Here is a 112719-nt window from a genome sequence, read left to right on the forward strand (position 1 = left end):
CGTCAACGGCGACCTGGTCCCCTCCGGCACGGTCGCCGAGTACGAGGCGTTCACCGCCGCACTGGCCGCCGGGCCGCCGCGGGCCCGGACGCTGGCCGCGATCGGCAACCACGAGTACTACACCGGGGAGCCGGACGCCGTGCTCACCGAGCGGTTCCTGCGCTACACCGGGATGCCGGCGCCCTACCACCGCAGCGACGTCCGCGGGGTGCCGGTGCTGTTCCTCGGCAGCCTGGCGGCGCCGGGCGACGACGCGAACGCCGTCCTCGGCGACGAGCAGCTCGACTGGTTCGACCGCGAGCTCGACCGTGCCTCGGCCCGGCCGGGTCCGGTGCTGGTGTTCTCCCACCACCCGCTGCTCGACACCGTGTCGGGGACCCGGGGCGCCACCGGCGCGGACAACTACTGCTGCCAGTACCCGCGACCCGAGCACGACCGGCTGCTGCAGATCATGGGCGACCACCCCGACGTCGTGTTCCTGACCGGGCACACCCACTACGACCTGGGGCTCCACGACTGGGCGGTCCGCCGCACCGTCCCGGGCGGCCACCCCGAGGGGTTCACCGCCGTCAACACCGGTTCGCTGCAGACGCAGTGGTCGACCGCGCCGGACGGCAGCGAGGTGGCCGCCCCGACCCGGGCGATGAACCAGGGGCTGCGGCTGGTCGTCGACGGCGGGCGGACCGTGGTCGAGGCGCACGACTTCGCCGCGGACACCGTGGTGAACCGGATCGAGATCACCACGGGCCGCTGACCACCGCCGACGGCCCGGGCCACGACCTGCTCGGCGAGAGGGCGTGGCCCGGGCCGGGGCACGACGGGATCAGTCCCCCTCGATGTCGCCCTCGGACTCCAGGTAGGCCTGGCGCAGCGCGTCCAGCGTCGCCTGCTCCGGGCTCTCCCAGAGCCCGCGGTCGACGGCCTCCAGCAGTCGTTCGGCCATGCCGTGCAGCGCCCACGGGTTGGACTCGGACAGGAACTTGCGGTTGTCCGGGTCCAGCACGTACTCGGCGGTCAGCGTCTCGTACTGCCAGTCCGCGATGACGCCGGTGGTGGCGTCCCAGCCGAACAGGTAGTCGACGGTCGCGGCCATCTCGAACGCGCCCTTGTAGCCGTGCCGGCGCATCGCGGCGATCCAGCGCGGGTTCACCACGCGGGCACGGAAGACCCGGGCGGTCTCCTCGTGCAGGCTGCGGGTGCGCACCGCCTCCGGGCGGGTCGAGTCCCCGACGTAGGCGGCCGGCGCGGTGCCGGTCAGCGCGCGCACCGTGGCGACCATGCCGCCGTGGTACTGGTAGTAGTCGTCGGAGTCGGCGATGTCGTGCTCGCGGGTGTCGATGTTCTTGGCCGCCACCGCGATCCGCCGGTAGGCGTTCTCCATGTCGTCCCGGGCCGGGACGCCGTCGAGGCCGCGGCCGTAGGCGTAGCCGCCCCAGGTGGAGTAGACCTCGGCGAGGTCGGCGTCGCCGCGCCAGTCGCAGGAGTCGACGAGCTGGAGCAGCCCGGCGCCGTAGGTGCCCGGCTTGGAGCCGAAGATCCGGGTGCGGGCGCGGCGGTCGTCGCCGGTGCGCTCGCGGTCGGCCTCGACGTGGGCGCGGACGTAGTTCTGCTCCGGGGTCTCGTCCAGCTCGGCGACCAGCTTCACCGCGTCGTCGAGCAGGGCCAGCACGTGCGGGAACGCGTCGCGGAAGAACCCGGAGATGCGGACCGTGACGTCGACGCGCGGGCGGCCGAGCTCGTCGAGGTCGATCACCTCCAGGCTGCGCACGCGGCGGCTCGCGTCGTCCCACACCGGGCGGACGCCGAGCAGGGCGAACACCTCGGCGACGTCGTCGCCGGAGGTCCGCATCGCACTGGTCCCCCACACCGACAGGCCGACGCTGCGCGGGTACTCGCCGTGGTCGGCCCGGTAGCGCTCGACCAGCGACTCGGCCATCGCCTGCCCGGTCTCCCAGGCCAGCTTCGACGGGACGGCCTTCGGGTCGACCGAGTAGAAGTTCCGCCCGGTCGGGAGCACGTTGACCAGCCCGCGCAGCGGGGAGCCGGACGGGCCGGCCGGGATGAAGCCGCCGTCGAGGGCGTGCAGCACCCGGTCGAGCTCGTGCGCGGTGGCGTCGAGCCGCGGCACGACCTCGTCGGCGGCGAACCGCAGCACCGCACGCACCCCGTCGGCGTCCAGGGCGGGGAGCACCTCGGAGCCGGCCGGGCCGGGGGTCAGGTGCTCGTCGACGACGGCGTCGACGGCGGCCGGGTCCCAGCCGCGGGACTCCATCGCCGCGACCAGCGCGCGGGCCACCTGCTCGACGGCGTCGGTGCGGGCGTTGGTCTCCGAGCCGTCCTCGACCAGCCCGAGGGCCTGGCGCAGACCGGGGACCGACTGCTCGCCGCCCCACATCTGCCGGGCGCGGAGCACCGCCAGCACCAGATCGACGCGCTGCTCCCCGGCCGGGGCCTGGGCGAGCACGTGCAGGCCGTCGCGGATCTGGACGTCCTTGATCTCGCACAGCCAGCCGTCGACGTGCATGAGCATGTCGTCGAAGACGTCCTCGTCGGGACGCTGCTCCAGCCCGAGGTCCTGGTGCATCTGCGCCGCGGTCATCAGCGTCCAGATCTGCTGGCGGATCGCGGGCAGCTTCGCCGGGTCCAGCGCGGAGATGTTGGCGTGCTCGTCGAGTAGCTGCTCCAGGCGGGCGATGTCGCCGTAGGACTCGGCGCGCGCCATCGGCGGGATGAGGTGGTCGACCAGGGTGGCGTGCGCACGGCGCTTGGCCTGCGTGCCCTCGCCGGGGTCGTTCACCAGGAAGGGGTAGACCAGCGGCAGGTCGCCGAGGACGGCGTCGGTGCCGCAGGAGGCCGACATCCCCAGTGTCTTGCCGGGCAGCCACTCCAGGTTGCCGTGCTTGCCGATGTGCACGATCGCGTGCGCACCGAACCCGCCCTCGGACTCCGGCGCGGCCAGCCAGCGGTAGGCGCCCAGGTAGTGGTGCGACGGCGGCAGGTCCGGGTCGTGGTAGATCGCGACCGGGTTCTCCCCGAAACCGCGCGGCGGCTGCACGATCAGCACGACGTTCCCGCGGCGCAGCGCCGCGACGACGATGTCGCCGTCCGGGTTCTGCGAGCGGTCGACGTAGTGCTCGCCCGGCGCCTCGCCCCAGTGCTCGACGACCCCGTCGCGGAAGTCCTCGGGCAGCGTGTCGAACCAGCTGCGATAGGTCGCGGCGGAGATGCGGACCGGGTTGCCGGCCAGCTTGTCCTCGGTGAGCCAGTCCGGGTCCTGCCCGCCGGCCTCGATCAGGGCGTGCATGAGCGCGTCGCCGTCGCCGGCCTCGACGCCCGGGAACGCCGCCTCGCCCCCGGTCGCCACCGCGTAGCCCGCCGCGGCCATCGTGCGCAGCAACGCCACCGTCGACGCCGGGGTGTCCAGCCCGACCGCGTTGCCGATCCGCGCGTGCTTGGTCGGGTACGCCGACAGCATCAGCACGATCTTCTTGTCCGCGTTCGGGACCCGGCGCAGCGTCGCGTGCTTCACGGCGATCCCGGCGACCCGGGCGGCCCGCTCGTCGTCGGGGACGTAGACCGAGAGGCCGTCGGCGTCGGTCTCCTTGAACGAGAACGGGACGGTGATCAGCCGGCCGTCGAACTCCGGCACCGCGACCTGGGTGGCGACGTCGAGCGGGGACATCCCGTCGTCGTTGGCCTCCCAGGTGGCCCGGGAGCTGGTCAGGCACAGGCCCTGCAGGATCGGGACGTCGAGCGCAGCCAGCTCGGTGACGTCCCACTCCTCGTCCTCGCCACCGGCCTGGGCGCCGGCGGGCTTGGTACCGCCCGCGGCGAGCACGGTGACGACCATGGCGTCGGCCTCGCGCAGCCGCTCGAGCAGCGCGGCCGGGGCCTGGCGCAGCGACGCGCACCAGATCGGCAGCGCGCGGGCGCCCTTCGCGGCGATCTGCTCGCAGAGGGCCTCGATGTAGCGGGTGTTCCCGGCGAGGAACTGGGCGCGGTAGAACAGCACCGCGACCGTCGGCCCGTCGACGTCGGTGGCCGGGACGGACAGCTCACCCCACTCGGGCAGCTCCACCGGCGGCGCGAAGCCCTCACCGGTGAGCAGCACGGTGTCGGACAGGAACGCGTGCAGCTGCGCCAGGTTCTCGGTGCCGCCCTGTGCCAGGTAGGTGTGCGCCTGGGCCGCGACGCCCGCGGGCACCGAGGACAGCTCCATCATCTCCGCGGCCGGGGCCATCTCCCCGCCCAGGCAGACCAGCGGCGTCGCGCGGGCCCGCAGCAGGTCCAGGCCCTCCTCGAAGTAGCGGTACCCGCCGAGGACGCGGACGACGACGACGTCGGCGGCGTCGGCCATCTCGGCCAGCTCGTCGTGGGTGACCCGGTTCGGGTTGGCGAGGCGGTAGTCCGCGCCCGAGGACCGGGCCGAGAGCAGGTCGGTGTCCGAGGTGGACAGCAGGAGGATCACCGGAGGGCTCCGGGCACAGCATGGGCGCGCGTCATCGACGGACCTTCCTCGGGATCCTCGTCCCGGGTGGGGTGGCGCGGCGAACGGGCGCAGTGTCTGGCTCCCCCCGGCCGTGGCCGGGGGTCACAGTGGCGGGACCGCGCCGGACTCGCACCGGCTTCCTGGATCCCGCTCGCCGTCTTCGGTTGTCGTGAGTCACCTTCGGTGGCGGCCCGGGGTCCCGTCAAGGTGCGCCGGACCGGGGTGGTGATCCGCACGTGCGGCGGCGTGGCGGGCGGGTCGGTCCGGGGGCGGAGCGGAACGGGGGCACCCCGCCGTCAGAACCGATCGGCGCCCGCCCCGCCCGCGGGCGGGGTGTCGTCACCGGCCCGGCCGAGGTCGCGGGCCTGCAGCGCCAGCCACAGCTCGTGGCGGTCCTGGGCCGAGGACAACCGGCGACCGCTGAGCCGCTCGGCCGCGGCGATCCGGTTCCGCACGGTGTGCCGGTGCACGCCCAGTGCGGCGGCGGTGGCCTCCCAGTGGCCGTTGCGCTCGACGAACGCGGCCACCGCGCGCAGCAGCTGCGCGCCGCGCGGGTCGGCGTCGAACGGGCCGAGGACGGCGTCGGCGAACCCGCCGAGGCGGTCGTGGTCGAGCAGCGCGAGCAGCATCCGGCTCGACGCCACGTCCTCGGCGTGCGCGGTCCGTCCGGTCAGCCGGGCCACCGGCAGTGCCGAGCGGGCCTGGCGCAGCGACACCGCCAGCGCGCCGGGGCGCACCGCGATCCCGATCCCGGCCGGGCGGCCCGCGGCCAGGGTGGTGAGCACGGTGTCCAGGTCGACCGGCGCGGGCACGGCCAGCTCGACCCGGCCCGCGGGGTCGGCGGGCTCGGTCCCCGGGCCGTCGCGCACCACCCGGACCAGGGCGTCGGGCAGCACGGCGGCGAGGTCGGCGGCCAGCTCGTCCGGGCGCGGCGCGGCGACGACCGCGGCCCGCAGCGGCTGTTCGGACAGACCGGCGGCGGCCAGCCTGCGGTCGGCGACGGCGTCGTCGACCACCCCGCGTTCCAGGAACGCGAGCAACCGGGCCCGGCCACGGCGCACCGCGGCGTCGAGACCGGCACGGCGTTCCAGGTCCAGCGACAGCAGCGACACCAGGTCCCCGGTGACCTGGTTGGAGTGCGGTCCCGCGACGGGCCCGTCCACCAGCAGCAGCGCCCGGATCCGGTGCGAGCCCAGCGGGTGCACCTCGCGGCGGCGCCCGCCGCCGGTCTCGACCGCCGCACCCAGCAGCCCCTGGGCACGCACGGCGGCGACGGTGCCCGCCAGGCCGGCGGCGAGGGCGTCGGCGCCGTCCGGCGGGGCGGCGGCCAGCACCCGTCCGAGCAGGTCGACGACCACCGCGGTGCGCCCGGTGGCCTGCGCGTGCACCGCGAGCACCGCCGCCGGTCCACCCGGGACGACGGCGGCCGCGGTGAGCGCCCGCTGGGTGCGCAGCGCCCACTGCAGCCGGGCCCGCTCGGCGGCGTCGCGGTGGGCGAACACGGCCCGGGTCACCGCGACGAACGGCACCCCGTCCGGGACCCCCAGCAGCGGCAGCCCGGCCCGGCGGGCGGCGGTGACCAGCTCGGCCGGGACCCGGCGGTGCGGCAGGTCCGCACCCAGCCCGAGCCCGAGCGCGACGACGCCGTGCGCGCGCAGGTGCCGGGCGTAGGCGGTGAGCCCCTCGAGGTCCGACGGCAGCAGGAACCCCACGGTGAGCACCAGCTCCCCGCCCTCCAGCCACGAGCCGGGCTCGGTCAGCTCCGACACCGCGGCCGCCGCGACCACGACGTCGAGGTCGGCGTCGTCGACGGCGGCGCGCCCGAGCCGCAGCGCGGGGTCGGCGAGCAGGGTCGCGAGCGTGACACCGGACGACGGGATGGACACCACGTCGAGGATCATCGCGCGGACTTCGACGTTTCGTCACTTCCCCCCCGCGCGCCCGGTGCCCGACCGTGGGCGCACCCGAGACCGCCGCCCCGAGGAGGCCCACCGTGACCGTCGGCCCGGTCGACGCCAGCGTCGTCCCCCGTTTCGCCGGACCCACCACGTTCGCCCGGCTCCCCCGACTCGACGAGGTGGAGCATGCCGACGTCGCGGTGCTGGGGCTCCCGTTCGACGCCGGGGTGTCCTACCGGCCCGGCGCCCGGTTCGGCCCGGCGCACGTGCGGGCGGCGTCGAAGCTGCTGCGGCCCTACCACCCGCCGCTGGGCGTCTCCCCGTTCGCCGCCCAGCAGGTGGCCGACGCCGGTGACCTCGGCATCAACCCGTTCTCGATCGACGAGGCGATCGCCACCGTCGAACAGGCCGCGGACCGGCTGCGCGCCGGTGGCACCACGCTGCTCGCGCTCGGCGGGGACCACACCGTGGCGCTGCCGCTGCTGCGGTCGGTGGCCCGCACCCACGGGCCGGTCGGCGTCGTGCACTTCGACGCCCACCTCGACACCTGGGACACCTACTTCGGCGCCGACATCACCCACGGCACCCCGTTCCGCAACGCCGCGCAGGAGGGGTTGCTCGACCCGCGGCGCTGCGTGCACGTCGGCATCCGCGGCCCGCTCTACAGCGAGCAGGACCTCGCCGACGACGAGGTCCTCGGCTTCCAGGTGATCGGCACCGACGACTTCCAGACCGACGGGGTGCCCGCCGTCGTCGAGCGGATGCGGCGCCGGCTGGGCACCGGGCCGGTGTACGTGTCGGTCGACATCGACGTGCTCGACCCCGCGCACGCCCCCGGCACCGGCACCCCGGAGGCCGGCGGGCTGACCAGCCGTGAGCTGCTGCACTGCCTGCGCGGGCTGGTGGGGGTCGACGTCGTCGGCGCCGACGTCGTCGAGGTCTCCCCCGCCTACGACCACGCGGAGATCACCGGGATCGCCGCCGCCCACGTCGCCTACGAGCTGGTGTCCGTGCTCGCCGCCAACCGGAAGGGCTGATCCGCCATGGACGTCGCCGTCGTCGTGCTCTACCTCGCCGCCATGATCGCCTTCGGGTTCTGGGGGCGCCGCCGCACCACCGACCGCACCGACTTCCTCGTGGCCGGGCGCCGGCTCGGGCCGTGGCTCTACTCCGGGACGATGGCCGCGGTCGTCCTCGGCGGCGCCTCCACGATCGGCGGAGTCGGGCTCGGCTACCAGTACGGGCTGTCCGGGATGTGGCTGGTCGTCGCGATCGGCTGCGGGATCCTGGTGCTGTCGCTGGCGTTCTCCGGGCGGATCCAGCGGCTCGGGGTGTTCACCGTCGGGCAGATGCTGGAGCTGCGCTACGGCACCGGGCTCGGCGCCCCGTCCGGGATCGTCATGTGGGCCTACACGCTGATGCTGGCCGTCACCTCGACGATCGCCTACGCGACCATCTTCGGGGTGCTGCTGGACCTGCCGCGGGTGCCGTCGATCCTGATCGGCGGTGCGGTGGTCGTCGTGGACTCCACGCTGGGCGGCATGTGGTCGGTGACGCTCACCGACTTCGTCCAGTTCCTGATCAAGACCGTCGGGATCTTCCTGGTGCTGCTGCCGGTCGCGCTGTGGCGGGCGGGCGGCTGGGACGGGCTGGTCGCCGCGGTCCCGGCCGACGCGCTGTCGCTCACCTCGATCGGCGGCGGCACGATCCTCACCTACTTCGTGACCTACGGCTTCGGGCTGCTGATCGGCCAGGACATCTGGCAGCGGGTGTTCACCGCCCGCTCCCCCGGGGTGTCGCGCTGGGCCGGGTTCGGCGCCGGGCTGTACTGCCTGGCCTACGGCGTGGTCGGCGCGCTGATCGGCACCGCCGCGCAGGTCGTCGTGCCCGGCCTGGACTCGCGCGACGACGCGTTCGCCGCGATCGTCGAGGCCGCGATGCCGCCGGTGCTGGCGGGGCTGGTGCTCGCCGCCGCGCTCTCGGCGGTCATGTCGACCTCCAGCGGCGCGCTGCTGGCGACGGCGACGGTGTTCGACCAGGACCTGCTCGGCGCGCTGCGCCGCCGGCGGGGCGCGGCCGCGGGGGCCACGGGGACCGAGGACCCGGCGCACGACGAGCTGTCCGGGAACCGCTGGGCGGTGGCCGCGTTCGGCGTCGTCATGGTCGGGATCGCCTGCCTGCTGCGCGACGTCGTCGCCGCCCTCACCCTGGCCTACGGGATCCTGGTCGGCGGGCTGCTCGTGCCGGTGCTGGGCGGGCTGCTGTGGCGGCGCGCCACCCGGGCCGGGGCGCTCGCCGCGATGGGCACCGGGACGGTGGTCACCCTCGCGACGATGCTCGCGCTGGGCGACCTCTACGCCAACGAGCCGGTGTTCGCCGGGCTCGGGACGGGCCTGGTCGCCTTCGTCGTGGTGTCGCTCGCGACCCGCCCGGTCGAGGCCGACGTGCGGGCCGGGTGGGACGCGCGGGTGGGCGCCGCCGCGGGCCGGGACTGAGCGGCGGCCGGCGGGCCCACCCGCACGGTCAGCCGAGACGGGCGCCGTCCGCGGCGAACAGGTGGGTGCGCGCCGGGTCCGGCGCGAGGTGCACCCCGGTGCCCCGCGCCGGAGGGCGGCGGCCGTCCACCCGGGCGACCATCGGGTGCTCGACGCCGTCGACGCGGGCGCGGCCGTAGACGTAGGCGTCCGCGCCGAGCTCCTCCACGAGGTCGATCTCCAGCGGGATCCCGTCCTCGGCCACGCGCAGGTCCTCCGGGCGGACGCCCACGGTGACCGTGTCCCCCGCCCCGCGCGGCACCGCGACGTCGACGCCGCCCAGCCGGACCCCGTCGGGGGTCACCGGCAGGCTCAGCAGGTTCATCGCCGGCGAGCCGATGAACCCGGCGACGAACGCGTTGGCCGGCCGGGCGTACAGCTCGCCGGGGGCGGCGCACTGCTGCAGCAGACCGTCCTTGAGCACGGCCACCCGGTCGCCCATCGTCATCGCCTCGACCTGGTCGTGGGTGACGTAGACGGTGGTGACCCCCAGCCGTCGCTGCAGCGACGCGATCTGGGTGCGGGTCTGCACGCGCAGCTTCGCGTCGAGGTTGGACAGCGGCTCGTCCATCAGGAACACCTGCGGCTGGCGGACGATCGCGCGGCCCATCGCGACGCGCTGACGCTGCCCGCCCGAGAGCGCCTTGGGCTTGCGGTCCAGGTAGGCCTCCAGGTCGAGGATGCGGGCGGCCTCGGCGACCCGGTGGGCGATCTCGGCCCTGGCGGTGCCCGCCATCCGCAGCGCGAAGCCCATGTTCTCGGCGACCGACATGTGCGGGTAGAGGGCGTAGTTCTGGAACACCATGGCGATGTCGCGTTCCTTGGGCGCGACGCCGGTGACATCGCGCTCGCCGATCCGGATGTGGCCGCCGTCGACGTCCTCCAGCCCGGCGAGCATCCGCAGCGAGGTGGTCTTGCCGCAGCCCGAGGGCCCGACCAGGACGAGGAACTCGCCGTCGGCGATCTCGAGGTCGAGGGCGTCGACGGCGGCCCGGGGCGAGCCCGGGTAGCGCCGTGTCACCGCGTCGTAGGTCACGCCGGCCATGGTGGTGGTCCTTCCGGTGGGGGGTCGGGCTCGCGGTACAGGTCGGGTCTGCGGTCGCGCAGGACGTGGTTGTGCGGGGTGAGGTGCTTGTCGCGGGCGGCGGCCGGGTCGACGGCGGCGAGCAGCACGCCGGGCTCCCCCGGCGGCGGGCCGCCGGGCCCGGCGAGCAGGTTCCCGTCGGCGTCGGCGATCACCGGCGCCTCGAACCAGGCGACCCCGCGCTCGGTGCCGCAGCGGTCCGCGGCGACCACGTGCACCCGGTACGCCCCGGCGACGGCGCGGACCTTGGCGACCTCCAGCGGGTCCTGCCCGTCGGGGGTCGGGCGCCACGGCCAGTTCACCGGCGCGGCGACGATCTCGGCGCCGTCCTGCGCGGCCCGGCGCACCCACTCGGGGAACTCCAGGTCGTAGCAGACCATCGGGGCGATCCGGCCGGCCGCGGTCGCGACCACCGGGGGTGCGGCGTCACCGGGGGTGAACAGCGTGTGCTCGCGGTCCCACAGGTGGACCTTGCGGTAGACCGCGCGCCGCAGCCCGTCCTCGACGACGACGGCGCTGTTGTAGACCCGGCCGTCGGCGCCGAGCTCGGCGAACCCGGCCACGACGACGCAGCGCAGCTCCGCCGACAGGGCCGCGAACCGGGCGACGGTGGGCCCGTCGGCCGGTTCGGCGGCGGCCCGCGCCTCGGCGGCGTCGGCGAAGGCGTACCCGCAGACGGCGAGCTCGGGCAGGACGACCAGCCGGGCGCCGCCGGCGACCGCCGCGCGCACCGCGCGCTCGGCGATCGCCGGGTCCGGGGCGTCGATCCGCGCCGGGATCCGGCACGCCGCCACCGTCACCCGGCCGTCGGTGGGCGCCACCGGTGCGGGGGCCACGGGCCCCGCCGCCGATGCGGGCGGGCCCGCCGCCGGCCCCGCCTCCGTGGGGTCCGTCGCCGACATCCCGGCCGCCTCAGTCGTCCTCGGCCGCGAACGCCAGCACCGCGGCCGGTGCGAGGTAGCCGTCGGCGTCGAGTACCCGGCCCCGGTCACGGGCACCGGCCACGACCTCGCGCGCCCACTCGTGCCGGACCCGGCCGTCGCCGCCGGTGACCACCAGCAGCTCCGCGGTGCCGGGGGTGGCGGTCCGGCCGCCCTCGGCGTCGAGCGCCGTCACCGAGCGCCAGGCGCCGGGCGGCACCGACAGGGTGTCCCGCGGGCCGAGCTCGACGGTGCGCGCGTCGTCGCCGGTGTTGAGGGTGACCGCCCAGTGCCCGGCCTTCACCGTCAGCACCTGGGTCGCGTCGTGCCGGTGGGTGAGCACGCCGTCGCCGGGCAGGGCCCGCAGCCACGCCAGCGCGAACCCGTGCGGGTCGAGCAGCCGCGGTACGGCGGCCCGGCTCTCCACACTGCCCCAGCCGATGACCGGGGCGAGCTCGGCGCCGCCGCCGGGCAGCCGCGAGCACAGGTAGGGCTCGGCGACCCACGGCCGGTCGGCGGCGTGCACCACGCGGCCACGGAACTGCTCGCGGGTGTAGACGTCGAGCCGGTCGATCTCGGCCTGCTCCATCGGCCGGATCAGCGCGACGTCGTCGGGCAGCGCGTCCCCGGCGACGGTGTCGACGAGCCGGTTGTCCGCGGTGAGGTGCAGGCCGTGACCGGCTGCCTCGGCCAGGACCGTGGGGCCCCAGATGATGCCGCCGGTGTCGTCGCGGCCCAGGACGGTGAGCAGGATGCCGTCGTCGTCGCCGACGTTGGTGAAGCCGCGGAAGATCCACGGCGGGACCGAGACGACGTCGCCGTCGACGCTGCGGTAGGTGCCCTGGGTGCCGTCCGGGCCCCAGCGTAGCTCGTAGTCGCCGTCGAAGTTGATGAAGACCTCGGCGGTGAAGTGCAGGTGCAGGCTGTTCGTGGTGCCGTGCGGCATGCCCGCCGCACCGAGGTTGAAGCCGTGCGGCTCGCGCAGGTTGACGTGCTGGGACGCGTTCTGCGTGACCCCGGGGCCGATGAAGGAGTAGTTGTCCTTGCGGTCCGAGCCCGGGGTGCGGCAGTCGATGAACGCGGCCTTGCACGGGACCCAGTCCGCGTGCCGGACGGTGCGGCGGGCGAGCTCGCCCGCGCTGACCACCGTGTCGTGCATGTCGGTGCTCCGGTCAGTAGATGTTGGTGTCGGTGAACGCCTCGGTCCGGCCGGCGTCGATCTGCGCACGCAGCGCGATCTCGTCGAAGACCCGGACCTCCTTGACGATGCGGCCGCCCTGGACCAGGAACTGCGAGACGCCGAGCAGCTCCACCTCGCCGCCGGTGAGCGGACCGAACACCGGCGTCCCGCGGTAGGTCCCGCGCATCACCCAGGTCACCGCGATCCGCAGGCCCGCGTAGCGCTCGGCGTGGTTGGTCTGGACGTCGCGGACCTCGAACCGGGCGTCCGGGAACGGCGCGACGAGCGCGAGCAGGTCGCGCTGGTAGCCGTCCGGGCGCACGACGGTCTGGTCCCCGACGGTGTGCAGGAACAGGTCACGGTGCATGTAGTCGGTGACCTTCTGGTAGCGCCGGGAGTTCCAGACCTCCTCGAGGAACTCCAGCACCATCTCGCACTCGGGCCGGAAGTCGTCCGGCCGCGGGCCGCTGTCGCCGACCGCGAGCACGTCCTTCGGCGGCTGCTCGGTCATCGAGCCCTGGTAGCCGCGGAACCGCAGCTCCCGGGCGGCCTCGGCGGGGTCGATGCCCCGCTGCAGGCAGTCGGCGAGCTCGTCGCGCACCACCCACTCCTCCACCATCCGCCCGCGGCGGTAGAGACAGTTGGCGATGGTGCGCTTGCGGATCCGCTTCACGACGCCGTCGACGAGGATCTCGTCGGCGGAGAAGACCAGGTGCGAGCTGAGGAACGCATCGTCGCCGCGGGCCTCCCACACCACGTCCTCCGCCTGCCCGACGTGCTGCGGGGTGCCCGCGATGCGCATCAGGCTGCCCTCGATCACCCCGTCGCGGCCGACCACGGTGCCGAGCCCGCCGTGGACGATCGAGTCCGGCTCGTAGTTGTCGACGATGTAGGACACGTCCCGCTGGACCCAGATCCGGTCGGTCACCTCCCGGATGAAGTCGTCCGGGTCGTTGTAGGGCTCATACGCGACCGGGTCGAGCGCCATGGTCGTCCTTCCTCGTCGGGATCCGTGCCACGACTGTATGCGTATGCACATCTGCCGGGCAAGTGCCGCGCGGGGATTTCCGGCGACCGGACCGGCTACACCCGGGGAGCGGCCACGGTCGCGCGGGCGACGTAGTGCGTCGGGTACACGACGTGCCGCGGCTCGGCCGTGGGGTCGGTCAGCCGCGCGACGACCAGGCGGGCGGACTCCCGGGCGACCTCGTCGAGGTCGTAGGCGACGGTGCTGAGACGGACCATGGCCCAGCGCGAGGTCGGCAGATCGTCGAAGCCGACCACCGAGGTGTGACCGGGCACCGGGACGCCGGCCTCGGCGGCGGCGTCGAGCACCCCGAGCGCGACGACGTCGTTGCCGCACAGCAGCAGGGTCGGTCCGCCGGCCCGCTCGTACAGGGTGCGGAACCCCTCCCGGCCGGTGGCGAAGTCGAACGGGCCGTGCAGCACGTCGCGCTGGGCGAGCGTCAGGCCGTGCTCGTCGAGCACCGTGCGCACGACCTGCTCGCGCACCTCACCGGTGCTGGTGTTGCGCGGCCCGAAGATCGCCCCGATCCGGGTGTGACCCAGCCGGACGGCCTCGTCGAGCACCTCGCGCACACCCTGCTCGGGGTCGACGGTCACCGCGTCGGCGGCCACGCTGGGTGCGGTCCGGTTCAGGTAGACGAACGGCACGCCGCGGTCGCGCAGCCGGGCGGGCTGGATGGAGTCCACCGTCGTCGTGGACAGCACCACCCCGGCCAGGCCGTGCGCGGCGACCCGCTCGGGCAGCGGGGCGGTCCCGGCCGACTCGGTGATCAGCACGAGCTCGTGGCCGAACCCCTCCAGCTCGTGGTGCAGCGGGCCGATCATGTTCGCGTAGAACCGGTTCTCCAGGTCGGCGACGACCAGCCCGATCCGGTTCGAGCGACCCACCGACAGCGCCCGCCCGATCGCGTTGGTCGAGTAGCCCAGGGCCAGGGCCGCCTCGCGGACCTTGCGCTTGGTCGCCTCCGACACCCGGGGGTGGTCGGTGAGCGCGCGCGACACCGTCGGCTGCGAGACCCCGGCGAGCCTCGCCACGTCGCGACTGGTGACCATGTCCGCCCTTCCCCCGACCGGCCGTCGAGCCTAGTGCTCCGCCGGACACACCCTTGACAGCGGCGCGTCGCCGCCGTTCACTGCTGAGCCGTAGCGCATACGTATGCTACCAAGAGAGGGCGGTATGGCGCAGGAACTGAAGAGTGCGACGGGGACGGCCCCGCGCCGCAGCGACGCGGGCGTCGCCGAGCGGGTCCGGGCGATCGTGGACGACGTGCGTACGCGCGGCGACGCGGCGGTGCGGGAGTACGCGGACCGGTTCGACGGCCGCGCCCCGGAGCGCCTGACCCCCGAGCGGGTCGACGAGCTGGTCGCGTCGCTGCCGCGGCAGGTGGTCGACGACATCCGGTTCGTGCAGGACCAGGTCCGCAACTTCGCGCGGGTCCGGCGGGAGTCCCTGCACGACGTCGAGGTCGAGACCCTGCCGGGTGTGGTCCTCGGGCACCGGCACGTTCCGGTCGGCTCGGCGGGTGCGTAGGTGCCGGGCGGGCGGTACCCGCTGACGGCGTCGGCGCACATGACGATCGTGACCGCGAAGGCCGCGGGCGTGCCGCACGTGGTCGCCTGCACGCCCCCGATCCGCGGCGAGGTCCCGGCGGCGACGGTCGCGGCGATGCACCTGGCCGGCGCGGACGAGATCCACGTCCTGGGCGGGGTCCAGGCGGTCGCGGCGATGGCGCTGGGCACCGACTCGGTCTCCCCGGTCGACATGCTGGCCGGACCGGGCAACGCCTACGTCGCCGAGGCCAAGCGGCAGCTGTTCGGCGAGGTCGGCATCGACCTGTTCGCCGGGCCCACCGAGATCCTGGTCGTCGCCGACGACACCGCCGACCCGCTCACCGTCGCCGTCGACCTGCTGTCGCAGGCCGAGCACGGCCCGGACTCCCCCGCCGTGCTCGTCACCACCTCCGCCGCACTGGGACGGGCGGTGCTCGACCTGGTCGACCGGCTGCTGCCGGGGCTGCCCACGAACGACCTGGCCGGGCCCGCGTGGCGCGACCACGGCCGGATCGTGGTCTGCGACGACGCCGACGAGATGTGGCGCGTCGCCGACGACCTCGCCGCCGAGCACGTCCAGGTGTTCACCGCCCGTCCGCGCGAGGCCCTGGACCGGATGCGCAACTACGGGGCGCTGTTCCTGGGGGAGAACACCTGCGTCTCCTACGGCGACAAGGTGATCGGCACCAACCACGTGCTGCCCACCTTGGGCGCGGCCCGCTACACCGGCGGGCTGTGGGTCGGGAAGTACCTCAAGACCTGCACCTACCAGGAGGGGCGCGACCCCGCGGCGAGCGCGGAGCTGGGCCGGGTGTGCGGGCGGGCGGCGCGGGTGGAGCTGTTCGAGGGGCACGCCCGCTCCGGGGACCTGCGGGCCTGGCGGCACGGCGGCGACCGGTTCGGCTGGCTGGACGCGGTCGCCCCGGCCGGGAGCACGGTGGCGGGGTCGTGAACGCGGCGGTCACGGGGCGCACCGCGCTGGTGACCGGCGGCGGCAGCGGGCTGGGTGCGGCGATCGCGTCGCACCTGGCCCGCGCCGGCGCCCGGGTCGTGCTCGCCGGACGGCGCGCCGACGCCCTCGCCGCGACCGCGGCCCGGATCGGGCCCGCCGCCCGGGCCGAGACGTGCGACGTCGCCGACCCGGACTCCGTCGCGGACCTGGCGGACCGGCTCACCGACGAGGAGGTCTCGATCGTCGTCAACAACGCCGGGATCGCCGGTCCGGTCGCCCCGCTGGTCGAGGTGAGCCCGCAGGAGTGGGACGAGGTGTTCGCGGTCAACGTGCGCGGCACCTACCTGGTGTGCCGGGCGTTCCTGCCGCCGATGCTGGAGCGCGGCGACGGCGACGTGGTCAACGTGGCCTCGGTGTCGGGGAAGCGGCCGCTCGCCCGGCGCACGCCGTACTGCGCGTCGAAGACCGCGGTGCTGGGGCTGACCTCGACGCTCGCGTTCGAGGCCGGCCCGGCCGGGGTCCGGGTCAACGCCCTGTCGCCCGGCCCGGTCGAGGGTGACCGGATGGACCGGAACTTCGCCCTCGAGGCGCGGCGGACCGGCACCGACGTCGCCGCGGCGCGCGCGGCGTTCGTCGGGCGGGCCGCGCTCGGCCGCATGATCACCGCCGACGAGGTGGGCGCGGCCGTCGTCGCGATGCTCGCCATGCCGGGGCTGTCGGGCGCCGACGTCGACCTGTCGGCCGGGATGATCGCGTGAGGGCGCGGGTCGCCGCCGGGGAGCGGCTCGCCGGGGCCCTGGTGCGGATGCCGTGCGAGGAGATCGTGGAGATGCTCGCCGTCGCCGGTCTGGACTTCGTCCTGATCGACTGCGAGCACGGCCCGGCCGACGTGTCGTCGCTGCGCACCCACATCGCGTTCGCCGACGCGCACGGGCTCCCGGTGCTGGTCCGGCCCGGGGAGGGCGAGCACCACCTGGCCCAGCGCGCGCTCGACCAGGGCGCCCGCGGGATCGTCGCCCCGCACGTGGAGGACGCGGAGGGGGCCGCGGCGCTGGTGCGGGCGCTGCGGTACCCACCGCACGGGACCCGCGGGTTCGCGACGTACCCGCGGGCGGGCCGGTTCGGCGAGGTCACCGCGGCGCAGCACCGGGCGGCGGCGCAGGACGTCCTGGTCGTGGCGATGCTCGAGTCACCCGGCGCCCTCGCCCGGGCCGGGGAGATCGTCGGGGTGGACGGGATCGACGGCTGGCTCGTCGGCGTCGCGGACCTGGGCGCGTCCCGCACCGACACCGACCCGCCCGTTGCGGAGCTGCTGGAGGCGGTGCGCGCCGACCCGGCGCTCCGCGGCGCCGCGCGGGCCGACCTCGCGGGTTCGGCGGACGCGGCCGCGGCGTCGTTCGACGGTGGGGCGCAGCTGGTGGTCTACAACCTGACCGCGGTGATGATGGCGTCGTTCCGGGAGCTGGCCGCGGCAACGGGCTGAGCGTCGCCGCCGGCAGGGCCGGCTCCGACCATGATCGCCGCGAGTGAGGGTTCCGGTGCCGTCCGTGGCACCGGAACCCTCACTCGTGCTGATCGTGCGACCGGCCCGATCGGCGCCGGGCCCGCGGACGGGTGCGGCGGTCCGGCGCACAACACCCCGGAGCCAGGGCTCGGCGCGTCCCCCTGTCCCGGGCGCGTCGGCTCCCTCACGTGCCGACGCCCGCGCGGTGATCCGCGGTACGCGCGCAGAGCCGGTCGTCGCGCGCGTCCCGACACGCGCGAACAGCCGATCACCGCGCGAGCGGCGGATCACCACGCGGGCGGCGGATCAGCACGCGCACGCGGGATCACCGCGCGGGCTCCGGATCACACACGCGAGCGATCAGCGGGCGGAGCGCCCGTGCACCTCGGACAGCCACTCCCCCAGCAATGCCGCCACCGTGTCCTGGGCCTCGACCGGGAGCAGGTGACCGACGCCCGGCAGCACGTGCAGCCGGGCGTCCGGCACCAGCTCGGCGATCTCGGTGTGCCGCTCGACCGGGCACAGCCGGTCCTGCCCACCGGCCAGCACCAGGGTCGGCACCGCGACGGCGGGCAGGGCCGGGCGCTCGTCGACGCGGGTGCCCTGCAGCCGCAGCTGGGCCGCGAGGCGCCGCTCCCCCGTCTCGTCGGCCATCCGCAGGGCGGTGGCATCGAGCGACCGGTCGTGCAGCAGCAGCTCCAGCGGCTGCAGGGCCCGGGCGGGGGCGCCGTCGTCGAGCCGGGTGAGCGCCGCGTCCCAGCCGGCGCGCTGTTCGGGGGTCGGCGGCCGGGCGTTGGTCGCCATCAGGCACAGCCCGGCGACCCGCTCCGGGGCCCGCCGGGTCAGTGCCATCGCGACGATCCCGCCCAGGCTGAGCCCGCCGAGGGCGAACCGGGCGGGCAGCCCGTCGAGCAACGCCTCGACCTGCTCGTCGAGGGTCGGCCGGTCGAGGACCGGGTGCAGCGCCCCGGCCCCCGCCGGGCCCCACAGCCGGGCCGAGCAGTTCATCCCCGGCAGCAGGACCAGCGGCGGGGACGACGGGACGCCGGGCACCGCTCAGCCCTTGACCGAGCCCGCGCCCAGACCGGCGACGAGGTAGCGCTGGGCGACGAAGGCGAACCCGATCACCGGCAGCGTCAGCAGGATCGCGGCGGCGCCCGCCTGCTGGAGCATCGGCAGGGTCTGCCCGAGCTGGGTGGCGATGAACACCGGGACGGTGCGGGCGACGACGTCGGTGAGCACGTTCGCCGTCAGGTACTCCTGGAACGCGAACAGGAACATGAAGATCCCCGCGGTCAGGATCCCGGGGCCCATCAGCGGCACCATGACCCGCCAGAGGATCTGGAAGCGGCTGCAGCCGTCGAGCATGGCGGCCTCGTCGAGCTCCTTGGGGATCTCGGCGAAGAAGTTGCGCAGCAGCCAGATCGAGAACGGCTGGTTGATCGCCACGAGCGCGGCGGCGACGGCGAAGGTCGTGTCGTAGATCCCCAGCGAGCGCGACAGCTCGTACATCGGCAGCACGACCGCGAAGCGGGGCAGCGCACGGAAGATCAGCGCCGTGATGAGCAGGGCCACCGACACCCAGCCCGGGTAGCGCGACAGCGCGTAGGCGGCGGGGATGCCGATGAGCAGCGCGATCACCGTGCTGATCAGCGCGACGACCAGGGTGTTGAGCAGGTACCGGTAGAACTCGGTGGTCTGCCACAGGTCGACGAACGCGGTGAACGTCGGGGTCCAGGTGAACACCGGCGGGTCGAGGAAGGCGACGTCGGTGGGCTTGGTGACCGACATGGCCGTCCACAGCACCGGGCTCAGCATCACCCAGCAGACCACCAGCAGCAGGCCGCCGACCAGCACGCTCCTCCCCCGCGGGCGGCGGCGGGCCCGGGCGGGGCCGGCACCGTCGGACGGGCCGGGGGCGGTGGTGGCCGGCGGGGTGGTCTGCACGCTGGTCACTGGCGGGCCTCCTTGGCCATGTCCCGGATGAACGGGGAGAGCAGCAGCACGATCAGGACGATGAGCAGCACGTTGATCGCGCTGCCGAGCCCCAGCTGCTGGCCGCCGTCCTGGAAGGCGATGTTGTAGATGTAGAGCATGATCGACTCGTTGCCGATCTGCGGTGCCTGCGGCGAGAGCGGGACGAGCTGGTCGAACGTCCGCAGCACGTCCATGATCGAGATGATCGAGACGAAGGTGAGGACGCCCCGGATGCTCGGCACGATCACGTGCCAGTGCACCCGCCAGCCGGTCGCTCCGTCGATCCGGGCGGCCTCGACGATCTCCCCCGGCACGCCCTGCAGCCCGGCGAGGATCACCAGCATGGCGAACGGCAGCATGAACCAGACCGTGTCGAGCCCGATCATGACCCGGTTCGCCCACGGCTCGGTGAACCAGAGGATCTCGGCCCCGGTGAGTTCGGTGATCAGGTAGTCGACGACGCCGCCGAAGTTGGAGTCGAACAGCCAGGAGAACATCGTGGCGCCGACGACGTTGGGCACGACGTAGGAGACCAGCAGCACGCCGAGGACCCAGGGGCGGGACCGGCCGAGCCCGTTGACCAGGACGGCGAGCAGGTAGCCCCCGACCAGCAGGACGGCGACGACCGCGACGGTCAGGCCGACGGTGAACAGCACGGCCCGCCCGAGCCGGGGGTCGGACAGGGCCTGGGCGTAGTTGTCCAGGCCGAGGAAGGTGCCGGGTTCGCCGTAGTTGACCCGCTGCAGGCTCCACTCCACCGTCTTGTAGAGCGGGAACAGCAGCAGGCCGAGCATCACCAGCAGGCTCGGGGAGACCAGCCCCAGGAACTCGCGCCTGCGCATGATCGCCTCACCTCGCTCTCGTGGGTGGTGGGAAGGGGGGTCAGCGCCGGTACTCGGCGACGATCGCGGTCGCGATCTCCTGCATCTGCCGCTGACCGTCGGGGATCGTCGTCCGGCCGGCCAGCACGTCGGCGACGACCGGGCGGGTCTCGTTGCTGATCCGGGAGGTCCACGGGGACGGCTCCGGCGGCGGGGCCTTCCCCAGCGCGGTCAGCTGCGCCGGCGCGAACGGGCTGCTCGCCGGCGTCACGCTGCCCTCGCGGGCCGGGAAGGCCGCCGGCACCGCGGCCCGCGACGCCTCCTCGCCCACCGAGGCGGCGACCAGCCGGAACAGCAGGTCCTTGTCCACCTCGGTGTTCTCCGGGATGGCCCAGCCGTCCACCGACAGGGCGTTGTAGAGGACGTCCCCGCCGGCGACCGACGGCGGCGGGGCGAACGCGAAGTCGGTCGCGAACCGGCTGTTGGCGGGGTCGGTGAGATCCAACATGCGGCCGCTGAACATGATCGCGATCGCGGCCGAGCCGTTGTACATCTGCTGCTGCACCGCGGGCTGGGCGAACGTCGTCACCTGCGGGTCCATGAACGGCAGCAGCGACCGCAGCTCGGTGAAGGCCTGCGCGGCCTGTGGGGTGTCGAAGTTCGGGCGGCCGGTGTCGCGGTCGACGTAGTCGGTGCCCAGCGAGCCCAGCGCCGCGTCGTAGGCGGTCGCGACGTCCGAGCTCGCCAGCAGCGGCAGGGCCAGCGGGTAGCGGATCCCGCCCTCGCGCTGGATGCGGTCGGCGGCCTGGCGCAGCTCGGCGAAGGTCCGCGGCGGGGCGATGCCGAGGCGGTCGAACACGTCGCGGCGGTAGGCCATGACGAAGGTCTGGGCCTGCATCGGGAGGCCGTAGAGCTTCCCGTCGTAGGACAGCGCCTCGCGCATCTCGGGGTTGAGCCGGTCCAGACCGAGCTCCGCGCCGTAGCGGGCCATCAGGTCGTCGAGCGGGTGCAGCTTGCCGGTCGAGGCCTGCTGCGGGACGACGAACCCGTAGGTCTCGAGGATGTCGTAGGTGCCGTAGCGCCCGGCCAGGGTGGCCGTCGTCTTCTGCGACTGGCCCGCGTAGTCGACCGGCTCATGGTGCAGGGTCACCCCGTCCTTGGAGCAGCTGCGCACCATCGAGTTGGTGAACGGGTCGATGGCCGAGGAGTTGTAGGCCAGGACGTTGACGTCCACCGACGACGGTGGCGGCGGGAAGTCACACGGGACGAGCGTGGCGGTGGCGGCGGGGGTCCGCGACCCGGCGCCGCACCCCGCGAGCAGCAGGACGACGGCGAGCCCCACCGCGACCACCGGCAGGCGGGCGCCGCGGCCGGCGACCGCGCCCCGTGTATACATACGCATGCGCGTTCAGCTCCTGAGCGCGTCGAGTCGGATGCGGGCGCTGTCCCGGTGTCCGACGAGCTGCTCGAAGTCGGACACGGTCACGGTCGGCTCGGCCTGGGCCCGGGTCGCCTCGCGCGTGGCCCGCTGGTAGGTCAGCTGTTTGAGGAAGCCGGCCACCGACAGCCCGCCGGTGTAGCGCGCGCCCCGGGTCGTCGGCAGCACGTGGTTGGTGCCGGACATGCCCTTGTCGGCGTAGGCCACCGTCGAGTGCGGGCCGAGGAACAGCGAGCCGTAGTTGTGCAGCCGCCCCAGCCACCAGTCGAGGTCCTCGGCGATCACCTCGAGGTGCTCGGGAGCGAGGGTGTCCATGACCCGGGCGACGGTCTCGCGGTCGGGCGCCAGGTAGACCGTGCCGTGGTCGCGCCAGGCCGCGCCAGCGATCTCCGCGGTGGCCAGGCCCGCGAGCTGCTTCTCGATCTCCCGCGGGACCTCCTCGGCCAGCCGCTCGGAGGTGGTGGCCAGCGACGCGGGCGAGGTCGGCCCGTGCTCGGCCTGGGCCAGCAGGTCCGCGGCGACGGTCGCGGCGTCGGCGGTGTCGTCGGCGATCACCGCGACCTCCGACGGCCCGGCCAGCACGTCGATGCCCACCTGCCCGTAGAGCTGGCGCTTGGCCTCGGCGACGTAGGCGTTGCCGGCGCCGACGATCATGTCCGAGGGCGTCCCGTCGAGCAGCCCGAACGCCATGGCGGCGAGTGCCTGCACACCGCCGACGGCGTACACCGCGTCGGCACCGCTGATGTGCGCCGCGTAGAGCACGGCCGGGTGCGGGCGCCCGTCGCGCGAGGGCGGGGTCGCCGCGACGATGTTCGGCACGCCCGCCACCCCGGCCACCCCGACCGTCATGAACGCGCCGGCCAGCAGCGGGAACCGGCCCGCCGGGAGGTAGGCGCCGACGTTCCCGACCGGGATCAGACGCTGACCGCACACCACCCCGGGCAGGACCTCGGCCTCGAAGTCCTGCAGCCGGTCCCGCTGCATCCGCGCGAACCGGCGGGTCCGGTCCGCGCCCGCCTCGAGCGCCTCGCGCAGGCCCGCGGGCAGCTCGTCCCCGGCACGAGCCAGCTCGGCGGGGCCGACGAGCAGGTCGGTGCCGGTGAACCCGTCGAGCTCCCGGGCGTAGCGCAGCACCGCGTCCATCCCGCCGGCGGAGATGGTGCGCAGCATCTCCGAGACGGTGGCGACCACGGCCGGGTCGCGCAGGTCCGCGCTGTCGACGACGGCAGGCGCCTTCGCCACGGTGACGGGCGACCCGATGCGCCGCAGGTCCGCTTCAGTGAGATGCATACGCATACACTAAGAGCAGCGGGGGACCTGACAAGAGGCTGACGGCGTTCGGGCCGCGCGTTTCACCTCCCGGTACCCGGCGACGACCTGCGAGGCGGGTCGTGAACGGCGGGCGGGGCCACCCCACTCGTCGTGGTGACCCGGCGGTGTGGGTGCTTGCCCCGACGCCTCCCGCCGTCGAGAGTCCCGGCCGTGCCCCGTGTCCTGTCCGTCCTGTTCGCCGCGGTGCTCGGTTGTGCCGCCCTGCCCGCGGCCGCCGTCCCCGCGGCCGCCGAAGGACCGGGGCGGACGTTCGTCGCCGTGTCGGTCGCGACGGTGTGGACCTCACCGGACAGTCCGCGCCCGCGGGACCGGGCCGCCGTCGCCACCCCGGCCGACCCGGCCGGGTGGCTGGGGTCGATGAGCAGCGCGGACCGCCGCGAGCTCACCACCGCCTCGCGCACCCAGACCCAGGTGCTGCTCGGCGCCCCGGTGACCGTGACCGCGCGTCGCGACGGCTGGGCGCAGGTCGTCGTGCCCGGCCAGCCGTCGGGCAAGGACCACCGTGGCTACCCCGGCTGGGTCCCCGAGGCCCAGCTCGTCGACGACCCCGCGTTCGGCGCGCTCGCCGCGGGGGCGCCCGCCGGCACCGTCGACGGCGTCGCGACGACCTGGCTGTACCGCGACGCGGCCCGCACCGAGCGGCTGCGCGAGGTCAGCGTCGGTACCCGGCTGCCGGTCGTCGGCGAGGCGGGCGATGCGGTCCGGGTCGCGCTGCCCGGCGGCGACCAGGCATGGACGGCGGCGGAGACCCTCCGGCCGGGGGCGCCGCCCTCTCCGACCGGGGAGGGGCTGGTCGCGACAGCGCGGCTGTTCCTGGACCGTCCGTACCTCTGGGGCGGGCGCTCCGGGTTCGGTCCGGACTGCTCGGGCCTGACCGGGCTGGCCTACGCGCTGCACGGGATCACCGTCGGGCGCGACGCCTCCGACCAGTCCCGCGGTGGACGGCCGGTCGGCGACCCCGCCGACCTGCGGCCCGGTGACCTGCTGTTCTGGAACTCCCCCGCGACGCACGTCGCGATGTACGCCGGCGGCGGCACGATGATCGAGGCGTTCGATGCGGCCACCCCGGTCCGGGTCACCCCGGTGCGGTTCGACGCGACGTACTCCGGGGCCCGCCGGTACCTGCCGTGATCTGAACACCTGACGAGGTGTGACCGCCGCCCCGGCAGGTCCCTTCGGCGGTCTCGGATGCCTACAGTGTCCGGCGTGCCGTCGCCGACCACCCGTACCCGCACCGACGCCTGTCCCGGCGTCGTCTCGCCGCACGCGGCCGCGGACGGGGCGCTGGCGCGGATCCGGCTGCCGGGCGGGACGGTCACCGCGGCGGCGCTGCGGGCGGTCGCGGCCCTTGCCCGCGAGGCCGGGGACGGCGCCGTCCACCTGACCTCGCGCGGGAACCTGCAGCTGCGCGGCCTCGACCCGGCCGACCCGCGCCCGGTGGAGCGGCTGACCGTGGCCGGGCTGCTGCCGTCGACCACCCACGAGCGGGTCCGCAACGTGCTGACCTCCCCGCTCTCGGGGCTCGCCGGGGGTCTTGCCGACGTCCGGGGTCTGGCCACCGCGCTCGACCGCGGCCTGTGCGCGCGCCCCGCGCTGTCGGCGCTGCCCGGCCGGTTCCTGTTCGCCCTCGACGACGGCCGCGGCGACGTCGCCGCCGAGCGTGCCGACCTGTGCTGGCGGGCACGGGGCCCCGAGTCGGGCGAGCTCCTCGTGGCGGGCGTCCCGACCGGCCGGTGCTGCTCCCCCGCCGAGGCGCCCGCGCTGCTGCTCGACGCGGCCGCGGCGTTCCTCGACCTGCGGGCCGAGCACGCCGCCGACCCGTCCGCGCGGGCCTGGCGCGCCGCGGAGCTGCCCGGCGCCGCGACCGGGGTGGCGGCCCGGCTGCGCGGACACCGGTCGGTGTCCTCCCCCGGTCCGGGGCTCGACGACAGCACGCCCGGGGGTCCCGGCCCGGTGCTCGTCGGAGCGCTGGGTGGCGGTGCGCTGGGGGTCGCGCCGGTGCTCGGGGAGCTGACGGCCGGGCAGCTGGACCTTTTGGCCGAGTCGGCCCCGCAGCTGCTGGTCACCCCGTGGCGCACCCTGGTCCTGCCCACCCCCGCACCCGGTGCCGCAGCCCGGCTGGCGGCGGCGGGGCTCGTCGTCGACCCCGGCCACCCGGCAGTGCGGGTCAGTGCCTGCGCGGGCGCTCCGGGATGCGCGAAGTCCCTGGCCGACGTCCGCGCGCACGCGCTCGTGCTGATCGCGCGGGGCGGGCCGCGGGCGGGCGCGGGGCCCGACGCGGTGCACGTCGCCGGCTGTGGCCGGCGCTGCGGCGCCCCGCACACGGCGCACCGCGACGCGGTCGCCACCGGGCGCGACACCTACGTCATCGACGGACGCACGATCACGACCGAGGAGCTCCGCTGAGCGGGTACGACTACATCACCGACGGCAACGAGATCTACCGCCGCTCGTTCGCGACGATCCGCGAGGAGACCGATCTCTCCGGGCTCCCGCCCGGTGTCGACGACATCGCCGTCCGCATGATCCACGCCTGCGGCCAGGTCGACCTCGTCGACGACATCGCCGCCTCCGACGGCGTCGTCGCGGCCGCCCGCTCCGCGCTGCGGGCCGGTGCCCCGATCCTGTGCGACGCGATGATGGTCGCCTCCGGGGTGACCGCCGCCCGGCTCCCCGCGGACAACGAGGTGCTCTGCCTGCTGCGCGACGCCCGGGTCCCCGACCACGCGCGCCGGATCGGCAACACCCGGTCCGCGGCCGCGCTGGAGCTGCTCGCCGACCGCTTCGAGGGCGCGGTGGTCGCGATCGGGAACGCCCCGACCGCGTTGTTCCACGTGCTGGACCTCATCGACCGGGGCGACGCACCCCGCCCGGCCGCGATCATCGGCATCCCGGTCGGGTTCATCGGTGCCGCCGAGTCCAAGGTGGCTCTGTCCGAGCGGACCGACCTGGAGCACCTCGTCGTCCACGGCCGTCGTGGCGGGTCGGCGATCACCGCGGCGGCGCTGAACGCGCTGGCCCACGAACAGGAGATCATCGCGTGAACGCGCAGCACGGCGTGACGGGCACCCTCTACGGCGTCGGCCTCGGTCCGGGCGACCCCGAGCTGACCACGATCAAGGCCGCCCGGCTCGTCCGCGACGCCGACGTCATCGCCTACCACTCCGCGCGGCACGGCCGCTCCATCGCGCGCCGGATCGCCGAGCCGCACCTGTCGGGGACCGCGATCGAGGAGGCACTGGTCTACCCGGTCACCACCGAGGCCACCGACCACCCCGGCGGCTACCAGGGCGCGATCGACGCGTTCTACGCCGAGGCCGCCGCCCGGCTCGCCGCGCACCTGGACGCGGGCCGCGACGTCGTGCTGCTCGCCGAGGGCGACCCGCTGTTCTACGGCTCCTACATGCACATGCACAAGCGCCTGGCGGGGCGCTATCCCACCGAGGTCGTGCCGGGCGTCACCTCGATCAGCGGTGCGGCCGCGGCGATCGGGCAGCCGCTGGTGGAGCGCGACGAGGTGCTCACCGTGCTCCCGGGCACGCTGCCCCGTGAGGAGCTGGCCCGGCGGCTCGCGGGGACCGACTCGGCGGCGGTGATGAAGCTCGGGCGCACCTTCACCGCGGTCCGCGGGGCGATGGCCGACGCCGGCGTGCTCGACCGGGCCCGCTACGTCGAGCGGGCGACGATGGAGGGGCAGCGGACCGGGGCACTGTCCGACGTGGACCCCTCGGACGTGCCCTACTTCGCGATCACCCTGGTGCCCGGCGAGGTCGCCGCATCGGTGCCCGAGGAGGCCGTCGCGTCCGTCGCGGAGCGCGGGGGCGCGGCGGCCGAGGAGCGGTCGGTGCGCGGGCCGGGTGAGGTCGTCGTCGTCGGGACCGGGCCCGCCGGGCGGGACTGGCTGACCCCGCAGGTCGCCCGCGCGCTGTCCGAGGCGGACGACCTCGTCGGCTACGGCCCCTACCTGGACCGGGTGCCGCCGAACCCGCGTCAGACCCGGCACGCCTCGGACAACAGGGTCGAGTCCGAGCGGGCGGCGCACGCGCTGGACCTCGCCGCCTCGGGCCGGCGGGTCGCCGTCGTCTCCGCCGGGGACCCGGGGGTGTTCGCGATGGCGACCGCGGTGCTGGAGGTGGCCGCGGAGCCGAAGTACCACGACGTCCCGGTCCGGGTGCTGCCCGGCATGTCCGCGGCGCAGGCCGTGGCGGCTGCCGTCGGCGCCCCGCTGGGGCACGACCACGCCCTGATCTCGCTGTCGGACCGGCTCAAGCCGTGGGACGTCGTCGCGGACCGGCTGCGTGCCGTGGCCGCGGCCGACCTGGCGATCGCGATCTACAACCCGCGCTCGAAGGCCCGGCCGTGGCAGGTCGGGGCGGCCCGCGACGTACTGCTGGAGCACCGCGCCCCGGACACGCCGGTGGTGCTGGGCCGCGACGTCGGCGGCGCCGGGCAGCGGGTCGTCGTCACCACGCTGGGCGAGCTGGACCCGGAGCAGGTGGACATGCGGACCCTGGTGGTCGTCGGCTCGTCGACGACCCGGGCGGTCGAGCGCGGCGGCACGACCGTCGTGTTCACCCCCCGGCACTACGGCCCCGGCGGCACGACGACCGACTGATCACATCGGCTCGTTGACGACATCCTGACGGATGCCGGTTCCGCGCTAGCGTCACGCCGTGCAACTGCGGGTGTGGCGATTCGGGCCCGACGACTGGGAGCAGGCCCGCGTGGCCCGCCTCGCGTCGGTGCGGGACGGGTTCGGTGAGGACAGCGACTTCTACCGCGAGCAGGCCGCCCTCGAACCGGCCGCCTGGCGGGTGGTCCTGACCGAGCACGTCCGCTTCGCCGCCTTCGACGGCGACCGCCCGGTCGGCACCGCGTGCTGGCGGGCCGGTGACGACGGCGACGGCCTGCTGTACGGCATGTGGGTGCACCCCGACCTGCGCGGCACCGGGGTGGCCGACGCGCTGGTCGACGCGGTCACCGCCGTCGCTCGCGAGAACGGGTCGCGCACGCTGTCGCTGAAGGTGGAGCCGGACAACGCCCGCGCGATCGCGTTCTACCTCCGGACCGGGTTCGTCGCCGACGGCGTGCCCGGTCCGGGGCTGACCGTCATGAGCCGCCCGGTCTGACCGCGTCCGCGAGCCCCAGCAGGGCCGTGAGCTCGGGCAGCCCGGAGAGTCGCAGGTCCCCGTCGAGTCCCCGCAGCGCCGCGGTCGCCGCGCCGGCGGCCCGGCCCGCGTCGAGCCCGGCCTGCGCGTCCTCGACGACGAGGCAGGTGGCCGGGTCCACCCCGAGCTCGGCCGCCGCGGCGCGGTAGCCCTCCGGGTCCGGCTTGCCGTGCCGCACGTCGTCGCGGGCAACGAGCACCGGTGCGACGATCCCGGCGGCGCCGAGGCGGGCCTCGGCGAGCCGCCGGTCCGCGCTGGTCACGACGGCCCACGGGATCCGCGCCGCGTCGAGGGCGGCGAGCAGCGCGTGCGCGCCGGGCAGCGCGACGACGTCGTCGAGGTCGTCGTACTGCAGCTCGAGCTGGCGGGCCGCGGCCGCGTCGAGCGCGGCACCGGTGAGGTCCGGGCGCAGCAGCCGGATCGTGCCGTCGCTCGGCACCCCGTGCGCGACGCGGACCAGGTCGGCCTCGGCGACGCCGTACTCGCGGGCCCAGGCGGCCCAGGACCGGGCGACCGCCTCGTCGGACTCCACCAGGGTGCCGTCCATGTCGAACAGGATCGCGGCGTACACCGCACCACCTCTTTCCCTCGGACGGCGAGCATATCGAGCCTGGAAGGATCCCCTCCATGCGAGCAGTACGGATCACCGCGTTCGGTGCGCCACCCGAGGTCGTCGACCTGCCGGACCCCACGCCGCCCGCGGGCGGGGTGGTCGTGCGGGTGGAGGCGACCGGGTTGTGTGCCAGCGACCGCTTCGCCTGGGCCGGGCACGACGGCGACGTGACGCTCCCCCACGTCCCCGGCCACGAGCTGGTCGGGCGCGTGGTCGCGACCGGCACCGGGGTCACCCGGTTCCGGGCCGGTGACCGGGTCACGGCGCCGTTCGTCTGCGGCTGCGGTGTGTGCCCGGACTGCCGGGCGGGCCGCGCACAGGTCTGCCCGCACCAGCAGCAGCCCGGCTTCACCCACGACGGCTCCTTCGCCGAGCTCGTCGCGCTGCACCATGCCGACCACAACCTGGTGCCGGTCCCCGACGACGCCGACGCCGCCGGGGCCGCGCTGCTCGGCTGCCGGGTCGCCACCGCGCACCGGGCGCTGGTCGGGCGCGGCGGGCTGGTCGCCGGGGAGCGGGTCCTCGTGCTCGGCGCGGGCGGGGTCGGCCTGGCCGCGGTGCTGATCGCGGCGGCGCTGGGCGCCGAGTCGGTCGTCGCGGACCCCTCGCCCGCGGCCCGGGCCCGGGCGGTCGAGCTGGGCGCGGTGGCGGCGGTGGACACCGCCCTCGGCCCGGACGCGGTCCGCGAGGCCGTCGGCGACGGCGGCGCCCGCCTCGCGGTGGAGGCCGCGGGCCGGGCGGACGCCCTGGACCTCGGCGTCCGGTCGCTGCGCCGGCAGGGGACGCTGGTGCAGGTCGGCCTGCTCGCCCGGGAGCCGGTGGTGCCGGTGCCGCTGATGATCGCGCACGAGCTCACCGTCACCGGCAGCCACGGCATGGCCGCCGCGGACTACCCGGAGCTGATGGCGCTCGTCGCCGAGGGCCGACTCGACCCGGGCCGGCTGGTGACCCGGCGGACCGGGCTGGAGGCGCTCGCCGGGGCGCTGGCCGCGGCCCCGGAACCGGGCGGGATCCTCGTCGGCCTGCCCTGAGTCCCGGCCTGTTCCGGGGCCCGGTCCGCCCCGGGTACGGCGTGCCCACGTTCCGGCCTCCCCCGGGTTCCGGCAGCCCCCGGGTTCCGGATGCCCCGACGGACGACGCGCGACCGATGGGCCGGCCGCTACCCCCGATCCGGGCCGGGCACCTCGTCCGGGGACCGCCGCGGCGCGGCGAGGCGCCGGGCGGCCTCCACGACGAAGGCACGGCGCGCGGCCCGCTCGGCCGGGTCACCGGGCTCGGCACCGGTCACCATCGAGGCGAGCTGGGGCACCGTGTGCCACCAGGCGGCCAGCGCGATCAGCGCGAACACCAGATGGGCCGGGTCGAGGCCGTCGTCGATCGTCCCGGCGCGCTGCGCGGCCGCGAACCGCTCGACCTTCTCCCGGTAGTGCCGGCTGCGCCCCGGGCGCCCGGCGACGTGTCCGGTGGCGTCCAGCCCCTCCCACTGCAGCAGCCGGGCGAGCACCGGGTGGTCGGCGTGGTGGTCGAACGTGGCCCCGGCGAACTCGCCGACGTCGTCGAGGCCGGTCCCGGTCGCGCGGACGCCGGCGGCGAGCAGCTCGAGCTGCTCGGCCAGCACGAGGTCCCAGAGTGCCTGCTTGTCGCCGAAGTAGCTGTAGAGGCGCTCCTTGTTGATCCCGGCCCGGGCGGCGATGCGGCTCATCTTCGTGCCCTCGCGGCCGCGCTCGGCGAACTCGGCGGTGGCCGCGTCCTTCAGCCGGCGTCGCGTCCCCTCGGTGTCCCAGGCCATGGCCGCACGGTAGCGAAGGGGCGTACGCTCATCTCCAACGCCATCGTTGGAGTTGGAGATCGAGATGGAGGCCGTCATGACCGAGCCGACCGGACCGGGTGCGGGCGACGTCGCCGTCGTCACCGGCGCGAACAGCGGGATCGGGTACGAGATCGCCCGCGGGCTGCTGGCCGCGGGACTCACCGTGTACGTCGGGGCGCGCGACGCCGCCCGCGGTGCCGACGCGGTCGCCGCACTCGGTGCGGGCGCCCGGCCGCTCGCGCTGGAGGTGACCGATGCGGCCTCGGTCGCGGCGGCGGCCGCCGCCGTCGAACGGGTGGACCTGCTGGTGAACAACGCCGGGGTGGGCGACTCGTTCGCGACGGCCCCGGAGTCGACCGCCGAGGACCTGCGCCGGGTCTACGAGGTGAACGTGTTCGGCGTCGTCACTGTGACCAACGCGTTCCTGCCCGCGCTGCGGCGCTCGGCTCATCCACGGATCCTCAACGTCTCCAGCGGGACCGGGTCGCTGACCTGGAGCACCGGCCCGAACCGGCAGTTCGACCACCGCTCGGGCGGGGGCGCGACGGCCTACCGATCGTCGAAGACGGCCCTGAACGCGCTCACCGTGTCCTACGCCCAGTCGCTCGCCGACGCCGGGATCGCGGTGAACGCGCTGGCCCCGGGGCTGCGGGCGACCAACCTCAACGCCCGCGCGGCCACGTCCGCCGGGGACCCGGCCGAGGCCGCCGCCGGCGCGGTGCGGCTCCTGCTGGCCCCCGACGGCGGCCCGACCGGCACCTTCGTCGACTGGACGGGCGAGCCGGTCCCCTGGTGATCAGTCCCCGAGCAGCCGGGCCAGAGCCGCCTCCACCGTGGACTCCACCGCGACCCCACCGGGCAGCGGCGGCCGGTCGACGAGCAGGACCGCCACCCCGCGTTCCCGGGCCGCGGCGAGCTTCGGCGCGGTCGCCGCGCCGCCGGAGTCCTTGGTGACCAGCACGTGCGGGACGACGGCGTCGAACAGGGCGCGCTCGTCGTCGAGGGCGAACGGGCCCCGGTCGAGCAGCAGCTCGTGCCGGGCGGGCAGCGGGCCGTCGGGCGGGTCGACCGCCCGGATCCAGAACGCCGCGTCGACATCGGCGAAGTGCGCCAGTCCCCCGCGGCCGGTCGTGAGCAGGACCCGCCCGGCGGGGCCGGGGAGCAGGTCGGGCAGGGCGGCCGCCGCGGCGGCGGCCGAGGGGACCCGGTGCCACCGGTCCCCCGGCCCGGGCGTCCAGCCCGGCCGGCGCAGCACGACCAGCGGCACCCCGGTGCCCGCGCAGGCGGCGGCCGCGTTCGCGGTCATCGTCGACGCGAACGGATGGGTGGCGTCGAGCACCGCCGCCACCCGCTCGGCACGCAGGTGCGCGGCCAGCCCGTCGGCACCGCCGAACCCGCCGATCCGGACCTCGCCGTCGGGCAGGGCCGGGCTGCGCACGGCCCCGGCCAGCGACGACACGACCCGGACGTCGTCACGGACGGCCAGCGCGGCGGCCGCGGCACGGCCCTCGGTCGTACCGCCGAGGACCAGCACCGTGCGGGGAGCACTCACACCCGTCAGGGTAGGGGGATGGCGATCACGACCGTGGTGTTCGACGTCAACGAGACCCTGTCGGACCTGACACCCATGGGGGCCCGGTTCGCCGCGCTGGGCGCACCGGAGTCGCTCGGGCCCCTGTGGTTCGCCGCGACCCTGCGCGAGGGCATGGCGCAGGCCGCGGGCGGGGAGCTGACGACCTTCGCCGAGCTGGCGACGGCGACCGCGACCGGGCTGCTGCGCCGGCACGGGGTCACCGACCCCGAGGCGGGCGCGCGGCACGTCGTCGAGGGGTTCCTGGAACTGCCGGTGCACGACGACGTGCACGGCGGGGTCGCGGCGCTGCGGGCCGCGGGGCTGCGGCTGGTGACGCTGTCGAACGGCGCCGCGTCGGTGGCCGAGCGACTGCTCGGCGAGCACGGCCTGCGGGAGCAGTTCGACGCCGTGCTGTCGGTCGAGGACGCCGGGATCTGGAAGCCGGCGCCGGAGTCCTACCGGTACGCGCTGCGGGCCTGCGGGGTCGACGCGGGCGAGGCGGTGATGGTCGCGGTGCACCCGTGGGACCTGCACGGCGCCGCCCGGGTCGGGATGGCGACGGCCTGGCTGGACCGCCACGGCGACACCTGGCCCGGGTACCTCACCCCGCCGACCTTCACCGTCGGCGTGCTGCCGGAGCTGGCCGGCCATCTGGCCTGAGCCCGCGGGCCGCCGGCCGTGGTGCCGGGCCGGCCCCGGCACGGCGTCAGACCGCCGCCAGTACCGGCTCGAACGCGATCTCGGCCGCGCCGACCAGCGCGCCGTCGCGGCCGAGCGGGGACACCGCGAGCCGGGTCCCGCCCGTGGCCCGGCTGACCAGGCTGCGCCGGCGCAGCTCGGAGCCGACCCGGTCGACCACCGACGGCGGCAGCGCCCCGAACAGGTCCCCCAGCACGACGAGCTCCGGGGCCAGCATGTTCACCACCGTGACGAGCCCGGCGGTCATCCATCCGGCGTAGTCCGCCAGCAGCCGGTCGGCCCGCCCCGGTACCGCGGCCAGGTCGCGCAGCTCGGCGACGAGCACCCCGCGCGGGGTGTCCTCGGGCAGCCCCAGCGCGCGGCACAGCGCGGGCTCGCCGACCTCGGTCTCCCAGCAGCCGTGCGAGCCGCAGAAGCACTCCCGCCCGTCCGGTCGGAGCATGAGGTGCCCGAGCTCGCCGACGTAGCCGCCGGTGCCGCGCAGCGGCGTCCCGCCGGACACGACACCGCCGCCCACCCCGACGTCGGCGGACAGGTAGACCATGTCGGCGACATCGCGGCCGATCCCGCGCAGGTGCTCGGCGAGCGCTCCGGCCTCGGCGTCGTTGGCGACCTGCACCGGCCGGGCCAGGACGGCGGCGAGCCGGGTGCCCAGATCGACGTCGCGCCAGCCGAGGTTGGGTGCTTCGTGCACGAAGCCGTCGGAGCGCCGGACGACGCCGGGCACCGACACCCCGACCGCCTGCTCGGCGACGCCCAGCTCGTCGCGGAGCAGGGCGGCGGACTCGGCGAGGTGGGTGATCACCTCGCCGGGCAGCCGGGTGGTGCGGTGCAGGTTCCAGCTGTGCCGCCCGAGGATCTGTCCGCCGATGCCGACCATCGCCAGCGCCACCTGCTCGACCCGGATGTCGACGGCGAGCACCACCGCCGCCTGCGGGTCTGGCAGCACCAGCAGCGACGGCCGTCCGGCCCCCGAGCGCCGGGCCGGGACGGCCTCGGTGACGACGCCGGCCTCGGCGAGCCCGTCCACCACCGCCTTGATCGTGCTGCGGTTGAGGCCGAGCTCGCCGGCCAGCGTCGCGCGGGTGCAGGGTCCCTCGACGTGCAGCCGACGCAACAGGACGGCCCGGTTGTGCCGGCGCGCGTCGTCGGGTCGGGTCCCCGATCCGGGCTGGGTCATGTCACCGGCCGGTGGCCGCCGCCCGGCGCCGGGACGCCACGTCGACACCGGCCGCGAGCAGCAGCACCAGGCCGGTCACCACGAACACGACGGCGGCGGGCTGCTTGAGCAGGCCGAGACCGTTCTGCACCGTGGCCAGCACCGTGCCGCCGATGACGGCGTTGCTGATCCGGCCGCGTCCGCCGAACAGCGAGGTGCCGCCGATGACCGCGGCGCCGACCGCGAACAGCAGGGTGTTGCCGCCACCGGCCGCCGGGTTCACCGACCCGATCTTCGACGAGTAGACGATCGCGCCGATCGCGGCGAAGGCGGTGGAGATGACGAACACCGACGCCCGGATGCGGGCGACGTCGATGCCGGCCCGGCGCGCGGCCACCCGGTTGCCGCCGACGGCGTAGACGTGGCGGCCGAACCGGGTCCGGTCGAGCACCCAGGTGCCGAGCACCAGCAGGACGAGCACGATCGGGACGACGTAGGGCACCCCGGCGATCGCGATGACGCCCGGCGAACGGTCCTGGACCAGCGCGAACGTCACCAGGCCGCCGAGCACCACCACCGCTCCGATCTTCAACGCGACCAGCCCCGTCGGCGGCGCGACCAGCCCGCTGCGCAGCCGGGTCCGCAGCCGGACCGTCTGGACCAGCGCGTAGCCACCGGCGACGACCACGAACAGCACCCACGACGCCGTGACCGAGAGATTGCCGTTCGCCACCGCGTTGATCAAGGGGTCGCGCAGCGCGATGGTGCCGCCGTCCCCGATGAGCTGCAGGATCACCCCCTGCCACGTGATGAACAACGCCAGCGTCACGACGAACGACGGCATCCCGATCCGGGCCACGAGGAACCCGGTGAGGCAGCCGATCACCACCCCGACGCCGACGGCGAGCCCCATCACGGTGAACGCGTTCGCCGGGACCCCGATCACGAGCACGACCGCGGTGAGCAGGCTGATCACCGACCCGGCCCACACCCGGACCAGCGCCGCGAGCACGGCACCGGCCAGCATGACCGCCGCCAGCAGGACGAACACGGTGGTGCCGGTGGCGCCGAGCACGTTGCCGTCGCTCATCAGGTGCAGCGCCATCAGCGCCGCGGCCAGCCCGGACGCCGTGCCGGCGGCCAGGTCGATCTCCCCGGTGAGCAGCACGAACATCAGGCCCATCGCGATGATGGTCGGACCGGCGCCCTGCTGGAGCAGGTTGGCGAGGTTGAGCAGACTCGGGAACGTGCCGCCCGAGTCGAGCACGCTGAACAGCACGAACAGCGCGGCCAGGCCGAGCAGCGCGGGCAGCGAGCCCAGGTCGCCGCCGCGCAGCCCGCGCAGGTAGGCCGTGATCGCCTCGCGGGTGGTGCGGGCGGTGGTGTCGATGCCGAAGTCGGCGGCCCGGTTGGCGGGGTTCGCCCGGCGGGCCGCGCTCTGCTCCTGCTCGGGCGCGGGCGTCCGTTCGGTCACGGTGTCTCCTCCCGGGCCGGCCGGGCCGGACGGGTCGGGGTGGGGGGCCATCAGGACACCGCCTGCTCGGGCCGCGGCAGCCCGAGCGCGCCGGAGCGGCCCGCGGTGATGAGCTGGACGACGTCGGAGTGGGTGACCTCGCGGGTCGGGACCTGCGCGACCATCCGGCCGAGGTAGAGGCAGGCGATCCGGTCGGACACCTCGAAGACGTCGGCCATGTTGTGGCTGATGAGCACGACGCCGAGGCCCTGCTCGGCCAGCCGTCGCACGAGGTCGAGCACCTGACGGGTCTGGGCGACGCCGAGCGCCGCGGTCGGCTCGTCGAGCAGCACGACACGCGAGTCCCAGAGCACCGCCTTGGCGATCGCGACGGTCTGGCGCTGCCCGCCGGACAGCGACGCGACCGGGGTCCGGACCGAGGTGACGGTGCGGACCGAGAGCGACGCGAGGGTGTCGCGGGCGGCCTGCTCCATCGAGCCCTCGTCGAGCATCCAGGAGCGCCCGCGCTCGCGGCCGAGGAACATGTTCTGGACGATGTCGAGGTTGTCGGCGAGCGCGAGGTCCTGGTAGACGACCTCGATGCCGAGCTTGGCGGCGTCCGACGGGCCGGCGACGGTCACCGGAGCCCCCTCGAACAGCACCTCGCCGGAGTCGATCGGGTGGATCCCCGCGACGCACTTGACCAGGGTGGACTTTCCCGCGCCGTTGTCGCCGACGAGCGCGGTGACCTCGCCGGCGCGCACGGTCAGGTCGACGTCGTGCAGGACCTGCACGGCGCCGAAGCTCTTGGACACACCGCGCAGGGAGAGGATGGGGTCGGCCACTTCGGGCACCTTCCACGTGGGCGCCGGCCGGGCCGCGGCGGGATCACCGCCGCGGCCCGGACCGGCTGCGGGTCCTACTTGATGCCGAGCTGGCCGCAGGCGGCCTGGGTCTCGGCGTTGCAGATCTCCGAGGCCTTGACGTAGCCGGCGTCGGTGACCTTCTTGACCGAGTCCTTGGTGATCAGCTGCGGCTCGAGCAGCAGCGACTTGACGTCACGGTTGCCCTTCGGGTCCTCGACCGTCTGGGTGGCGACGCCGTCGGCGGCCGCGGTGTCGCCCTTGGCCAGGGCACCGGCGAGCTTCGCGGCGGCCTGCGCCTCCTGCTCGATCGGCTTGAACACCGTCATGTACTGGTCCCCGCGCAGGATCGCGGCGAGCCCGTCGGCGGTGGCGTCCTGGCCGGTGACCACGACCTTGCCGTTCAGGCCGTACTTGGCCAGCACCGTGACGATGGCGCCGGCGAGGCCGTCGTTGGCGGCGACGACGCCGTCGACCTTGCCGCCGTTGCCGGTGAGGATCTGCTCGAAGGTGGTGCCGCCGACCTGGTTGTCCCACTTGTCGATCTTCTGGCTCTGCACGAGCTTCAGGGCCCCGGACTCGTACTTGGGCTTCAGCACGGTCTGCTGGCCGTTGTAGAACAGGGTCGCGTTGTTGTCGGTCGGCGCGCCCTCGATCTCGATGACCTGGGCGCCCGGCTTGTTGCCGATGCCCTGGACCAGGCCCTCGCCCTGCAGGGCGCCGACCTTCTCGTTGTCGAAGGAGACGTAGTAGTCGCTGACGCCGCCGAGGTTGAGCCGGTCGTAGTCGATGACCGGGATGCCCTGGGCCTTCGCCTTCTGGGCGACGGCGGTGCCGCCGTCGCTGCTGATCGAGGCGATGATCATGACCTTGACACCGCTGGAGATCATGCCGTCGGCCAGGGTGGAGAACTTCTGCTCGTCGCCCTGGGCGTTCTGGATGTCGGGGTCCATGCCCTCGGCGCGCAGCGCCGCGTCCAGCATGGGCTTGTCGAAGCCCTCCCAGCGGGCCGAGGAGTCGGTCTCGGGGAGGATCACCCCGACCTTCACCCCGCCGCCGGACCCGCCGGAGCCACCGCCGGCGGTGTCGTCGCCGCCGCCCGCGCTGTTCTGTCCGCAGCCCGCGACGGCCAGCAGCAGGCCGAGGCCCGCCGCCGCGACCGCCCGACGCAGCCGGGGACCGCGCCCCGTGTTCCGTGCCCCCATCGGGGTCTCCCTCCACGACGTTGTGGACCGCTCGCATGATCACGAACGGGTGAATGTTGCGAGCGCCAACGTATTGGGCGGAACCGGCTCCGCAACAGCCTTCTGAATCGAGACAGTTCCCGTTTCGTCATCACGATCCGGTCACGAACGCCTACTTTGTTGCCCTCGGGCACGATCCGGAGCGCCGGAACGCCGGCCCTGCCTCAGCCGCGCAGGGTGTCCAGCAGGTCCGCCTCGACCGCGGCCAGCGCCGGGTCGGTACGGCTGCGCGGACGCCCGGCGTCGACGACGAGCTCCCGCACCACCGTCGCCGGGCGCGGCGAGAACACCAGCACCCGGTCCGAGAGCAGGGCCGCCTCCCGCACGTCGTGGGTGATCAGGACCGTCGTCCAGCCGTAGCGGGCGCGCACCGACTCCAGCCAGTCCTGCATCGCGGTCCGGGTGAGTGCATCCAGCGCGCCGAACGGCTCGTCGAGCAGCAGCACCTGCCGGCCCGCGACGACGGTGCGCAGCAGCGCCGCGCGCTGACGCATGCCGCCCGAGAGCTCGCCCGGGCGGGCGTCCTCGAAGCCGGCCAGCCCGAACGGCTCGAACAGCGCGCGGGCGCGCTCGCGGGCCTCGCGGCGCGGCACGCGGGCGACCTCCAGCCCGAGGGCGGTGTTGTCGAGGACCGTGCGCCACGGGAACAGCAGGTCCTGCTGGGGCATCAGACCGAACGGGGCACCGCGCACCGGGCCGCCGTCGACCTCGATGTCGCCGGTCACCGTCGCCCCGTCGAGGATGCCCGCCAGGGCCCCGAACAGCGTCGACTTGCCGCATCCCGACGGCCCGACGAGCGACACGAACTCCCCCGGCGCGACGTCCAGGCTCACCCCGGACAGCACCGGCAGGTCGCCGTAGGACACCGACAGGTCGCGCACCACGACCTTCACCGCGCACCTCCCCCGTCGTGGTCGGCCACGTACCAGGGCGTGACCAGGCGCTGGAGCAGGAAGGTCAGTGCGAACAACGTCACCGACAGCACGGCGGTGACACCGACCGCGGCGAGCACCAGGTCGGTGCGGAACTGGTTCTTCTGGAGCTGCATGAAGATCCCCAGGCCGGCCCGGGCGCCGACGTACTCGGCGAAGATCGCCCCGGTCACCGCGTAGGTGATCGCGATCCGCAGCGCCGTGAAGAACGACGGCAGCGCCCCCGGCAACCGCACGTAGCGGAACCGCTGCCAGCGCGAGGCACCCATCGACCGCAGCAGGGCGGTCGCGGCGCGGTCGGTCGCGGCGAAGCCCTCGATCAGCCCGACCGCCACCGGGAAGAACGTCACCAGCGCGATGACCAGCACCTTCGGCAGCAGGCCGAAACCGAACCAGATGATGAGCAGCGGGGCGATCGCGACCACCGGCAGCGTCTGCGAGGCCACCAGGAGGGGGGTCAGCGCCCGCCGCAGCCAGGGCGAGAAGTCCACCGCGCCCGCCGCGGCCCAGGCCAGCGCCATCGAGACGGTGAACCCGATCAGCGTCACCTGGACCGTCGGGAGGGTGTTCGCCCAGAGCTCGGCCCGGAACGCCCAGCCCTGCTCGACCACCCGCAGCGGCGAGGGCAGCACCTGGGGCCGGGTGCCGGCGACGGTGACCGCGACCTGCCAGGTGAGCAGCAACGCGGTCACCAGCGCGACGGCCGGCCACAGCCGACGGGTCACGGTGCCAGGTAGTCGTTGGTGAACCAGGTCGAGAAGTCCGGCTTCTGCCGCACCGGGGCCCCGTCCGGCCCCGCGACGGTGCCGGTGTCGTAGAGGAACCCGGAGAAGCCGGCCCACTGCTGCGGGGTCTGGAACCCCACGCGGCCCCGCGCGTCGCGCAGGAAGCGCTCACTGAGCATCTGCGCGCCCCGGTCGACCAGCTCGTCGGAGGTGAACGCGCCGGGGTTGGCCTCCTTCAGCATCCGCGCCGCCGTCGCCGGGTCCTGTGCGGCCAGCGCGTAGCCCTTCTGGACGGCCTGCACGAACCTGCGGGCGGTGTCCGGGTTGTCCCGCAGCCAGGTCGAGTTGCCCAGCAGCAGCACGTTGTAGGAGTCCGGGAAGCCGTAGTCGGTGTAGCGGAAGGTACGGATCGGCTCGCCCCGCAGCTGTGCCTCGATCCCCTCGACGTTGACGAACGGCTCGGTGAAGTCGGCCTGCCCCGAGTAGAGCGCCTCGTAGGCGGCGGTGGACAGCACCTCGGTGCGGAAGTCTCCGCGCCCGCCGTCGGCCCGGATCACGGCCTGCATCTTCTGGTTCTCGCCGGGCCCGCCGAACCCGGCGTAGACCTTCCCGTCCAGGTCGCGCGGCCGCGTGAGGTCGGACCGGTCGGCGCGCACGGCGATCTCGGTGGCCCAGTGCTGCAGGATCGCCATGACCGAGGTGATGTCGGCACCCGCGGCCCTGGAGAAGGTGAACGAGTCCTGGAAGCCGATGCCGAAGTCCGCGGCGCCGGAGCCGACCAGGGTGTCCGGCGAGGTCTGGTTGTAGGGCAGGAACTCGACGTCGAGGCCGGCGTCGCGGAAGTAGCCCGCCTGCTGGGCGGCGAACAGCCCGATGTGGTTGGTGTTCGGCGTCCAGTCCAGCGCGACGCGGATCGGCCCGCCCCCGGCCGCGGCCCCGGAGCCGTCGCCCGCGGCGCAGCCGGACAGGGCGAGCGCGAGCGCCAGCACGACGGCCAGTGGACGGAGAGCACGTGACAGCACGGAGCGGCCTCCCTACGCCGGTGTGACCCGGATCAGGTTCGAACGGTCGGCGGCCGGTCCTGCCGCCCTCTCAGCCTCGGTGCGCGGGCTCCCGCGGTACGTCCGGAGACCTTACGCGGCCCGCCCGGTCCCGCCGGGGCGACGTCGGTCGCACCGCGCCGTTCGGACACCCCCCGTCACCGGAGCCGCGACTTCGGTCACCTGCGGTGATCGGTCGGACGCGCCGGGCGAGCCGCCGTCCGCGGCGGTGACCACGATCGTTATCCTCACCCACCACACCCGCGACGCTGTGTCACGGACCTCGCTCGCGGGAGCTGACGCGGAAGGGACGAGATGGCGGCCTCGCTCTGGACCTCCGGCACGACCGGGCGGCCGATGCCCGACCCGGCACCCGCCCTGGTGCGGGTCGCGTTGCAGGCCGGTTCCGTCTCCGTCGCGCACGCGGACGTCGCCGCGATGCTGTCCGGGATCTGCGTCGCACTGGTGCCCGCCGCCCGGGTCGGAGGTGCGGCGCTGCTGCTGCGCGAGCCCGCCGACCCCCGCGACGCCGAGGCCCGGCGGGTCTTCGGGTCCGACACCGCCGCCCTGCGCCTGGGCGAGCTGCAGCGCCGGGCCGACGCCGGGCCGGGCCCCGCCGCCGAGCGCGGCGACCGCACCCTGACCACGCCGGACCTGACCCGGACCGGGCCGCCCGAGCTGGCCGCGGCCGCGGCCGACTGCGGTCTGGTCCGCTCGCTGTCAGTGCCGGTCCCGGTCGCCGGGCGTACCGCGGGCGCCCTGCAGCTGTTCGCCCGGGGCGGGCCCGACGACCCGCTGGGCGAGCGGCTGGTCGTCGCGCTGGCGCCGGTGGTCACCGCACTCGCGGCCCGGCTCACCGACGTCCGCGAGCTGGCCCGGCTGCAGCTGGGCACCGCGGCGTCCGCGGTGCCCGAGCAGTCCGACGCGGTCGACCGCACCGCGCTGATCCCGGCGGCCCGCCGCTCCCCCGCGGCACCGGTGGCGCCGCGGGTGCCCGCCCAGCGGCAGGCCCGGCACCGCCGGCGCGACCAGACCTGATCCCCGGGGTCAGGTCTCCGGCCGGTCCTCGCGGGCCGCGCCCCGTTCGAGGAGCTGCTGGTGCTCCTGCAGGTAGGCCGACGCGCGCTGGCGGCTGACCCCGAACAGCCTGCCGATCCCGGCGATCGACTCGCCCTCGCCGTGCAGCGCGACGGCCTCCTCACGGCGGAACCTGCCACCCACGGCGCCCAGGCCGTCGAGGGTGCGGGTGAGGGTCTCGACGATCAGCAGCCGTGCCTCGCGCGGGACGATCTCCCGCCAGCTCAGCCCCTGTGCCCGCAGTTCCTGCAGCTCGGCCACCCGTAGGCGGGCCGAGGACAGCGCGGCGACCGACGCGTCCAGCTGGGCCGCGAGGGCGGCCAACGCGGTGTCGGCGTCGTCCGCGGGCCGGTCGCGGAGGTCCGCTCCGTCGTCCGCACCACGCTCGGTCGTCGTCACGCCGTCGAGCGTACGGGGGCGGCGACGACGGGCGGTGGCCGCGGCGTACCGTGATCCACGCAAGGGGGGTTGCTCCCTCGAACAGGGCAATCCCGACAGTACGTGTGGAGGACGCGAATGGGCCGGTACGACGTCGTCATCGTCGGCGGAGGATCCGCGGGGGCGGTGCTGGCCTCGCGGCTCACGGAGGATCCCACACGCCGGGTGCTGATGCTCGAGGCGGGCCGCCCCGACCACCGCTGGGACCCGATCATCCGGATGCCCGCCGCGCTGTCCAAGGCGTGGGGCAACCCGCGCTACGACTGGTGCTACGTCACCGAGCCCGAGTCGGGTCTGGCCGGGCGCCGGATCGCCGTCCCGCGCGGGAAGGTCCTGGGCGGCAGCAGCAGCATCAACGGGATGGTCTACCAGCGGGCCCACCCGGGCGACTACGACCGCTGGTCCCGCCTGCCCGGCTGCGAGCAGTGGAGCTCGGCCCACCTGCTGCCCTACTTCCGCCGCCTGGAGCGTCGGACCTCCGAGCACGGCACCCCGCTGCCCGACGGCGGCCACGGCCCGCAGATCCTCGAGCGGGCCCCGGCGGCCGGCCCGCTGAACGCGGCGTTCCTGGCCGCGGCCCAGCAGGCCGGGCACGCGCTGGTCGACTCGACGAACGGTCCGGTCCAGGAGGGCTTCTCCCGCACCGAACGCACGATCTCGCGCGGGCGCCGCTTCTCGGCCACCGACGCGTGGCTGCACCCGGTCGCCGGCTCCCGGCCCAACCTGACCGTGCGCACTGGCGCCCTGGTCCGCGCGCTGCGCACCGACGCCCGCGGCACCCGGGTCATCGGGGTCCGCTACCGCGCCTCCGACGGCACCATCCGCGACGTCGACGCCGGCGAGACGATCCTGGCCGCCGGTTCCATCGCGACACCGCAGCTGCTCCAGGTGTCCGGTTTCGGTGACCCGGAGCACCTCGCGGGCATCGGCGTCGAGACCCGGGTGGCGCTGCCGGGGGTCGGCGCGAACCTGCAGGACCACCTCGCGGTGCACCTGCAGCACGCCTGCTCCCAGCCGATCTCGCTGGCGCCGCAGCGGGCACCGCACCGGCTGCCCGCCGCGGCGGCCCGCTGGCTGGTCTCGGGCACCGGGGTCGGGGCGAGCAACCACTTCGAGATCGGCGGGTTCGCCTCCACCTCGATGGCCGGGGACATCCCGGACGTGATGATGCTGTTCGCTCCGGTCGCGATGCGCTTCGCGCCGGACGTCCCGCCGGTCGGGCACGGCTACGAGATGCACGTCTCGGTGATGGCGGGCGACGTCCGGGGGACGGTGCGCGCGGTGTCCCGCGACACCGCGGTCCCGCCGCGCCTGGTGCAGAACTACCTGGTCACCGACGGCGACCGGCGTCGCTGGGTGGAGGCCGTCGGCCTGGCCAGGGAGATCCTGAACCAGCCGGCGTTCGCCGACCTCGACGCCGGGGAGACCTTCCCCGGGGAGGCCGTCCGCTCCGACGCCGAGATCCTCGACTGGGTGTCCCGGCGCGCCCAGAACGGGCTGCACCCGACCAGCACCGCGCGGATGGGCACCGACGCCGACGCCGTCGTGGACCCGTCGACGCTGCAGGTGCACGGCACCGAGGGCCTGCGGGTCGTCGACGCGTCGATCTTCCCGGACGTGCCCAACGCCAACACCTACGGCCCCGTGGTGGCGGTGGCAGAGCGGGCCGCCGACATCGTCACCGGCGCGACCCCGCTGCCCGCCGACCCGGCGCCGTCGCGGCGGGCCGGGACGCACGAGGGCACGGGCTCCGGACAGGAGCCGTTCGCGCCGGCATCCTGAGGCGCCCGACCTCCTGACACCCCCGACATGCCGAACGGGGCGGGGATCCGATCGGATCCCCGCCCCGTTCGCGGGTCTGTGTGTGGGGCCGCGGCGGCCCCGGGCGTCACTCCCCGGTCTGCACCTGCACCCCGGACTCACGCAGCTTCTCGGCGTGGGCACGACCGTGGTGGTTGCAGAACAGGAGTTCCCCACCGGAGGGCAGGATCGCGCGCACCTTGGCAGCCGCACCGCAGCGGTCGCAACGGTCGGCAAGGGTCAGTTCGGGCCGGGTCAGCGTTTCGGGCTGCATAGCGGTCTCCCTCCGTCGCGGCGGCGGGCTTCGGGCGCTCGCCGCCGTATCACTGTGACGACCGCACGAGCGGCTCGCCCACACCTGTACAGACGCTCGAGGCCCCTGTACGTGTTCCCGGGATGCGTCGCGACGTCCGTCACGTGTGGCGCGGGCCGCACGGTCCGGTGGCGCCGCGATGTACCCGCGGTGACCGATTGCGTATGAAGTTGACTGCGTGTGAATCATGCGGGGAACTCGGCCGACGTGCAAGCGCGCCACGGTAAATACGGTGTGTCGCGGACTACGGTGGGCGAGTGAGTCCCCGCCCGTCGCCCGATCGTGTTCCCGCTCCGCTGCTGTTCCTGGCCGGTGGGATCTCGATGTACGTGGGGGCCGCACTGGCCGTCGGGCTGTTCGACCGGCTGGCGCCGTCGGCGGTCGCCGAGCTGCGGCTGATCGGTGCCGCGCTGCTGCTCCTGGCCTGGCGCCGCCCCGACCGCGACGCCTGGCGCGGCGTCCGCCTCGTCCGCGCGGGGGTGTTCGGGCTGGCCACGGCCCTGATGAACGTCGCCTACTACGAGGCGATCGCCCGGCTGCCGCTCGGCACTGCGGTGGCGGTCGAGTTCACCGGCCCGGTCCTGGTCGCGGCACTCGCCTCCCGCCGGTTCCGCGACATCGGCGCGGTCGGCCTGGCCGCCGTCGGCGTGCTCCTGATCGCCGACGTCCGCTGGTCCGGCAGCCCGGCCGGTGTGCTGTGGGCACTGGGCGCGGCGGCGATGTGGGCCGCCTACATCGTGCTGGGCAAGCGGGTCGCACGCGCCGGTTCCGGCATCGACGACCTGGCGACGGGGTTCACCGTGGCCGCCGTCGTCCTGGTCCCGCTGTTGTTCGTCGGGGGTCCGGGAGCCGCGACCGGGTTCGGCGTCGCGAACCTCGCACCGCTCGCCGATCCGGCGGTGCTCGCCCTGTCCATCGGGCTGGGTGTGCTCAGCTCGCTGATCCCCTACGTGCTGGACCAGGTCGTGCTGCGCCGGGTCGGGCAGGCCCGGTTCGCGGTGCTGCTGGCGCTGCTGCCCGCCACCGCGACCCTGGTCGGGCTCGTGGTGCTCGGTCAGCTGCCCGGGACGCTGGAGGCGGTCGGGATCGGCCTGGTGGTCCTCGCCGTGGCCCTGCGGTCCCGCGACGGCGACGAACCCGTCCCCCTGCCCGCCACGTCCGCCCGGGACCGGGCCGCCCCATCCTGACCGATCCGCCCTGACCGGCCCGGCGACACGACGCCCGCGGTGATCCGTTCCGCGCGCGGTGATCCGCGGTCCGCACGGTGATCCGCCGTCCGCGCGCTGATCCGGAGTCCGCACGCTGATCCGTCCGCGCACGGTCCTCCGGAGTCCACACGCTGACCCGCGGCGCTCGCTGATCCCCAGTCCGCGCTGATCCGGAGTCCGCGCGCTGATCCGCCATCCCCACGGTGATCCGCGGTGCGCGCGCAGATCCGCAGTCCGCGCGGTGATCCGCAGTCTGCGCGGTGATCCGCGGTCCGCGCGTGTCCGGACGCGCGCGTCGAGCGGATCAGCGCGCGCGGAACGGATCACCGTGTGCTCGGCCGCACCGGCGTCCCGGTGGTGCTGCGGTGGCGCTGCGGTGGCGCTGCAGCCCCGCGACGGCGACAGGCCGCCCCATCGCCCGGGCACGGGCCGCCGTGCCCTTCCGGCCCGGCCTGCGCGGTGGTCCCAGCACGACGGTGCTGCCTGCGGGCCCCGCCCGCGCAGGAACGGGGCTCGCGCGCGGTCGCGGCCCGCGAGGGCGGCCCTCAGCGCCAGGAACGCAGGGTCGCGATGCGTTCCTCGAGCTGCTCGATGGTCGCCATCGCCACCGGCGGGCCGCCGCAGTGCGCCCGCAGCTCGTTGTGGATCTTCCCGTGCGGCTTGCGGGTCTTGTGGTTGTGCAGCGCGACCAGGGTGTTGAGCTCCTTGCGCAGGGTCTGCAGCCGCTCCCGGACGCTCTGCCCGCGTTCGGCGGCCGGCGGCGGGGTCGGTTCGGTCGCCGGCGTCGCGCGGGCCTGGGCACCGGTGCGCGGTGACCCCTTCGCGATCCACTCCGCCTGCCGCTGGGACAGCAGGGTGCGCACCTGGTCGGGCTCCAGCAGACCGGGCAGCCCGAGGTAGTCCTCCTCGTCGGCGGAGTAGGTGGCGCCCTCGTAGATCAGCTGGTCCAGCTCGGCGTCGGCGCCGAGGGAGGTGAACGCCTGCTCCTGCTCACCGGGCTCGTCCTTGACCTTGTTGGCCTCGTTCAGCTCGGCGTCGTTCCAGACCTCCTCGGGCCGCTGCGGCTTGCCGAGGACGTGGTCGCGCTGCGCCTCCAGCTCGCTGGCCAGGCCGAGCAGCACCGGGACGCTGGGGACGAACACCGACGCGGTCTCGCCCTGCCGCCGCGACCGCACGAAGCGGCCGATGGCCTGGGCGAAGTAGAGCGGGGTCGAGGCGCTGGTGGCGTAGACGCCGACGGCGAGGCGCGGCACGTCGACGCCCTCGGACACCATCCGGACCGCGACCATCCACCGCTCGGTGGAGCGGGAGAACTCCGCGATCCGCTCCGAGCCGCCCGCCTCGTCGGACAGCACGACCGCGGGCCGCACCCCGGTGATGCCGGTCAGCAACGCGGCGTAGGCCCGTGCCGCGGTCTGGTCGGTGGCGATGACCAGGCCGCCCGCGTCGGGCATGCCCCCGTCGCGGTGGCTCTGCAGGCGGCGGTCGGCCGCGGCGAGCACCGCGGGCATCCAGTCCCCCGAGGGGTCGAGCGCGGTCCGCCAGGCCATCGCGGTCTGCTCGCGGGTCAGCGGCTCCCCCAGCCGGGCCGACATCTCCTCGCCGGCACTGGTGCGCCAGTTGGAGGTGCCGGAGTAGGCCAGGAAGACGACCGGCCGGACCACGTTGTCGGCGAGCGCCTCGGCGTAGCCGTACTGGTGGTCGGCGCGGCTGCGCGGGGCGCCCTCGGCGTCGGGGACGTACTCGACGAACGGGATCGGGTTGTCGTCGGAGCGGAACGGCGTACCGGTCAGGGCCAGGCGGCGGGTGGCGGGCTCGAACGCCTCGTAGACGCCCTCGCCCCAGCTCTTGGCGTCGCCGGCGTGGTGGATCTCGTCGAGGATCACCAGCATCCGGCGGTTCTCGGTCCGGTTGCGGTGCAGCATCGGGTGCGCGGCGACGCCGGCGTAGGTGATCGCGATGCCCTGGTAGTCCCGCGAGGTGCCGCCCGCGGAGTTGCGGAACTCGGGGTCGAGCGCGATCCCGGCGGCCGCGGCCGACTCGGCCCACTGGTACTTCAGGTGCTCGGTCGGGGTGACGACGGTGATCGCGTCGACCACCCGGTCGCGCAGCAGCTCCGACGCGACGCGCAGGGCGAAGGTCGTCTTGCCCGCGCCCGGGGTCGCGACCGCGAGGAAGTCCCGCGGCGAGGTCGCGAGGTAGCGGGCGAGTGCGCTGCGCTGCCACGCGCGCAGCGGGCGGGTGTCGGGCGACACGAGCTGGGTCTGCGACACACGTCTCCCCTGGTCCGTGGGTCGTTCCCGGGTGGGAACCGGCGATTCCCCGCCACGTCCGCGCGTCGACGCCGACACGGCTGCGGGGCGCGGATCAGGGTAGCCGGGCGTCGTGGCGGCGCCGCCCGGTGGGCGGGCAGGGAGCCTCCCCGGCGGTGACGGGCCAGGTCAGCCCCGGGGCAGCCGCGGGCGGCGGGCAGTGAGGACGAACGCGGGCGGGAGGTTGGCGAGCACCGCGCGGCCGTGCACGACCTCCTCGAAGGCCGCGGCGAGCCGGCGGCGGAGCCGGCGGGCGGGCGGCAGGGCCCGGGTCACCGAGTAGCCGAACTGGGTCAGGGCGCCGTGGGGGTTCAGACAGCCGGCGACGACGTCGGTCAGCCACGGCTCCTCGCGCGGGTAGGCCGCCCACGGCAGCCCGGACACGACGACGTCGGCACGGGCGAGCCCGCGGGCGGCCAGCAGCGCGGGCAGCTCGGCCGCGTCGGCGACGACGACGTCGAGGCCGGGGTGGCGGGCCCGCAGCAGCGTGGCCAGGCGCGGGTTCAGCTCGACGGCCAGATGGTGGCCGCGGCCGCCGAGCCGCTCGGCGATGACGTCGGTGAACGCCCCGGTGCCCGGCCCCAGCTCGACGACGACCGGGTCCCCGGTCGCGGGGACCGGCGCCGTCGCGGCGAGGGCCAGCGCCCGGGAGCTCGGCAGCGCCGATGCCGTGCGCAGCGGGTCGCGCAGGAATTCCCGTAGGAACGCACCCGCCCCGGCGGTGGAGGTCAGCGTTGCCGTCAGCGGGGCCGTCTGCGGTGACGTCTGCGGTGCCGGGGACGGGGTGGACGGTGCGACGGTGCTCATCGGGCTCCGGGTTCTCGTGCGACGCGACCGGGCCACCATGCCGGTCCGGTCCGAACGCCGCCCGACGACGGGGTGAACGCGCCGCGACCGGTCGCGGTGGGGATGATGGAGGCGATGAGCGAGCGCGACCGCACCCCAGCCGACGCCGGCCCCCTCGCCCTGCCCGCGGCGGGGCTGCGGCTGGCGGCCGCCGTGTCCGCACGGCCGCTGCTGCTCCTGCGCCGCGGCGGCGGCTGGGTCGCCGAGCTGGGCCGGGTCGGCCTGGGCCGCTCCGACCTGGCTCCGGACGTGCCGGCCGGCCCGGTCGCACCGGTGGCGCGGTGCGTGGCCCAGGTGCTGCTCGCGACGACCGGGGCGGTGGCCGGGCTGCTCGACGACGCCGTCGCGAGCCCCGACATGCCCCTGCCCGCCGCGGACGCCGAGCGGCTGCGCGCGACCCTCGCGGGCCTCACGTCACTGCTGCTGCCGGGCGCCGGCCCGCTCGTGATCACCGGATCGGCGGGAGCCGGTGCCAGGGACGGCGCCGCTGCCACGGCCAGGACCGGTCCCGGCCGGCAGGACGACCGCGGACGGGCCGCCGCCGTGACCGACGCCACCGCGGCCACCGCGGCCACCGACACCGTGGCCACCGACCGCGTGGCCACCACCGACAGCGTGGCCACCGACACCACGACCGCCGACGAGGCCTGCCCGGCCCCGGCCGAGGCCGCCGAGCGGGTCTTCACACCCCCCGGCGCCGACACCCCCTCGGTCCCGTTCGACACCGGCGCCCGCGACGCCCGGGGCGGCCCCGTCCCCGGCCGCGACGTCGCCGCCACCCCCGGCGCGGTCGTCCTGCGCACCCCGATGTTCGAGCTGCTGCAGTACCTGCCGCGGACCGAGAAGGTGCGCGACACCCCGGTGCTGGTCGTCCCGCCGCTGGTGCACCGCTACTGGCTGGCCGATCTCGCGCCGGGGTACTCGCTGGTCGAGCACCTGCTCGAGAAGGGCCTGCAGGTGTTCGCGCTGTCCTGGCGCCCGGCCGGCCCGGCCGACGCCGACCGGGACCTCGACGCGCACGCCGCCGCCGTCCTCGACGCCGTCGACGCCTGCGGGCGGATCACCCGCGCCCCGCGGGTGTCGCTGCTCGGGGTGCGCACCGGCGGGCTGCTGACCGCGGCGGTGCAGGCCCACCAGGCCGCGATCGGGCTCGACGACCGGGTCGCCGCGGTCGCCTACCTCGCCACCGTCCTCGACCAGTCCGACGCGCTGCCCGGCTTCGCGCCCGACCCGGCGACCGTCGCGGAGACCGCCGACCTGGCCGCCCGCGACGGCGTCCTCGACGGCGCGACGGCGGTGCGGGCCTGGGCGTGGCGGCGCGGCCCGGACCGGGTGCTGCCGTGGGCGGTGCCACACGGTGGCGGGACCGCCGACCTGGACGGCCGCGCCGCGCGGGCGATGCGGGCCTGGGTGGCCGACCTGCTGCCGCTGCCCGCCGGGCTGCACACCGACCTCGCCGCGCTCGCCGCGGCCACCGGCGACGGCGCGGACCCCGACCGGCCCGACGTGCGGGTCCTCGGCACCCCCGTCCGGTTCGCCGAGCTGCGGCGCGACAGCTACCTCGTGGCCGCCGACGACGACCCGGTACAGCCCTGGACGGGTGGGTACCGCACCGCACAGCGCCTCGGCGGCGGCTGCCGGCTCGTGCTGGCCCCCGGTGACCAGGCGGGGGCGCTGATCGCACCGCCGTCGATGGCGACCGGGTTCCGGGCCGCCCCCTGCTCCACCGGCGACGGCGTGGCGCAGCGCTGGCGGGCCGGGGCCGAGGCCGTCGAGGGCTCCTGGTGGGACGACCTGGCCCGCTGGCTGGTCGAGCGGTCCGGCACGGTGCGCGACGCACCCCCCGAGCTGGGCGGCCGCCGCCTGCGACCGCTGTTCCCCGCGCCGGGCACCTACCTGGGCGAACCCGCCCCCGTCTGAGGGCGGGCCCGGGATCGTCACACCTCGGCCTTTCCGGCACCCCACCGCCCGGCCACGGCGCCTAGGCTCGACGGTGATGACCACTTCCAGCTCCCGTCCCGTGGGCGGGGCAGGCCTCGAGGAGCACGACGTGCTCGTCGGCGGTCGGGCCCTGCGCGTCGTGCGTCGCCCCGCCTCCGGCCCGGGCCCCCGCCGTACCCCGCTGCTGCTGTGCAACGGCATCGGCGCCGCCACCGACGTGCTCGACCCGCTGGTCGCGGCGCTGCCCGCGGACCTCGACGTCATCCGGTTCGACCCGCCGGGCATCGGCGGGTCAGCGGTGCCGCGGATGCCGTACCACCTGACGTGGATGGCGCACCGGCTCGGCCAGGTGCTCACGAAGCTGGGCGTGCGCGAGGCCGACGTCCTGGGGTTCTCCTGGGGCGGGATGCTGGCCCAGCAGCTGGCGATCAGCCGTCGACGACGGGTCCGCAAGCTCGTGCTCGTCGCGACCGGGCCGGGGGCGCTGATGATCCCCGCCTCGCCGCGGGTGATGGCCGTCATGACCTCGCCGAAGCGCCACCAGGACCCGTCCTACATCGACGCCGTCGCCGCCCGCATCTACGGCGGCTCGCTGCGCGACCACCCGGAACGGGCCGCGGAGGCACTCGGCGCGGGCGCCCGGCGCGGCCCGATGCGCGGCTACTACTACCAGCTGATGGCGCTCTCGGGCTGGACCAGCCTGCCGCTGCTGCCGGCGATCACCGCCGACACCCTGATCATCGCCGGCGACGACGACCCGATCGTCCCGCGCGGCAACGCCACGATGCTGCACCGCGGGATCCGCCGCTCCCGGATCAGCCGCTACCCCGGTGGGCACCTGGAGCTGCTGCTCGACCCGGAGCCGTTCGCCGCGGAGATCGACACCTTCCTGCGGTCCTGATCCCGGTCCCACCCGGCCCCCGCCCGAGCGGGTCCGCGCGGGTGGACGCACGATGGCCGGGTGGTGACCCCCGCACGAACGACCGGTGCACGCACGACCGGTGTACGCACGACGCCCGCCCGCCCGGCCCGCGACACGGTCCTGCGGCCGTGGGGTGGCCCGGCGGACTCGGCGGCACTGGCCGCGCTCGACGACGGCGCCCCCGGCATCGGCGACACCACCGGACCGGAGTGGCACGACGACGCCGCGGCCGACCCGGCACGGATGCACCTGATCCTCGAACGCCCCGGCGAGCCCGGCCCGGCGGGCTACGCCGTGCTGGCCGCGCCGCGCGGCCCGGAACCGGGCGTCGAGCTGCACCGGCTCGTGGTCCATCCCGACCGGCGCGGCACCGGCGCCGGGCGGGCACTGCTCGGTGCCGCCCTCGCCGTCGCCGGGGTGCCCGGTGCGACCGGGGAGACCCCCGAGCGGCCACCGTGGGCGGGGACGGGGCGGCTGTGGCTCGAGGTGGCCGCGGACAACGCCGCGGCGCTGGCGCTCTACCGGTCGGCCGGGATGGTCACCGAGACCGTGCTGCGCGCCGTGCCCGGTGACCCGTGCTCCACCCCGCTGCGGCTGCTGCTCGCGCGGGGCTGAGCCGGTCCCGGCGTGCCCTCAGCGCAGGCGCGGCGCCCTCTCGGCGCCGCCTCGGGCGGGTCTCACTCGCCGTCGCCGCCACCAGGGGGGAGCCCGTCGAAGATCTCCTTGCACTGCGGGCACACCGGCGACCCCGGCTTGGGCGACTTGGTCACCGGGAAGGTCTCGCCGCACAGTGCCACGACCATGTTCCCCAGGACGGCGCTCTCGGCGATCCGGTCCTTCTTGACGTAGTGGAACATGTCCGGCCGGTCGTCACCGGTCTTGTCGGTGGTCTCCGGCCGGGTGTCGACCTCGGGCAGCGTCGTCGTGGACATGGCGCCCATGATGCCCGAACACGGCCTCAACGCGTGGAGGTGGTGCCGCCGCCCGCCGTGCCCGTGGGCTGCTCGTCGTCGGTCGTGGGCCCGTCACCGGGAGGTGGCTCGTCCGCCTGGTCGATCACCGGGTGCGGGCGGGCCTCGATGGCCCGGTGCCCCTGGCGGTGCCGGTTGGGCTTCTCGGCCTTGCGCGGCAGCCGGTCGTTCGCGATCAGCACCGCCATCCACGGCAGCGGCACGGAGATCACGAGCAGGGTCACCGCGACCCACGGGTAGGTGTAGAAGACGCCGGCGAGGACCATGCACGGGATCCGCATGCCCATCGTCCACTTGTAGCGCCGCTTGCGGATCTCCAGTTCCTCTTCGTAGGACATCTGCGCGTCCGTGATGAGAACGGGGTCCTCGCGTCGCTGGTCAGCCACTGTCGAACCACCTCCCTCTCCATGGTGACACCCCTGTGCGTTCTCTGCGCGGGCGCCCGCGGGGCGCCTCGCGCACATCCGAGGGTCCGTCGACGGTGGGATCCAGCGACTCCCAGCGACGCAGCCGCGCGGCGAGCAGCCGCGACCACCACACGACGTCGTCCGGGGTCGCCGCGATCGACAGCCCGGCCGCGGGCAGCCGCTCCCGCAGGGTCTGCGCGGTGGACTCCGGATGCCCCGGGTCCCCGGTCCAGGCCAGGATCTGCACCGGCACCGTGATCCGCTCCAGCTCCTCCGGTGCGGGGAGGTCGGTGGCGGCCGCGCCGCGCAGGATGGCCGGGAGCAGGTCGGCGCGTACGTCGGGTTCGGTCCGCGGGCGGCCCCGGGCGGCCGGGGGGGGAGATCCGCGTCGTCGGCGCCGGCGTCGAGCGCCGCGATGCCGGCGGCCTCCACGGCCAGCGCGGAGCGCTCGTAGTCGCGGGCCCGGGCGCGCCGGGTCTCCCAGGCGGTCGGCGGCAGCATCAGGGTGAGGCTGGCGAACCGGCCCGGGTCGGCCAGTGCGGCGTGCAGCAGCGTTCCGGCGCCCATCGACGGTCCGACCCCGTGCACCCGCTCACCGGGCAGGACGTGGTCGAGCAGCCCCAGCAGGTCCCGGGCCAGCGCGGGCCACCGGTAGTCGGCGGGGTCGGTGGTGCCGCCGGAGAGGCCGTGGCCGCGCGCGTCGTAGCGCAGCAGCCGGATGCCCTCGACCCGGGAGGCGATGTCGAGCCGCATCAGGGTCTCGCGGCGGCGGCTGGAGGTGAGGCCGTGCAGCGCCACCACCGCCGGAGCGCCGGGTTCGTCGCGTACGTCGAAGTCGAGCGTCGCCCCGGCGATCCCGAACGTGGCCATGCGCTACGCCTCCTGATCATCGTCGGCCTAGGTTATGGCCATGCGGCTGACGAGCGTGACGCACCTGCGCCTTCCCTACGGGACGCTGCTCGGCTACGACGTCACCGTCGGCCGCAGGGGCGACCCGGTCCCGGTCTCGTTCGACCAGCGCCGCCACGTCGACCGCGGGGACCGGCCCGGCTCGTGGATGGCGATCACCTGCCGGCTGCCCGCGGTCGACCTCGACGCGCTGGCCGAGGCCTGGCTGGCGGTGCTGCGCCGGCACGGGACGCTGCGCACGGTGTTCTCCCCCGGCCCTGCCGGTCCCCGGCTGCACGAGGTGGACCTGCGTCCCGGCCGCTGGGTCACCCACCCCATCGCGCCCGGCCAGGCCGTCGACGACGCCGTCCGGCGGATGCTCGACGAGCGCTGCACCCCCTACGCGGCGCCCTCGCACCGGCTCTGTGTGATCCTCACCGCGGACCGGCCGACGCTCGTCGTGGCCGCCGACCACGCCCACGTCGACATGTGGTCGCTGCTGGTGATCCTGCGCGACCTCGTGCAGGGCCTGGGCGGGACGCTGCCGGCCGGCACCGTGCGCCCCTTCGCCGAGCACACCGCCGCCCTGGCCGGCCGCGAGCCCGCACCCGACCAGGTCCGGCAGCGCTGGGCGGAGATCCTGGCCGCGGGCGGCGACGTGATGCCCCGCTTCCCGCTGCCGCTCGGGGAGCTCACCCCCGCTCCCCCGGAGCGCGTGGAGGTGCGCGACGTGCTCGGCGTCGACGACTGCGCGCTGTTCGAACGCCGGGCACGCGCATCCGGGGTGTCGACGCTGGCGTTGGTCACCTCGGTCATGACCCGCACCACCCGGGAGCTGGCGCACGCCCCGCTGCGCGCGGTGTTCCCGGTGCACAGCCGCTACGACGACCGGTGGCACGGCTCGGTCGGCTGGTTCATCACCAACGCGGTGATCGACGCGGGCGACCCGGACCCGCGGGCCTGCGCCGACGCCGTCCGCGAGGCCGTGCGGCTCGGGTCCTGGCCGCTCGACGACGTGCTGGCCCCCTGGGGCGGGATGCCCGAGGCCCCCGGCATGTTCGCGATCTCCTGGCTGGACCTGCGACGGCTGCCGGTGCGCATCGACCACGCCGGGCTGGAGGCGCAGTACGTCAGCTCCGCGGGCGACGCCGACGGCGTGATGCTCTGGTTCATCCTCGACGAGGCGGGCCTGCACCTGCGCTGCCGCTACCCCGACACCGACGAGGCCAGGGAGAACGTCGGCGCCTGGCTGGACCGGGTCGTCGACGGCGTCCGGGCCTCGGCCCACCCGGCGGGTGCGGACGTCGTGCTGGCCGGGGGCCGGCTCGTCGTCGACCGGGCCACCCGGGCCGACGTCCCCGCGGTCGTCGCGCTGCTGTCGGGCGCCGGGGACACCGCCGACCCGGACGACCCGGACGACCCGGACCTCGCGCCCTACGAGGAGGCCTTCGACGCCCTGGACCGCGACCCCGGCCGGTTCCTCGCGGTCGCCCGCGCCGGCGACGGCCGGGTGGTCGCGACCGTGCAGCTCACGATCCTGCCCGGGCCCGTCCTGCGTGGCACGACCCGGTTGCAGGTCGAGGGGCTGCGGGTCGCCGTCGGGTGGCGGCGGCGCGGGGTCGGGTCGGCGCTGCTGGAGTGGGCGCACGAGCACGGGCGCGCCCGCGGCGCCGTCCTGGCCCGGGCCGGGGACACCGCCGGGGACGGGCCGCACCCGTTCCTGGCGCGGTTCGGCTACCAGCCCGACCGGGCCGGGTACACCCGGCCGCTCTGACCCTGCCGGCCGGCGGGGCGGCTCAGGCCCCGTCGGGCCCGTTGCCGAGCAGCGGCTCGTCGGCGGAGCGGACCTCGGAGCCGGGCAGCCCGTCGGGGTGCTCGGCGCGGACCCGGTCCAGCGCGTCCAGCGCGATCCCGAGGTGCTTGCGCTTGCTCGTCTCGTAGAACGCCCGCGCGCCGCCGGCCAGTTTGGGCTCGGCGTGCAGCGGCTTGTCCGACACGCACAGCAGGGTCGCGTTCGGGATCCGGTAGCGGAAGCCGTTGGCCGCGATCGTCGCGGACTCCATGTCCACCGCGACGGCCCGGGCCAGCCGCATCCGGTGCAGCGTCGCGGCCTGGTTGAACTCCCAGTTGCGGTTGTCGGTGGTGTGCACGACCCCCGGTCGCCAGGTCGCCTCGGCCGCGCCGAGCGCGTCCATCAGGTAGCCGTTGAGCCGGATGCTCGGGATGACCGGGACGTCCGCCGGGAGCACCTCGTCGAGCACGTGATCGGCCCGCTGGTAGGCCGTGGCCAGCACGAAGTCGCCCAGCTCCTGGCGGTTCCGCAGGCCGCCACAGTGCCCGATCATGATCATGGTGTCCGGGCGGAGCACCGCGAGGTGGTCGGTGACGGTCTTGGCGTTGGCCGGGCCGACGCCGATGTTCACCAGGGTCACGCCGTCGCCGTCGGCGCCCGGGTGGTGGTAGGCGGGCATCTGGACACCGGCGCGGTCGGGCCGCTCGGCGTCGGGGAAGCGCTCCAGGAACGACTCGACGTGCATGGCGTAGTTGGTGAACAGCACGTGCCGCTGGAAGGACTCGGCCGGGGTGCCGGTGTAGTGCGAGAGCCGGTCGAGCGAGAGCGCCATGCGTTCCGGGCCGAACAGGAACAGCTTCTTCACGCGCAGGTCGAAGCGGTCCTCGTCGAGCGCGGCGAAGAACTCCGGGTCGGTGAACGCCCGGGCCGGTCGGGCGGCGCGGGCGGTGACGGTGGCCCCGGCGGCGAGCAGGCCGCGCAGCTCCCGGTGCAGGTAGCGGCGGATCGCGCACGGCCGGGCGAACTCGCCGGAGATCCGCGGGTTGTGCGTCGACCAGGGGCGCACGACCTCGAGCTCGGGGTACCAGCCGTCGTCGTAGACCGACTGGAGGGCGTCGAGCAGCCGGGCGATCTCGTGGTCGAGCTTCTCGGCCGGCACCGGTGGGCGAACCTGCTCGATCATGGCGGGGGTCACGACGCCTCCCCGTCCTCGGCGCCGTGCGCGTGCAGCGCGCCCGGGGCGACGGCGACCGCCGACACGATCTCCAGCACGCGGCGGGCGAGCCCGTCGGTCAACCGGTAGCGGACCAGCCGTCCCTCGCGGTGGGCGGTGACCATGCCGTGTGCGCGCAGCAGGCGCAGCGCGTGCGAGACGGCCGAGTCGCTCATCCCGACGGCGACGGCGAGGTCGGAGACGCAGAGGTCCCCGGCGTGCTGCAGCGCGAGCAGCAGCGACAGACGGTTGGCCTCGCCCAGGACGTCCAGGACGGTCGCCGCCTCGGCCACCTTCTCCGAGTCGGCGAGCACCGCGACGGCGTCGCAGACCTGGTCCGGGTCGATCACGCGTGCGCCGGCGAGCGCCTCCGGAACCTTGTGCACGCCTGTGATGCTAGCCCTCTCGGCGGATCACTTCGCCGCAGCGGCCTTCTTCTCGCGCGCCGCGGCCTTGATCGCCTTCTTCGTGTCGCGCACCTCGAGGAGGGTCTGCCCGTCGACGACGTCGGCCGCGGAGAGCCGGGTGCCGTCGGCGCCGTAGTCCCCCGCGGCCTCCCGCCAGCCGTCCGGGGTGACCCCGTACTGCTTGCCGAGGATCGCGAGGAAGATCTTCGCCTTCTGCTCGCCGTAGCCGGGCAGCGCCTTGAGCCTGCGCAGCACCTCACGTCCGTCGGGCGCGGCGCCGTCGGCCCCGGGCCGGGTCCAGATCGCGGCCGGGTCCCCGTCCCAGTCCTCCACGATCACGCGGCACATCTCCTGCACCCGCTTGGCCATCGAGCCGCCGTAGCGGTGGATGGCGGGCGGGGTGGTGGCGAGCGTCGCGAAGGCCTCGGGGTCGTGGTCGGCGATGACGCGCACGTCGAGCCCACCGAGGCGTTCGTAGAGCTTCAGCGGGCCACGGAACGCGACCTCCATCTGGATCTGCTGGTCGAGCAGCATGCCGATCAGCAACGCGAGGGGCTCGCGTTCCAGCAGCGCGTCGGCCTCCGGTTCCTGGGCGATGCAGATCCCGCTCATGCCGCACAGGATGGCACGCGACAATGGCGGGGTGCTCCCCCATCTCGACGCCGGTGCCATCGAACGCGTCCGCGGCTGCCTACTGGACGCGGCCTACACCCCGGACGGCGTGCGCGCCCTGCTGGGGCGCTCCGCGCACGACGCGCTGACCCGCGGCGAACCGGAGCCCGCCGCCCGTGCCAGCCGCGACGGCGGTGAGCTCGGCACCCTGGTGCGGCTGTTCCTGCTCGAGGACACCGAGCCCGAGCCGGCGGTGACCGCGGCACTGGGCGACCTGGACCCGCTGCTGGAGGGCCGGATCCTGCGTCGCACCCCCGACGGCATCCGGGCCGCGCTGGACGTGCGCCCCTACGGCGAGGGCGTCGGCGCCGAGGGCGAGCCGGGCACCGACTGGTGGGTGGTGTCCGACATCGACACCCCCGCCGCGCGGCAGGACCGCGAGCACGTCACCGGCGTCGGCGGGGCGTCGCTGACGCTGGCCGCGGCGACCGTCCGCCGCCCGGTCGGCACCCTGCTCGACCTGGGCACCGGCTGCGGGGTGCAGGCGCTGCACGGCTCCCGGCACGCGATGCGGGTCACCGCCACCGACGTGCTGCCCCGGGCGCTGGCGCTGGCCCGGCTGTCGCTGGGGCTGTCCGGGGTGGAGGTCGACCTGCGGGAGGGTCCGTGGTTCGCCCCGGTGGCCGGGGAGCGCTTCGACCAGGTGGTGTCCAACCCGCCGTTCGTGCCGGGCCCGCCGCGGGTGGACTACGTCTACCGCGACTCCGGCACCGCCGGGGACTCCGCGCTGGCCGCGCTGCTGGGCGAGCTGCCCGACCTGCTCAACCCGGGCGGGGTCGCGCAGCTGCTGGGGTCGTGGCTGCACGTGCGCGGCGAGGACTGGCCGGACCGGGTGCGTTCCTGGCTGCCCGCCGGCGTCGACGCCTGGGTGCTCCAGCGCGAGGTCGTCGACCCTGGCCTGCACGTGGGCACCTGGCAGCGCGACGCCGGGCTGGTCCCGAGCTCGCGGGCGGCGCGCGAGCAGGCCGGGGCCTGGCTGGACTGGATGGCCGCCGAGCGGGTGGAGGGGGTCGGGTTCGGCTTCCTGATGCTGCGCCGCACCTCCGACCCCGAGGCCGAGCCGACCGTCGTGGTCGAGGACCTGCCCGGCGAGCTGGGCGAGGGACTGGGCCGGGAGATGACCGGCTGGCTGGACCGGGTCGACTGGCTGCGCGCCCACACCCGCGACGACGACCTGCTGGGCGCACGGCTGCTGCTCGCCCCGGAGACCGTGCTGGAGTCGGCGTCGTCGGTCGACCCCGACGGCGGCTGGGCCGAGCTGTCCACGACCGTGCGCCGCTGGGGCGGCCCCGGCTGGGAGCACCCCGTCGACGGCCCGGCGGCGGCGCTGCTGGCCGGCTGCCGCGGCGAGCTGCCCCTGTCGGAGCTGCTGGCGCTGCTGTCCTACGCCCACGACCTGCCGACCGACGCCCTGGTCGCGGCGACCCTGCCCGCGGTGCGCGAGTTCGTGCGGCACGGGCTCCTGCAGCCGGTGGACGGCTGGCCGCACCCGGTGCCCGCGCGGACCGCGGCCGCGTCGCCGTCGGGGCCGGTCGGGTGAGGGCCGTCGTCGCGCGGGTGCGGCGGGCGTCGGTGACGGTCGAGGCGCCCGACGGCACACCGCTGCGGGTGTCCGGGGAGATCGGGCCCGGGCTGCTGGTACTGCTCGGCGTGCACGTCGACGACGTCGGCTCCGACCCCGCCGCGACCGCACGGAAGGTCGACACGATGGCCCGCAAGCTGCACGAGCTGCGGATCCTCACCGGGGCGGACGGCGGCGAGCTGTCCTGCGCCGACACCGGCGCCCCGCTGCTGGTCGTCAGCCAGTTCACCCTGTACGGCGAGACCCGGAAGGGCCGCCGGCCGTTCTGGTCGGCGGCCGCGCGCCCGCAGGACGCCGAGCCGGTCGTCGACGCCGTGGTGGCCGCACTGCGCGGGCGCGGCGCGACGGTGCGGACGGGCGAGTTCGGGGCGCGGATGGCCGTGGAGTCGGTCAACGACGGGCCGTTCACGGTGCTCGTCGAGGTCTGAACGCCGAGCTCGTCGCCGCGGCTCTCGTCGCCGCAGTCTCGTCATCGCGTCACAGCGTCCTCTCACCGGACTCTCAGCCGGAAAGGGGACGATGTGGGCATGGTCGCGTATCTGCTGTCGTCGTTGCTGGGGTTGTTCCAGCTCGTCCTGATCGCGCGGGTCGTCGTGGACTGGATCGAGGTGCTCGGGTCCGGGCGGGGTGGCGCCGTGCTCGACACCGCCCGGCGGATCACCCACGGGCTCACCGAACCGGTCGTCGCCCCGATCCGCCGCCGGGTGCAGCCGGTGCGGATGGGAGCGGTCGGGCTGGACCTGTCGGTCCTGATCGTGTTCGTGGTCGTGCTGCTCGCCCGGGTCCTCGTGGTGCCGCTGATCCCGTTCTGACCGCCCTCGGGGTGACGGCTGGCCCAGCCTCTCCCCCACCCGCCGGTAGGGACACCCCGGTCCCGTCACACGACGACGGCCCCCGCCCGGGTGACCGGGCGGGGGCCGTCGAGGTCGTTCAGGGAGTCCCAGGTCGGGGACTCACTTGGTGGTGCTGCGGGTGGCGCGCGCGGTCTTCTCCGCGACGGCCTCGGCGCTGCGCCCAGCGTGCTCGGTCACGGCCTCGACCGCCTTGGTCGCCTGCTCGGTGACCTGGTCGAACACCGAGGTACCGGCGCTGACGACGGTCCGCGCGAACTCGCGCTGGTGGCCGAGCACCTGCTCGTAGAAGTCGAAGACGCGCTCGACGGCGGCGCCCGCGTCGGGCAGCTGCGGGCGGTCCCCGGCACCGAACTGGCGGGCCAGGCCGCTCGCGGCCTCGGTCCACCCGCGGACGGACTCGGTGACCAGGTCCTGGCCACGCTTGGCGATGTCGACGAACTGCTCGGTGGAGGCGGTCATCGGTGCTTCCCTCCCGGGAGACGTGTCTGGGGTGCGGACGGGGCGCACGACGAGCACCCCGGCATGCCAAGAAAACTACGCACGCCCGTTAAGTATGTCAAGCACGCCTGCTCAGTCCCGCTGCACGAAGCTCCGGTACACCCCGAGCAGCGCCGCCTTCTGCTCGTCGGACAGCCGTGCGTCGGCCTCGATCGCCGCCTCGACACCCGGCGGGGACGTGGCCGCGGCCTCCTCGGGCGGGGCGGCGTCGCCCGCGGTGTCCGGGTCGCCGACCGCCCAGCCGGCCCGGCTGAGCATCTGGTCGGTGTTGAGGTGCAGCGCGTCGGCGATCGAGCGCAGCACCTTCAGCGACGGCTGGTGCAGCCCCCGCTCGACCTGGCTGAGGTAGGCGTTGGACACCTGGGTCATCGCCGCCATCTCCCGCAGCGAGAGCTTCGCCATCTGCCGCTGCGCCCGGATGAACCCGCCCAGGGCGTTCACCTGCGCGCTCCAGGCGTCCTCGGCGGCCCTGCGGCCGTTCTCACGCAGCTCGTCGGCAGTGGTCCCCCCGGCGCTCGGTCTCCGGCGGCCGCCGCGGGCGCGGGCCTCCCCCGCGCGGCTCACGGCGTCCCCGCCCGGAGGGACCCGCGCGGCAGTCGCCGGCGCGCGGGCACAGAACGTACGCGGTCCATGGCGACGCATTCTCCCCGCCGGACCGCGGTTGTGCACGCATCCGGTGCAGTGTCCATGAGGGATGGTGCCGGTCGCCGGCCATCGTGGACACCGCGCCGCCCGGGTGACCAGCGGTCATCATCGGGGCGGCGACGGGGCCGGGGTGCCGGATCAGCCCCGCAGCACGTAACGGCCGGGAGCGGGCTCCAGCGGCGGGTGCACGTCGGACCCGATCCTCTTCGGCGCCGCGACCTCCGCGCCCGCACGCTCGGCGATCCACGGCGTCCAGTCCTCCCACCAGGAGGCCTTGCGCTCGGTGGCGTCGTCGCGCCAGTCCTCGGCGCGGGCCGGGAGGTCGTCGCTCTCGCCGAACCAGTGCCGCGACTTCGGCGACGGCGGGTTCACCACGCCGGCGATGTGCCCGGAGTTCGACAGCACGAACCGCACGGTGCCCCCGATCTTCGACGCCCCGGTGTAGACCGACTTCCAGGGCGCGATGTGGTCGGACTCCGCGGTGACGACGTAGCTGTCGGGCCGGATGTCGGCCACGTCGAGCCGCTCCCCCGCCAGCTCCAGCTTGCCCTCGGCGAAGCGGTTCTCCAGGTACAGCGTCCGCAGGTACTCGGTCTGCATCGCGGCCGGCATGCGGGTGGAGTCGGAGTTCCAGGTCAGCATGTCGAAGGGCTTCGGGTCCTCGCCGAGCATCCAGTCGTTGACGACGTAGTTCCAGACCAGGTCGGTGGACCGCAGCAGGTCGAAGGTCGTCTTCATGCTGGTGGCGGGCAGGTACCCGTCCTTGCGCATGTTCCGCTCGAGCCGGTTCACCGTCTTCTCGTCGGTGAACACGCCCAGCTGGCCGGGGCCGGAGTAGTCGAGCAGCGTGTTCATCAGGGTCAGCGAGTTGACGCGCTGGTCGCCCTTGGCCTCCAGCCACGCCGTCATCGCCGCGGACAGTGCGCCACCCAGGCAGAGCCCGGCGACGTTGACCTTGTCCTGCCCGGTGATCTCCCGGACGACGTCCATGGCCGCGACCGGCCCCTCCTGCAGGTAGTCGCTCATCGTCACGTCGGCCAGCGATGAGTCCGGGTTGCGGTAGCTGATCATGAAGACGGTGTGGCCGTGCTGCACCGCCCACTCCACCAGCGACTTCTGCGGCGCGAGATCCATGATGTAGTACTTGTTGATCCACGGCGGGCTCATGAGCAGCGGGACCTCGTGGACCTCGGCGGTCTGCGGCTCGTACTGGATGAGCTCGATCAGCCGGTTGCGGAACACGACGTGCCCCGGGGTGACCGCGAGGTCCTTGCCCACCTGGAAGGCGCCGGGGGTGACCTGACGCGGCATCCCCTGGTTCTGCACGGCGTCGCGGAGCATGTTGCGCGCGCCCCGCACGATGTTCAGCCCGCCGGTCTCGACGATCTTCTTCGGCCAGGCCGGGTTGGTGACGATCGCGTTCGGCGGGGCCAGCGCCTCGATGATCTGACCGACCAGCCAGTCCAGCTTGCGGCGTGCCGTCGGCGAGACGCGGGCCGCCTGCGACAGCTCGGTCAGCCGGTCGGCGAGCAGGGCGTGCTCCTGACGGGCCAGGTAGTACCAGGCGTTGCCCTCCCAGGCCGGGTCGGCGTAGCGCTTGTCCTTCTCGGGCAGCGACGCCGGGCCGGTGGTCGTCCCGCCGACGGCGCGCGCGGCGGCGGCGGTCACCGCCTTGGCCGAGTCGACGCCGAAGCCGAGCCCGGTGCGCAGCAGCGCGCCGGGGCGGGTGGCGAGCGAGCGGGCGGCCTCGCCGAGGGCCCCGGCGAAGCCCACCGGGTCCACCTTCGCCGCGACGCCCTCCGGGCTGGCGAGCTCGCGCAGGTCCCGGACGAGGCCGGCCGCCTGCCGCCGCAGCACCTCCGCGGCCTGGTTCGACGCGGCGGCGCTGCCGTTCTCGGACTCGGGCTGGGACAGGGGCTGCGTGGTCACTGTTCGTCACTCCTGACGGCCGGTTCGGTCTCCGTGCCTGGGTTCCCGGGCTCCCACGGGTGTCGGGACGCGCAACGGGATGGACACATGGTGACCGGGTACTCACCGGTAGGCAGCCCCTGAGACTTGTAAGGCCTCTCACCTGCGCTAAGGGAAGCAAGCACTACTCCGGAGTAGCCAGCGCTTGCTTGAGATACCGAACGCGCTTTACCGTTCGGTAACCCGGTTAGCCCCCGGTCATCAGAGTTGATGGGAGAGGCCCATGAGCACGGCGATCACCCGACGGTCCGCACCCTCCGGGGAGCACGGACCACGTGCCCTTCCCGAGACCCCCGTGGCCGCGGCCACCGGGAGCGACGACCGGCCGGACCCCCTCCGGTACCTCGTGTCGTACAACACCCGGAACCTGACGAAGGTCGTGACCGAGGTCGGTCGCGCCACCGGCGCCTACTGGATCGACGCGGTCCAGCGGATGGCCCGGCCCGGCGACGCCGCCCGGCGCGGGCTGCTGTGGCTCTCGGCGATGGCCGACCGGCGCGAGCCGACCTGGCACCTGGCCAACGAGGTGGTGCTGTCGACGCCGTTCGCGTCGTTGCGCGACTTCACCGCCGCCGAGCACCGCGACGACGACGTGGTCCCCACCCTGGTGCTGCCGCCCCAGGCCGGGCACTCCTCGACCGTCGTGGACTACTCGCCGCAGCAGAGCCAGATCGCCATGATCCGCGCCTCGAGCCTGACGAAGGTCTACGCACTGGACTGGCGGCCCGCGACGACCGCGACGAAGAACGTCACGATCACCGACTACCTCGCGGTGATCGACCGGTCCATCCGGCGGATGGGCGGCAAGGCCAACCTGGTGGGCGACTGCCAGGGCGGCTGGCTGGCGACGATCTACGCCGCGCTGCACCCGGACCGGGTCAACACCCTGACCCTGGCCGGGGCGCCGATCGACTTCCACGCCGGCGAGTCGGTCATCGCCGCCTCGACCCGGCTGATGGCGGGCACGATGGGGATGGCGCCGTACAAGGCACTGGTCGCCGCGGGCGGCGGCAACATGCCGGGTTCGGCGGTGCTGTCGAACTTCATCTCGATCCAGCCGCAGTCGGAGATCTCCCGCCAGCTGCAGCTGCTGGAGAACATCGACGACCCCACCCACGTCGAGCGCTACCGGGTGTTCGAGGACTGGTTCAAGTACACCCAGGACATCCCCGGCGCGTTCTACCTGTGGCTGGTGGAGAACCTGTTCTGGAAGAACCGGCTGATCAAGGGCACGCTCACCGTCGACGGCCGGACCGTCGACATGGGGGCGATCGACTGCCCGCTGCTGCTCCTGGCGGGCTCGTCGGACCACATCACCCCGGCGCCGCAGCTGTTCGCCGCGGCGGAGAAGGTCGGGACCCCGGCCGCGGACGTCACCTACCGGACGGCGAGCGCCGGTCACCTGGGCCTGTTCATGGGCCGCGACGCGCTGCGCCACGACTGGCCGGTGCTGATGGAGACCGTGTACGGCCACTCGGTGCCGGGCCGGAAGAACACCGGCGCCGGCAAGGCGTCGCGGCGGCGCAGCAGTGTCCGGGCGGTGGCCGACCCGCGGGACACCCCGCGGGTGCCCGCACCCTGACCGGCCCGCCCGGACGGGTCGCTCACTAAGAGGACCCTGAGAGAACCGCAACTGCATGTGACCGACGACACGGCCCCGCAGCCACTTTTCCCGGCCTGCGGGGCCTTGTCGTGGGAACGATCCCCGGAACGGATGCGTTGACTCCGTACAGGGCAAGCGGCGAGGCCCATCAATCGCCCGCCGCAGCCCGCGCAGGGGAGGAATTGCACATGACGGTGACCACGACCGCTCCGGCCGTACCCGGCCCGCGCCTCACGACCGAGGCCCCCGCTCGCGCCACCGTGTCGTCGTCCGACACGAAGCGGACCGCCCCGCCGGTCGCCCGCAGCTCCCGCCGTCGCACCGACGGCGACGGAGGCACCGCGCTGGAGACCAGCGTACCCGGTGCCGCGGCCGCCGTGGCGGAGGATCTCGACGCCCAGAGCCCCGCCGCGGACCTGGTGCGCGTCTACCTGAACGGGATCGGCAAGACCGCGCTGCTGACCGCGGAGCAGGAGGTCGAGCTGGCCCGGCGCATCGAGGCCGGCGTGTTCGCCCAGCACCGGCTGGACACCGCCGCCGCCGACGGCACGCTCGACGAGCTGGACCCGCAGTACCGCCGCGACCTGCGCGCGGTCGTCCGCGACGGGCTGCTGGCCAAGAACCACCTCCTGGAGGCGAACCTGCGCCTCGTGGTGAGCCTGGCCAAGCGCTACACCGGGCGCGGGATGCCGCTGCTGGACCTGATCCAGGAGGGCAACCTCGGCCTGATCCGCGCGGTGGAGAAGTTCGACTACACCAAGGGCTTCAAGTTCTCGACCTACGCGACCTGGTGGATCCGGCAGGCCATCACCCGTGGCATGGCCGACCAGGCCCGCACCATCCGGCTGCCCGTGCACCTGGTGGAGCAGGTCAACAAGCTGGCCCGGATCAAGCGCGACATGCACCAGCGCCAGGGCCGCGAGCCCACCGAGGCCGAGCTGGCGGCCGAGTCGGGCATCCCGGAGCACAAGATCCAGGACCTGCTCGACCACGCCCGCGACCCGGTGAGCCTGGACATGCCGGTCGGGTCCGAGGAGGAGGCGCCGCTCGGTGACTTCATCGAGGACGCCGAGGCGACCGACGCCGAGAACACCGTGATCTCGAGCCTGCTGCACGACGACCTCCGCCGGGTGCTGGCCACCCTGGAGGACCGCGAGCAGAAGGTCATCCGGATGCGGTTCGGCCTCGACGACGGGCAGCCGCACACGCTCGACCAGATCGGGCGCGCCTTCAAGCTCTCCCGCGAGCGGGTGCGCCAGATCGAGCGCGAGGTCATGTCGAAGCTGCGGGTCGGCGAGCGCGCCGACAAGCTGCGCGCCTACGCGAGCTGAGCCGGATCGGCCGGGCGTCCCCCCACCCGGCTCCGGTGAAGGACGGCCGGCGGAGCGATCGCTCCGCCGGCCGTTGCCGTCTCGGGCACCCCGGGGCTCCCCACGAGTTCGGGATGCACGGCACGGGGAGTTCTACCGGATCGATTCCGCGGCGGGTGGCGCGACACGACGACGGGCCGGGGGTGGCGCGTGCCACCCCCGGCCGCGGTCGTTGTCGCTGCCGGGTCGGCGCGCCTACAGTCGAGTCATGTCCCGCTCCTCCACCGGACCGGCCGTGGGCGCGCACTCCGCCCCGGTGACCCCCTCGGTGACCCCGGAGGCCATGCGCGACGCACTGGGCGCGTTCGCGTCCGGCGTCGTCGTCGTCACCGCGGTCGGACCGGACGGGCCGATGGGGTTCACCTGTCAGTCCTTCGCCTCGCTGTCGCTGGACCCGCCGCTGGTGAGCTTCGCGCCCTCGCGCGGGTCCTCCACCTGGCCGCGCATCCGCCAGGTGGGCCGGTTCTGCGTGAACGTGCTGGCCGCCGACCACGAGCACCACAGCGCCGGCTTCGCCCGCTCCGGGGTCGACAAGTTCGCCGGGGTGTCCTGGACGGCGGCGCCGTCCGGCTCGCCGGTCCTGGAGGGCGTCGGCGCCTGGGTCGACTGCACCCTGTGGAACGAGTACGACGGCGGCGACCACACGATCGTCGCCGCCCGGGTCGACGCGCTCGGCGCGGACCCGGAGCGGCTGCCGCTGCTGTTCCACCGCGGCACCTACTCCCTGACCCCGCGGGCCGCGTCGTGAGCGGTGTCGTGAGCGGTGGCGCGGGCCGCATCATCGGCGTCGTCGCCGGGCCCGAGCCGGGCGGGCGCACCGCGGCCGCCGTCGCCGGGATCCTCGCCGGCACCGGGGCCGACACCGCGCTGATCGAGCTGTCGCAGACCCCCGTCGCCGAGGTCACCGCGGCCTTCGCCGAGGCCGACGCCGTCGTGTTCGGCAGCCCGGTCTACCGGGCCGGGCACACGGCGTCGCTGCGGGCACTGCTGGAGGCCACCGAACGCGGCAAGTGGGGCGAGAAGACCGCCCCGCTCCAGGGCAAGGCGGCCGCGGTCGTGCTGACCGGGGCGAGCGGGCACCACTTCCTCGCCGTCGACGGGCTGCGCTCGGTGCTGGCCGGGTTCTTCGCCGTGCAGGTCCTCTCCCCCGGGCTCTACCTCGACCACTCCGGATACCTGGACCGCAACACCCTCACCGAACAGTCCGCGGAGCTCGCGGCGGCGCACGGGCGGGCACTGGCCGACCTGACCACCGCGGTGCGCGGCTCCGAGGCGCTGCGGGCGATCACCCCAGTCGTCTGAGCGCCACCCGCGTCAGTGCCCGCGTCACCGCCCGGCCGGGGCGGCGGCGCGGGCGCAGCCGAGCGCCACGAGCGCGCCGAGCAGGGTGAACCCGGTCGCGACCAGCACGGCCACCTGCCAGCCCGCCAGCAGCTGGGCCACCGGCTCGTTCCCGGCCGGCGAGGTCAGCACCGAGGTCACCGTGACACCGACGGCGGCGCCCAGGTAGCGGGCGGTGTTGTTGATGCCGCTGCCGGTACCCGCGCGGTCCGGCGGCACCGAGGCCACTGCCTCGCGGCCGAGCGTCGCGTTGACGACCGGGGACCGGCCATCGGGTGCGGCACGACGAACTGGACCACGACGAACCCGGCCAGCAGTGCCGCCCCGACTACGAGCAGCACGACCGTCGCGGTGGTGACCGGCAGCCGTCGCGCCTCGGTGAGGCCTGCGAGCAGCACCGTCAGCCCGGCCGCGAGCAGCACCATCCCGCTGACGTCGACCGGCCGCGGGGCGCCGGCGGTGGACTCGGTCAACAGCGCCCGCGCGGCCACGGCCAGCACCAGCCCGGCGACGCCGACGGCCAGGTAGAGCACCCGCCACGGCAGCACCCCGGCGAGCAGCGGCCCGGCGGCGATCCCGGCGGCCAGCGCCGCGCCCCACAGCCCGGTCGCGGCCGAGCGGCGCGGGCCCGGCGGCAGCGCGTGCCCGATCAGGGCGAGACTGCACGCGACGACCGCGGCCGCCCCGACGCCCTGGCCGATCCGGCCGGCGACGAACCCGGCGGTGCCGGTGGCGAACGCCCCGCCCGCCGAGGCCAGGGCCAGCACCACCGCGCCGGTCGTGAACACCGCGCGCCGCCCCAGCCGATCGGCCAGGGTCCCCGCGGTCAGCAGCACCGCGGTGAGCCCCAGGCTCATCGAGCTCAGGATCCAGGAGCGCCCCGACGGCGAGGAGCCCAGGTCGGCCGCGATCGGGGCCAGGGTGGCCAGTGGCGCGGTGTAGCTGACCAGGGCCAACGTCGTTCCGAGCGACGCCACCGCCACCGTGCGTCGGGCCACGCCGCCACCCCCGTCGTCACCGCTGACCGGTCATGATCAGGACGGACGCTACGCCGCGGGGCTCAGCTGGGCAGGCCGAGCAGCGCGGGCAGGTCCGCGACCGAGTCGATGACGGCGTCCGCGCCCGCGGCGCGCAGCCGCGGCTCGCCGTGTGCCCCGCCCCGCACCCCGACGGCGAGGCCCGCCCCCGCCCGGACGGCGGCGTCGATGTCGGCGGTCGCGTCACCGGTCACGGCGACCTGCGCGGGCTCGGTCCCGGCCCGCCGGGCGGCGGCGTGGAGCAGGTCGGGCTCTGGCAGGCCGCGACCGTCGACGTCGGCGGGCGACAGGACCATGTCCGCCCGCTCGGTGAACCCGAGCGCCGACACCAGGCGGTCCCGCAGCTCGGGGTCGAACCCGCAGGTCAGAGCCACGCTCAGGCCGGCGTCGCGGAGTGCGTCGAGGGTCTGCGCGGCGCCGGGGACCGGGCGTACGCGGCCCGCGTCCAACGCGGCGTGCAGGTGGTCGGCGAACGCGGAGTGCGCGCGGCGGGCCCGGTACATGTCGCCGTCGAGCAGTTCGCCGAGCACCGTCATGACCGGGCGGTCCATGGTCGCGCGGGCCTGGCGGTCCAGCGCCGGGTAGCACGGGCCGTCGACACGGACCCCGGCGGCGCGCAGGCCGGCACGCAGACCGGCGAGCACGAGCCCGTCGTCGGCCATCGTCGTACCCGCCAGGTCGAGCACCGCCAGTTGCACGGGTGAACTCCACCGGCGCCGGATGACGATCACCCGTCTCCCGGTCGACTTCCGGGTGAACCGGCCGCGTCACTCCGGGGCCGGCGGACTCCGGGGCGTTGCGGCGGTCACCACAGCTCGCCGTCGCGCCAGTCGCAGACGAGGGCGCGGGTCGGGTCGAGCGGCGCGTCGACGGGCAGGACGTGCACGCTGCCGCGCTCGTCGGGGGTGTCGACGATGCCGTCCGGGGTGAGTGCCGCGAGCGGGCCGCGCCACGGTTCCCACCCGAGCCTGCGGTAGAGCCGCGCGGCACGGGCGGCGGCGCCGAGGGCCCCGAGCCGGTACCCGCCGCGCACGATCCGGTCCACCTCGGCCATCAGCAGCCCGCCGAGCCCGCCGCCCTGGAGCCCGGGCCGCACGGCGACGGCCTCGACGTAGCCGGTGCGCAGCGCGACGCCGTCGTGCAGCAGCCGCCGCCCCACGACGGCCGCGTGCCCGACCGGGTCGTGCACCGGCCCGGCGAGCACGTGCACCCCGCCGAGTGCGTGGTCGAACGAGGCGTCGTCGAACCCGCCGGTCCCGTCGGCGTCGGCGGGGAACGCGGCGTCGAGCAGGGCGCGCAGGCCCTGTAGCCCGTCGCGCCCGAGATCGGCGGTGGGCAGGACGGTCAGGCGCACCCGGCCGATCCTTCCGCAGGGCCCCACTCCGTGCCTCAGAAGGTCGGGAGCATCCATCCGAGCACCGGGGTCGACTGCAGGAACACCAGCACGCACAGCACCGCGAGCAGCCCGACGCTCCACAGGACGGTCCGCCGGAACAGCTCGGACTCCCGGCCGGCGATGCCCACGGCCGTCGCCGCGATGGTCAGGTTCTGCGGGCTGATCATCTTCCCGACGACGCCGCCGGAGGTGTTCGCCGCGACCATCAGGTGCGGGTCGAGCCCGGCCCGCTCGGCCGCGGTCTGCTGCAGCGTCGCGAACAGGGCGTTGGCCGAGGTGTCCGAGCCGGTGACCGCGGTGCCGAGCCAGCCGAGGATCGGCGACAGGAAGGCGAAGGCCGCGCCGGTCCCGGCGATCCAGGTGCCGATGGAGATCGTCTGCCCGGACAGGTTCATCACGTAGGCGAGCGCGAGGACGGTGGCCACGGTCAGGAAGGCGAACCGCAGCCGGTACGCGGTCCCGGTGAACTCGCGGACGGCCGTCGCGGGCGGCAGCCGGTACAGCGCGGCGACGCCGATGCCGCAGATCAGCAGCAGCGAGCCGGGTGAGGACAGCCACTGGAGGCTGTAGACCGTGGTCGACACCGGGTCCCCGGACGCGCCGAGGACCTGCCCGTCCAGGCCCGGCCACCCGATCCTGACGTCGGTCCCGGACAGGAAGGACGTCACCGGGCCGACCAGCTTCGCCACCGAGAACACCACGATGATCAGCAGGTATGGGGCGAAGGCCATGACCAGCCGGCCGGCCGACAGTGCCTGCGAGCGCTCGGCGAGGGTGCGCTGCTCGGTCGCGACGGACCGGCCGCCGTTGGCTCCGCCCGGCTCCTCGACGGGCGCGTCGGCGGTGCGCTCGATGCGCAGTGTCTCCCTCGCCTCGGCGCCGCCGCGCGGCTGCCAGAAGCGCAGCAGGAGCACGCCGGCGGCCAGCCCGGCCAGCGAGGCGACGATGTCGGTGAGCTCGACCGACAGGTAGGTGGCGGCCAGCCACTGGGCGAGGGCGAACGCGAGTCCGATGACGAGCGCGACCGGCCAGACCTGGCGCACGCCGCGCCTGCCGTCGACGAGCAGCACCAGCAGCGTCGGGACGACGACCGCGAGCACCGGGGTCTGGTGTCCGACGACGGCACCGATCTCGTCGTACGGGATCCCGGTGAGGGTGCCCGCGGTGATGATCGGGGTGCCGACCGCGCCGAACGCGACGGGTGCGGTGTTGGCCAGCAGCACGACGACCGCCGCCCGGACCGGGGAGAACCCGAGCGCCATCAGCATGACGCCGGTGATCGCCACCGGGGCGCCGAACCCGGCCAGCGCCTCGAGCAGCCCGCCGAAGCAGAACGCGATGATGATCGCCTGTACCCGGGGGTCGTCGGAGATCAGCCCGAAGGCGGCGCGCAGGTCCTCGAACCGGCCCGCGGCCACGGTGAGCTGGTAGAGCCAGATCGCGGTGAAGACGATCCACATGATCGGGAAGAGACCGAACACCGCTCCCTCGGTGGCCGAGAGCAGGGCCAGGTGAACGGGCATTCCGAAGGCCGCCACCGCGACCACCACCGCGACGACGAGCGCGGCCAGCCCGGCCCAGTGCGCCTTCCAGCGCAGGGCACCCAGCGTCACGAAGATCGCCACCAGCGGGAGCAGTGCGACGAGCGCGGACAGCCAGACATGCCGAGCGGTTCGGGATCGTGCTGGAACACAGGTCGCCCCCCCGGGGTGCCGTCGCCGTTGACGGTCGCAGCCTGTCACGCTTCGCCCGGTTTCACCGGTTCGGCGGCCATCCGGGGCGTACCGGACAGGGCACACAAAACGAGAGCGCACTGTCGTTTGAGCGGCTACCGTGGAGTGCGACGCGCCGCCCACCCACCGGAGGCCAGCACCATGACCGACACCGCCACGGACTTCTCGCTCCCGCTGCACATGCGCCGCGACCGGTTCCGGCCCGACGCCGACCTGGAGCGCATCCGGGACTCCGGCGAGATCCCGCGGGTACGGACCGCGTTCGGCGCCGACGCCTACCTCGTGACCCGCTACGACGACGTGCGCCAGGTGCTCGGCGACGCCGCCACCTACTCCAACGCCGGGAGCGCCGCGCTGACCCGCCCGGACGCCCCGCCGCTCTCGGAGCGGGAGCAGGAGCAGATGCGGGCGGGGCAGCTGCTGGCGCAGGACCCGCCGGAGCACACGAGGCTGCGCCGCTTCCTCACCCGCGAGTTCACCCAGCGCCGGATGACCCGCCTGGAGCCGCGGATCACCGAGATCGTCGACGAGCACCTCGACGCGCTGGAGGCCGCCGGGCCGGGTGCCGACCTGGTCACCCTGTTCGCCCTGCCGGTGCCGTCGATGGTCATCTGCGAGCTGCTCGGGGTGCCCTACACCGACCGCGACGAGTTCACCGCACGCTCGACCCGCCTGCTCGACGTGTCGCTGCCGGAGCAGGAGCGGCGCGCCGTGAGCCGGGAGAACCGGGCCTACATGAGCCGGCTCGTCGACGGGGCGCTGGCCGACCCGGGCGAGGACATCCTGGGCATGCTGATCCGCGAGCACGGCGAGGAGATCAGCCACGACGAGCTGGTCGGGATCGCGTCGCTGCTGCTGATCGCCGGGCACGAGACGACGTCGAACATGCTGTCGCTGGGCACCCTGGCGCTGCTGGAGGACCCGGAGCAGGCCGCGCTGCTGCGCAGCGACCCCGAGCTCGCCCGCCCCGCCGTGGAGGAGCTGCTGCGCTGGCTGTCGATCGTGCACACCGGGGTGGTCAGGGTGACGACGACCGACACCGTGCTGCGTGACACCCCGATCCCGGCGCAGTCGCTGGTGATGTGCTCGCTCCCCGCGGCCAACCGCGACAGCGCGTCCGGGTTCGACGACCCCGCCCGGCTCGACGTCACCCGGGGTGCGGCCGGGCACGTCGCGTTCGGGCACGGGGTGCACCACTGCCTCGGCGCCCCGCTGGCCAGGATGGAGATGGCGACGGCGTTCCCCGCCCTGCTCCGCCGCTTCCCCACGCTCGCCCCGGCCGGGCCGGTGCCGCCCGAGGCCTTCCGGGCCTACCACTTCGTCTACGGCATGCACACGCTGCCGGTGACCTGGTGAGCCAGGGCGATACCGTGCTCCGATGACCGCCTCGTCGCTCGACGGCTCCCCGGCGGGCCGTCCGCTGCGCGCCGACGCCGCCCGCAACCACCGCCGGATCATCGACACGGCGGCCGCGGCGTTCGAGTCGGACGGAGCGGACGTCCCGCTGGAGGAGATCGCGCGCCGGGCCGGGGTCGGCGTCGCGACGCTGTACCGCCGGTTCCGGACCCGCGACGTGCTGGTGCGGGCGGTGCTGGACCAGGTGTTCGTCGCCGAGATCGAGCCGACCGCGGCCGCCGGGGACGGCGACCCGTGGGCCGACCTGGCCGGGTCGCTGGGCCGGGCGGTCGAGGCCATCGCCGGACGCCGGACACTCCTGCAGCTGGCCCGGGAGACCGGTGCGTTCGACGTCGAGTCCGCCGAGCGCTACGGCCGGACGCTGACCCGGCTGCTGGAGCGGGCGCGCGAGGCGGGCGCGGTCCGCCCGGAGCTCACCCCACGGGACCTGTCGGCGGTGCTGGTCATGGCGCTCGCCGTCGCCGAGGGGTCGGACGCGGCGGCGACGGCGTCGGGCGAGGACCGCGCCCGCTACCTGGCGCTGCTCCTCGACGGGCTGCGCCCGGGGAACCCGCCGCTGCCCGCGGGGTCGGAGGAGACCTAGCAACGATCGGGGCACGGTGGCTCCCGCGGGCGGCGCGGACCGGATACGGTTCTGGCCGTCCGCTCGGCAACGGCGCCGGGCGGATCCGCACTCCTCCGCCTCGTCGCACCGGGTGCTGCAGCGGTCCGACCGCAGCCGCCGGGCCCCGCGCCGGGCCGGGAACCGGCCGTCGAAACGGACCGCGCGACGCCGCCCGGCGCCCGACCGGACCGCGCGCGACGGCGCCGGGGTTCAGCCGCCGAACCGGTCCGGGTGCAGCCGGCGGGCGAGCGTCGCGACCGCGTCGGCGTTGCGGATGCCGGGGCTGACCTCGGCGAAGGTCGTGGTGAACACCTTGCCGTCGCGGACCGCGGGGACCGTGGCCAGGGCCGGGTCGTTCCGCAGACGCTCGGCCAGCGGCTCCGCGCCCTCCGGTCCGACATCGCGCCCGCAGCAGGCCGGGATCACGATCACGTCCGGGCGGGCCGCGACGATGCCCTCCAGCGACACGGTGCGCTGCCGGCCGGCGATGGTGTCGAACGCCTGCCGCCCGCCCGCGGCCTCGATGATCGTCGGCGCGACGTCGCCGGTGCCGAAGACCCGCAGCTCACCGGAGCTGCCCGGGGAGTTCAGCATCGCCACCCGCGGACGGTCGGCGACCCCGGCGAGCCGGCCCGCCACGTCGCCGAGGGTGCTGCGCATGCCGGCGACGACCTGCGCGGCCCGGTCCTCGGCGCCGAGCAGCCGACCGAGGTCGGTGAGGTCGCACTCGACGCCGGCGAAGGACACGTCGTTGGCGCCGATGCTCTGCTGACCGCCGCCGTCGGCGGTGGGGCAGTAGGCGCTGAACAGGAAGGTCTCCGTGCCGGTGGCGCCGAGCTCGGCGCGGGTGCCGAGGCCCTCCCGGGTGAACGCGCCGGTGAAGCCGGAGACGACGAGGTCCGGATCGACCCGCAGCACCTCCTCGCGCGACGGGTACTCCTCGGGCCAGTAGCTCTGCGGGCGGAAGTCACCGTCGAGCTGCGCCGGCAGCGGGTTGTCCAGGTAGGCCGCTCCGACGAGCCGGTCCCCCGCCCCGAGCGCGAGGACGGCCTCGATGCCGTTCTGGAACATCGCGACGACCCGCTCCGGGCGCTGCACCGGGACGTCGACGCCGCAGTTCACCACCGACGCCGTGGCAGGTGCGGCGCCGAGGTCGCCGGGCGCCGTAGCCGGGTCACCCGCGCCGCACCCCGCGAGGAGCAGCAGCCCGGCGAGCAGCGGCGCCCAGCGGCGCGGGTTCCCGATCACCGCGACAGCATAGCCACGACACCTGATTAGCTCTTCAGATGTGCGGCTCTCGTCACGGGCCGGTCCCCGCGCCGCCCGGCGTCAGAGGGTGTGCTGCAGCCGCTCCGCGAGCAGCCCCACGAACCGGGACGGGTCGGCGAGCTCGCCGCCCTCGGCCAGCAGCGCCATGCCGTGCAGCAGCTCGACGGTGCCGCTCTCGTCCTTGCCGGCCGCGCGCGCGTCCCGCAGCCCAGTGACCAGCGGGTGCGACGGGTTGAGCTCGAGGATCCGCTTCACCTTCGGCGGCTCCTGCCCCATCGCCCGGTACATCTTCTCCAGGGTCGGGGTCATGTCGAACTCGTCGCCGACGAGGACGGCCGGGGAGGTGGTGAGCCGGGTGGAGAGCCGCACCTCCTTGACGTCCTCGGTCAGGACCTCGGCCATCCAGGTGCAGAGGTCGGCGAACTCGGTCTGCTTGGCCGCCGCCTCCTCCTTCTCCTCGTCGGTCTGCAGGTCGACCTGGCCCTTGGCGATCGAGCGCAGCGGGGTGCCGTCGAAGCCGTCGACGGCGTCGACCCACACCTCGTCGACCGGGTCGGTCAGCAGCAGGACCTCGTAGCCCTTGTCCCGGAACGCCTCCATGTGCGGGGAGGCCTCGATCGCGGTCCGCGAGTCCCCGGTCATGTAGTAGATCGCGTCCTGACCCTCGCGCATCCGCTCCTTGTAGGCGGCGAGCGAGGTCGGCTTCTCCGCGTCGTGGGTGCTCTCGAACACCGACACCCCGAGGATGGTGTCGCGGTTGTCGGCGTCGGACAGCAGGCCCTCCTTGAGCGCCCGGCCGCACTGCTCCCAGAAGATCGCGAACTTCTCCGGCTCGTTGTCGCGCATCGACCCGAGGACCGACAGCACCTTCTTCACCAGGCGCCTGCGGATCGCCGAGATCTGGCGGTCCTGCTGCAGGATCTCCCGCGACACGTTCAGCGAGAGGTCCGCGGCGTCGACGACGCCCTTGACGAACCGCAGGTACTCGGGGACGAGCGCCTCGCAGTCGTCCATGATGAACACCCGCCGGACGTAGAGCTGCACCCCACGGCGGGCGTCGCGCATGTAGAGGTCCATCGGTGCGACCTTCGGCAGGAACAGCAGCGCCTGGTACTCGAAGGTGCCCTCGGCGGCGAGCCGGATCGTCTCCAGCGGCTCCTGCCAGTCGTGGCTGACGTGCCGGTAGAACTCGGCGTACTCCTCCTCGGTCACGTCCTTCTGCGGGCGGGCCCACAGCGCCTTCATCGAGTTCAGCGTCTCGGGCGCGGCGTCGTCGGTGTCCTCCGCCGTGCCGGTTCCGGCAGGCATGCGGACCGGCCAGGTGATGAAGTCGGAGTAGGTCTTCACGATGCGCCGCAGGACCGAGGGGTCGGCGTAGTCGTGCAGCTGGTCCTCGGCGTCGGACGCCTTGAGGTGCAGGGTGACCGCGGTGCCCTGCGGGGCGTCGGCGACCGGCTCGATCGTGTAGGTGCCCTCGCCGTCGGAGCTCCAGCGCACGCCCTCGGACGTGCCGGCCTTGCGGGTCACGAGCTCGACCCGGTCGGCCACCATGAACGAGGAGTAGAAGCCGACGCCGAACTGGCCGATCAGCTCCTGGCGGGCGTCGTCACCCGCCTCCCGGAGCTTCGCGAGGAGCTCCGCGGTGCCCGACCGCGCGATCGTGCCGATCAGGTCGACGACCTCGTCGCGGGTCATGCCGATGCCGTTGTCGCGCACGGTGAGGGTGCGCGCCTCGGCGTCCGGCACGAGATCGACGTGCAGGTCGTCGGTGTCGGCGCCCAGGTCCTTGTCCTGGTAGGCGGCGAGACGGAGCTTGTCCAGCGCGTCGGAGGCGTTGGAGATCAGCTCGCGCAGGAAGACGTCCTTGTTCGAGTAGATCGAGTGGATCATCAACCGCAGCAGCTGCCGGGCCTCGGCCTGGAACTCGATCGTCTCGCCGCCGGTCGTCCCGCCGCCGGTCTCCGCGGAGTCGGTGTTCTGGCTGGTCGACGGATCCGTGCTCACGTCAGTCGTCCTCTCGGGTCTTCACGGGGTGGTGCGGCCATGATTGTGCCGAACCGGGACGGTCGCGCGCCCCCCAGTCCGACCCCTGCTCCGTCGTCGGCGGCGCGGTGACCGGTACCGTCGCGGGCGGAAACCCCCGAACCGGACGGATCACCCTCGTGCGCACGACCCGCAGCCCGGCCCGCCGCCTCGTCGCGGTGCTGCTGCTGTCGCTGGTGGCCGCGCTCGCCCCGGTCGCCGGGTCGCTGACCGCCGAGGCCGTCCCGGCCACGGCGGCGGCCTCGGTCGGGCAGGACGTCGCTCCCGCCGAGGCGCCCCGGCCCGCGCTGCTGGGGCGCTCCGCCCACGACGGTCCGGTCGCACCCGACGCGACCGGCCACCCCGGCCCGGCCCTGGACCTGCTGGTCCTCGACGCCGCCGGGCTCCCGCACGAGGCGCCCGGCCGCGTCGACGACCGCACGACGGCCGCCGCCCCGGAGCCCGGGACCGGCGCGGACATCGGGTCGCGGGGACCCCCGCGGGCCTGACCGGACGACCCCACCGGTCGCCGCCGCCCGCGACTCCCCCGCACCCCCGCCGTGCCCCGGTCCTGACCGGGGTGCCCGCCGCCGAGGATCCCTGTGAAGCCACGCCCCGTGCTCTGGCGGGCGCTCATCGCGCTCGCCGTGCTCGCCCTGTCCTCCGTCGTCGCGCTCACCACCGCCCCCACGCTGGGCCTGGACCTGCGCGGCGGCACCCAGATCGTCCTGGAGACCCGCGACACCCCCGAGGTCGCCGCCGACGGTGAGGCCACCGACCGCGTGCTGGAGGTGCTGCGCGGGCGCATCGACGGGCTCGGTGTGGCCGAGCCGAGCCTGGCCCGGTCCGGGGAGAACCGGATCATCGTCGAGCTCCCCGGGCTGACCGACCCCGCGGAGGCCGCGGAGACGCTCGGGCGCACCGCGCAGCTGACGATGCACCCGGTGCTGGGGGTCGGTGACCCCGCCGCCGGGGGGACCGGCGTCGACGAGCAGGGCCAACCGCTGCAGCTCGGCCCGCCGGCCCTGACCGGCGACATGGTCGGCTCGGCGATGTCCTCGCCCAACCCGCAGGGCGTCGGGCACATCGTCAACATCTCCTTCGACGGTGACGGCCCCGCCCGCTGGCAGGCCCTCACCGGCCAGGCCGCCTGCGCGCCGTCCGGCGACCCGCAGCGTCGGGTCGCGATCGTGCTCGACCAGCAGGTCATCTCCTCCCCGCAGGTCGTCGAGGACATCCCGTGCAACGTCGGCATGCTCGGCGGGCAGACCCAGATCACCGGCAACTTCTCCCCCGAGCAGGCCTCCGAGCTGGCCGTGCTGATCGAGGGCGGCGCCCTCCCGCTGCCGGTGGAGATCATCGAGCAGCGGACCGTCGGCCCGACCCTGGGCGCCGACGCGATCTCCGCGAGCGCCTGGGCCGCGATCATCGGCTCCGCGCTGGCCGGGGCCTTCCTCATCGTGGTGTACCGGCTCGTCGGGTTCGTCGCCGTCGTCGCGCTCGGCGGGTACGCGCTCGTCGCCTACGCGGTGCAGACCGGGCTCGGCGCGACGCTCACGCTGCCCGGCCTGGCCGCCTTCGTGCTCGCGGTCGGCATGGCCGTCGACGCGAACGTGCTGATCGCCGAACGCTCCCGCGAGGAGTACGCGGCGAAGCCACGCCTGGAACGCGCCTCGGAGATGGGCTACGCCAACTCGCTGTCCGCGGTCGGCGACGTCGCGGTGACCTCGCTGCTCGCCGCCGTGCTGCTGTTCGGACTCGCGTCGGGGCCGGTCCGCGGGTTCGGTGTCACGCTGGTCATCGGTGTGGTCGTGTCGCTGTTCTCGGCGCTGGTGCTGTCCCGGCTGCTCACCCTCGCCGTCCTGCGGATCCCCGCGGTGAAGCGCAGGCCGCGGATCACCGGCATCACCGAGATCGGCCCCGTCCGGCGCAGGCTGGAGGCGAGCGACCCCGGGTTCCTGCGGCGCCCGGCCCGCTACCTCGCCGTCGCCGGGGTCGTCGTGGTGGTGATGGTGTCCGGGCTGTTCGTACGCGGCCTGGAGCTCGGTGTCGAGTTCACCGGCGGCCGACTGGTCGAGTTCACGACGTCGAACCCGGTGAGCGTGGAGCAGGTCCGCGACGCCGTGGACGCCACCGGGATCGGCGGGCTCACCGTCACCGAGACCGGCGACGGCGCGGTGGCCCTGCGCTCCGGCGAGCTCACCGACGCCCAGGTCGGGCAGCTGCGCGAGGCCGTCGGCGCGGCGGGCGGCGGCGCCGAGCTGCTCCGCGACGAGCTCATCGGGCCCAGCCTCGGTGCCGAACTGGCCCGCGGCGGGATCATCGCGCTGGGTGTCGCGCTCGCCGCGCAGTTCCTGTATCTGGCGTTCCGGTTCCGCTGGACGCTCGGCGCCGGCGCGGTCGCGGCGCTGCTGACCAACGTCCTCGTGGTGGTCGGGGTGTTCGCCTGGACCGGCCGCACCGCCGACGGGGTGTTCCTCGCGGCGCTGCTCACCGTCATCGGCTACTCGGTCAACGACACCGTCGTCGTGTTCGACCGCGTCCGCGAGCACTGGGCACGCAACGCGACGCTCCCGTTCCACACGTTCGTGGGGTCGGCAGTGCTCTCGACCCTGCCGCGGACGGTGAACACCGGCATCTCGACGCTGACGATCCTGACCGTGCTGCTCTTCCTCGGCGGGGCGACCCTCGGCGACTTCGCGCTGGCGCTGATCGTGGGCATCGTGGTCGGGACGGTGTCGACGATCGTCGTCGCCGGGCCGGTGTCGATCCTGTTGCAGCGGCGCTGGCCGGGGCCCGCGCCGCGGACGTCCGGAGCGAAGCAGCCGGTCGGCAAGGCGGGACGGCGCCACCCGTCGAAGGCCGACCGGGCACGGCGCCGCGCGGGCGACGGCGCGGTCGTCTGAGTGCGCGCGGGTCACGAGCGGTCACCGAGGTCGAGGCGTTCACCGCAGCGGTCGATCCCGGCGCGGATCATCGCGCCGTAGCCGTCGTCGGGCAGCGCCCCCACCCGGTCCCGGGCACGGGTCAGGTGGTGGCGCGCCCGCTCGTCGTCGCCGAGGCGGCGGTGCACGTCGGCGAGGTTGAGGTGCAGCGAGGGCAGGAACCCACCGACGCTCAGCGACGCGTGGTGGCGCTGCACCCGCTCGTCGGTCAGCTCGTCGGCGGCGGCCAGGGCGCGCTCGTCCCACACCAGCTCGGTGTGCGGGTCGTCCTGCACGTCGGCGGCGTAGTGGGCCAGCGTGCACCGGTGGAACGGGTCGCCGTCGGCACCCACCTGCTCCCACAGGGCGTCGAACCGGGCACGTGCGCCGGTCCGGTCCCCGGCACGGCCCGCCTCGACGGCGACGACGACGGCGTCCATGACCGGGTCCATGACGGGGTCGGTGGTGGCGGGCTGGTCCACGGGTCCTCCGGCGCTCGGGGGCGGGTTCGGGACGCATGCTGCACCGGACCCCCGACAGTTCCGTTCACCCGCTGGGCAGCTCCCGCCAGCGCGCCTCGACCGCACGCCACTCACGGTCCACCCGTCCCGACGCCCGGGCCCGGCCCAGGACGCCGGCGGCCGTGTACAGCGCGACCAGCAGGAACCCACCGACGGCCAGCACCGTCGCCGACCGCAGGATGCCGGCCGTCCGGACCTCGGTCGGGCGGGTCGGAGCGGCCGGGGCACCGTCCGGGCCGAGCCACAACCCGACCGTCCGGCCGGGGTCGACCCGCCCGCCGACGGTCACCGTGGCGGTCCGCACCACGCCGCGGTCGTCGGTCCAGCCGACCACGACCGGCCCGGGCCCCGCGGTCGTCCCGAGCACGGTCGCGCCCACCCGCGTGGTTCCGGTCGCCTCGGCGGCGGCGGTCTCGGCGGCGTCACCGGCCGCGATCGCCAGCAGCAGGAGCAGCCCGGCCGCGACGGGCACGACGACCCGCCGGAGCCAGGCCAGGGCCCGCTCGACACCGTCGGGCTCGTCGCAGAGGTTCATGGGTCGAGGGTCGACCCGTCCGGTCCACCGGACAATGCGGAAGTTCCGCTCTCAGCCTTCGGCAGTGACAGAGACAGAACGGATGTGGTCGGCGAGCGCCTGCACGGCGGGCCACCCGGGAGAGCTCGGCTCCAGGGCCGCGCCCCAGCACAGCGACAGCCCGCGCCGGGCCCACGACTCCTCCAACGCAACCACCTGCAGGCGGCCGGCGCGGGACGGGACGGCGGCCGCGCGACGGGGCACGACGGCGAGTCCGGCCCCCGCCTCGGCCAGCGCGACCACCGTGCCCAGGTCCGCGGCGCGGGTGCGGTACCGCGGCGCGAGTCCGGCCTCGGCCGCCTGCGCGTCGAGCGAGAGCTGCAGCGGTGCCGACGCGGCCAGCCCCACCATGGGGTGCTCGGCCGCCTCGGCGAACGCGATCGTGTCCCGCCCGTCGAGCACACCGCGCCCGGTACCGACGACGACCAGCGAGTCGTCGCACAGCGGCTCCGCGCGCAGTCCCTGCCCGGCGGCCACCTGGTCGAGCACGATCCCCAGGTCCGCTCCACCGTCGGCGAGTGTGCGGGCAGTCTCGACGCTGCGCCGCAGGGTGACGTCGACGTCGGAGTGCGGCCGGGCCAGCAGGAACGCCGTCACCGCCCGCGGCACGAGGTCGTGCATCGCGGAGCTCCCGGCGAGCAGCGAGAGGGGCGCGCTCGCCGGCCGGGAGTAGGAGGCGATCGCGCCGTCGAGGCGCGCCGCCCGGTCGAGGACGTCGCGGGCGTGGCGGGCCAGTGCCCGCCCGGCCGGGGTGGTGCGCACACCGCGCCGCTCCCGGACCAGCAGCTCGACCCCGGCGTGCCGCTCCAGGGCCCGGACCCGCGCGCTCGCCGACGGCAGGCTCAGGTTGGCCCGCGCGGCGCCACCGGCGATGGAGCCCTCGGCGACGACGTGTAGGAACAGTCGCAGGTCGGTGAAGTCGTACTGCACCCGTCGAGCCTATGGCAGTGCCGTACCCAGTGGGTCTCCTCAGGCGGACAGGGGCTGTCCGCGTCGTGGGCCAGGATCGTCGCCATGACCCCGACCCTGCAGATCGCGTTCGACGCCGCGGACCCGCACGCCCTCGTGCGGTTCTGGGCGGCTGCCCTCGGTTACGAGGTGGAGGACCACACGACGGTCGTCGACGGCCTGCTGGCCGCCGGCCACCTCGGCGAGGCCGACGTGCTGGCCGACGGCGACCGCCGCGGGTTCCGGGACGTCGCCACCGCCCGCGGCCCGGGCCCGCGGCTGTTCGTGCAGCGTGTCCCCGAGTCGAAGTCGGCCAAGAACCGGGTGCACCTGGACCTGCAGGTCGGGCCGACCGAGGCGCCCGCGGAGGTGGAGCGCCTGGTCGCGCTCGGGGCGCGGGTGCTGTGGACGACGAGCGACCGGGGCCCGGTGACCACCACGCTCACCGACCCCGAGGGCAACGAGTTCTGTGTGAGCTGAGACCCGCCCGGCTCAGGCGGGTTCGAAGTCGTAGACCCGGCCGCCGACCTGCATCAGGTCGACCGCGCCGACCAGGCCGCCGTCGCCCCCGCCCTGGTTGAACCCGGCGGCGTAGGCGGTCATCTGCGGGTACTCGGCCATGATCTGTTTCAGGGTGCGCTGCTCGCCGCCGTCGCGGCACTGCCGGTAGGCGTCCACCCGGCCGATCTGGTGGGTCAGACAGAAGGTGCCGGCGCCGACGTCGTAACGGGTCCAGGTGCCGGCGGGCGCCCGGTCGGGCAGGTAGGTGAGGACGTACAGGTCACGGGCTTCCAGGGTGCTCCCGTTGACGTCGACGGCGATCGCGAACGACGGCATCTGCCCGCTCGAGGACGCCGGGTCGCGGTACGCCCAGTAGCTGGCGTCGGTGAACCGGGACAACGGCCCGGCGACCTCGTCGGTGGCGTACTGACGCTTGTCGCCGTCGCCCGGGGTGCGCAGCTCGAGCGCGCCGGTGCCGCCGTCGGGCGGGGCACCGTGGCGGGCGGTGTACTCGCGGCTGCCGGAGCCCTCGTCGAGGGTCCCGGCGAACTGGTTGGAGGCCGTCGGGGTGACGGTCACCCGCCCCGAGGGGCCGAACGGGCCGATCGCCAGTGCGGGCTGCAGTGAAGCGAGCCCGACCAGGGCCGCCACCGCCAGGGCGGCCGCGACCGCTCCGTTCCGTCGTCGTCGTCGACGCATCCGTCCTCCTCGAGCGGGTCCGTGCTGGTCAACGACCGGACCGGCGCGGGGATACCGTCACCGACGGGTACGGATCTCCAGCTCGACCTGCACGACGTCGCCGACCTCGACCTCCTCGGCCCGGCGTACGGCATCCTTCACGGGCAGGAGGAACCCGCCGTCGCGCGGGAAGAGCGAGGTGCTGAACCGGGTCGCGCCCAGCACGGCGTCGACGGGGACCATGCCCCAGCCGTAGGTGACGTCCCGCGCGACGTCGGCGACGACCGCCGCGGCATCGTCCGGCAGCCGGACGAAGTGGTACGGCGCCGGACCCCGCCAGTGCACGATCTCCCCCGCGATCCGCATGGCGACGATCCTGGCACCGCTCAGGCCAGCACGGTGCCCGGCGCGGCCTCGTACGGGGTGAAGAAGTCGTTCGCGGGGGCCCCGGCGAGGGTGAGCTCCAGCGCCGGGACGGCGGCACCGTCGATCTGCTCGCGGATGATGTCGGCGTGGCCCGCGTGCCGGGCGAACTCCTCGACCAGGTGGACGAGGTAGTAGCGGGTGTGGATCGGGCGCGCGTCGTGGATCCCGTTCCACGGGGTGGGCGGTGCCGTGGACTCCGCCGCCGGGTCGGTCCGCGAGACGACGACGAGCAGCTCGGTCCGTGCGTCGTCGAACTGGGCCAGGGTGCCGGCGACCGTCTCGTGGTCGCCGATCGCGAAGCCGGCGGTGAACTCGGCGACCGCGGCCGCGTCGAGGGGCTGGGTGGTGACCTCGGTGGTCAGCCGCTGCACCGCGCCGCGCATGCAGTAGGCGGCGTGCTTGACCAGGCCGCCGATCGACAGCGCGCTGCGGCACGGGGTCGCACGGGCCTGCTCCTCGGTGAGGCCGTACAGGGCCGAACGGATCGCCGTGAGCTGCTGGTCGATGTAGTGGAGGAGTCCGGTGGTCTCGTCGTGGCGGGCGGGTGCGTACATGGCGTCCTCCGGGGTGTTCGGGAGCGGTCGAGGACGACCCTGCCGCCCGATGCGGTCAGGTCCGGTCCTCGGCGGCGGAGGAGGCCGGGAAACCGGTGGGCGGCCGGCCACTGCGCCCCGGCCCGGCGACGAGCTGACCCGCCCCGACCGCGGGAGTCAGTCCATTCCGGTCCTCCCCGGCGCCCAGAACGGCTTGGTCACGACGTTGCGCCGGTGCCAGCCCCGGTCGCGGACCAGGTGCTCGCGCACCATCTGAATGGTCCCGGCCTCGCCCGCCAGGTACGCCGTCCCCGGTGTCTCCGGCAGGTCCAGCTTCGCCACGGCCGCGACGAGATCGGCGGACTTGACGGCCGATCGGCCGTTGCGGTGGATCCAGGTGACCTCGCCGGGTATCGGCAGCCGCTCCTGCTCGGTGTCGACCTCGATCGCCACGTGCACCGGGGCGCCGTCGCCCAGACCGCGGATCATCGCGCCGAACGCGACCGCGGCGGTCTCGTCCCCGGCGAAGAGGTGGTAGGCGCTGGGCCGGGTGACGAACGAGCCCTCCGGCCCGAACACGCTGACCTCCTCGCCCGGACGGACCCGCCGTGCCCACTGCGCGCCCGGCCCCTCGCCGTGATCGAAGATCCGCAGCTCCATGCGGGTTCCGTCGTACTCCCAGATCGAGTAGGTCCGCAGCGCGCCGACCAGCAGGTCGACGACCGGGTTGGCCGCCCCGGCCTGCACACGGATCTGCTGACCGGGCTTCACCTCGAGGTCGCGAATCCCGGCGCCGGTGAGGGTGATCGCCCGGAAGCGGCCCGCGAGGGGCTCGACGTGCTCGACGGTCGCCGTCCGGAGCAGGGTGTCGATGAGTCGTTTCACGCGGGCACCGCCTCGGTCAGCACGGAGAACTCGGTGCCGCCGTGGAACGGGATGCGGACCGAGACGAACCCGTGCGCTGGGTCGCGGATCCAGGCGAGGTAGTCGGCGTAGAGGTCCGGCATCAGCCCGACGTTGTCGGTGATGACCAGGGCGCCCGGCCTCAGTGCCGGGGTCACCAGGCGGTGGACCTCGAGTGCGACGTCCGGGAAGCCGTCGTTGAGAAACATGTCGACCGGGCCGTCGAGGGCGCGCAGGGTCTCGCGGGCGTCGCCGACCCGGATCTCGACGTACTGCTCCAGACCCGCCTCGGCGATGTGGGCGCGGGCCCGCGCCGCCTTGCGCGGCACCCGCTCGGCGCTGATCACCGTTCCGCCGCCGTTGTCCCGGACCGCGGCGGCCAGCCAGATCGTCGAGATCCCGAACGACGTCCCGAACTCGACGATCGTGCGCGCGCCCGTGGCGCGGGCCTGGGTGTAGCAGTACGCCGCCTGCTCCTTCTCCAGGGTCAGGAACTCGTCGTCGAACGCGCGGACCTGCTCCTCGGTGAGCTCGCCGGGACGCGGGTACTCCGCGAGGTCCTTCGGCGGGACAGGCTCGGGCCGGCTGTCGGACTCGGCGTACAGCCGTTCGAGGACGGCGGCGGTTCGCGGGTCGAGCGTGCTGAGCACCTGGAGCATGGTGAGCCTTCCCTTGGTTGTATCGTCGCAGGTAGAAGCCATATTCTAAGTAGGAGCTCACTTTCTGGGCTACTCGCTTTCGGCCCGCGCACCCGGGAGGGACATGACCCCGCAACAGCGCCGGATCGCCGCACGTCGGCGGCCGCGTCAGGTCCGGGCAGAACTCACCCGCGAGCGGATCCTCACCGCGGCTGCTCACGTTTTCACCACGTACGGCTACGCCGCAGGCACCACGAACCGGATCGCCGAGGAGGCCCGGTGCTCGATCGGCTCGCTGTACCAGTACTTCCCGAACAAGGACGCGATCCTGGCCGAGCTCCTGACCCGGCACCTGGACCAGGGTGCCGCGCCGCTGACGACCGGTGAGGACGCAGGCGATCAGCCGTTGGAGGAGCTCGTGCGGGCGATGGTGCGCACGGCGATCGCGAACCACCGCGACGACCCACGACTGCTGCGGCTGTTCATGGAGGAAGCGCCACGCGCCGGCGCCGTCATGACGAAGATCGAGGCGTACCAGCGCGGCCGGATGCGCAGGTTCCGGGACCTCCTGGTCCGTCATCCCGACGCGGGCGTCGAGGACACGGAGGCCGCCGCGCAGATCGTCACGACCACCCTGGAGATCATGGTCCACGCGCTGTCGGCGGCGCCGGACCGGATCCCCGCGCGACGGCTGGAGAACGAGCTGACCGCGATGATCACCGCGTATCTCCGAGAGAGGTAGTCGGCCCGTCGACAGGGATCTGTGCACTTCCCCGACCCCGCCGTCCGCGCCTCGCAGTCCGTCCGAGGGTTCGTGGATCCGGAGCCACCACCCGCATCATCGCCGGGCTAGCGCGCGCGAATGCCTCCGACCGGTCGCACTCCGGCGCGGGCCAACCGATCTGCCGCCTGCTCGATCAGAGCCGTGGTCGACGGTGACTCCGGTTCCCCGTGCAGAGCGTCCCAGCGGGCGTTGTGAGCAGCCGGCCACAGACTTGCTGCCCACGCGAGTTCCAGCTCGTCGGGCGTGAAGGGTCGACCGCGCACGTTCTGATAAGCGTTCAGGAACGCCTCGGAGCTGGTGAGGCTCGCCAGCGTCGGTGGTTCACCGGGCGAGCGGGGGAACGCCCCGCTCGCAGCACCGACGAGCGCAGCTTCCGGCTGCCAGGCAAGACTGTCCCAGTCGTGTAGCGCCCACAGCGTCGGTCCGTGCCAGCGCAGGTTCTGCGCCTCGAAATCGGAATGCCCCAGGACGCAGGGCGCGTCCGCCCCGCGCAGCCTGGCCCGCACTCGCTGCGCGATGTCCTCGACGAACTGCGGCACCACACTCTGGTCCCGCTGGTCCAGGAACCCGATGCTCGGCCAGACACCGCGGCCGGCGTGGTCCCAGCGGACCCAGCGCGGATTCGGCAACGGCGGCGCCACCCGCACGTTCTGCAACTCGGCGAGCAGCCAGCCGAAGACTCCCCCATAGCGCGACGCGACCTCGGGAGTGTCACCACCCGAGACCTCCCCACCGGGCCTGAACTCCTCGGCATGGAGGACCATCCCGCCGGAACTGATCGCCGCGGTCAACGGCCTCGGGCACGGGAACCCGCGCTCGGCGAGCTGCGCCTGTGCCAGCACACATGCCTCCGCACGGCTGTCGTCCTCCCTGGCCTTCAGGACCACCTCAGCCCCGTCGTCGAGGCACAGCCCCAGCACCACGGACATCTGCGCCACAGCGAACAGCACCTCGACCGGCTCGCTGCCGAGATTCTCCCGGCACCACGGCCCGACCCAGGCGGGCACCTCGTCCACGAGCATCTCTGCACTGTCTCGCCGAGCCACCGAACCAGCAAGCAGGCCTTGTGCCCCCTGTGTGCCCCCGCCCGGGACCGGCCAGGCCGACCCGCGTCACCGACGACGGGAGGCCTCATGTCTCAAGCGCGGCAGTACCAATCGTCGTGTCCGGAGATCGAGTCGGTCTCGGTACCGGGGATCGGGAACTGGACACGGAACGTGAACGCCCGAGGCGTCGGTCCGTGAGCCCGGAGATGGGCGAGCCGCTCCTCTGCCTCGTCCACCGAAGGCCGATGCCCGGCCGGGACCCACCACAGCGCCTGATGCATCTCGCCGAGGCGCACGAAACTCTCCCGCTTTCGGCGGAGCACCGCGACATGGGCCGGGTCGCGGTACACGAAGTCGGCCAACGCCTCGACCGAGGCCCACACGGACATGTTGACGATGAGCCGGTCGTCCCCGAACGCCCGGACCGCAGTGGCGTCGCCGTCCTCGGTCTGCATGCGCCACAGGAATCCGGGCGCGTTGTCGACCACAGCGTTCACCGGGGCGAGGGCCTCGACGAACCACCCGAGTTCGGGCTCGGACAGCGGAACCACCGGTAGCGCGATGTTGACCTGTGCAATCTCCCAGTCGCTCACGGAGCCGGACGCTAGCGAGCAGACGGCCCACGGCGCCACCCCCGAGGAAGCGCACACATCAGGCTCCGCCCGGACCCGGCACCGCTCGGATATCAGGGAGGTGCGGCAGGGCCGGTGACCTCCGCACGGCGCGCCGCGCATGATCATGTCCCGGACCCATCGCCGGGCTGTGGCACGTCGCCGAGAGACGACGAGAGGTCGCGAGAGCATCTCCGCTGCTCAGCGCACGAACCCCGCTCCCCCGGCGCATGTCGGGGAGAACGGGGCGGACGAGTCGGTCTGTAAGCCGGATCCTGTTCCCGGGCACCTCACGGTGCTCCGTTCGGCGACCATCCATCTCGGCCTGCCGTCGCCGGCAGGCTCCAGCGGTCCACCCGCAGGCTCGGGCGGGCAGCCCTCGAACGCCTGCGCAGCCGTACACGTACGGCCTCTCGACCTTGCTCCGGGTGGGGTTTACCGAGCCACCCCGGTCACCCGGGGTGCTGGTGGTCTCTTACACCACCGTTTCACCCTTACCCCCGGCCCTGAGGCCGGTGGCGGTCTGTTCTCTGTGGCACTGTCCCGCGGGTTGCCCCGGGTTGCCGTTGACAACCACCCTGCCCTGTGGAGTCCGGACTTTCCTCGGCAGGACCCGGAGGTCCCGCCGCGGCCGCCCGACCGACTCGTCCGCAACGACGAGGATACTCATGCCGCCACGGCTGCCCGCACGACCTCCGCCAGTTCGGCGCGGCTGGGGCCCTCGGACAGCGGTGCGCCGACTGGTCGTGCTACGCGGCTGGCCGGTCGCGCGCTACCGGGACCGGCTGGTCTCGGTGGCGGAGTGCTCGCTGCTCACGTCCCGCAGAACGTCCTGAACGGCGGGGCGTCCGGCCCGGCCGGCAGGGCGTAGCGCTCGTAGCCCTCGCGCTCGGTGAACGGGTCCGCGAGGACCTGCAGCAGCCACTGCACCGGTTCCAGGTCCCCCTCGACGGCGGCGTCCAGCGCCTCCTCGACGAGGTGGTTGCGCGGCACGTAGACCGGGTTGACCCGGTCCATCGCGTCGGCGTCCGGGCCGGCGGCCCGCCAGGACTCCAGCCACGGGTCCAGCGCGGCCGAGTCGGACAGCAGGTCGCGGACCGGCCCCGCGTCACCGCGGGCGGCCTCGGACAGCCGTCGGAAGAACAGGGTGTGGTCGGGCTTCTGGTCCTCGATCACCGCGAACAGGTCGGCGAGCAGCTCCGGGGTCCCGACGCCGATCTTGGCCAGGTAGCCGCGGTCGTGGGCGGCGCGGTAGGCGTCGGCGAAGCCCGCCAGCTCCTCGGTCGCCAGGCGGACCGCCTCCTCCTGGGAGTCGGCGAACAGGCCCAGCAGCGACTCCCCGAAGCGGGCGAGGTTCCACTGCGCGATGCCGGGCTGGTTGCCGTAGGCGTAGCGGCCGCCGGAGTCGATCGAGGAGTACCAGGTCGACGGGTCGTGGGCGTCGAGGAACGCGCACGGGCCGTAGTCGATGGTCTCCCCGGAGATCGTCATGTTGTCGGTGTTCATGACGCCGTGCACGAACCCGATCTGCATCCAGCGCGCGATCAGCTCGGCCTGGGCGGCGATCACCGCGCGGTAGAACTCCAGCGGAGTGGACGCCTGCGGGTGGTGCCGGGCGATGGCGTACTCGGTGAGCCGGCGCAGCAGGTCGACCTCGCCGGTCGCGGTGTCGCCGCGCGATCCGCCTGCGCTGCTCGCTGCCGCGAACTGGAACGTCCCCACCCGCAGGTGGCTGGCCGCGGTGCGGGCGAGCACCGCACCCGGCTCCGGGCCGCGGTCGCGCAGCACGGGCTCACCGGTCGCGACGACGGCGAGCGAGCGCGTCGACGGAACCCCGAGCGCGTGCATCGCCTCGGAGATCACGTACTCGCGCAGCATCGGCCCGAGCGGGGCCTTCCCGTCGCCGCCGCGGGCGAACGGGGTCCGCCCCGATCCCTTCAGGTGCAGGTCGCGGCGGGTACCGTCCGGGGTGACGAGCTCACCGACGAGCAGTGCCCTGCCGTCGCCGAGCCGGGGCGAGTAGTTGCCGAACTGGTGGCCGGCATAGGCCTGCGCGACGGTCGTCGCCGAGTCGGGCACGGTCGTGCCGGTGAGCAGCGCGACCCCCTCGGGGGTGCGCAGCTGCGCCGGGTCCAGGCCCAGCTCACGGGCCAGGGACTCGTTGAGCAGCACCAGCCGCGCGTCCGGCGTCGGGGCGGCCTGCCAGGGGACGAAGAGCCCCTCCAGGTCGCGGACGAAGGTGTTCTCGAACGCGATCTCGGTGGCTGCGGTCATGGGTTCCAGGCTACGGACCCGAACGGTCGGCCGCCGGGGAGCACCGCGACGTTGCACCGGGATACCGTCCGGTGGTGATCGACCTCCTGCTGGCGGTCGCGCTGCTGGCCGCCGTCCTGGCCGCCGCGACGCTGCGCCCGTTCGGGCTCCCCGAGGCCGTGGTGGCGGTCCCGGCGGCGCTGGTCGCCGTCGTCGCCGGGCTGGTGACCCCGGCCGGGGCGTGGGCCGAGATCGGCGAGCTCGCCCCGACCGTCGGGTTCCTCGCCGCGATCCTGCTGCTCGGGCACCTCGCCGACGCCGAGGGCGTGTTCCGCTGGCTGGGCGCGCGGCTGGCGACGGCGTCGGCCGGGTCCCCGCGACGGCTGCTGGCCGCGGTGTTCGTCGCGGCGGCCGGGACGACGGCGGTGCTGAGCCTGGACGCGACGGTCGTGCTGCTGACCCCGGTGGTGCTCGCGACGGCGGCCCGGCTGGGGGTGGCGTCGCGGCCGCACTCGTTCGCCTGCGCACACCTGTCGAACTCGGCGTCGGGGCTGCTGCCGGTGTCGAACCTGACGAACCTGCTCGCGTTCTCGGCGTCGGGGGTGGGGTTCCTGACCTTCGCCGGTCTGATGGCCGGGCCGTGGGTGACGGTGATCGCCGTGGAGTACCTGGTGCTGCGATGGGTGTTCCGACGGGACCTGGCCGCATCGCCGGTGCCGGCCCCCGCCGACCCCACGGTACCCGTGCCGGCGGCGCCGGTCGTCGCGCTGGTGGTGCTCGGGCTGACCCTGGCCGGGTTCGCGGTGGCCTCACCGCTGGGCGTCGCGCCGGGCTGGGTCGCCGCGGCCGGTGCCGCGGTGCTGGCGGTCCGGGCACTGGTGCGGCGCGAGACCGGGCCGCTGCGCCTGGTCGCGGCCGCCTCCCCCGGGTTCTGCCTGTTCGTGCTGGCCCTGGGGGTGGTCGTCGCCGGGCTCAGCGCGCAGGGGCTGTCCGGCTGGATCGGTTCACTGCTGCCCGCCACCCCGGACCTGACCGGGCTGCTGGTCACCGCGGCCGTCGCGGCGGTACTGGCGAACCTGGTGAACAACCTGCCCGCGACGCTGGTGCTGCTCTCCGCGCTCGGCCCGGCCGCGCACCCCGGGCTGGTGCTCGCGATGCTGCTGGGCGTCAACATCGGGCCGAACCTCACCTACGCCGGGTCGCTCGCGACGCTGCTGTGGCGGCGCATCGCCACCGGCTACGGCGACCCGCCGCCGCTCGGGACGTTCCTGCGGCTGGGAGCGCTCACCGTCCCGCTGGGCCTGCTCGCCGCGACGACCGCGCTGTGGGCCGCGCTCGCGGTCGTGCCGCAGTAGCCCCGAGCGCACGACGGCCCCGCCCGGAGAGGGCGGGGCCGTCGCGGACGGTGGACAGGGATCAGAACTCGTGGGCCATGTCGTGGCCGAGGTCGGTGTCCGGGTCCATCTCGCGGGCCGGGACGCCCATCGGGCGCGAGCTGCCGCGCCGCTGCTGGGGCAGCCGGGCGATCACCTTCATCTCGTGTGCCAGGTCGTAGCCGTAGTCGTGCTCGTGGATCTGCGACATCGCTGTCCTCACCGTCTCTCTGTTCCCCGCCGCCACCGAGACCGTCGTTCACGCTCCGTAGGTTGACCGCCCCGTACGGTGCACGCGAAGCATCGCTCAGGCGAGGAAAGGGGACAACTGTCCGGAGTCGACACCGCCCGAACGGGTCAGGACGGTATCGATCCAGCAGGTGGTGGCGCGCCGCCGACGGGCCGCTGGCTACCGGAGGCCGTCCAGGTAGGACGTCTCGTTGACCAGACGCACCGAGGCGCCCCCGTCGGGGTAGAAGTCGGCGATGTTGAGACACGCCAGGTCGAGGTGCATGCGGTAGAGCACCTCGTCGCCGGCGCCGAGCGCGGTGCGCAGCAGCATCTTGATCGGCGTGACGTGGCTGACCAGGATCACCGTCCGCCCGGCGAGCTCCTCCACGATCCGGGCCCGCTCGGCCTCGACCCGCTCCCCCACGGCGCGGAAGCTCTCCCCGCCCGGCGGTTCGACGTCGGCGGAGCCCAGCCAGCGGCCGTGCAGTTCGGGGTCGCGCTCGCGGGCCTCGGTGAAGGTGAGGCCCTCCCAGCCGCCGAAGTCGGTCTCGATCAGCCCCTCGCGGACCTCCAGCTCGGTCCCGGTCGACTCGGCGACGGCCGCGGCGGTCTGGCGGGCCCGGCGCAGCGGTGAGGACAGCACCGCCGCCGGCTCGACGCCCTGCCGCGAGAGCCGCTTCGCGATCGCGAGGGCCGCGGCGGCGGCCTGCTGCTGCCCCAGCTCGGTCAGCTCGGGATCCCCGTGGCCGGAATAGCGGCGCTCGATCGACAGCTCGGTCTGGCCGTGACGCAGCAGGATCAGCCGCACCGGGGACCCGGTCTGCCCGGTCCAGGCCGCCGCTGCCGCCGAGTCCGTCGACGCGGTCGTCCCGGCGGGTGGCTTCGGTGCGGGCCCTGCCGCGGCGGACGGGTCCAGAGTCGGGCTGGACTCGCCGTCCATCGCGCGGTTGGCGAGCGCGTCGGCGCGGGCGTTGTCCTTGCGCGGGATCCACACGAAGGTCACCGCGTCGAAGCCCGCGGCCAGCTCGCGCGCGGTGTCGGCGAGCTCCTGCAGCGGCGGGTGCTTGATCTTCCAGCGCCCGCTCATCTGCTCGACGACGAGCTTGGAGTCCATCCGGGCCTCGACCTCGGTGGCCCCCAGGTCACGGGCGGCGCTCAGCCCGGCGATCAGGCCGCGGTACTCGGCGACATTGTTGGTGGTGATCCCGAGGCCGTCGTAGACCTCACCGAGCACCTGGCGGGCTCCGGCGTCGAGCACGACCGCGCCGTAGCCGGCGGGCCCGGGGTTGCCGCGGGAGCCGCCGTCCGCCTCGACGACCAGCTTCACCGGCCACGCACCAGGATCGCTCCGCACTCCTCGCAGTGGACGACCTCGTCGGCGGGCGCCGTGCGGACCTGGCTGAGGAAGGTCCGGTCCAGCTCGAGCCGGCAGGCGCCGCAGCGGGACTCGCGCAGCTGCCCGGCCGCGACCCGGCCGCCGGCGCGGATGCGCTCGTAGTCGGCGAGCAGGTCCGCGGGCAGCGCGGCGACGAGCTCGGTGCGGGCACGGTCGCGCCCGGCGCGGGTGGCGTCGATGTCGCCCTCGGCGGACTCGCGCTTCGCGGTCACCTCGCCGACAGCGGTCTCGGCCTCGGCCAGCTCGCCACGGGCGTGGTCGAGCTCGATGCCGACCGCCTCGCGCTCCTCCATGATCCCGAGCTGCTCGTCCTCCAGGATGCCCTGGCGGCGGGCGAGGGTGTCGAGCTCGTGCTGCAGCTCGGTGGCCTGCTTGGCGGAGATGCCCGAGCCGGCGAGCAGGGTGTGGTCGCGCTCGGTGCGGGCCCGCACGCCGTCGATGTCGCGTTCGAGCCGGGCGATGTCGCGGTCGAGGTCACCGGCACGGGTCTCGGCGCGGACCACGGCGTCGCGCGCCGCCCGGACGCGCTGCTCGGCCTCGTCCAGCTGCGCGAGCTCGGGCAGCGTCGAGCGCCGGTGGGTGAGCCGGCCGATCTCGGCGTCCACCTCGGCCAGCGTCACCAGCTTCGCCTGCGCGGTGGGATCGGCCTTCATGCACTCGCCTCCGGTTGTCCTGCTGTCGTGTCGGACCCGCTGCTCGGGGCGGCGGTGGTCCAGGGGTCGGTACGGGCCTGCGAGACCGCGACCGAGACGCTACCTGCGAGGGCCTCGGCCACGACCCCGGCCGCCTGCCCGCACCACGGCCACTCCGAGGCCCAGTGCGCGACGTCGACCAACGCGGGGGTCGGGCCGCCGGGGCCGGTCCCGGCGAGCGCGTGCTCGGAGGCGGGGTGGTGGCGCAGGTCGGCGGTGACGAACGCGTCGACGCCGGCCCGGGCCGCGGAGTCCAGTGCCGAGTCCCCGGCGCCGCCGCAGACGGCGACCCGGCGGATCGGACGGTCCGGGTCCCCGGCGCCGCGCACCCCCCAGGCGGTGGCGGGCAGCGCCGCGGCGACCCGGCGGGTGAACGCCGTGAACGGCTCGGCGTCGTCGAGCTCGCCGATCCGGCCCAGCCCCAGCGACGACGGCAGCGGCGCCATCTCCAGCAGGTCGAAGGCCGGTTCCTCGTAGGGGTGCGCGGCCCGCAGCGCGGCGACGACGTCGCGGCGGCGCGACCGGGGCAGCACCATCTCCAGCCGGGTCTCCGCGACGCGCTCCAGGCGGCCGACCGACCCGATGGCCGGGGCGGCGCCGTCGAGGGGCAGGAACTGGCCGGTCCCGGCGGTGGCGAACGAGCAGTGGGAGTAGTTGCCGATCGCGCCGGCTCCGGCGTCGGACAGCGCGGCGTGCACGGCGGCGATCGCCGGGCCGACCGGCACGAAGGTGACGATCTTGTCCAGGGCCGGGCCGGGGACCGGTTCCAGCGGGCCGGACACAGTCAGGCCTAGGGCGGCGGCGAGCGCGTCGGAGACACCGGGGTCGGCGACGTCGGCGTTGGTGTGCGCGGTGAACAGCGCGACCCCGGCCCGGATGAGCCGGTGCAGCAGGGCGCCCTTCGGGGTGTCGGCGCCGACGCCGTGCACCCCGCGCAGCAGCAGCGGATGGTGGGTGACCAGCAGCTGGGCGCCGGAGGAGATCGCCTCGTCGACGGTCTCCGGGGTGGGGTCGACGGCGACCAGCACCCGGGAGACGGTGTCGTCGGGGTCGCCGCAGACCAGGCCGACCGCGTCCCAGTCCATGGCGAGCCGGGGCGGGTAGGCCGCGTCGAGGGCGGCGATCACGTCGCGCAGGGTGCTCATGCCGACACCGCCAGCCGGCGCAGTGCCTCGTCGAGGGAGTCGACGAGGCGGCGGGCCGTCTCCGGCGGGCGGACCGCGACGCGCAGGTGGTCGGGCCCGAGACCGGGGAAGGTGTCGCCGCGGCGCACCGCGATCCCGGCCTCGCGCAGCATCCGCCGCACCTGTTCGCCGGTGCCGTCGGGCAGGTGGAGCAGCAGGTACGGGGCGGGTCCCGCCGACACGGCGACGCCGTCGACGCCCGACAGTGCCGCGGCCATCGAGACGCGGTGCGCGGCCAGCTCGCGGGCCTTCCGGTCCGCCGCGGAGACCGCGTCGGGCTCGCAACAGGCGATGACCGCCTCCAGGGCGGGTGTGGAGACCGGCCACGGCGGGCGGGGTGCGGCGAGCCGGGCCAGCAGGTCGGGGGCGCCGAGCGCGTAGCCGGCGCGCAGCCCGGCCAGTGCCCAGGTCTTGGTCAGCGAGCGGAACACCAGCAGGCCGGGCACGCCCGCGTCGCCGGCGAGGGTCTCCGGCTCGCCGGGGACGGCGTCGGCGAACGCCTCGTCGACGAGCAGGATCCGTCCCGGGCGGGCGAGCGCGCGCAGCGCGTCGGCCGGGTGCAGCACCCCGGTGGGGTTCGTCGGGTTCCCGACGACGACGAGGTCGGCCTCCGCCGGCACCGCGGCCGGGTCCAGCGCGTGTCCGGTCGCGGCGTCGGTCAGTACCCGCACCACGTCCACCCCGCCGCTGCGCAGCGCGGCCTCCGGCTCGGTGAACCCCGGGTGCACGACGGCGGCGAGCCGGGGGCGCAGCATCGGGAGCAGCGCGAAGCCCTCCGCGCTGCCCGCGAGCACCAGCACCTCGCTCGCGTCGCGGCCGTGGCGCGCCGCGACGGCGGCGCGGGCGCGGGCGTCGTGGTCGGCGCGCGGGTAGCGGCCGAGACCGTCCAGGGTCGCGGCGAGCCGGTCCCGCAGCCAGCGCGGGGGGCCGTCGCCGATCACGTTGACGGCGAAGTCGACGAGCCCGTCGGCGGCCTCGGCGTCGCCGTGGTGCCGCAGGTCGTGGCCGCCCGCGTGATCCGTCCCGGCCGCATGGTGATCGAACGGCATCGGGCCACCCTACGGCGCGCACCGATGCCCTGTGGACAATGGTCCACGCCAGCCCGCCCGAGGCGTCAGGGTCGACGTCGGCACCCCCGCTCCCCGGAGGAACGTCGCAGTGAACGTCGTCTTCGTCTGTACCGGCAACATCTGCCGGTCCCCGATCGCCGAGAAGATCCTGGCCGCCGAGGTCGAGGCCGCCGGGCTGGCCGACCGGGTGCGGGTGACCAGCGCCGGGACCGGTCACTGGCACATCGGGCAGCCGATGGACGACCGCGCCGCCGAGGTGCTCGCCGAGCACGGCTACGACACCACCCACAGCGCCCGCCAGGTCGACTCGGAGATCCTGTCCGCGGACCTGCTGGTGGCGCTGGACATGGGGCACCTGCGGACCCTCGAGCAGTCGGTGCCCGATCCCAAGCGGGTCCGCCTGCTGCGCTCGTTCGACCCGGCGGCGCCCGCGGGCGCCGAGGTGCCCGACCCCTACTACGGCGGTCCGGACGGGTTCGCCGAGGTCCACGCCATGATCGAGGCGGCGATGCCCGGCCTGGTCGAGTACGTCACCCGGAACGCATGACCGACCGCGTCGCCCGGCTGACCGGCCGCGCGGTGCGCGAGGGCCCGGCCGGCCACCCGCCGCGCGCGACCCTGGACGACGGCACCGTCGTCGTGGTGAAGGACTCCTCGGCCGACCCGGGTGCGGCCAGGGCCGAGGCCGCGGGGCTGCGCTGGATCGCGGTGCCGGGCGGGCCACCGGTCCCCCGCGTGTTCGGCGCCGACGACGCGCTCCTGGTCACCGGGCTCATCACCCCGGGCCGGGCGACGCCGGCCGCAGCCGAGCGGTTCGGCCGGGAGCTGGCGACGTTGCACGACGCCGGGGCCGACGCGTTCGGTGTCCCGCCGCCGGGCGGACCGGAGCTGGCGTGGATCGGTCGCACGCGGATGACGAACCGTCCCCACGACGGCCCCTGGGGCGACTGGTTCGCCGCCGACCGGGTGCTGCCCTACCTGCGGGCCGCCCGGGACCGCGGCTCCCTCGACCCGGCCGGGGCCGCCGTCGTCGAGGCGGTGTGCGGACGGATCGGCACCCTGGCCGGTCCGGCGGAGCCGCCGGCCCGGCTGCACGGCGACCTGTGGTCGGGCAACGTGCTCTGGGGTCCCCGCGACGACGGGGACGGGGACGGCGCCGCGTGGCTGATCGACCCGGCCGCGCACGGCGGGCACCGGGAGTCCGACCTCGCGATGCTGGACCTGTTCGGGCTGCCGCACCTCGACGTCGTCCTCGCCGCCTACGACGAGGCCGCCCCGCTCGCCGACGGGTGGCGCGAGCGGGTCGACCTGCACCAGCTGTTCCCGCTGCTGGTGCACGCGGTGCTGTTCGGGGGCGGATACGGCGCGCAGGCCGTCGCGGCCGCGCGCCGTCTCCGCTGATCCCCGGTCTCAGTACGCCCCGTGCTCCCCGCGCAGCGGGAACCCGGACCGACCGCCGTCTTCGAGCTTGACGCCCAGCACCTGGTGGAGCTGGATGTTGTTCAGCTCGAAGCCCAGCCGGCACGCGGCCATGTAGAGCCGCCACACCCGGGCCCGGCCGACGCCGACCTCGGCCACGGCGTCGGTCCAGTTGCGCTCCAGGTTCGTGCCCCAGTCGCGCAGCGTCATGGCGTAGTGCTCGCGCAGGTTCTCCTCGTGCCGGATCTCGAACCCCGCCTCGTTCATCGCGTCCACCAGCACCGCGACCGGCTCCAGCTCCCCGTCGGGGAACACGTAGCGGTGGATGAACGGGTCGGTGTGGCGGTGGTCGGGCCGGTACGGCTGGGTGATGCAGTGGTTCAGCATCCGCCCGCCCGGCCGCAGCTTGGCGTACATCGACGCGAAGTAGGAGTCCAGGTTGGACTTGCCGATGTGCTCGGTGAGGCCGATGGAGGACACCGCGTCGTACACGCCGTCGGGGACGTCGCGGTAGTCGAGGTGCCGGACCTCGGCCAGGTCGGACAGCCCCTCGCGGGCGATCGCCTCCTGCGCCCAGGCGGCCTGCTCCTTCGACAGGGTCACCCCGAGCGCGCGGACGCCGTGCTCGCGGGCGGCGTGGCGGACCATGCCGCCCCAGCCGCAGCCGACGTCGAGCAGGCGCATCCCCGGCTTCAGGTCCAGCTTGGTCGCGACCAGCTCGTACTTGGCGGCCTGCGCGGTCTCCAGCGACGCGTCGGCGTCGGGGTAGGCGGCACAGGTGTAGGTCATCGACGGGCCGAGCACGAACTCGTAGAACCGGTTGGACACGTCGTAGTGGTGCGAGATGGCCTGCGAGTCGCGCCGCTTGGAGTGCAGCAGCCCCTTGGGGCGGGCCTCCAGGTCGGGCGGCGGCATCCGGTGCTCGCGCCAGTAGGGCAGCAGCCGCCGCGCGAGCCACAGCTGCTCCCGGCGCGGGATCGAGTGCAGCGTCACCTCCGACATCGCGCGCAGCGCGGTGTAGAGGTCCCCGTCGACGTCGATCTCCTCGGTGACGTAGGCCCGGGCCAGCCCGAGCGAGCCGGGTGCGCTCACCAGCCGGGCCAGTGCCCGGGGCGAGTTCACCCGCAACGTGACCGGGGCGTCGTCGGGTCCCGTCCGCGACCCGCCGAACGCCTCCACCCGCAGCTCACGCGTCGAGCCCAGGACGCGGGACAGGATCCCCGCCACCGGCTCGAGCGACGCGGTCCGCTGTTCCAGCACTCCTGTCATCGCCGATCCCCTCCCGTGTCGATCCTCGCGGTGCCCCTCAGCGGCCGGTGACCTTCCGGAACAGGTCGGGTGCCCGACCGTCCGGGTCGTACCGCTGCTTCACCGCGCGGTAGGCCGCACCGTTGTAGTGGGCCCAGAACTCGTCCTCGCCGTAGTGCACGGTCGAGTACAGCGACTTGTGCCCGCCCAGGTCGGCGACACACTCCTCGATCAGCCGGTTGTGTGCCCACCGGTCACCCGGTTTCTCCGGCACCGACGACCAGAACCCGACGTTGACGTAGAGCCGGCCCGGCTCCATCGGGTAGAGCGGCCAGGTCCGTTCGCCCCGCAGCTGCAGCGGGCACAGCCACACCGGCAGCACCGGGATCTCGCGGTGGAAGAACTCCAGGAACTCCGGGAGCCGCTCGACCGGGATCTCGACGTCCTGCACGACCATCTCCTCGGCCGTCCCGCCGAGGGCCTCGCGGACCCGGTTGGACGCGCCGTAGCGCTGGTCGAGGGCGACGAGGCGGCGGTAGACGTCCGACCGGCGCCAGCGGCGCGGCCAGAACCGGCGCACCACCGGGTGCTGCACGCCGAACGCCCGCGAGCACCAGAACCAGTCGGTGTCCCAGCGCCACAGGTAGTCGTGCACGGTGAGGTGGTCGACGGGGCGGCGCTGGAGCGACCGGTAGAACACCTCCTGGCCGGTGTAGTCGGAGATCCGGGCGCCCGGCATCGGCGCGTCGACGAACTCACCGGTGGTCAGGTACTGCTCGTCGGGTCCGAACACGACCCCGTCGAGGAAGTCGATCTCCCCCGCGGCGACGAACCGCTCGATCGCCGCCGACGCGGCGGACGCGGTCGGGTAGCGGTGGTGGGTGAGCTTCACGAAGGGCTTCACCGGGGCCAGCTCGACGACCAGCCGGACCGCGTAGCCGAGCGTGCCGTAGGAGTTGGGGAACGCCGCGAACAGGTCGGCGTGCTCGCCGTCGGGGGTGACGTGCAGCAGCTCCCCGGCCGGGGTGAGCACGTCCATCTCCAGCACCGACTCGTGCGGCAGCCCGGCGTGGAACGACGTCGACTCGACACCGAGACCGGTGACCGCTCCCCCGAGGGTGATGGTCTTGAGCTGCGGGACGACCAGCGGCATCAACCCGTGGGCGAGGGTGGCGTCCACGATGGTCTCGTAGGTCGCCATCCCCTGGACCTCTGCGGTACAGCGCTCCGAGTCCACACCGAGCACACCGTTCAGCGCGGAGGTGTCGAGTCGGCGCGCGGCGGCCCCGGTGTCGCGGTCACCGAACCGGAACAGGTTCGACGACGGTTTCCCCAGCTGGACGGCGCCGGCTCCGGCGCGCGCCCGGCGCAGGTTCTCCACCGCGGCGTCGTGCGCGGTGCGGGTGGCGGTCCCGGCGAGCATGGCGGTGACGATAGACCCATATCGTTTGCGACGCTCAAGATTAACGGAGGGTCCTCCGTCACAGGGGCGCGACGATCTTCCCGGCGGGCGGCACCGGCACCGTCGTGATGTCATCGCCCGCGTGGCACACACCAACGAGAACCCCGCGCAGAACGTCACCTTCCCCTCCGGTGGAGGCACCGCGCACGGCTACCTGGCCCGCCCCGACTCGGGGTCCGGGCCCGGCCTGATCGTCATCCAGGAGTGGTGGGGCCTCACCGACCACATCGTGGACGTCACGAACCGGTTCGCCGCCGAGGGCTTCGTCGCGCTGGCGCCCGACCTCTACGGCGGACGCACCACCCACGACTCCGACGAGGCCGGCACGCTCATGGCCGAGCTGCCGGTCCAGCAGGCGGCCACCGACCTGGCCGGAGCCGTGGAGTACCTGCTCGGGCGCGACGACGTGACCTCCTCGGCCGTCGGCGCCGTCGGCTTCTGCATGGGCGGCGGCTTCGTGCTGGTCCTCGCCGCGCAGCAGGGCGACAAGGTCGCGGCCGCGGTGCCGTTCTACGGCGTCCTGAAGGAGGACTACCCGTCGTTCGCGAACCTGACCGCGGCCGTGCAGGGCCACTTCGGGTCCGAGGACACCATGGCGACGCCGGACGCGGTGAGCTCGCTCGCCGACCGTATCGAGTCCGAGTCCGGCACCCGCCCGGAGTTCCTGCAGTACCCGGCCGGGCACGCCTTCTTCAACGACGAGAACCACATGGGGACCTACGACGCCGAGCAGGCGGAGATCGCCTGGACCCGCGCGACGCAGTTCCTGCGCGAGCACGTGAAGTAGGCGCCCTCACCGCCGGGAGAACAGCTCCCGCGCGACGGCGGGCAGCGTGGCGGGTCCGGTGCGCAGCCGGACCCGCTGCGCGGCCGCGGTGAGACCGGCGTACTCGTCGGAGGTCAGCACGATGTCCGCCGCGGCCACGTTGGACTCCAGCTGCGCCACGCTCGACGCACCGGGGATGGCGACGGTGTTCGGGTGGTGCACCACCCACGCCAGCGCGACCTGCGACGGCGGCGCGTCGTGCGCGGACGCGACGTCGCGCAGGGCGTCGGTGAGCGGGGCCAACGCGGCCAGGTTCTCCGGCAGCCACTCCGGCTTGCTGCGGCGCACCGCGTTGGTGGGCCGGTGGTCGGCGTCGTAGCGGCCGGTGAGCAGTCCCTGGGCGAGCGGGCTGTAGGCCATCACGATGCGTCCGTGCGCGGCGGCGTGCGGGACGAGGGCCCCGGCGGGCAGGCGGCGCAGCAGGCTGAACTCGACCTGGTTGGACAGCACCGGTCCGCCCAGCGCCTCCTCCGCGGCCAGCCAGCGCTCCAGCGAGTACGACGAGACACCGGCGTCGCGCACCAGGCCGGTCCGCTGCAGCTCGGCCATGCCGCGCATCGCCGACACGTCGCCGATCAGCGGGTGCGGCTTGTGCACCTGGTAGAGGTCCAGCTCGGCCACCCCGAGCCGGGCGGCGGAGGCGACCGCGCGCCGGCGCAGCACCGGCCCCAGGGGCAGGACCGGGAAGAACTTCGTCGCGATCACGACCTCGTCGCGCCACCCGGGGCCGCCGCAGGCACGCAGCGCGTCGCCCAGGATCCGTTCGCTGCGCAGCGGGCCGTAGAGCTCCGCGGTGTCGAACACGGTGACACCCAGCTCGCGGGCACGGGCGACGATCCGCCCGGCCTCCAGCGCGTCGCCGTAGCCCCACTCGCTCGTGCCGAACTGCCAGGTGCCCAGCCCCATCACCGACCAGCGTCGTGATCCGGAAGCGAGGCCGTCGAGGTACCGCACCTGCGCAGTGTCCTCCACGCCGCCGGGGCCCGCCCGCACCCCGCTACCGCACGGGAGCCCCCGGTCCCAGCGGGATCCCCAATGCCCACCAGGCGAAGAACAGCAGGGTCCAGACGACCGTCATCGCGATCGCGAGCGGGAGCGTGTACGACGCGAGCGTCCCGATGCCCGCGTCCTTGCGGTACCGCTGCAGGAACCCCAGCGCCATGATGAAGTACGGGCTCATCGGGGTGATCGCCGTCGAGCCGGAGTCGGCGATCCGGAACAGCGCCTGGGTGGTCTCGGGCGGCACGTCGACCAGCATCAGCATCGGCACGATCACCGGCGCCGCGATCGACCACATCGCCGTCCCGCTGGTCACCATCACGTTCACCACGGTGAGCACGGCCAGCACCATCAGGAACACGACCGGGATCGGGACGCCGGTGGTGCGCAGCGCGTCCGCGGCGACGACGGCGAGCACGTCCCCGACATGGGTCCAGTCGAAGTAGGCCAGGAACTGGGCGATCGCGAAGAACAGCGCCAGCACCGGGGCCATCTGCCGGATCCCGTCGGCCATCAGCTTCGGGACGTCCGCGGCGGTGGTGATCGTGCCGACCGCGCGCCCGAAGACCGTGCCGAGCAGGCCGAACAGCAGCGCGATGACCGCGCCGATCCCCTCCACCAGCGGGGACTCGACGATCGACCCGTTCTCCCCGCGCAGCGGCGACCACTCCGGGGCCATGACCGCGACGAGCAGCACCGCGAAGGCCAGCAGCACCCAGCCGGCGCGGCGCAGGCCGGACCGTTCGGCCGCCGACAGGCTCAGGCCGGCGACGTCGTCGTCGGGGGCGTCCGGGTCGGGGTCCAGGTCCGGGCGCTCGGCCAGGACCAGCCGGGTCACCAGTGTGATCACCAGCGCGAGCACGACCGAGGAGGCGATGTTGAAGAACCAGTTGCCGACCGGGGTCACCACGACCTCCGGGTCCACGATCCGGGCCGCGGCGGTGGTGATGCCGGCGAAGATCGCGTCGTTCGGGGTGGGGACCGGGCTGGCGTCGTAGCCCGAGGCGATGGCGGTGTAGGCGACGACGATCCCGAGGATCGGCGAGCGGCCCACCGCGCGGAACGCGAGCCCGCCCAGCGGCACCAGGATCACGTACGCCGCGGCCGACGCGACGTGCGCGACGGTCCCGGCGAACGCGACCGCGAACACCACCAGCGACGCCGGCACCCGGGCGACCCCGGCCCGCATGGCCGCGGCGAGCAGCCCGCTGCGCTCGGCGACGGCGACCCCCATGATCACCGTGACGATGGTGGCCATCGGTGGGAACTGCGCGAAGTTGTCGATCATCGACGAGACGGCCATGGCGAGGCCGTCGCCGGAGAGCAGGTTCCGCACCGCGACCGGCTCGCCGTCGGGTGCCACCACCGCGACGCCCGCCGCCGCCAGTCCCGCGCTGACCACGGCGAGGATCGCCGACAGCACCCAGAACAGCCAGAACGGGTGCGGCAGCGCGTTCCCGACGCGTTCGACGACGGCCATCGCCCGCACCAGCCGGGGCAGCTCCCGGTCCGACGTGCCGGCGGGCGCGCTCACCGCGGACCCCCGAGCCCGAAGAAGTCCCCGATCAGCGCGGTGGCGCGCACGGTCTGTGTCGTGACGCCGCCGCCGGAGTAGGCGGTCGCGCCGGGCCAGGTGTGCCCGCCGCCGTCGACGGCGACGTGCGCCACCCGGGCTCCGTCGCGGCAGCCCCGCCAGGTCGCGATGGTGACGTCGGGCTCGATCCGGCGGGTCTGCGGGCGGGCCCGGCAGCCGTCGCGGGCGACCCACTCGGCGACCTTCGCCGGGATCGCGGGCAGGCCGCGGTCGGCGTCGCCGGTGTAGGGGATCGTGGCGTCCCCGGTGCCGTGCACGAACAGCGCGGGGACCGGGCGGCCGAGCCGGCACGGCGGCTCGCCGGCGCGGTAGTAGGCGCCCGCGACCGGGGCGATCGCGGCGATCCGGTCGGACATCCGGCAGGCCAGGATCTCGGTGAAACCGCCGCCGTTGGACTTGCCGGTGGCGAAGACCCGGCCGGGGTCGACGCAGAGGGTGGACTCCAGGTCGTCGAGGAGGTCCCCGGTGAAGGCGACGTCGTCGACGCCCGGCGCCGAGTACGGAGCGCCCTGCCAGGAGCGCTTGCCCTCTCCCCCGGGGACCCCGTCGGGATAGGCGACGACGGCCGGCAGCCCGGACAGGCCGGAGAAGTTCTCGGTGGTGGCGCCGTCGTTGCCGCGGACGTGGAAGACCAGGACCACCGGGGTGGGCCGGTCGGGGCGGTAGCCGTCGGGCAGGTGGACCCGCACGCTGCGTTCCCGGCCGCCGCTGTCGATGGTGCGGACCGCGGTCGTGCCCGCTGCCTGCGGCGGTGTGGTGCCGCAGCCGGGGGTCGGAGCTCCGACCGGTCCTGGGGCCGCGCCGGGGCCGGGTGTGCTGCCGGAGGCGGTCGGGGCGACGGCGGCGCCGGTGGTGAGGGCGGCCGCGACGAGGCAGGCCGTCGCCACGGCACGCAGGCGGGCTCTGCGCGGGCGTCGGGTCACGGCCGCCGGAGCGGACGGCGCCGTCGCGGGTCGTGGCGCTGCGGGTGGTGGCGCAGCGGACGGGCTCGGTGCGGACGGGCTCGGTGCGGACATGGGGGTTCCCTTCGGACGGCGTCGTCGACGGCCGGTGCTGGTCCCGCCCGGTCACGGGCAGGTCGTGCGACGGGGGCGCTGGTGGCGCCACCGCGGGAGTGCTGTGGGTCCGTACGGGTCGGAGGGCGTCAGGCCCTGAGCCACTCCGTGACGAAGTCGGTGATCCGGTCGACGATCGCGGCGACGATCGCCTCGCCGTGCTCCGGGTCGGCCCGGCGGGGTTCGCCGAGGACCCCGTTCTCCGACAGGCGGTCGTAGGGCGCGGTGAGCGTCGGACCACCGCGCCGCCGGGCCAGTGCGCCGAAGGCATCGAGCTCGGTGAGCCGGGTGGTCCCGGCCGCGAGCCGGTCGGTGTGCACCAGATGCGGTGCCACGGCGAGCATCTGCGCCGTCTCGGCCTGGCCGCTGTGCCCACTGACCTCGGGCGGCCCGGCCGCGGCGACGACGTCGGCGGCCAGCGGGGTGAGCGGGCTCCACGCGAACTGCAGGTCCGGACGGGCGGCGAGGAGGTCCTGCGCGACCGTCGCGAGGGTGGCGTCGTTCCCGCCGTGCCCCGTGACCACGCAGATCTTGCGCCAGCCGTGCCGGTACAGGCCCTCGACGTACTCGCGCACGAGCGTGGCGAAGGTCGTGGTGGTCAGGCTGACCGTGCCGGCGAACGCCAGGTGGTGCGGCGACACCCCGACCGGCAACGACGGCCCGACCACCGCGGTGCCGCCCAGTGCCGCGGCTACCCGGTCGCAGACCGCCTCGGCGCGGATCAGGTCGGTCGCGAGCGGCAGCCCCGGCCCGTGCTGTTCGAAGGCTCCCGCCGGCAGCAGCACGACCGGGCTGTCGACGACGGCGGCCGCGGCCTCGACCGTCGTCATCTCCCCCAGGCGTCGCGTGCTCACGCGCCCACCGCCTCGGCGATCGAGGTGAGGTGCTCGCGGCAGAGCCGCTCGGCCAGGTCCGGGTCGCCCCCGCGGACGGCGTCGAGCAGCGCGACGTGCTCGGCGTGGTCGCGCTCGCGGTCGTCGTAGCGGTGCCGGATCTCGACCTGGTCGCGGGCGCGGATGTGCAGCAGCGCCTCCACCGTCTCGCGGAGCAGGGCGTTGCCGCTGGTCGCGGCCAGTGCGACGTGGAAGTGCACGGCCGGGCGGTGGTCGCGGACCGGCGGGTGCAGCGCGTTGGTGACGCTCTCGGCGAGCATCGCCAGCCCGGCGGTGTCACGCTCCCGGGCCGCAGCGGCCGCGATCGACGGTTCCAGGACGAGCCGGGCGCGGATCAGCTCGTGCACGCCGTCGGAGGTCCGCGACGGGCGGTGCGGGTTCGCGAGCAGCCGCCGCCCGACCCCGTCGCCGACGTAGGTGCCCGAGCCGTGCCGGAACTCCACCGCACCGGTGGCCTCCAGGCGTCTCAGCGCCTCGCGGACCGTCGGGGTGGTGACCTCGAACCGTCGCGCCAGGTCGCGGGAGGACGCGAGCTGGTCCCCCGGGCCGAGGTTCCCGGTCCGGATGATGTCCATGATGTCGTCGGCCAGGCGCTCCGACAACGTCTCCCCTGCGGTCATAAAGTGACTAAATCACTTAGCCACCTCACCGGTCAATCCCCCTGCTCGTCGGCGCGCGCTGATCCGTTCGGCGCGCGCGTCCGGACGCACGCGCCGAACGGATCAGCGCGCGGACTGGGGATCAGTGCTCGGGCCGGGAGGCGGCAGGGCCGGCGCGCTCGGTCAGGCGCCGACCGCGGGACCGGCCTCGTCGTCGGGGGCGTCCGCGGCGGCGTCCCAGTCGGCCAGGGCCCGGTCGAGCTCGGGCCAGGTCGTGTCCCGGGCCCGGCGCCCGGTCAGCACGCCCAGGTGCCCGCCCGGCGAGGTCGTGAACCGGACCTCGGGGCTGCCGGTCAGCAGCGGCACGCCGGCGCGGACCGCGCGCAGCGGAGCGATGACGTCGTCCCGCCCGGCGACGACGAGCACCGGCACACCGACGTCGGCCAGCTCCACGTCGCGCCCGCCCAGGCGCAGTCCGCCGCTCGCGAGATCGTTGCTGCGGAGCAGCAGGTGGAACAGCTGCCCGAACACCCGGCCCGGGTACCCGTGCATGTTGCTCATCAGGTGGTCGACGGCCTCGATCTGGGCCAGGCAGTCCCGGTCGTCGATCCGCGACGCGATCGCGAGCGGCTTGGTGACGAGCCGGTCCACCGCGGTCAGCTGGAACGCCCAGCTCACCATCGGCGCCGGGAAGCTGCCGACGACCCGGTAGATCGACGAGACCAGCCGGCCACCGCTGATCTGCGCGAGCGGCCGGAACGGCGCCACCAGCGGCACCCGGGAGATGTCGACCGGGGTGCCGATCGCGGCGACCGAGCGCACCGGCAGCGGGTCGCGTGCCTGCACCGCGGCGGCGACGGTGAGCAGCGCGAAGATCCCGCCGAGCGACCAGGCGACGAGGTGCACCTCGTCGCCGGTCTCCTCGGCGACCCGGCGGACCGTGTCGGGCAGCAGCTCGTCGACCCAGCTCTCGATGCCCAGGGTGCGGTCGGAGAACGACTTGGGCCCGTAGTCGATCAGGTAGACGGTCCGGCCCTGCTGCAGCAGGTGCTCCACCAGCGAGCAGCCGCGGCGCAGGTCGTAGGCGAAGTCCGGGGCACCCAGCGGCGGCACGAGCAGCACCGGCGCACCCTCGGAGGGATCCACGCCGGACAGCGGGCGGTACCGGAACAGGATCCCCTGCGGGGAGCCCACCACCGCGTCCCGCGGCATCCGGCGCAGGTCGGCGAGGTGGCCGACCACGGCCCGGTCCCACACGTTGGCGACGGCGTCCACGAGATCCACGGGCGCACCCTATCGGCACGCGTGGGTCATCGACGGCCCGCGAGGACGACCGGAGTTACCCGTCGGTATGTGAGACTGCCGACCATGCAGCGCGAGATCTTCGACGACGAGCACCACGCGTTCCGTGACCTGTGCCGGACCTTCATCGCGAAGGAGGTCACCCCTCACCACGAGCAGTGGGAGGAGGACGGCCAGGTCGACCGAGCGGTATGGACCGCGGCGGGCGCGGCCGGCCTGCTGGGCACCGCGGTCCCCGAGGAGTACGGCGGGGGCGGGGTCGACGACTTCCGCTACAACGCGATCCTGGCCGAGGAGATCGTCGCGGCCGGTGCGAGCGGCATCGGCTTCCCGCTGCACAACGACGTCGTGCAGCCCTACCTGCTGCGGCTGTGCACCGACGAGCAGAAGAAGCGCTGGCTGCCCGGCTTCAGCTCCGGCGAGCTGATCACCGCGATCGCCATGACCGAGCCCGGGACCGGCTCGGACCTCCAGGGCATCGCGACCAACGCCCGTCGCGACGGCGACGACTGGATCCTCAACGGCTCCAAGACCTTCATCACCAACGGCATCCTGGCCGACCTGGTGATCGTCGTCGCCAAGACCGACCCCGACGCCAAGCACCTCGGCTTCACCCTGTTCGTGGTGGAGCGCGGGATGGAGGGCTTCGAACGCGGCCGCCGCCTGAAGAAGGTCGGCATGAAGGCCCAGGACACCGCGGAGCTGAGCTTCACCGACGTCCGGGTGCCCGACGCGAACCGGCTCGGCGAGGTCGGCCAGGGCTTCATCTACCTCATGCAGAACCTCGCCCAGGAGCGGCTCTCGATCGCCGTCGCCTCGGTGGCGGGCGCCGAGGCCGCGGTGAAGATGACGCTGGAGTACACCAAGGAGCGCAAGGCCTTCGGCCGCCCGGTGGCGAACTTCCAGAACACCCGCTTCGAGCTCGCCGAGATGGACACCGAGGTGTCCATCGCCCGGGTCTTCGTGGACCGCTGCATCACCGAGCACAACGGCGAGGGCGAGCTGTCGGTGCCCGACGCGGCCAAGGCCAAGTGGTGGTGCTCGGACCTGCAGAACCGGGTCGTCGACCGCTGCGTGCAGCTGCACGGCGGCTACGGCTACATGCTCGAGTACCCGATCGCCCGCGCGTTCGTCGACTCCCGCGTACAGGCGATCTACGGCGGCACGAACGAGATCATGAAGGAGATCGTCGGCCGGTCGCTCATCGGCTGAGGCCGCCCACGACGGCGTCCAGGGCCCGCGCGATGTCGGCGACGAGATCGCGCGGGTCCTCCAGCCCCACCGACAGGCGCAGGTGCCCGAGGCGGCGGAACTCCGGCGGGAAGTGCGCCGCCCGGCCGTCGCCACCGGCCCCGACGTGCACGATCAGCGACTCGTCGTGGCCCAGTGACACCGCCGAGGTGATGACGCGCAGGCCCGCGACGAACCGGTTCTGCAGCTCCGGCGGCCCGTCCAGGGCGAAGGCCAGCATGCCGCCGTACCCGCCGTCGAGGGTCCGGGTCGCCAGCGCGTGCTGCGGGTGCGACGCCAGACCCGGGTAGGCCACGTAGGCGACCTCCGGGCGGGACTCCAGGTACTCCACGACCTGCTGCGCGCCGGCGCAGTGCGCGCGCATCCGCATCGGCAGGGTCACCGCGCCCCGGGCGATCAGCCAGGCGTTGAACGGGCTGATGACTCCCCCGGCGTCGACCATCGCGTCGGCGCGGATCCGCTCGACGAGCTCACGGCGGCCCAGCACCGCACCGCCCATCGCGTCGCCGTGGCCGTTGACGTACTTCGTCAGCGAGTGCACGACGAGGTCCGCGCCCCGCTCCAGCGGGCGTTGCAGCACCGGCGCCGCGAAGGTGGCATCGACGCTGAGCAGGGCGCCCGCCTCGTGCGCGATCGCGGCGACGGCGTCGACGTCGGTGATCCGGGTGGTCGGGTTGGCCGGGGTCTCGACGTGCACCAGCCGGGTCCGCGGGCGGATCGCGGCGCGCACCGCCTCCGGGTCGGAGGAGTCGACCAGGGTGGCGGTGATCCCCCACCGGTCCGGCAGCAGCTCGGTGAGCAGCCGGTGGGTGGCGACGTAGGTCACGTCGGAGCTGACGACGTGGTCGCCGGTCCGCAGGAACGTGAAGAACACCGCGTGCAGCGCCGCGACGCCCGAGGCCAGTGCGACCGCGGCGCACCCGCCCGGCGACACCCCGGCCGGGTCCTCCAGGGCGACGAGCTTGTCCTCCAGCCAGCCCTGGTTCGCCCCGCCGTTGCGGGTGTAGAGCCGGGTCGCGGTGCCCGACCAGTCCAGCTCCGAGGGGTCCTCGGGCAGGGCGTAGGAGTTGGCCGCGACGATCGGGCGGCGGATCGCGCCGGTCCCGGCGTCGACGTCGTTGCCCGCGTGCACCGCGCGGGTCGCGAGGAAGGGTGGTCGGTCGTCGCCGGGGGTCACGCCGGAGATCATGCCTCGGCGATCGGCTCCGGGGCGCGCAGCGACGGGCCCGCGTCCGGCACGACCAGCGGGGTGCCGGTGACCGGGTCGGGCAGCACCCGGGCCCGCAGCCCGAACACGTCGGCGAGCAGCTCCTCGGTGACGACCTCGGCCGGAGGACCCGCCGCGACGATCCGGCCGTCCTTCATCGCGACGAGCCGGTCGGCGTAGCGGGCGGCCAGGTTCAGGTCGTGCAGCACCATGACCACGGTGCGACCTGCCTCGGACTGCAGCCGCCGCACCAGCTCGAGCACGTCGACCTGGTGGGCCAGGTCGAGGAAGGTGGTCGGCTCGTCGAGCAGCAGCAGGTCGGTCTCCTGGGCCAGGGCCATCGAGATCCAGGCCCGCTGGCGCTGGCCGCCGGACAGCTCGTCGACCGGGCGCTCGGCGAGGTCGGACAGGCCCGTCCAGGTCAGCGCCTCGGCGACGGCGCGCTCGTCGTCCGAGGACCACTGCCGGTACCAGGCCTGGTGCGGGTGCCGACCGCGGGCGACGAGGTCGCCGACGGTGAGCCCCTCGGGCGCCAGCGGCGACTGCGGCAGGATCCCCAGCACCCGCGCGACCTCCTTGGTCGGGGTGCGGTCGATCCGCTTGCCGTCGAGCAGCACCTGGCCGGCCCTGGCGGGCAGCAGCCTGCCCAGCGCGCGCAGCACGGTGGACTTGCCGCAGCCGTTGGGGCCGATCACGGTGGTGACCGCGCCGGGCAGCACCTCCAGGTCCAGCCCGTCGACGATGGTGCGGTCGCCGTAGCCGAGCGTGACCTGCTCGGCCGACAGCCGGACCTCGCCGGGGCGGACGGGTTCGCCCGCGGTCGTCGTCGGGGAGGCGGTGGCCTCCGCGACACTGATGTCCTCGACGGTGCTCATCGACGGGCCTCCTGGCGGGTGCGGGCGAGCAGGTACAGCAGGAACGGGGCGCCGAGCACCGCGGTCACGATGCCGACCGGGAGCTCGACGGATCCCAGTGCGGTGCGGGCGATCAGGTCGGACAGCACGGTCAGCGCGGCGCCCAGCACGAGCGAGACCCCGATCGGTGGGGTCCCGACCCGGCAGAGCCGGCGGGCGATCTGCGGGGTGACCAGTGCGATGAAGGCGATCGGGCCCGCGGCCGCGGTCGCGACCGAGGCGAGGCCGACGGAGACGAGCAGCAGCGCGGTGCGGGCACCGTTCACCCGCACGCCGAGGCCGCGGGCGGTGTCGTCGTCGAAGCGCAGTGCGCCCAGCAGGTGCACCAGGACCAGCGCCGCGGGCACGAGCACCAGCATCGCGATCGACAGCGGGACGACCTCGTTCCAGCTGCGCGCGTTGAGGCTGCCGTTCAGCCAGACCTGGGCCTGCGCGGCCTGGTAGATCTGCGCGACGGTCAGCAGCCACTGCACCGCCGCGACGAGCACGGCCTGGATGCCGATGCCGATCAGCACCAGCCGGAAGCCCTGGATGCCCTTGCGCCAGGCCAGCACGTACACCGCGACCGAGGCCACCAGCCCGCCGATCAGGGCGGCGAGCGGGATGCCGAGCGAGGCGAACGCGCCGCCGACCCCGGCCGCGCCACCGCCGAGCACGATGACGAACACCGCCGCGGCGCTGGCGCCCCACTGGACACCGATGATGTCCGGGCTCGCCAGCGGGTTGCGGGCGACCGCCTGCAGGATGGCCCCGGACACGGCGAGCGCGCCGCCGACCAGGGCGCCGACCAGGGTGCGCGGCAGCCGCAGCTCCAGCACGACGAGCTGCTGGCCCGCGTCGCCGCCGCCGAACAGCGTCGCCAGCACATCGGTGATCGCGATCGGGTAGTCGCCGCGGCCCATGTTGACCGCGGCGGCCAGCACCAGCGCGGCGGCGCAGACGAGCAGCACCACCGCGGTGCGCACGCGCAGCACACCGGAGAAGCGGCCCGCGCGGACGGCGAGGCGGCCGGGGACGACCACCGTCGAGGGCCGGGGCCCGGTGTCCGGGTCGGTCAGCGTGCTCACACGGCCCCCAGCTTGCGTCGGCGCACCAGCGCGATGAAGAACGGCCCGCCGATCAACGCGATCACGATGCCGACCTGCAGCTCACCGGGGCGGGCCACCACCCGTCCGACGACGTCGGCGAGCAGCAGCACCACCGCCCCCGCGAGCCCGGCGGCGGGCAGCAGCCACCGGTGGTCGGGCCCGGTGAACACCCGCACGACGTGCGGCACGATCAGCCCGAGGAACGCGATCGGCCCGCAGGCCGCGGTGGCCGCACCGGCGAGCAGCGTGATCGCGACGACGCCGACGACCCGGGTCCGGCGGACCGAGTGCCCCAGCGAGGTGGCGACGTCGTCGCCGAGGGAGAGCGCGTTGAGCGCGGGAGCGCTGGCCAGCGCGAGCACCGTGCCCACGAGGATGAACCACACCACCTGGCCGCCGACCGCGGCGTCGCGCCCGGCGAGCGAGCCGACCACCCAGAACCGGTAGGCGTCGAGGCTGGTCTCGTCGAGCAGCACCACCGAGGACGTGCCCGCCTGCAGCAGGAAGCTGACCGCCGCGCCGGCCAGCGCCAGCGAGACCGGGGTGGCGCCGCCGGGTGCCCGGGTGCCGATCACGAACACCACGACGCTGGCGACCAGCGCGCCGGCGAAGGCGAACCAGACGTAGCCGAACAGCGTGCCGACGCCGAAGACGTAGATGCCGATGACGACGAAGAACGCCGCCCCCGCGTTGACACCCAGCAGGCCCGGGTCGCCGAGCGGGTTGCGGGTGAAGCCCTGCACGAGCGCGCCGGCCAGGCCGAGCGCGATCCCGACCAGCAGCCCGAGCAGGGTGCGCGGGATCCGCAGGGAGCGGATGACCACGTCGTTCTCGCTGCCGGTCGGGGCGACCAGCGCGGAGAACACCTCGTTCACCGGGATGACCTTGGTCCCGATCGCGATGCTGGCCAGCACCGCGAGCAGCAGTGCCGCGGCCAGCGCCGCGAGCCCGATCAGCCGCCGGCGGCGCAACGACCGCCGTGGGGGGGCCGGCTGCTGCACCGACGGTGGTCGGACCCGGATCGCGTTCACCTTGCTCGTGGCCCC

Annotated in this window: 107 protein-coding genes, 1 other RNA gene, 1 pseudogene and 2 riboswitches (1 of these 111 cut by a window edge); of the genes and pseudogenes, 39 read left to right on the plus strand and 70 right to left on the minus strand. The window is 74.6% G+C overall.

Annotated features, from left to right (window positions below; translation table 11 throughout):
- Positions 1-754, plus strand: partial view of a DUF4073 domain-containing protein gene (locus tag KPL59_RS36625; protein WP_226351285.1) — the 3' portion only. Its footprint begins 230 nt before the window's first position; only the last 754 of its 984 coding nucleotides appear in the window; the start codon falls outside the window, past its left edge; it ends in the stop codon at positions 752-754.
- Positions 755-823: 69 nt separating this feature from the next.
- Here the strand turns inward: KPL59_RS36625 and cobN are convergent, their stop codons facing one another.
- Positions 824-4468 (minus strand): cobaltochelatase subunit CobN, encoded by a 3645-nt coding sequence (gene cobN, locus KPL59_RS00465; RefSeq protein ID WP_226359559.1) that lies wholly within the window; start codon positions 4466-4468, stop codon positions 824-826.
- Between the two features lie 90 nt (positions 4469-4558).
- Positions 4559-4632, minus strand: a riboswitch (cobalamin riboswitch).
- A 153-nt stretch (positions 4633-4785) separates the two neighbouring features.
- A complete protein-coding gene (locus KPL59_RS00470) occupies positions 4786-6378 on the minus strand; it encodes a PucR family transcriptional regulator (RefSeq protein WP_226359560.1) in 1593 nt (530 codons plus the stop codon).
- 104 nt (positions 6379-6482) lie between these two features.
- On the opposite strand from KPL59_RS00470, the gene speB reads away from it, so the two are divergent.
- Together speB and KPL59_RS00480 are read left to right on the plus strand one after the other, a co-directional pair.
- Entirely contained in the window at positions 6483-7424 is a 942-nt protein-coding gene (gene speB / locus KPL59_RS00475; RefSeq protein ID WP_226351282.1) for an agmatinase, read from the plus strand.
- 6 nt (positions 7425-7430) lie between these two features.
- Positions 7431-8882, plus strand: coding sequence for a sodium:solute symporter (locus KPL59_RS00480; RefSeq protein ID WP_226359561.1), 1452 nt, complete (start codon positions 7431-7433; stop codon positions 8880-8882).
- A 28-nt stretch (positions 8883-8910) separates the two neighbouring features.
- Here KPL59_RS00480 and KPL59_RS00485 read toward each other — a convergent pair whose 3' ends face one another.
- The 5 genes from KPL59_RS00485 to KPL59_RS00505 all read right to left on the minus strand — a co-directional run bounded on the left by KPL59_RS00485 (position 8911) and on the right by KPL59_RS00505 (position 14184).
- Positions 8911-9966: an ABC transporter ATP-binding protein gene (locus KPL59_RS00485; protein ID WP_226359562.1), complete on the minus strand. Its 1056-nt coding sequence runs from the start codon at positions 9964-9966 to the stop codon at positions 8911-8913.
- Entirely contained in the window at positions 9954-10907 is a 954-nt protein-coding gene (locus KPL59_RS00490) for a nitrilase-related carbon-nitrogen hydrolase (RefSeq protein WP_226359563.1), read from the minus strand. The genes KPL59_RS00485 and KPL59_RS00490 overlap by 13 nt, the downstream gene beginning before the upstream one ends.
- A 10-nt stretch (positions 10908-10917) precedes the next feature.
- Positions 10918-12084 carry a hypothetical protein gene (locus KPL59_RS00495; protein ID WP_226359564.1) on the minus strand — a complete coding sequence of 389 codons (1167 nt, stop codon included), beginning with the start codon at positions 12082-12084 and terminating at the stop codon, positions 10918-10920.
- 13 nt (positions 12085-12097) lie between these two features.
- Entirely contained in the window at positions 12098-13093 is a 996-nt protein-coding gene (locus KPL59_RS00500) for an ester cyclase (protein ID WP_226351277.1), read from the minus strand.
- A gap of 95 nt (positions 13094-13188) precedes the next feature.
- On the minus strand, positions 13189-14184 hold the full coding sequence (locus KPL59_RS00505) for a LacI family DNA-binding transcriptional regulator (RefSeq protein WP_226359565.1): 996 nt from the start codon (positions 14182-14184) through the stop codon (positions 13189-13191).
- Positions 14185-14308: 124 nt separating this feature from the next.
- On the opposite strand from KPL59_RS00505, the pseudogene hisD (KPL59_RS00510) reads away from it, so the two are divergent.
- The 3 genes and pseudogenes from hisD (KPL59_RS00510) (at position 14309) to KPL59_RS00520 (ending at position 17117) form a co-directional block, all read left to right on the plus strand.
- Positions 14309-15634 (plus strand): annotated as a pseudogene (hisD, locus tag KPL59_RS00510) (histidinol dehydrogenase).
- Positions 15631-16392: an SDR family NAD(P)-dependent oxidoreductase gene (locus tag KPL59_RS00515; protein ID WP_226351275.1), complete on the plus strand. Its 762-nt coding sequence runs from the start codon at positions 15631-15633 to the stop codon at positions 16390-16392. Before hisD (KPL59_RS00510) ends, KPL59_RS00515 begins: the two are co-directional and overlap by 4 nt.
- A complete protein-coding gene (locus KPL59_RS00520) occupies positions 16389-17117 on the plus strand; it encodes an HpcH/HpaI aldolase/citrate lyase family protein (RefSeq protein ID WP_226359566.1) in 729 nt (242 codons plus the stop codon). The genes KPL59_RS00515 and KPL59_RS00520 overlap by 4 nt, the downstream gene beginning before the upstream one ends.
- A 381-nt stretch (positions 17118-17498) precedes the next feature.
- On the opposite strand, the gene KPL59_RS00525 is transcribed toward KPL59_RS00520, so the two are convergent.
- From KPL59_RS00525 to hisD (KPL59_RS00545), 5 genes are read right to left on the minus strand one after another with little or no spacing between them, the layout of a single operon-like run.
- Positions 17499-18191, minus strand: coding sequence for an alpha/beta fold hydrolase (locus tag KPL59_RS00525; protein ID WP_226359567.1), 693 nt, complete (start codon positions 18189-18191; stop codon positions 17499-17501).
- A 3-nt stretch (positions 18192-18194) separates the two neighbouring features.
- Complete coding sequence (locus KPL59_RS00530) at positions 18195-19094, minus strand: carbohydrate ABC transporter permease (RefSeq protein WP_226351272.1); 900 nt, start codon at positions 19092-19094, stop codon at positions 18195-18197.
- Positions 19091-19957: a carbohydrate ABC transporter permease gene (locus KPL59_RS00535; protein ID WP_020627364.1), complete on the minus strand. Its 867-nt coding sequence runs from the start codon at positions 19955-19957 to the stop codon at positions 19091-19093. The genes KPL59_RS00530 and KPL59_RS00535 overlap by 4 nt, the downstream gene beginning before the upstream one ends.
- Before the next feature lie 40 nt (positions 19958-19997).
- Complete coding sequence (locus tag KPL59_RS00540) at positions 19998-21338, minus strand: ABC transporter substrate-binding protein (protein ID WP_226359568.1); 1341 nt, start codon at positions 21336-21338, stop codon at positions 19998-20000.
- 6 nt (positions 21339-21344) lie between these two features.
- The gene (gene hisD, locus KPL59_RS00545; protein WP_226359569.1) at positions 21345-22664 is read right to left on the minus strand and encodes a histidinol dehydrogenase; all 1320 of its coding nucleotides are present in this window, start codon (positions 22662-22664) and stop codon (positions 21345-21347) included.
- Between the two features lie 192 nt (positions 22665-22856).
- Between hisD (KPL59_RS00545) and KPL59_RS00550 the strand changes: the two genes are divergently transcribed.
- The 5 genes from KPL59_RS00550 to KPL59_RS00570 all read left to right on the plus strand — a co-directional run bounded on the left by KPL59_RS00550 (position 22857) and on the right by KPL59_RS00570 (position 27835).
- Positions 22857-23837 carry a C40 family peptidase gene (locus tag KPL59_RS00550; protein WP_226359570.1) on the plus strand — a complete coding sequence of 327 codons (981 nt, stop codon included), beginning with the start codon at positions 22857-22859 and terminating at the stop codon, positions 23835-23837.
- A 75-nt stretch (positions 23838-23912) separates the two neighbouring features.
- Positions 23913-25112: a precorrin-3B synthase gene (locus KPL59_RS00555; RefSeq protein WP_226359571.1), complete on the plus strand. Its 1200-nt coding sequence runs from the start codon at positions 23913-23915 to the stop codon at positions 25110-25112.
- Complete coding sequence (locus KPL59_RS00560; RefSeq protein WP_226351319.1) at positions 25109-25750, plus strand: precorrin-8X methylmutase; 642 nt, start codon at positions 25109-25111, stop codon at positions 25748-25750. Before KPL59_RS00555 ends, KPL59_RS00560 begins: the two co-directional genes overlap by 4 nt.
- 14 nt (positions 25751-25764) lie before the next feature.
- The gene (locus KPL59_RS00565; protein WP_226351318.1) at positions 25765-27321 is read left to right on the plus strand and encodes a precorrin-2 C(20)-methyltransferase; all 1557 of its coding nucleotides are present in this window, start codon (positions 25765-25767) and stop codon (positions 27319-27321) included.
- A 58-nt stretch (positions 27322-27379) separates the two neighbouring features.
- Positions 27380-27835: a GNAT family N-acetyltransferase gene (locus tag KPL59_RS00570; protein ID WP_075305758.1), complete on the plus strand. Its 456-nt coding sequence runs from the start codon at positions 27380-27382 to the stop codon at positions 27833-27835.
- On the opposite strand, the gene KPL59_RS00575 is transcribed toward KPL59_RS00570, so the two are convergent.
- Positions 27816-28445 carry an HAD-IA family hydrolase gene (locus tag KPL59_RS00575; protein WP_226359572.1) on the minus strand — a complete coding sequence of 210 codons (630 nt, stop codon included), beginning with the start codon at positions 28443-28445 and terminating at the stop codon, positions 27816-27818. The genes KPL59_RS00570 and KPL59_RS00575 overlap by 20 nt on opposite strands.
- Positions 28446-28501: 56 nt before the next feature.
- Here KPL59_RS00575 and KPL59_RS36465 point away from each other — a divergent pair, with 56 nt between their 5' ends.
- Entirely contained in the window at positions 28502-29518 is a 1017-nt protein-coding gene (locus KPL59_RS36465) for an alcohol dehydrogenase catalytic domain-containing protein (RefSeq protein WP_305080505.1), read from the plus strand.
- 128 nt (positions 29519-29646) lie between these two features.
- Here the strand turns inward: KPL59_RS36465 and KPL59_RS00595 are convergent, their stop codons facing one another.
- A complete protein-coding gene (locus KPL59_RS00595) occupies positions 29647-30276 on the minus strand; it encodes a TetR family transcriptional regulator (protein ID WP_226351263.1) in 630 nt (209 codons plus the stop codon).
- A 76-nt stretch (positions 30277-30352) separates the two neighbouring features.
- Here KPL59_RS00595 and KPL59_RS00600 point away from each other — a divergent pair, with 76 nt between their 5' ends.
- Positions 30353-31093 (plus strand): SDR family NAD(P)-dependent oxidoreductase, encoded by a 741-nt coding sequence (locus KPL59_RS00600; protein ID WP_226359573.1) that lies wholly within the window; start codon positions 30353-30355, stop codon positions 31091-31093.
- Here KPL59_RS00600 and KPL59_RS00605 read toward each other — a convergent pair whose 3' ends face one another.
- Positions 31094-31849 (minus strand): cobalt-precorrin-6A reductase, encoded by a 756-nt coding sequence (locus tag KPL59_RS00605; protein ID WP_226359574.1) that lies wholly within the window; start codon positions 31847-31849, stop codon positions 31094-31096.
- An 18-nt stretch (positions 31850-31867) separates the two neighbouring features.
- Here KPL59_RS00605 and KPL59_RS00610 point away from each other — a divergent pair, with 18 nt between their 5' ends.
- On the plus strand, positions 31868-32530 hold the full coding sequence (locus KPL59_RS00610; RefSeq protein ID WP_226359575.1) for a haloacid dehalogenase type II: 663 nt from the start codon (positions 31868-31870) through the stop codon (positions 32528-32530).
- A gap of 46 nt (positions 32531-32576) precedes the next feature.
- On the opposite strand, the gene KPL59_RS00615 is transcribed toward KPL59_RS00610, so the two are convergent.
- The 7 genes from KPL59_RS00615 to KPL59_RS00645 all read right to left on the minus strand — a co-directional run bounded on the left by KPL59_RS00615 (position 32577) and on the right by KPL59_RS00645 (position 39967).
- On the minus strand, positions 32577-33749 hold the full coding sequence (locus KPL59_RS00615; protein WP_226359576.1) for an ROK family protein: 1173 nt from the start codon (positions 33747-33749) through the stop codon (positions 32577-32579).
- A 1-nt stretch (position 33750) separates the two neighbouring features.
- Positions 33751-35253, minus strand: a complete 1503-nt coding sequence (locus tag KPL59_RS00620) for a sugar ABC transporter permease (RefSeq protein WP_374111577.1) — start codon at positions 35251-35253, stop codon at positions 33751-33753.
- On the minus strand, positions 35253-36026 hold the full coding sequence (locus KPL59_RS00625; RefSeq protein WP_226359578.1) for an ATP-binding cassette domain-containing protein: 774 nt from the start codon (positions 36024-36026) through the stop codon (positions 35253-35255). The genes KPL59_RS00620 and KPL59_RS00625 overlap by 1 nt, the downstream gene beginning before the upstream one ends.
- 74 nt (positions 36027-36100) lie before the next feature.
- Positions 36101-37249: a sugar ABC transporter substrate-binding protein gene (locus KPL59_RS00630; RefSeq protein WP_226359579.1), complete on the minus strand. Its 1149-nt coding sequence runs from the start codon at positions 37247-37249 to the stop codon at positions 36101-36103.
- A 203-nt stretch (positions 37250-37452) separates the two neighbouring features.
- The gene (locus tag KPL59_RS00635) at positions 37453-38181 is read right to left on the minus strand and encodes an ABC transporter ATP-binding protein (RefSeq protein ID WP_226359580.1); all 729 of its coding nucleotides are present in this window, start codon (positions 38179-38181) and stop codon (positions 37453-37455) included.
- The gene (locus tag KPL59_RS00640) at positions 38178-38945 is read right to left on the minus strand and encodes an ABC transporter permease (protein WP_226359581.1); all 768 of its coding nucleotides are present in this window, start codon (positions 38943-38945) and stop codon (positions 38178-38180) included. Before KPL59_RS00640 ends, KPL59_RS00635 begins: the two co-directional genes overlap by 4 nt.
- On the minus strand, positions 38942-39967 hold the full coding sequence (locus KPL59_RS00645) for an ABC transporter substrate-binding protein (RefSeq protein WP_226351258.1): 1026 nt from the start codon (positions 39965-39967) through the stop codon (positions 38942-38944). The genes KPL59_RS00640 and KPL59_RS00645 overlap by 4 nt, the downstream gene beginning before the upstream one ends.
- Positions 39959-40072: riboswitch (TPP riboswitch) on the minus strand. (Overlaps the previous gene by 9 nt.)
- 228 nt (positions 40073-40300) lie before the next feature.
- On the opposite strand from KPL59_RS00645, the gene KPL59_RS00650 reads away from it, so the two are divergent.
- Positions 40301-41023 carry a hypothetical protein gene (locus KPL59_RS00650; protein ID WP_226351257.1) on the plus strand — a complete coding sequence of 241 codons (723 nt, stop codon included), beginning with the start codon at positions 40301-40303 and terminating at the stop codon, positions 41021-41023.
- Positions 41024-41032: 9 nt separating this feature from the next.
- Here KPL59_RS00650 and KPL59_RS00655 read toward each other — a convergent pair whose 3' ends face one another.
- Positions 41033-41461: a hypothetical protein gene (locus tag KPL59_RS00655; RefSeq protein ID WP_226351256.1), complete on the minus strand. Its 429-nt coding sequence runs from the start codon at positions 41459-41461 to the stop codon at positions 41033-41035.
- Positions 41462-41578: 117 nt separating this feature from the next.
- Here KPL59_RS00655 and KPL59_RS00660 point away from each other — a divergent pair, with 117 nt between their 5' ends.
- The gene (locus tag KPL59_RS00660) at positions 41579-43282 is read left to right on the plus strand and encodes a choline dehydrogenase (RefSeq protein ID WP_226359582.1); all 1704 of its coding nucleotides are present in this window, start codon (positions 41579-41581) and stop codon (positions 43280-43282) included.
- Positions 43283-43388: 106 nt separating this feature from the next.
- Here the strand turns inward: KPL59_RS00660 and KPL59_RS00665 are convergent, their stop codons facing one another.
- Positions 43389-43574, minus strand: a complete 186-nt coding sequence (locus tag KPL59_RS00665; RefSeq protein ID WP_020623547.1) for a hypothetical protein — start codon at positions 43572-43574, stop codon at positions 43389-43391.
- Between the two features lie 362 nt (positions 43575-43936).
- Between KPL59_RS00665 and KPL59_RS00670 the strand changes: the two genes are divergently transcribed.
- Complete coding sequence (locus tag KPL59_RS00670; RefSeq protein WP_226359778.1) at positions 43937-44800, plus strand: DMT family transporter; 864 nt, start codon at positions 43937-43939, stop codon at positions 44798-44800.
- A 566-nt stretch (positions 44801-45366) separates the two neighbouring features.
- On the opposite strand, the gene KPL59_RS00675 is transcribed toward KPL59_RS00670, so the two are convergent.
- Entirely contained in the window at positions 45367-47094 is a 1728-nt protein-coding gene (locus KPL59_RS00675; RefSeq protein WP_020623500.1) for a DEAD/DEAH box helicase, read from the minus strand.
- 168 nt (positions 47095-47262) lie between these two features.
- Entirely contained in the window at positions 47263-47940 is a 678-nt protein-coding gene (locus KPL59_RS00680) for a class I SAM-dependent methyltransferase (RefSeq protein ID WP_226359583.1), read from the minus strand.
- Between the two features lie 114 nt (positions 47941-48054).
- Here KPL59_RS00680 and KPL59_RS00685 point away from each other — a divergent pair, with 114 nt between their 5' ends.
- From KPL59_RS00685 to KPL59_RS00695, 3 genes are all read left to right on the plus strand, one after another.
- The gene (locus KPL59_RS00685; protein ID WP_226359584.1) at positions 48055-49899 is read left to right on the plus strand and encodes a hypothetical protein; all 1845 of its coding nucleotides are present in this window, start codon (positions 48055-48057) and stop codon (positions 49897-49899) included.
- A 76-nt stretch (positions 49900-49975) separates the two neighbouring features.
- On the plus strand, positions 49976-50821 hold the full coding sequence (locus KPL59_RS00690) for an alpha/beta fold hydrolase (RefSeq protein WP_226359585.1): 846 nt from the start codon (positions 49976-49978) through the stop codon (positions 50819-50821).
- 63 nt (positions 50822-50884) lie between these two features.
- On the plus strand, positions 50885-51457 hold the full coding sequence (locus tag KPL59_RS00695; protein ID WP_226351252.1) for a GNAT family N-acetyltransferase: 573 nt from the start codon (positions 50885-50887) through the stop codon (positions 51455-51457).
- A 62-nt stretch (positions 51458-51519) separates the two neighbouring features.
- Here the strand turns inward: KPL59_RS00695 and KPL59_RS00700 are convergent, their stop codons facing one another.
- Both KPL59_RS00700 and KPL59_RS36630 read right to left on the minus strand, forming a co-directional pair.
- A complete protein-coding gene (locus KPL59_RS00700) occupies positions 51520-51774 on the minus strand; it encodes a DUF3039 domain-containing protein (RefSeq protein ID WP_043279309.1) in 255 nt (84 codons plus the stop codon).
- Between the two features lie 26 nt (positions 51775-51800).
- Positions 51801-53090, minus strand: a complete 1290-nt coding sequence (locus KPL59_RS36630; RefSeq protein ID WP_308187802.1) for an alpha/beta fold hydrolase — start codon at positions 53088-53090, stop codon at positions 51801-51803.
- Positions 53091-53130: 40 nt separating this feature from the next.
- On the opposite strand from KPL59_RS36630, the gene KPL59_RS00715 reads away from it, so the two are divergent.
- A complete protein-coding gene (locus tag KPL59_RS00715) occupies positions 53131-54882 on the plus strand; it encodes a GNAT family N-acetyltransferase (protein ID WP_226351251.1) in 1752 nt (583 codons plus the stop codon).
- A 22-nt stretch (positions 54883-54904) separates the two neighbouring features.
- Here the strand turns inward: KPL59_RS00715 and KPL59_RS00720 are convergent, their stop codons facing one another.
- Genes KPL59_RS00720 through KPL59_RS00730 form a run of 3 tightly spaced genes read right to left on the minus strand, consistent with a single transcriptional unit; the run spans position 54905 to position 57132 of the window.
- Positions 54905-56095 carry an AMP nucleosidase gene (locus KPL59_RS00720; protein ID WP_020622892.1) on the minus strand — a complete coding sequence of 397 codons (1191 nt, stop codon included), beginning with the start codon at positions 56093-56095 and terminating at the stop codon, positions 54905-54907.
- Positions 56092-56499, minus strand: coding sequence for a helix-turn-helix transcriptional regulator (locus KPL59_RS00725; RefSeq protein ID WP_226351250.1), 408 nt, complete (start codon positions 56497-56499; stop codon positions 56092-56094). The genes KPL59_RS00720 and KPL59_RS00725 overlap by 4 nt, the downstream gene beginning before the upstream one ends.
- 27 nt (positions 56500-56526) lie before the next feature.
- The gene (locus tag KPL59_RS00730; protein ID WP_226351249.1) at positions 56527-57132 is read right to left on the minus strand and encodes an HhH-GPD-type base excision DNA repair protein; all 606 of its coding nucleotides are present in this window, start codon (positions 57130-57132) and stop codon (positions 56527-56529) included.
- A gap of 10 nt (positions 57133-57142) precedes the next feature.
- Between KPL59_RS00730 and KPL59_RS00735 the strand changes: the two genes are divergently transcribed.
- The 3 genes from KPL59_RS00735 to KPL59_RS00745 all read left to right on the plus strand — a co-directional run bounded on the left by KPL59_RS00735 (position 57143) and on the right by KPL59_RS00745 (position 59586).
- On the plus strand, positions 57143-58732 hold the full coding sequence (locus KPL59_RS00735; RefSeq protein WP_226359586.1) for a methyltransferase: 1590 nt from the start codon (positions 57143-57145) through the stop codon (positions 58730-58732).
- A complete protein-coding gene (gene dtd / locus KPL59_RS00740) occupies positions 58729-59202 on the plus strand; it encodes a D-aminoacyl-tRNA deacylase (protein ID WP_226359587.1) in 474 nt (157 codons plus the stop codon). The genes KPL59_RS00735 and dtd overlap by 4 nt, the downstream gene beginning before the upstream one ends.
- 99 nt (positions 59203-59301) lie before the next feature.
- Positions 59302-59586: a YggT family protein gene (locus KPL59_RS00745; RefSeq protein ID WP_020622897.1), complete on the plus strand. Its 285-nt coding sequence runs from the start codon at positions 59302-59304 to the stop codon at positions 59584-59586.
- Between the two features lie 141 nt (positions 59587-59727).
- Here the strand turns inward: KPL59_RS00745 and KPL59_RS00750 are convergent, their stop codons facing one another.
- The 3 genes from KPL59_RS00750 to KPL59_RS00760 form a co-directional block, all read right to left on the minus strand.
- Complete coding sequence (locus KPL59_RS00750) at positions 59728-60087, minus strand: hypothetical protein (RefSeq protein ID WP_226359588.1); 360 nt, start codon at positions 60085-60087, stop codon at positions 59728-59730.
- Between the two features lie 111 nt (positions 60088-60198).
- Positions 60199-60690, minus strand: a complete 492-nt coding sequence (locus KPL59_RS00755) for a helix-turn-helix domain-containing protein (RefSeq protein ID WP_226359589.1) — start codon at positions 60688-60690, stop codon at positions 60199-60201.
- A 219-nt stretch (positions 60691-60909) separates the two neighbouring features.
- Positions 60910-62700 carry an alpha/beta hydrolase gene (locus KPL59_RS00760; RefSeq protein ID WP_226359590.1) on the minus strand — a complete coding sequence of 597 codons (1791 nt, stop codon included), beginning with the start codon at positions 62698-62700 and terminating at the stop codon, positions 60910-60912.
- Between the two features lie 262 nt (positions 62701-62962).
- Here KPL59_RS00760 and KPL59_RS00765 point away from each other — a divergent pair, with 262 nt between their 5' ends.
- From KPL59_RS00765 to KPL59_RS00780, 4 genes are all read left to right on the plus strand, one after another.
- Positions 62963-64321: an alpha/beta fold hydrolase gene (locus tag KPL59_RS00765; RefSeq protein ID WP_226359591.1), complete on the plus strand. Its 1359-nt coding sequence runs from the start codon at positions 62963-62965 to the stop codon at positions 64319-64321.
- 203 nt (positions 64322-64524) lie between these two features.
- Entirely contained in the window at positions 64525-65673 is a 1149-nt protein-coding gene (locus tag KPL59_RS00770; protein ID WP_226359592.1) for a sigma-70 family RNA polymerase sigma factor, read from the plus strand.
- Between the two features lie 247 nt (positions 65674-65920).
- The gene (locus tag KPL59_RS00775) at positions 65921-66460 is read left to right on the plus strand and encodes a flavin reductase family protein (RefSeq protein ID WP_020627816.1); all 540 of its coding nucleotides are present in this window, start codon (positions 65921-65923) and stop codon (positions 66458-66460) included.
- A complete protein-coding gene (locus KPL59_RS00780; protein WP_226359593.1) occupies positions 66457-67014 on the plus strand; it encodes an NAD(P)H-dependent oxidoreductase in 558 nt (185 codons plus the stop codon). Before KPL59_RS00775 ends, KPL59_RS00780 begins: the two co-directional genes overlap by 4 nt.
- 24 nt (positions 67015-67038) lie before the next feature.
- Here KPL59_RS00780 and KPL59_RS00785 read toward each other — a convergent pair whose 3' ends face one another.
- The 5 genes from KPL59_RS00785 to KPL59_RS00805 form a co-directional block, all read right to left on the minus strand.
- Positions 67039-67185, minus strand: a complete 147-nt coding sequence (locus KPL59_RS00785; protein ID WP_226359594.1) for a hypothetical protein — start codon at positions 67183-67185, stop codon at positions 67039-67041.
- 5 nt (positions 67186-67190) lie between these two features.
- Entirely contained in the window at positions 67191-68051 is an 861-nt protein-coding gene (locus tag KPL59_RS00790; protein ID WP_226351241.1) for an MFS transporter, read from the minus strand.
- 62 nt (positions 68052-68113) lie between these two features.
- Positions 68114-68788 carry an HAD family hydrolase gene (locus KPL59_RS00795; RefSeq protein ID WP_083702309.1) on the minus strand — a complete coding sequence of 225 codons (675 nt, stop codon included), beginning with the start codon at positions 68786-68788 and terminating at the stop codon, positions 68114-68116.
- Positions 68789-68895: 107 nt separating this feature from the next.
- The gene (locus KPL59_RS00800) at positions 68896-69444 is read right to left on the minus strand and encodes a GNAT family N-acetyltransferase (protein ID WP_226351239.1); all 549 of its coding nucleotides are present in this window, start codon (positions 69442-69444) and stop codon (positions 68896-68898) included.
- Positions 69445-69479: 35 nt separating this feature from the next.
- Entirely contained in the window at positions 69480-71111 is a 1632-nt protein-coding gene (locus KPL59_RS00805; RefSeq protein WP_308187803.1) for an L-lactate permease, read from the minus strand.
- A 249-nt stretch (positions 71112-71360) separates the two neighbouring features.
- Here KPL59_RS00805 and KPL59_RS00810 point away from each other — a divergent pair, with 249 nt between their 5' ends.
- Both KPL59_RS00810 and KPL59_RS00815 read left to right on the plus strand, forming a co-directional pair.
- Entirely contained in the window at positions 71361-72575 is a 1215-nt protein-coding gene (locus KPL59_RS00810) for a cytochrome P450 (RefSeq protein WP_043282201.1), read from the plus strand.
- A 22-nt stretch (positions 72576-72597) separates the two neighbouring features.
- Positions 72598-73218, plus strand: coding sequence for a TetR/AcrR family transcriptional regulator (locus KPL59_RS00815; RefSeq protein ID WP_226359595.1), 621 nt, complete (start codon positions 72598-72600; stop codon positions 73216-73218).
- A 231-nt stretch (positions 73219-73449) separates the two neighbouring features.
- Here KPL59_RS00815 and KPL59_RS00820 read toward each other — a convergent pair whose 3' ends face one another.
- Both KPL59_RS00820 and htpG read right to left on the minus strand, forming a co-directional pair.
- The gene (locus tag KPL59_RS00820) at positions 73450-74487 is read right to left on the minus strand and encodes an ABC transporter substrate-binding protein (RefSeq protein WP_226359596.1); all 1038 of its coding nucleotides are present in this window, start codon (positions 74485-74487) and stop codon (positions 73450-73452) included.
- Between the two features lie 81 nt (positions 74488-74568).
- Entirely contained in the window at positions 74569-76437 is a 1869-nt protein-coding gene (gene htpG, locus KPL59_RS00825) for a molecular chaperone HtpG (protein WP_308187817.1), read from the minus strand.
- Between the two features lie 233 nt (positions 76438-76670).
- On the opposite strand from htpG, the gene KPL59_RS00830 reads away from it, so the two are divergent.
- Both KPL59_RS00830 and secD read left to right on the plus strand, forming a co-directional pair.
- Complete coding sequence (locus KPL59_RS00830) at positions 76671-77039, plus strand: hypothetical protein (RefSeq protein WP_226359597.1); 369 nt, start codon at positions 76671-76673, stop codon at positions 77037-77039.
- A gap of 93 nt (positions 77040-77132) precedes the next feature.
- Entirely contained in the window at positions 77133-79436 is a 2304-nt protein-coding gene (secD, locus tag KPL59_RS00835) for a protein translocase subunit SecD (protein WP_226359598.1), read from the plus strand.
- An 11-nt stretch (positions 79437-79447) separates the two neighbouring features.
- On the opposite strand, the gene KPL59_RS00840 is transcribed toward secD, so the two are convergent.
- The 3 genes from KPL59_RS00840 to KPL59_RS00850 all read right to left on the minus strand — a co-directional run bounded on the left by KPL59_RS00840 (position 79448) and on the right by KPL59_RS00850 (position 81479).
- Positions 79448-79936 (minus strand): hypothetical protein, encoded by a 489-nt coding sequence (locus KPL59_RS00840; RefSeq protein WP_308187804.1) that lies wholly within the window; start codon positions 79934-79936, stop codon positions 79448-79450.
- 64 nt (positions 79937-80000) lie between these two features.
- Complete coding sequence (locus KPL59_RS00845; protein WP_226353496.1) at positions 80001-80510, minus strand: hypothetical protein; 510 nt, start codon at positions 80508-80510, stop codon at positions 80001-80003.
- Between the two features lie 51 nt (positions 80511-80561).
- A complete protein-coding gene (locus KPL59_RS00850; RefSeq protein ID WP_226359599.1) occupies positions 80562-81479 on the minus strand; it encodes a LysR family transcriptional regulator in 918 nt (305 codons plus the stop codon).
- Positions 81480-81563: 84 nt separating this feature from the next.
- Between KPL59_RS00850 and KPL59_RS00855 the strand changes: the two genes are divergently transcribed.
- Positions 81564-81977, plus strand: coding sequence for a VOC family protein (locus KPL59_RS00855; RefSeq protein ID WP_226353494.1), 414 nt, complete (start codon positions 81564-81566; stop codon positions 81975-81977).
- Positions 81978-81989: 12 nt separating this feature from the next.
- Here the strand turns inward: KPL59_RS00855 and KPL59_RS00860 are convergent, their stop codons facing one another.
- The 5 genes from KPL59_RS00860 to KPL59_RS00880 form a co-directional block, all read right to left on the minus strand.
- Positions 81990-82697, minus strand: a complete 708-nt coding sequence (locus KPL59_RS00860; RefSeq protein ID WP_226359600.1) for a hypothetical protein — start codon at positions 82695-82697, stop codon at positions 81990-81992.
- 57 nt (positions 82698-82754) lie between these two features.
- Complete coding sequence (locus tag KPL59_RS00865; protein WP_020623722.1) at positions 82755-83042, minus strand: DUF1905 domain-containing protein; 288 nt, start codon at positions 83040-83042, stop codon at positions 82755-82757.
- 20 nt (positions 83043-83062) lie between these two features.
- Positions 83063-83656 (minus strand): DinB family protein, encoded by a 594-nt coding sequence (locus tag KPL59_RS00870; RefSeq protein WP_226359601.1) that lies wholly within the window; start codon positions 83654-83656, stop codon positions 83063-83065.
- A 156-nt stretch (positions 83657-83812) separates the two neighbouring features.
- Positions 83813-84520, minus strand: coding sequence for a siderophore-interacting protein (locus tag KPL59_RS00875; RefSeq protein ID WP_226359602.1), 708 nt, complete (start codon positions 84518-84520; stop codon positions 83813-83815).
- Positions 84517-85188: a class I SAM-dependent methyltransferase gene (locus KPL59_RS00880; protein ID WP_226359603.1), complete on the minus strand. Its 672-nt coding sequence runs from the start codon at positions 85186-85188 to the stop codon at positions 84517-84519. Before KPL59_RS00880 ends, KPL59_RS00875 begins: the two co-directional genes overlap by 4 nt.
- Before the next feature lie 112 nt (positions 85189-85300).
- Between KPL59_RS00880 and KPL59_RS00885 the strand changes: the two genes are divergently transcribed.
- The gene (locus KPL59_RS00885) at positions 85301-85918 is read left to right on the plus strand and encodes a TetR/AcrR family transcriptional regulator (protein WP_226359604.1); all 618 of its coding nucleotides are present in this window, start codon (positions 85301-85303) and stop codon (positions 85916-85918) included.
- 107 nt (positions 85919-86025) lie between these two features.
- Here KPL59_RS00885 and KPL59_RS00890 read toward each other — a convergent pair whose 3' ends face one another.
- The 4 genes from KPL59_RS00890 to KPL59_RS00905 all read right to left on the minus strand — a co-directional run bounded on the left by KPL59_RS00890 (position 86026) and on the right by KPL59_RS00905 (position 89891).
- Positions 86026-86982 (minus strand): phosphotransferase enzyme family protein, encoded by a 957-nt coding sequence (locus tag KPL59_RS00890; RefSeq protein ID WP_226353488.1) that lies wholly within the window; start codon positions 86980-86982, stop codon positions 86026-86028.
- A gap of 116 nt (positions 86983-87098) precedes the next feature.
- Entirely contained in the window at positions 87099-87599 is a 501-nt protein-coding gene (locus KPL59_RS00895) for a DUF3291 domain-containing protein (protein WP_226353487.1), read from the minus strand.
- A gap of 266 nt (positions 87600-87865) precedes the next feature.
- Positions 87866-88264, minus strand: an RNA gene (gene rnpB, locus KPL59_RS00900) — RNase P RNA component class A.
- 166 nt (positions 88265-88430) lie between these two features.
- Entirely contained in the window at positions 88431-89891 is a 1461-nt protein-coding gene (locus KPL59_RS00905; protein ID WP_226359605.1) for a YdiU family protein, read from the minus strand.
- A gap of 77 nt (positions 89892-89968) precedes the next feature.
- Here KPL59_RS00905 and KPL59_RS00910 point away from each other — a divergent pair, with 77 nt between their 5' ends.
- Complete coding sequence (locus KPL59_RS00910) at positions 89969-91225, plus strand: SLC13 family permease (protein ID WP_226359781.1); 1257 nt, start codon at positions 89969-89971, stop codon at positions 91223-91225.
- Between the two features lie 61 nt (positions 91226-91286).
- Here the strand turns inward: KPL59_RS00910 and KPL59_RS00915 are convergent, their stop codons facing one another.
- The 5 genes from KPL59_RS00915 to cobC form a co-directional block, all read right to left on the minus strand.
- Positions 91287-91454 carry a hypothetical protein gene (locus KPL59_RS00915; protein WP_020622575.1) on the minus strand — a complete coding sequence of 56 codons (168 nt, stop codon included), beginning with the start codon at positions 91452-91454 and terminating at the stop codon, positions 91287-91289.
- 198 nt (positions 91455-91652) lie between these two features.
- Positions 91653-92795: a bifunctional RNase H/acid phosphatase gene (locus tag KPL59_RS00920; protein ID WP_226359782.1), complete on the minus strand. Its 1143-nt coding sequence runs from the start codon at positions 92793-92795 to the stop codon at positions 91653-91655.
- A gap of 2 nt (positions 92796-92797) precedes the next feature.
- Positions 92798-93523, minus strand: a complete 726-nt coding sequence (locus KPL59_RS00925) for a zinc ribbon domain-containing protein (protein ID WP_020622577.1) — start codon at positions 93521-93523, stop codon at positions 92798-92800.
- The gene (locus tag KPL59_RS00930) at positions 93520-94707 is read right to left on the minus strand and encodes a Nif3-like dinuclear metal center hexameric protein (protein WP_226359606.1); all 1188 of its coding nucleotides are present in this window, start codon (positions 94705-94707) and stop codon (positions 93520-93522) included. Before KPL59_RS00930 ends, KPL59_RS00925 begins: the two co-directional genes overlap by 4 nt.
- Positions 94704-95795: an Rv2231c family pyridoxal phosphate-dependent protein CobC gene (gene cobC, locus KPL59_RS00935; RefSeq protein ID WP_226359607.1), complete on the minus strand. Its 1092-nt coding sequence runs from the start codon at positions 95793-95795 to the stop codon at positions 94704-94706. Before cobC ends, KPL59_RS00930 begins: the two co-directional genes overlap by 4 nt.
- 109 nt (positions 95796-95904) lie before the next feature.
- Between cobC and KPL59_RS00940 the strand changes: the two genes are divergently transcribed.
- A complete protein-coding gene (locus tag KPL59_RS00940) occupies positions 95905-96363 on the plus strand; it encodes a low molecular weight protein-tyrosine-phosphatase (protein ID WP_020622580.1) in 459 nt (152 codons plus the stop codon).
- Positions 96360-97217: a fructosamine kinase family protein gene (locus KPL59_RS00945; protein ID WP_226359608.1), complete on the plus strand. Its 858-nt coding sequence runs from the start codon at positions 96360-96362 to the stop codon at positions 97215-97217. The genes KPL59_RS00940 and KPL59_RS00945 overlap by 4 nt, the downstream gene beginning before the upstream one ends.
- 9 nt (positions 97218-97226) lie before the next feature.
- Here the strand turns inward: KPL59_RS00945 and KPL59_RS00950 are convergent, their stop codons facing one another.
- Both KPL59_RS00950 and KPL59_RS00955 read right to left on the minus strand, forming a co-directional pair.
- Entirely contained in the window at positions 97227-98504 is a 1278-nt protein-coding gene (locus KPL59_RS00950) for a cyclopropane-fatty-acyl-phospholipid synthase family protein (protein ID WP_226359609.1), read from the minus strand.
- A 37-nt stretch (positions 98505-98541) separates the two neighbouring features.
- The gene (locus KPL59_RS00955) at positions 98542-99906 is read right to left on the minus strand and encodes an FAD-binding oxidoreductase (protein ID WP_226359610.1); all 1365 of its coding nucleotides are present in this window, start codon (positions 99904-99906) and stop codon (positions 98542-98544) included.
- Between the two features lie 121 nt (positions 99907-100027).
- On the opposite strand from KPL59_RS00955, the gene KPL59_RS00960 reads away from it, so the two are divergent.
- On the plus strand, positions 100028-100732 hold the full coding sequence (locus tag KPL59_RS00960; RefSeq protein ID WP_226359611.1) for a dienelactone hydrolase family protein: 705 nt from the start codon (positions 100028-100030) through the stop codon (positions 100730-100732).
- Positions 100733-100738: 6 nt separating this feature from the next.
- Here the strand turns inward: KPL59_RS00960 and KPL59_RS00965 are convergent, their stop codons facing one another.
- The 6 genes from KPL59_RS00965 to KPL59_RS00990 all read right to left on the minus strand — a co-directional run bounded on the left by KPL59_RS00965 (position 100739) and on the right by KPL59_RS00990 (position 107195).
- Positions 100739-101764, minus strand: coding sequence for an aldo/keto reductase (locus KPL59_RS00965; RefSeq protein ID WP_226359612.1), 1026 nt, complete (start codon positions 101762-101764; stop codon positions 100739-100741).
- 4 nt (positions 101765-101768) lie between these two features.
- Entirely contained in the window at positions 101769-103250 is a 1482-nt protein-coding gene (locus KPL59_RS00970; RefSeq protein ID WP_226359783.1) for an AbgT family transporter, read from the minus strand.
- Between the two features lie 50 nt (positions 103251-103300).
- Positions 103301-104287 carry a PHB depolymerase family esterase gene (locus tag KPL59_RS00975; protein WP_226359613.1) on the minus strand — a complete coding sequence of 329 codons (987 nt, stop codon included), beginning with the start codon at positions 104285-104287 and terminating at the stop codon, positions 103301-103303.
- A gap of 221 nt (positions 104288-104508) precedes the next feature.
- The gene (locus KPL59_RS00980; protein ID WP_226359614.1) at positions 104509-105273 is read right to left on the minus strand and encodes a creatininase family protein; all 765 of its coding nucleotides are present in this window, start codon (positions 105271-105273) and stop codon (positions 104509-104511) included.
- On the minus strand, positions 105270-105932 hold the full coding sequence (locus KPL59_RS00985; protein WP_075305698.1) for a FadR/GntR family transcriptional regulator: 663 nt from the start codon (positions 105930-105932) through the stop codon (positions 105270-105272). Before KPL59_RS00985 ends, KPL59_RS00980 begins: the two co-directional genes overlap by 4 nt.
- 162 nt (positions 105933-106094) lie before the next feature.
- Positions 106095-107195 (minus strand): alpha/beta fold hydrolase, encoded by a 1101-nt coding sequence (locus KPL59_RS00990; protein ID WP_226359615.1) that lies wholly within the window; start codon positions 107193-107195, stop codon positions 106095-106097.
- 84 nt (positions 107196-107279) lie between these two features.
- Between KPL59_RS00990 and KPL59_RS00995 the strand changes: the two genes are divergently transcribed.
- Positions 107280-108425, plus strand: a complete 1146-nt coding sequence (locus tag KPL59_RS00995) for an acyl-CoA dehydrogenase family protein (protein ID WP_226359616.1) — start codon at positions 107280-107282, stop codon at positions 108423-108425.
- On the opposite strand, the gene KPL59_RS01000 is transcribed toward KPL59_RS00995, so the two are convergent.
- From KPL59_RS01000 to KPL59_RS01015, 4 genes are read right to left on the minus strand one after another with little or no spacing between them, the layout of a single operon-like run.
- Complete coding sequence (locus KPL59_RS01000) at positions 108415-109641, minus strand: PLP-dependent aspartate aminotransferase family protein (protein WP_226359617.1); 1227 nt, start codon at positions 109639-109641, stop codon at positions 108415-108417. The two genes, KPL59_RS00995 and KPL59_RS01000, sit on opposite strands and share 11 nt — an antisense overlap.
- A gap of 8 nt (positions 109642-109649) precedes the next feature.
- On the minus strand, positions 109650-110546 hold the full coding sequence (locus KPL59_RS01005; RefSeq protein WP_226359618.1) for an ABC transporter ATP-binding protein: 897 nt from the start codon (positions 110544-110546) through the stop codon (positions 109650-109652).
- On the minus strand, positions 110543-111652 hold the full coding sequence (locus KPL59_RS01010; protein ID WP_226359619.1) for an iron chelate uptake ABC transporter family permease subunit: 1110 nt from the start codon (positions 111650-111652) through the stop codon (positions 110543-110545). Before KPL59_RS01010 ends, KPL59_RS01005 begins: the two co-directional genes overlap by 4 nt.
- On the minus strand, positions 111649-112704 hold the full coding sequence (locus KPL59_RS01015; protein WP_374111578.1) for a FecCD family ABC transporter permease: 1056 nt from the start codon (positions 112702-112704) through the stop codon (positions 111649-111651). The genes KPL59_RS01010 and KPL59_RS01015 overlap by 4 nt, the downstream gene beginning before the upstream one ends.
- Positions 112705-112719 lie beyond the last annotated feature (15 nt).

It is taken from the genome of Pseudonocardia sp. ICBG1142, from assembly GCF_020496255.1.
Taxonomy (GTDB): domain Bacteria; phylum Actinomycetota; class Actinomycetes; order Mycobacteriales; family Pseudonocardiaceae; genus Pseudonocardia.

Excerpts from the sequence above, each read along its gene's own strand:
- KPL59_RS00700 (WP_043279309.1), bottom strand. The coding sequence starts at position 51,774 with ATGTCCACGACGACGCTGCCCGAGGTCGACACCCGGCCGGAGACCACC.
- KPL59_RS00885 (WP_226359604.1), top strand. The coding sequence starts at position 85,301 with ATGACCCCGCAACAGCGCCGGATCGCCGCACGTCGGCGGCCGCGTCAG.
- KPL59_RS00480 (WP_226359561.1), top strand. The coding sequence starts at position 7,431 with ATGGACGTCGCCGTCGTCGTGCTCTACCTCGCCGCCATGATCGCCTTC.
- KPL59_RS00715 (WP_226351251.1), top strand. The coding sequence starts at position 53,131 with ATGCGGCTGACGAGCGTGACGCACCTGCGCCTTCCCTACGGGACGCTG.
- KPL59_RS00630 (WP_226359579.1), bottom strand. The coding sequence starts at position 37,249 with ATGGGGGCACGGAACACGGGGCGCGGTCCCCGGCTGCGTCGGGCGGTC.
- KPL59_RS00970 (WP_226359783.1), bottom strand. The coding sequence starts at position 103,250 with ATGGCCGTCGTCGAACGCGTCGGGAACGCGCTGCCGCACCCGTTCTGG.
- KPL59_RS00620 (WP_374111577.1), bottom strand. The coding sequence starts at position 35,253 with ATGGCCCCCCACCCCGACCCGTCCGGCCCGGCCGGCCCGGGAGGAGAC.
- KPL59_RS00945 (WP_226359608.1), top strand. The coding sequence starts at position 96,360 with ATGACCGACCGCGTCGCCCGGCTGACCGGCCGCGCGGTGCGCGAGGGC.
- KPL59_RS00925 (WP_020622577.1), bottom strand. The coding sequence starts at position 93,523 with ATGAAGGCCGATCCCACCGCGCAGGCGAAGCTGGTGACGCTGGCCGAG.
- KPL59_RS00995 (WP_226359616.1), top strand. The coding sequence starts at position 107,280 with ATGCAGCGCGAGATCTTCGACGACGAGCACCACGCGTTCCGTGACCTG.
- KPL59_RS00950 (WP_226359609.1), bottom strand. The coding sequence starts at position 98,504 with ATGACAGGAGTGCTGGAACAGCGGACCGCGTCGCTCGAGCCGGTGGCG.
- KPL59_RS00680 (WP_226359583.1), bottom strand. The coding sequence starts at position 47,940 with ATGAGCACCGTCGCACCGTCCACCCCGTCCCCGGCACCGCAGACGTCA.
- KPL59_RS00890 (WP_226353488.1), bottom strand. The coding sequence starts at position 86,982 with ATGCTCGTGGACGAGGTGCCCGCCTGGGTCGGGCCGTGGTGCCGGGAG.
- KPL59_RS00690 (WP_226359585.1), top strand. The coding sequence starts at position 49,976 with ATGACCACTTCCAGCTCCCGTCCCGTGGGCGGGGCAGGCCTCGAGGAG.
- KPL59_RS00540 (WP_226359568.1), bottom strand. The coding sequence starts at position 21,338 with ATGCGTATGTATACACGGGGCGCGGTCGCCGGCCGCGGCGCCCGCCTG.
- KPL59_RS00505 (WP_226359565.1), bottom strand. The coding sequence starts at position 14,184 with ATGGTCACCAGTCGCGACGTGGCGAGGCTCGCCGGGGTCTCGCAGCCG.
- KPL59_RS00860 (WP_226359600.1), bottom strand. The coding sequence starts at position 82,697 with ATGCGTCGACGACGACGACGGAACGGAGCGGTCGCGGCCGCCCTGGCG.
- KPL59_RS00670 (WP_226359778.1), top strand. The coding sequence starts at position 43,937 with ATGTACGTGGGGGCCGCACTGGCCGTCGGGCTGTTCGACCGGCTGGCG.
- KPL59_RS00815 (WP_226359595.1), top strand. The coding sequence starts at position 72,598 with ATGACCGCCTCGTCGCTCGACGGCTCCCCGGCGGGCCGTCCGCTGCGC.
- KPL59_RS00750 (WP_226359588.1), bottom strand. The coding sequence starts at position 60,087 with ATGACCGCCTCCACCGAGCAGTTCGTCGACATCGCCAAGCGTGGCCAG.
- KPL59_RS00855 (WP_226353494.1), top strand. The coding sequence starts at position 81,564 with ATGACCCCGACCCTGCAGATCGCGTTCGACGCCGCGGACCCGCACGCC.
- KPL59_RS00745 (WP_020622897.1), top strand. The coding sequence starts at position 59,302 with ATGGTCGCGTATCTGCTGTCGTCGTTGCTGGGGTTGTTCCAGCTCGTC.
- KPL59_RS00665 (WP_020623547.1), bottom strand. The coding sequence starts at position 43,574 with ATGCAGCCCGAAACGCTGACCCGGCCCGAACTGACCCTTGCCGACCGT.
- KPL59_RS00535 (WP_020627364.1), bottom strand. The coding sequence starts at position 19,957 with ATGCGCAGGCGCGAGTTCCTGGGGCTGGTCTCCCCGAGCCTGCTGGTG.
- KPL59_RS00775 (WP_020627816.1), top strand. The coding sequence starts at position 65,921 with ATGTCCCGCTCCTCCACCGGACCGGCCGTGGGCGCGCACTCCGCCCCG.
- KPL59_RS00870 (WP_226359601.1), bottom strand. The coding sequence starts at position 83,656 with ATGTACGCACCCGCCCGCCACGACGAGACCACCGGACTCCTCCACTAC.
- KPL59_RS00685 (WP_226359584.1), top strand. The coding sequence starts at position 48,055 with ATGAGCGAGCGCGACCGCACCCCAGCCGACGCCGGCCCCCTCGCCCTG.
- KPL59_RS00955 (WP_226359610.1), bottom strand. The coding sequence starts at position 99,906 with ATGCTCGCCGGGACCGCCACCCGCACCGCGCACGACGCCGCGGTGGAG.
- KPL59_RS00915 (WP_020622575.1), bottom strand. The coding sequence starts at position 91,454 with ATGTCGCAGATCCACGAGCACGACTACGGCTACGACCTGGCACACGAG.
- KPL59_RS00495 (WP_226359564.1), bottom strand. The coding sequence starts at position 12,084 with ATGCACGACACGGTGGTCAGCGCGGGCGAGCTCGCCCGCCGCACCGTC.
- KPL59_RS00610 (WP_226359575.1), top strand. The coding sequence starts at position 31,868 with ATGGCGATCACGACCGTGGTGTTCGACGTCAACGAGACCCTGTCGGAC.
- KPL59_RS00615 (WP_226359576.1), bottom strand. The coding sequence starts at position 33,749 with ATGACCCAGCCCGGATCGGGGACCCGACCCGACGACGCGCGCCGGCAC.
- KPL59_RS00490 (WP_226359563.1), bottom strand. The coding sequence starts at position 10,907 with ATGTCGGCGACGGACCCCACGGAGGCGGGGCCGGCGGCGGGCCCGCCC.
- KPL59_RS00650 (WP_226351257.1), top strand. The coding sequence starts at position 40,301 with ATGGCGGCCTCGCTCTGGACCTCCGGCACGACCGGGCGGCCGATGCCC.
- KPL59_RS00660 (WP_226359582.1), top strand. The coding sequence starts at position 41,579 with ATGGGCCGGTACGACGTCGTCATCGTCGGCGGAGGATCCGCGGGGGCG.
- KPL59_RS36630 (WP_308187802.1), bottom strand. The coding sequence starts at position 53,090 with ATGGCCACGTTCGGGATCGCCGGGGCGACGCTCGACTTCGACGTACGC.
- KPL59_RS00930 (WP_226359606.1), bottom strand. The coding sequence starts at position 94,707 with ATGAGCACCCTGCGCGACGTGATCGCCGCCCTCGACGCGGCCTACCCG.
- KPL59_RS00985 (WP_075305698.1), bottom strand. The coding sequence starts at position 105,932 with ATGACCGCAGGGGAGACGTTGTCGGAGCGCCTGGCCGACGACATCATG.
- KPL59_RS00600 (WP_226359573.1), top strand. The coding sequence starts at position 30,353 with ATGACCGAGCCGACCGGACCGGGTGCGGGCGACGTCGCCGTCGTCACC.
- KPL59_RS01005 (WP_226359618.1), bottom strand. The coding sequence starts at position 110,546 with ATGAGCACCGTCGAGGACATCAGTGTCGCGGAGGCCACCGCCTCCCCG.
- KPL59_RS00500 (WP_226351277.1), bottom strand. The coding sequence starts at position 13,093 with ATGGCGCTCGACCCGGTCGCGTATGAGCCCTACAACGACCCGGACGAC.
- KPL59_RS36465 (WP_305080505.1), top strand. The coding sequence starts at position 28,502 with ATGCGAGCAGTACGGATCACCGCGTTCGGTGCGCCACCCGAGGTCGTC.
- KPL59_RS00905 (WP_226359605.1), bottom strand. The coding sequence starts at position 89,891 with ATGACCGCAGCCACCGAGATCGCGTTCGAGAACACCTTCGTCCGCGAC.
- KPL59_RS00845 (WP_226353496.1), bottom strand. The coding sequence starts at position 80,510 with ATGAACCTCTGCGACGAGCCCGACGGTGTCGAGCGGGCCCTGGCCTGG.
- KPL59_RS00485 (WP_226359562.1), bottom strand. The coding sequence starts at position 9,966 with ATGGCCGGCGTGACCTACGACGCGGTGACACGGCGCTACCCGGGCTCG.
- KPL59_RS00765 (WP_226359591.1), top strand. The coding sequence starts at position 62,963 with ATGAGCACGGCGATCACCCGACGGTCCGCACCCTCCGGGGAGCACGGA.
- KPL59_RS00595 (WP_226351263.1), bottom strand. The coding sequence starts at position 30,276 with ATGGCCTGGGACACCGAGGGGACGCGACGCCGGCTGAAGGACGCGGCC.
- hisD (WP_226359569.1), bottom strand. The coding sequence starts at position 22,664 with ATGCATCTCACTGAAGCGGACCTGCGGCGCATCGGGTCGCCCGTCACC.
- KPL59_RS00810 (WP_043282201.1), top strand. The coding sequence starts at position 71,361 with ATGACCGACACCGCCACGGACTTCTCGCTCCCGCTGCACATGCGCCGC.
- cobC (WP_226359607.1), bottom strand. The coding sequence starts at position 95,795 with ATGCCGTTCGATCACCATGCGGCCGGGACGGATCACGCGGGCGGCCAC.
- KPL59_RS00865 (WP_020623722.1), bottom strand. The coding sequence starts at position 83,042 with ATGCGGATCGCGGGGGAGATCGTGCACTGGCGGGGTCCGGCGCCGTAC.
- KPL59_RS00735 (WP_226359586.1), top strand. The coding sequence starts at position 57,143 with ATGGCACGCGACAATGGCGGGGTGCTCCCCCATCTCGACGCCGGTGCC.
- KPL59_RS00730 (WP_226351249.1), bottom strand. The coding sequence starts at position 57,132 with ATGAGCGGGATCTGCATCGCCCAGGAACCGGAGGCCGACGCGCTGCTG.